The following is a 115343-nucleotide window of genomic DNA, read 5'->3' on the forward strand; positions in this document are numbered from 1 at the left end:
AGGGCAAATATATGCGACAGCTCAGGAAATGATCGGGGTGGGTGAGTATGCTGTGTACTCATTTCCCTACGAGTTTTACTATGCAGGCCGCTCTTTGGGCTGGAAGATGTATAAGCCATACTTGGCAGTCGGGGTAGATCCGCTCCTCCACCACGAGGTATTGCAGCGCATGCTTAAGAAAGTAGACTTTGCGATTATGCCTTTGCCGCGGCTAACGCCTGAACTTGAAGAACAGATACAAAAAGCAGGCATGTATGAAAAGGGAGTATACCAAGTTTACGAGGCTTCGCTGAGCGGCTCAGACAACAGAGTGACGAATAAAACCAGGCTGCAAACATTCTTTTTTATACCAAGACAGCCCTATGGCCCCTATAAGCTTTATGAAAAAATAAAGCTTACTAAGATGGCTAATTAATTAAAGTATTTATAAGTAACCCTACACAAATTATGTCAATACAGGCAATATCTCATCCGTCCCACGACAGGCTTTTTACTGCGCGACAAGTAAAAACTATGTCTGCTAAACGGCTGTGGGGGATATGGGTGGTTGCCATGCTAATCTCCTTCCTGGTGCAGCTTTTAACTATAGATGTCTTGCCCCATATCCAGCAGGATGAAGCACAGATTACAGACTATGGAAGGTTAGCCCTTCATCCTGAGAGTGATTGGTCAGTAACTTGGAGAGTAGCTGACGGAAAGCCTTTACTTTTATGGTCATATATAGGGCCACTAATTGCCGAAACAAGCTTCCACCTATTTGGACCTTCTGGATTGGGGCCAAGAATAGCTTCACTTATAGGAGGGCTTCTTGCAGCATCCATGGCCTTAGGCTGGATGTTGGCGCGCAAAATACCGGTTTACGCTGCTTTCGGCCTTAGCCTGGCACTTCTGCTCGATCCCTTGTTCCTCCTTTCTCAGCGGATGGCAAGGGTGGATAGTTGGGTAATAGCCTTGTGTCTTGCTACCTGTTGGGTTCTACATTCTGAACTAAAGAAAGAGAGGAATACTCTCTTTAGATGGCAAATCATGGTTGCTGGTGGGCTAACTGCGATGGCCGCATTGGTCTGGCCATCTGCAGTCTTTCTTTATCCGCTAATTATGTTAGAGCTTGTTCAACTTCCGGAATCCGAAAAATCAGGCCCAAGGAAGTGGAGGAACATTTTGATAAATGGGGTCTTGTTTGCCTCTGGGGCACTGATTGCAACAGGTATTCTGGTGTTACCTGTTTTGCAGAGCATTGTAATCATCTACAATGACATGACCACTATGTTTTCACAAAACATTGACTCTACCAAGACACTGCAAGAGCGCTTCTTTGGAGTGTTTCAGTACCAATCCTGGGTAAAAATGTTAAGAGCATTCGCAAAAACGTTTAGCCCAATTCTGCCAATACTGGCTTTACTTGGGGCTATAGCATATCGGAAGCATGGTGCAGTAGTGGTGGTGTGCCTTACAGCAATTGGCATTATTTTCTCCACCCTAATTTATGAGTTTAGAGTTCTCTATTTAGTGCCATACTTCTTAGTTCTAAGTAGCGGGCTCTTTCTGAGGTCATCTGATAAGCCGTCGAGTTTACTGTTCAAAAGAGCAAGTAAGGGTGCACTAATACTTTTAATACTCTGGTCTGTAGGAACCTCCCTTTTTCTTAGAACCATTCTTGGAACCGAAGGCAAAACCGTGCGTGACCGCGAAAAGATTTATGAAGCAGCGAACACTGGGATTGGCCCAGGTAATTACAATGTTTATTTAGGCTTCACCTACGAGTTTTATTTTGCGGGAAGAACACTTGGTTGGAATCTGTACACGCCTTATATACAGTACTCCTTTGACAACCAAGGTAATTGGATAAGAGAAGTAAATCACGTGCCGGACAGCAAAGTTATTGATCTTCTCAATCTTATGGACTATGCCATATTTCCGAGGGGCAGCGTAGATGAGAAACTTGCATATCAGCTAGCAGAGGCTGGGTTGAGGTATAAGAGTACTCTGTATTTAGGTAATGAACAACCTGTGAGGCAGAGGTTTACGACCGAAAATAGAGACAGGGATGTTCTACTGTGGTTCTTGCAAGGCAAAGAAAGCTACGGCTCCTACCTGATTTATTCTCGTGATAAACCTCTGGCAAATACAACAATACCTAAACTCAACTAACCATTTAATGATGTCTGTAGATCTCTTCCAAGGTTTACAGTGGAACGAAAGTATAAATTAAAACAACCAGATTATATAAATCCTACACAAGTATAGACAGTTAGCTATGCAACCCAGAATGGCATCCATACAAGTTCTTAATCCTCGTCTTCCTCAATCGGGGTTAAGAAGGTTACTAGCAGACCGCTTTTGTTGGGTGTGGCTGTTTGCAATCGCGATAGTGTCTTTTATAATCGCATCAACTTTAGAGTATGCTCCATTCCTGTTTGTTGATGAGTTAATGAACGTGGATTTAGGCAGGGTGATACTTAACCCGGAAACAGACTGGTCGATTGCCTGGATGACTGAGACCGGTACACCTGTTTTTCTTTTGTCCTATATAGGTCCTGTTCTTCAGGAAGTATCCTATAAACTACTGGGTGAGTTAGGGCCACGGTATTCTGCACTGCTGGGAGCATTAGCGGCTGCAACAGTTATGGTGGGCTGGCTGCGAGTAAGAGGGGTGACCAAAGTAATAGCGTTTGCTTTAGGACTTGCCTTCCTGTTAGATCCACTTTTTGTACAGGCCTATACGACTGGCCGGGTGGATGGCTGGGCAATGGCGCTCTGTTTATTAAGCTGTTTCTTGTTAAGATATGCTACAATAAACCTTAAAAGTGGTTCAACATCCACATGGTTTGTCCTCATAAGTGGTGCAATAGCGGCTGTTGCTGCCTTTACGTGGATATCAGCACTGTTACTGTTTCCATTGATTTTATCGGAACTTATCATCTTGCTTAAGAAGAGTATAACGCTATTCGGAATACGGAAGGGTATAGCTGTACCCACACTGAGTTTCACCTTAGGATGCTTGGCCACCTGCATTTTGCTTCTGGTACCAATAGCACCGAGGCTATTCGCTTTATTCGAGAATATAGTTAAGGCCATAAGTATAAACTTGAACCAGGGGGACAATACAAATCAGCAGCACTACTTCATGTACTTCTTTTCGCAGTCTATAGAATTGCTGAGGATTCTGAAGTTTACCCCTTTTGTTTTTATAACAGCCTTAATAGCTGCCATCTCTCTCCGGGAAATTAGTCATGTTCTTGGCCTCGCATTGATTTGCTTTATACTTCTACATACAGTGGTTTATACAAGTAGAGTACAGTATCTATTACCATACTTCATAGTGCTCACCTCTGGTTTTCTGCAGCAGGATTCTCAATTTTTTAAAAGATGGACTGTGTTAAAGTTGGGCATATTAAGTTTAATTATTTTGTGGGCGGTTAGCTTAACATTGGTTGCAAGAACAAGTGTAGCCTTTACAGCGCGCGAGGAAAGAGACAGAAATCTTGTCAATCATGCTGCGTTGGCGATGGTAGGCACGGGCAGTCATAAAGTTTATGTGCCGTACGAGCTTTATTACGCTGGCCGATCTGCTGGCTGGAATATGTATCGTGCATACTTATCCTTCAATGCCACCTTATCATTAGAGGTCCTTCTTAAGATTTTACCACACGTGGACTATGCTATAATTGAGCAGCCCTCAAAGGAGCTCGAAGTAGTGCTAATGAGAGATGGGTGGCGTGATAAAGGAAGTATAAGTTTATATGAGAGTCCGGCAGAGCCCTTCAACGGTGTAACCACCAATGATATGCGGATAAGGAACCTGTATCATATTAACAGGAAGCCTTATGGTCCCTACAGACTGTTTGTGAGGGAAAACAAGAGCCTATAACAGCTCATCATGTAATGTGTAATACCAGGTGTAAAATCCATGATTTAAACAACAAACTATGGTAAATGTAGGCATCATAGGATATGGGTACTGGGGACCTAACCTTGTCAGAAACTTTTTTGCTGCAAATGATTGCTGCGTGAAAACAGTGGCGGATGCGCGACCAGAGCGGCTGCAGCTACTTGCAAAAACTTTTCCCTCTATTGTGGGGGTAAAGGATGCTGATGATATTATCTATGACCCTGACATTGATGCTATCATCATTGCGACACCTGTGTCTTCTCACTTTACGCTGGCCAGAAAAGCACTGGCAGAGGGCAAACATGTGCTGATAGAAAAGCCGATGACTTCCTCTGCCGAAGAGGCTGAACTGCTCATAAACCTCGCGATGCAGAAAAATGCGATGCTCATGGTGGACCATACATTCCTGTACACAGGTGCTGTGCAGAAGATGAAGCAACTGGTAGATAACCAGGAGCTTGGGAACATAAAATACCTTGATTCAACCAGGATTAACCTCGGGCTGTTCCAGTCTGACATAAATGTGCTTTGGGACTTAGCTCCTCATGATCTTTCCATTCTGAACTATATCGTGCGCGAGCGCCCCTATAGTGTTAACGCCACAGGTATTACTCATACAAATAATAGCATTGAGAATATTGCCTACCTGACCGTGAACTACGCCTCTGGGTTTATAGCGCACTTTAACTGCTCCTGGACAAGCCCAGTGAAGGTTAGAATGATGCTGATAGGAGGTGACCAGAAGATGATTCTCTACAACGACCTGGAGCCGACTGAAAAGGTTAAAATTTACGATACAGGGTACAGTTACCTGAATGATGAAGAGATTAAAAAGGTGCGCATCGACTACCGAACAGGTGATATTCATGTTCCAAAACTTGAAACCACTGAGGCACTTCTGGGTATGGCCAATGATTTTATACAGTGCATCCAGCAGCAGAAGCAACCGAAGTCATCCTGCCATTTGGGTTTAGATGTTGTCAGGATCCTGGAAGCATCCAATGAGTCTATAAAGCATAATGGCCGCGAAGTAATTTTAGAGTCATCCACAGTGCCAGTTATAAATACTAATCACGAAATATTAATCTAACGCAATGGATATTATCACAATAGACAACGAGAAGCAGAGCTTACATAATGTGAGGCTCGGCAAGGATGTAAAGATTTACAACTTTGTAAATGCCTACGGCTGCACCATAGGTGATGGCACAAAAGTGGGCACCTTCGTGGAGATTCAGAAAGGAGCCTCCATCGGTAAGAACTGCAAAATATCCAGCCATACTTTCATTTGCGAGGGTGTACATATTGCTGACAATGTTTTTGTGGGGCACAACGTCACTTTCATAAACGATAAATTCCCGCGGGCAACCAATGAAGATGGTTCTCTGCAGAGTGAGAAAGACTGGAAATGCATTGAGACCTATGTAGAAGAAGGTGCCTCCATCGGATCCAGTGTTACCATATTATGTGGAGTGCGCATCGGCAGGAAAGCCATTGTAGGAGCCGGATCTGTGGTAACCAGAGATGTACCCGATAATGCCGTTGTTGCAGGTAACCCAGCTAAAGTTATTAAAAGCACCCATCAAATACTCGTCTGATATGGAAACGATAGCTATCCGGGAGAAAATACCTTGTCTTAACCTGAAGGGGCAGCATGAGCAGATAAAGCATGAAATGTTCGAAGCGTTTGAGAAAGTGTATGACAATACTGCATTCTCAGGAGGGCCGTTTGTGGAGGAGTTCGAGCATAGCTTTGCCGCCTTTTGCGGAACAAAGTATGCTGTGGGAGTTAACAACGGTACATCCGCTTTGCATCTTGCGCTGTTGGCTTTAGGCATAGGAACTGGCGATGAAGTAATAGTGCCGGCCAACACATTTATTGCCACTGCCTGGGGGGTGACCTACACAGGGGCAACCCCTGTGTTTGTAGACTGTTCTTCTGACACCTGGGAGATAGACTCGAGCAAGGTAGAAGAACGGATTACCTCCCGAACCAAGGCTGTTATAGGTGTGCATCTTTACGGGCTTCCCTTTGATGTAGAGGCGCTAAAAGTTATATGCCAGAAGTATGGACTTTACTTGCTGGAAGATGCCGCACAGGCCCAGGGAGCCAGGTACAAAGGAATTCCTGTGGGAGGTTTCGGGGAGATGGGCTGTTTTAGTTTCTATCCAGGTAAAAATTTAGGTGCCTGTGGGGAAGCAGGAGGCATCACAACCAATAACGAGGTGTATTACAAACACCTGCAAAGCTTGCGTAATCATGGTGCATCCGTTCGTTACTATCATGATGAAGTAGGTTATAACATGCGGATGGGCGGGCTTGAAGGAGCATCCTTAAGTGTGAAGCTAAAATACCTGCCAAGTTGGAATGCCCGCAGAAAAGAAATAGCCAAGCGATACCAGCAGGAAATCAACAACCCGAGCATTCAATTACAGCACCAGCCGGAGTGGGGCGAATCTGTATATCATCTTTTTGTAGTGACCGCGCAGGATAGGGATGGCCTTCTTAAGTATCTGAATGAGCATAACATTTTCCCTGGCTTGCACTATCCTGTTTCCTGCCATTTGCAAAAGGCTTATACATGCTTAGGTTATAAGGAGGGAGACTTCCCTAACGCCGAATATCTGGCGGGGCATTGCCTGTCGTTGCCCATGTATGCTGAGATGACGGATGAGGAGGTAAGTTATGTGATCGAGAAAGTTAACGCCTACGGCAATGCCTAAGAAGAAGCTCATAATCTTCCCATTCAACGGCAACGGAATTGAGGCCTTGGACTGTATCAGCACCGACGAGTACGATTTTATTGGCTTTGTGGATGATATCCGAAAAGAGTCGAGCCACTATGATATTTATACCCGTGATATTCTGAATCAATATAGGGAAGTTTACGTGCTTGCAGTACCTGGCAGCCCGGCATCTTTTCGAAAGCGTCAGGAAATAATCAGCTCTTTAGGTATAGATAGTAGCCGATTTGTATCGGTTATACACCCTAGGGCATCGGTTGGAAGAGGCGTGCAGGTTGGAATGAATTGTCTAATTATGGCAGGTGTGGTACTCACAAGCAATGCTCAGATAAAGGACCATGTCTGCATACTTCCGAACTCTGTGGTACACCATGATGCAGTTATTGGCGACTACACACTCATAGGGAGCAATGTGGTTATTGCCGGAGGAACGACTATCGGAAAGAACTGCTACATCGGGAGCGGCTCCAATATCATCAACGGCATAAGCATAGGTGATGCATCGCTGATAGGCTTAGGGAGTAATGTTCTGAATCATGTAAAGGGTAATGCTAAAATGGTGGGAAACCCTGCCAGAGACTTAAATGCCCATATCAAGCAGGAAGTATTTTAAACAGCGGTGGCATGGCAAAAGTATCAGTGATTATACCAGTCTACAACGAGGAGGAGAACATACATCGTCTGGTGTCTGAATTGAATTCATACTTCCAGGACGAGCCGAGGTTCTCTACTGAGATTGTCTTTGTGAACGATGGCTCGTCAGATGCTACGATGGCGAGACTGAGAGAGGCCCCACACCATGCCTATACGTATAAAATCATAAGCTTTTCCAGAAACTTCGGTTCGCACGCCGCTTTACGCGCGGGCATTCAAAAGGCACAAGGTGATTATATCACCTTCATGTACGCTGATTTACAGGACCCCCTCACCTTGGTAAGCCGGCTGTATGAAGAGATGGAAAACAAAAAGGTAGACATTGCCTGGGCATTCAGAAACTCAACAGCGGTGTCCACCTCCGATAAGCTTTTCTCATCGGTTTATGCTACGCTTATGCGCAACTACGCAGTGCCCAACTTCCCTAAAAAAGGGTTTGACATCGTCATGTTCAGCAAAAAAGTGAAGGCGTGCCTAGATGAGGGCATCGAGAATAACTCTTCTGTTTTTATTCAGATTCTGAATTTTGGCTTCAGGCAATCCGGTATCACGTATGATAAGGGAAAGCGATTAGCCGGAAAGTCGAAATGGACCTTGTCTAAGAAAATAAAGCTTTTGATTGACTCCTTTGTAGCATTTTCCTTTGCCCCGATTCGGCTAGTGTCATTTATCGGGATAGTCTTCTTCGTGTTGGGTGTTGCCTGGTCAGGCTACATTATTTTCCGGAAGGTATTTTTTGATGACTTAGCCAGTGGCTGGCCAGCGCTGTTATCCATCCTGATGGTAGGTTTTGGGATTACCAATATTTCGCTTGGTATCATAGCAGAATACTTGTGGAGAACCCTCGATGCCAGCAGGAAGAGGCCTGTGTTTGTGATTGACGAAGTGGTAGAAGAGGCAATGGAACCAGCGTCTGTGCACAACGTACTTCTAGATGTATACAAATGAGCAAAACAATCTTATATATCCTGCTGTATGCCGCTTTCAACGTGTCGGGGGCCGCTTTGATTAAATGGCAACTGAAAGGGAAGAGCCTGGAGACAATAGGGGAGTGGTTAAAACTCATGCTTAACCTGCCCTTTGTGGCCGCTTTTATGCTCATCGTTTTTTCAGCACTGGCATTTTTTAAAGCCTTGTCTACAAACAACTTTTCGCTTATCATACCTATTGCAACAGGTATAAATTTTATACTTACGATAGCTGTTGGCTACTATCTGTTTCAGGATAGATTATCGATGCTTTCTTTCGTAGGCTTCATCCTCATTATCACCGGAATTATTGTACTCAGCATAAACAACCAAGCCCATGCATAACAAAATAAAGAATAGCAGCATCCTGGTAACGGGTGGTGCAGGTTTTATAGGTTCTTATGTTGTTGAAGAGCTACTCCGGTACGAACCGGCCAAAATCATTATTCTGGATAACCTGATACGCGGAAGCATTGATAATATGAGCTCTTTCATCCATAACCCGGTGGTGGAGTTTGTAGAAGGTGACATAAGGGATTATGCGATAGTGGAGCAATGCTTGGAAGGTACAGATTACGTCTTCCACATGGCTGCCTTGCGGATTAATGCCTGCGCTGCAAATCCCCGGGAAGGTTTTGAAGTAATGTTGGGAGCCACTTTTAACCTGGCGGAGTTGTGTGCCAAGTATAAGGTGAAAAAAGTAATCTACAGCTCCAGTGCTTCGGTGTATGGATTGGCACAGCACTTCCCTACACCGGAAACAGACAACCCCTATGATAACCAAACCTTCTATGGCGGAGCCAAACTATGGGGAGAACAACTGTTCAGGAGCTTCAAGTTTATGTTTGGTCTGGACTACGTGGCACTGCGCTATTTCAATGTGTATGGCGCCCGCATGGACACGGACGGAAAGTATACCGAAGTGATGATTCGGTGGCTGGACTGCATTCGGGATAACAGGGCTCCTTTAATTTACGGAGATGGAAGTACCACTATGGATTTTGTATATGTCAGGGACGTAGCCAAAGCGAATGTAGCCGCATTGCTATCAGGGGTTACAGATGAGGTTTTCAATATTGGCAACTGTAAGGAAACAAGTTTGAAGGAGTTGCTGGAGGTACTTCTGAAGGTAAACAACTCATCCTTGATACCTGAACACAGGGAAGAAAACACGGTGAACCCGGTAAGCAGAAGATTAGCAGATAGTAGCAAAATAAGAGAATTGCTGCACTTTGAGCCGACAATAAGTTTGGAGGAAGGATTAGCTGAACTGAGCAAGTGGTATTTTGAGAGGAAGCAGGAAACAACGCTAAGCATATGATACCTATAGCAAAGCCTTACTTAACAGAGGAGGAAGCCCAGGCGGCTTATGACACCATCTTATCAGGTTGGATTACGCAGGGACCTAAAGTGCAGGAGTTCGAAGAGAAGTTTGCTGCGTACACAGGCGCCAAGTATGCGGTAGCTGTTTCCAACTGCACAACGGCCTTGCACCTTGCTATGATAGTCGCTAGCATTGGCCCAGGTGATGAGGTGATTTGTCCCTCCATGAGTTATATCGCGACGGCTAATGCCATCAGGTATGTAGGTGCTACGCCTGTATTTGCAGAAGTAGAACCGGACACCTATAATCTCGATGCAGCTGATGCTGAAGCAAGAATTACAGACAGAACGAAAGCTATACTTCTCGTGCATCAGATAGGTATGCCTGCAGATATTGACACCTTCAAGGATTTATGCAGCAAGTATAACCTCAAGCTTATAGAGGATGCTGCCTGTGCAGCTGGCTCGGCTTATAAGGGAGCAAAAATAGGTTCTCACTCTGAACTGGTATGTTTCTCTTTCCATCCCAGAAAGGTGATTTCAACAGGTGATGGAGGCATGATTACAACGAACCGGGAAGATTATTATGACAGGCTGAAGCTGTTAAGGCAGCACGGTATGTCTGTAAACGACCGGGTTCGCCATGAGGCCAACAGGATAATCTTTGAAGACCACGTGGAGCTTGGGTACAACTACCGGATGACTGATATACAAGCTGCGGTAGGTATCAAACAACTCGAGAAGCTGGACTGGATTGTTGAAGAACGCAGAAAGATAGCGGCGGCTTTCAATCAGGCATTTAATGGTATTGATTCCATTCGACTGCCACAGGAGCACGAAGGTTACTTTAGCAACTACCAATCCTATAGTATTTATCTGAAAGACACAGCTGCAGTAAGTAGAAATACCTTGATGCAAAAGCTGCTAGATAGAGGTGTAGCTACCAGACGGGGTATTATGAATACGCATCGGGAAACAGCCTATAAAAATTATGCGCCTGATGTCTCGCTTCCTGTCTCTATGGAATTACAGGATAATTCAATCATACTGCCCCTGTATGTGCCGATGAAGCCAGAGGACATAAATTATGTGATAGATTGCTTTAAGAAGGAGATATTGCCTGTTGCGCAAATAAAGCTTTGTTACAGGAAAGAACAAGGTTAAAGAATATTTTAAAGTAAAAGGGATTTAGGTTACGGCAGTACTTTTTAATAAAATAACATAGGGTGTATAGAGGAGTGTTTATGGTATTCGTTAGTATTGATTTGACTTTTCAAATCTGAAGTTACCCAAATTAAAGCCAAGTAAAATATCACGCCTAAGAGTTAAAAGTATAATCTATAAAAATAATCACAATAATTATGGTTAATATTTTATTGATATCGTATATGACATAAAATGTTTTTAGAGGTATTAACCCCACAGCATATGATTTCCAAAGCCCTATTCTTCTGCTGCCTCTTATTTTTAGTTGGTTGTTCTCCGAGGAACCTGACCTACTTAAGTGATTTAAAAGAACAGGAGACAAAAGAAGAAGAGATTATAAATAATGTTGAGCCTACAATTCAGGCGAACGATATTCTGGATATTACTATTACAAGTCTTAGTGCTGAGTCAAACGTAATGTTCAACAGTGGTATAATTCAGGTTGGGGGAGGCAGTGGAAATAATCCTGGAGCATCGGTAAAGCCGGTAGGTTACCAAGTGGACAAAAATGGCTATGTGCTTATCCCGGTGCTGGGAAAGGTACACCTGGCAGGGCTTACCAAAGAAGAGGCTAAAGAGAGACTGACTTCAGTTCTGAGTAAATACGCCAGAGATCCGATTGTTGATATGAGGTACATGAATTTTAAAATTACTGTTATTGGCGAGGTAAATAATCCTTCTACATTCACTGTGCCACATGAGCGGATAAATGTATTGGAAGCGCTGGGGCTTGCTGGAGATATGACACCTTACGGTAAGCGCGAAAATGTGCTGATTTTACGGGAACAGGATGGAAAACGCATTACGTCAAGGGTGAATTTAAACAACAAAGAGGTACTTAACTCCCCGTACTTCTATTTACAACAAAACGATATTGTCTATGTAGAACCGGATAAAGTAAAAGCTGTACAAGTTAGCCCGGGACGCGCTAATTTTCAATTTGGACTCTCTGTTGGACTAGCATTATTGTCTGTAGTGACAATACTAGTAACTCAGGTTTTTTAAGAGCAGAAGGTTATGCGAGAGAAAGAATTATTCCCACTCAAATCTGAGCAACCACAAGCAAAAAACATAAGAGAGATAATCAGCCAATACACAAAGTACTGGTATCTCTTTTTAATTGGAGGTTTATTAGGTTTTGGCGGGGCCTACCTCTATTGCTTATATTATACTATCCCACAATACCGTATAGCAAGCACCATTTTGCTTAAGGGTGGGGAAAACGCGCCCGATGTAGGCGCGTTAGGAGACATAAGTATAAATAAGTCTGCGAAGAATATCAACAATGAGATAGAAGTGCTTTACTCTTTGAGTCTCATGCAGCGTGTAGTAAGTGAGCTTAACCTATCAGTAGGTTACTTAGTTGAAGGCCGCGTGAAGAGCACAGAGATTTACGGGAGGGATGTACCAATCAGTGTTCTTATCAGCCGCTTTGACTCCACTGCCTATGGTAAGTCAGTGTTCATTCATCTGAAATCAAACAACACATACCTTCTTGAAGAAGACTCCGGTAAAGTAACATCTAACAGATTCGGCAAACAAGTTAACAGGCCCTATGGTGCTTTTACTATCGTAACTGCACCTAATAACGCCGGACACCATTTGGCAGGTAAAAAGATTCAGGTTGTTTTTCAGGATCTGAAGAAAGTTGCACAACATTATAACCAGGTTCTATATATTTTGCCTAAGCGTGATGATGCCAGTGTTTTGGAAATCAGCTTGGTAGACCCATTGCCAGAAAAGGGGATTAACATTATTAACAAGCTTATCGAAGTCTATAATAATGAGGCAATCGAGGATAAGAACCTGCAGGCAGCAAACACCATTGAGTTTCTGGATGAGCGCTTAAAATATATTACCACAGAATTATCAGACGTAGAGAAAAATGTTGAAGATTATAAACGCCAAAATGAGCTGACTGATGTAAGTTCCTTGGCTTCGCAGTATTTGGAGCAAGCCGCAGGGTATAATAATAAGCTTTCGGAGTGGGCTATCCAGATAGACATTTTGGAGTCAATTGAAGAGTACCTGGGAAGCAATAATAACCAGTATAAGATGGTTCCAAGTACTTTAACCATTCAGGATCCTACACTTGCTGGTCTGATAGCAAGGTTCAATGAATTGCAATTAGAGCGTGAGCGCCTTCTAAGAAATGCTTTCCCTAATAACCCTCTGGTTCAAAATATTAACGAGCAGTTAGAGGATCTGCGGGCTAATATTATTGAAAACCTAAGGAATATAAAGAAAGGGCTCATCATCACAAGCAATAACCTTAAGGCAAGCTCTGGTCAATACAAATCCAAGATAAGCAAAGTGCCTTCTATGGAGAGGGAGTTGCTGGAAATCAACAGGGAGCAGGCAATAAAACAGAACCTGTACCTGTACCTGCTTCAAAAACGAGAGGAAGCAGCTATATCCCTGGCTGCAAGTATCTCCAATACAAGGATTATTGATCCAGCAATTGCGACAGACTATCCTATCAGCCCTAATAAACGGAATATTTACATGATGTCAGTCTTACTAGGGTTAGCTGTACCATTTGCTGGCATCTTTGTCTATAGTTTACTCAATACAAAAGTACAAACACTGAAAGATGTTGAGCTACTGACAGGTGCCCCCGTAATAGGAGAACTGATTCATAACACTTCGGGTGAGGCACTTGTAGTTATGGCTGGCAATCGCTCCCCAATTGTGGAGATGTTTCGGCTCATTCGAGCCAAGCTTCATTTTGCAGCGGTAGACAAGGAGAATAAAGTTATACTTGTTACGTCAGGTACTAGCGGGGAGGGGAAAACTTTCTTTAGTATAAACCTTGGGGCAACTATGGCATTGACTGGGAAGAAGGTTATGTTGCTGGAACTGGATTTACGAAGTCCTAACCTATGTAGCTATCTAGGATTGCCCCATGGTCTTGGTATATCAGATTACCTAGTATCCGACTCCATAATTTTAGATGATATAGTCATGGCTTCAGAAGAAAACGAGGGGTTGTTTGTGATTGGTGCTGGTTCTATCCCACCCAATCCTGCTGAACTGATGATGTCGACTAAATTAGCCCATATAGTTGATAATTTAAGGGCAAGCTTTGATTACATCATCATAGATACTGCACCTGTAGGGCAAGTGGCGGATGCGTTTTGTCTTAGCAGTCTGATAGACTCCACTATTTATGTCATACGGTATAATTATACTTATAAGGAGCAGATAACAACACTTGAAAGCATCTATCGAAACAAAGAGTTAAGCCACCCAATGGTCGTGCTGAATGACGCGAAGCCAGATGGGAGGAATAAATATGGCTATGGGTATGGGGAATACGGGAGCAAAAGGAAGAAATCAATACTTTCCTAAAGTGCTTCAGTAGCTATTAGTAAGATTAAGAGCTGGTTGTAATAAAAATAATCTATGTCTGTTTTTAGAATAACCAAGTTTCTCCCACCAAAAGCTGTAACAAATAAATTTGCGGCCACCTGGCTTAAGTCGATTTTTAAGGTGCTTGGTTCCCAAGTACTCTTGCAGATAATTGGCTTCGGAACAAGTATACTTCTTGTCAGGGAAATGCCAAAGACAGACTATGCTATCTACACTGTTTTATTTTCTATACAAGCTATGCTCAACATACTCTCTGACTCTGGAATTATGATAGGCTTTAATGCGATAGGTGGAAAGGTATGGCAAAATAAAACTGAGTTTGCTTCATTACTGAAAACTGTGGCTTATATAAGAAATAGAGCCACTATTATAGCTTTTGTTTTCACCAGTATTTACGGCGCTTCCGTCCTTATGCGACAGGGTGCCACGCCTTTACAAACTACTCTATTTATTCTAAGCTTGCTGCTCATCGTATTTCCTGAAGTTTATAAGTCGTTCATCCAGCAAGCCCTCTTAATACGAAAAGAGATAGGGAATGTGCAGATAGCTAGCATACTATACCAAGGTAGCCGCTTGTTTCTTATTATAGCCGCCTTCATTTTGTTCGATTCTGGCCTTACCATTTACTTGGTCCTCGGCGTAACTGTACTTAGTGTCTGGCTATCGGCACTTTTTATACTGGATAAGAGTAAGCACATCAGGGTTCAGGCGGCTGAGGTAGATTTAAACTATAAATCAACTCTGTTTCGTTACCTCAAACTTAATTGGCATAATGCCTTGTTTTTTTCTTTTCAAGGACAAATTTCAATTTTTCTATTAGGATTACTAGGGACTACTTCTAACTTAGCTGAAATTGGAGCACTATCACGCTTTTCTATTGTGTATACAGTCTTGCTGGCACTTGTCTCTAACATCATTGGGCCAGGGTTTGGGCGATGTCAGGAAAAGGCAAACATGGTAAGCATTTATGCTCTTGTATTGATGTCAATTTGTGCTTTTACTGGACTGACACTTCTACTAGCGCACTTATTCCCCTTCGCTTTTTTATGGGTGTTGGGGGAGCAATATCAACATCTCTCACATGAACTGTTCTTAATTCTTGTAGGCAGTTCTATCAGTCTGGCAGCTAGTGCAATCTTCAACCTTAACTCTTACAAAGGATGGATTGCATTTACGCCTGTTTGGGAAATTCCTGTTAATCTAATTTCCCTTACAGTTGGTGCGTTGCTATTCGATTTAAGCACTTTGACCGGGGTAATAAGCTTGTCAATTATAGGTGCTTCAACTAACCTGGTATTGTATCTTACTAACAGTGTTGTAGGATTTAAACAGGCAGGGGCCATTGTAAATAATCAAGGTATATGAGACTTGCAATATTTTCTCCAATCACACTTGCGCCTACACTGGGGGCGGCAAAGCACAGGATCGAGCAGGCGAAAGCGATGGAGACACATGGCTGGCGTACTTCTTTGTTCGACTACCGGGAGTTAGGACTAAAAGAAAACTATTTGCAATGTATACATAGCAAGGATGCCTATAACAATGCATTGAAAGATTATTTAATAACTAATGCCGCGAAGTATGATGTGGTTTTGTATGAAGGGGACTCGTTGCCTTACCCAAGAGACTTATTTTATCAGGATACCTTGTTCGTAGCAAGCCCATCCTTGCTTTTCTACCATTTCCAAAATATTCAGTTCCCTTTAGATTTGAAAGGCAGACTAAAGAGAATCCTATATAAGTATATAGATTCTTCAGAGGCTAAACATCACAAAACAACCTGGCTTTCACTGATGCAGGCTGATGTTATTCAGGTCCAGAATAATTATGACAAAGCTGTGCTAATCAGCAATGGTTTTCCTGAGGATAAGGTTATCACTATTCCGTGCGGTCTAGACTCCAAGCAATTAGCTCAACTATGTTCTCTGAATCAGGAGACAGCAACGAAGCCATGTATAGCCTTTATCGGGACGTTTGACTTTAGAAAAGGGGCCGTAGATTTTCCACATATCCTGTCAAGAGTGGTGGAAAAGATTCCTGATTGTACTTTCAAGTTTCTTGGTACAAAAGGAATGTTTGCGGATGCGCAGCATGTGTTAAACTTCTTCCCAAAACGGTTGCAATCGTCAATAACAATTATACCTACTTTTTCCCCGCATGAGCTGGGGGCTTTATTGAAAGGTTGCCAAGTAGGTATGTTCCCTTCCTATATAGAGAGCTTTGGGATAGGTGTGTTGGAAATGATGGCAGCAGGCATACCTGTTGTTTGTTACAAGTCACCAGGACCGTCGGATTTTGTTCCGGAGGATTTACTCGTCGGGATAGGGGATTTAGAGAGTTTTGCCAGTACCATTATTGAGTTGTTGAATAACAAAGTTATACTAAAGAAATACAGCAAGCAGGTGTCTTTGATTGCAGAGCAGTATAATTGGAACAAGATAGGTGCGGAGGTGTCAAAAGCCTATTACTCCTTGGTTAAACGCAAGCGTCAACTAGAAGCGCAAGCCGTAGCTCCTGCCTAATCGTTTACCCGCCTATAGCAAATTTACTAGCTTAACCTTACTAAAGTTAATCCAAGACCTGTGAAGATATTATTTCTAAATGCCAATATTCCGAACTATGTAACCGATGGATTATTCCATGGGCTTCACTCTATTCCAGGGATAATGGTGGTCGATGTGCCAAGGATGAACTATATGTATAAGGACGCAACATATGAAGATTTATGCAAGACAGGTAGCAAGGGAAATACTTTATATGGTTTGTTACAAGAGGATAAGAACGTGCAGGGGAAGAGAACATATTGGCAAGCGGACATAGACCAATATGATTTAATAGTATTCAGTGACATTTTTGAGCAGTGCGACCTTTTTAATTCCATATATAAATCGATAAGTGCGGAAAGAAGAAGGACTCTTTGTATTGTAGATGGGTATGACATTGCTACTCTTTTTCCATACTTTAACTTTTTCTTCAACCTGAGGGTAAGGCCCTGGTCGTTTCTTTACAGTACAAGGGGGGCTCAGTATTTTAAGCGGGAATATAATAATTCAGCAGAGCTATATGGTTTTGCTAAAGACAGATATGCTTCATTAAATGCCATCTTCTCGGTATTCCTACGGAGACCTAAGAATAGGTTTTATACAATCACGATGTCCGTGCCGGAAGAAATAATTGAGTACGTTCCCTACCAAAGCAAGCTCAAAGATTTCGTCGATTATAACGTAGACCCCGAACTCGACAGTCTCTTCCCTAATAGGGAAGCAGTGGAGGTAGGCAAATGGCTGCCATCGTTTGAAAACCAATGCCAGTACTACCAAGATATAAAGAATTCCAGGTTTGGCATCACAACCAGAAGAGCAGGGTGGGACTGCCTAAGGCACTATGAATATGCCGCTATGGGGGCCATTCTGTGTTTTAAAAATTTGAACAGCAAAAGCAAGCTATGCGCTCCTCTGGACCTTGATAAGACAAATTGCATCCCCTATTCTGACAAGGAAGATTTAATTGCCAAGATCAGGCGCAAGACCACTGGTGAGCTAGAATCGATTCAGGAGGCTCAGTATAAATGGGTTTCCGGTTATACTACTAAAGCAGTAGCAAATAAATTCATTGCCCAAGTATCCGGTTGATTTAGGAAGGACAAAGGCTAATATGCCATTAGCAATAACTGGGAGTAAGCTTCAAGTATGAGAATAGCTTTTATATGTGGCTCTCTGGAACCTGGGCGTGACGGTGTGGGAGATTATACGCGCAGGATGGCAGGAGAACTTGTGCGGCAAGGACATCAGGCGTTTATCTTGGCATTACGCGACTTAGATCTATCAGACGCGTTTATTGGTAATCAGAAGGATGAAAGTATAGATATTCCAGTTTTGCGTATCCCGGCCGGCTTAGGTACGGAGGAGTGTGTTGAACAAGCGTCATTATGGATCGAACATTTTAAACCAGATTGTATAAGTCTGCAGTTTGTACCATTTGCATACCACGCCAAAGGTTTGCCTTACAGGCTGAGTCATCAACTAAACTCAATCAGGAAGGCAAGGCAGTTGCATATCATGTTTCATGAGCTTTGGGTTGGGATGAATGAGGGGGCACCGGTGAAGTATAAAGTATGGGGGTGGCTGCAGAGACTTTTGATTCAATCTCTGGTTTCTGACTTAAAGCCAGAGATTATTCAAACGCAAACAGAAGCGTATCAGATCCTATTAGCCAAGTTGGGGTATGATGTGAAACTTCTTCCTTTGTTTTCGAATATCCCTTTGATTAACCCTAGTAAAGAAGAAATACCTGTTAGCTATAAAGACACAGGTGAACTGTCCTTTATACTTTTTGGTGCCATACACCCTAATGCGCCTGTCAAGGATTTTGCGAATGAGGTACAGGAGTATGCCAAAGTAAACAGAATGCAAGTTCGGGTACTCATGGTTGGGAAATGTGGACATGAGCAGAGGAACTGGGAAGAAGTCTTTCGTTCAATTGGAGCAGATGTACAGTTTTTGGGGCAACAGGACCCCGAGATAATTTCAGCGATGTTGTCCAAAGCTTCAGTTGGTATATCCACTACACCACTTGCACTTGCTGATAAGAGCGGTTCGGTGATGGCTATGAAAGAACATGGGCTACCAGTTATCTGTGTCTCAGTTCCATGGAAGCCAGCAGGAGTAAATAACTTGAAGCCGCCGTTAGGTGTGACGGAATACAGAAAAGGGAATTTGGCAAAGTGCTTATCTACAGAGATATATTATTCTGGTACTTACAGTCTTAAAATGGTTGCGCAACAGTTTATAAGTGCTATGCAAGGCAAAGTTTAACTTAAATGTATAAATCCTATGGCAAGCTTAGCTTTTCTTTGGTCCAACCGAATAAGATATCCTGTCAGGACGAGTAGTTTCTTCAGGACATGGGCAAAACGTTTACTCTCCCTACCCGAGTTATTACAACTAAACTGGAGGCGATCAAAATTTACCCGACTGGGCGCAAGTATACACCATACTGCTGAGATTGGTTTACTTAGAGCTGATGGCCATAAAAGCTTTCTTTCAGTCGGGCCATATTCTTTTATCGGCCGTGTATACATGGCACTTCATGCTCCGGTTAAAGTAGGGGAGAGAGTCTGCATTAACGATGGTGTAGAAATCTTAACTGCTTCCCATGATATAGCTGATCCTGGTTGGGGTCTTATTAAGAGTGAAGTAGTGATCGAAGACTATGCCTGGATCGGGACCGGAGCTTTAATCCTGCCCGGGGTACACATAGGTCGCGGAGCGGTTGTCGGTGCCCGTTCAGTGGTAAGTAAGTCTGTGGAACCAGGTGCCATTGTGGTTGGAAACCCTGCCAAGGCGATTCAAAAGAAAAGGTGTGAAAGGCTAAACTATAATCCTTGTGAGTTTCTTGCCGCCAACCGCGCCTGGCTCTTGGGTTAGTAATTTCAAATAAGTTCCGGTCAAAATGAGTGTACTGCTCCTACATCCAACTGGTAACGCAAATGTGCGGGCTGCAGCCAATGGGTTGGCAGGGGCTAATTTGCTTAAAGAATTTCATACATCTGTTGCCTCTTTCCCTGGAGGTATCTTAGACGGATTGGGTTCCATTAGTGCATTCTCAGAGATTCGTAGAAGACGTTTTGGCACACCATTAAAACAACTGACTAAGACATATCCATGGAGGGAAATTGGCCGAATTGCCTCAGCTAAGGTAGGCTTTTCAAGTTTGATAAAGCATGAGTCTGGGGTATTCAGTGTTGATAATGTATATAGAAGCTTGGATAGAAGAGTTGCTTTGAGATTAAAGCAATCTAAAGCTAAAGGAATCAACTCGATATATGCATATGAGGACGGTGCTGCATACTCTTTTAGAGAGGCCAAGAAGCATGGGGTACAGTGCTTTTATGACTTGCCTACAGGGTATTGGAGGTCTGCGAAGCGGCTTTTGCAAACAGAGCGAGAACAAAGGCCTGAATGGAGTGATACGCTGTCAGGCTTTCAGGACTCAGATGCAAAGCTTTCACGCAAAGATGAGGAACTGCGTATGGCAGATATTATCATTGTAGCCAGTAAGTTTACTGCTGAAACGCTTCGAGATTATCCTGGTGAGTTAGCTCCTGTTAAAATAATCCCTTACGGCTTTCCTCTGGTCAACCCTTACAGGGATTACTCAAACTTGTCGATTAACCGGCCGTTGAAGTTACTGTTTGTGGGAAAGCTGACACAGCAGAAAGGGATTGCCAACTTATTTGCCGCAGTTGACGCATTGAAAGACCAAGTGACTTTAACGTTGGTTGGCAGAAAGGCTTCTAATGATAACAGCATTCTAAATAAAGCCTTAGCAAAACACAACTGGATTCCTTCATTGAGTCACCATGAAGTGCTCAAACTGATGCTAGACCATGATGTACTGGTTTTTCCATCCTTGTTTGATGGATTTGGTCTAGTAATAACTGAAGCCATGGCGCAAGGTACGCCAGTTATTGCTACGGAAAGGTCTGCTGGCCCCGATCTTATACAGCACGGTAAAAATGGTTGGCTAGTAGATAGCTCATCAACAGGCTCACTCCAAAAAGTAATTGAAGAACTGCTGGAGTGTCCTGAATTAGTTGCAAAGGCAGGAATCGAAGCCATGAAAACTGCTAAAGCAAGACCGTGGGAAGCATATGAGAAGGAATTAGTTGCAACTGTCCGGGAACGACTTTCTGCTGCCGGTTAAAAAACCCGGGTTTATACTTAAGTTATACTTTGGGCTTGTGTAATGTAGTTACTAGAAGCTATCTCAAAAATAAAAACTACAATAAATACGATTGACTAAAAACCTGCAGCACAGTCATACAGTGTTACTCTTTATATGTACCTAAAAACAGATTTTTTAATCTGAGGTATTGTTGAGATAACTTCTAGACCTATCGCTTGGAATCTTATTATTATACACTATGGGCAATGACATAGCTTCTTCTGGCATACTGAAACACTCTGCAGGGAATGCTTGGGCTCATGGGGCATACCTGTTATCCAATTCAAGGGTGAGCAGTAATAGTTTGCTTAAGCGTGTGGTATGGGCTTATATTCTATTACTGATATTTGAGGGGGCTTTACGAAAATGGATACTGCCGGAACTAGCCACCCCGCTACTTATTGTGCGGGACCCTCTGGCCTTGTGGCTACTATTCAAGACATGGGAACGTGGCCAACTCCCGGCTAATAGCTACCTTACAACAATGGTGTTAGTAGGGGTTGTGGGGATATTTGCTGCTGCCTTTTGGGGGCATGGTAGCCTTGCAGTTGCAATGTATGGTGCGCGCGTTTATCTACTGCACCTGCCCTTAATCTTCGTGGTAGGCCGGGTCTTTAATTATCAAGATGTAATCTTAGTTGGCAAGTTTCTACTTTGGTTGGCTGTGCCCATGACAGTGCTTATCACTTTACAGTTTTACAGTCCTCAATCAGCATGGGTAAATAGAGGGGTAGGCGGAGACTTAGAAGGTGCTGGATTCGGAGGCGCACTTGGTTACTTTCGACCGCCAGGTACATTCTCTTTTACGAATGGCAATACATTGTATTATAGCTTACTGGGCTGTTTTGTGTTCTATTTTTGGTTAGAGCGCAAAGATATTAGTCGTATTTTATTGATCTGCGCATCAATATGTCTCATAGCTGCAATTCCATTGTCAATTAGTCGAGGCTTATTCTTTCAGGCTGGTGTAACAATGATATTCGCAATTTTTGCTATCTGCCGTAGGCCAAAATTCTTTAAGCATTTTCTAGTTATAATGATAGGAGGCACTTTTGCCATCCTGCTTTTAAATAATGTAGAGCTATACCAAACCGCTACCGATGCATTCACAGCACGCTACGAATCTGCCAATAATACAGAGGGCGGATTGCAAGGGGTATTAGGTGATAGGTATATCGGTGGAATGGTAAACTCAGTAGCAGGATCAGCTGACTTTCCATTTTTCGGATATGGGATTGGGTTTGGCTCAAATGTCGGGTTGATGCTATTGCCGGGGATGCAAGGTGAGCGAATCTCTGATCAGGAGTGGGAAAGAATCATAATTGAGTTGGGTACTATAATGGGTTTGATTGTGATTTCTCTTCGCTTAAGCTTAAGTGTAAAAATTGCAGTTGCTTCATATAAAAGTTTGGTTAACGGTAATTTATTACCCTGGATGATTCTTAGTCTTGGTTTCCTGAACATTTTACAAGCGCAGTGGGCACAGCCAACATCATTAGGGTTTAGTGTGACAATTGGGGGACTGATGATAGCATCATTAAGAACAGGTTGTGAAGATAGTTTTGATGTTAAAATATACTCGTCATGAACATAGCTTTCTGTGTCAACCGCTTGGGGCTGATGGGGCTTGGTGGAGCATTGTCTTCGCTTATTCGCAATTGCTCTGATCAAAGCAAATTAAGGATATGGTTCTTATGCGCTGGTATGACCAGTGGAGACAAGGAACGAATCTCAAGGCTCTTAGATAATGAAAAGTTCTCCGGAGCATACCAGTATATAGATTTCGATCCAAAGCACTATTTTGGAATATTTGCCTCGTTGCATGGTGACTGGACTACCTACGGGAGATTACTGCTAGCCGATATTATTGATGAGGAAAGAGTGCTCTATCTTGATTCTGATTTATTAGTCGAAGTTGACGTGATGAAGCTTGAGGATTTTAATTTTGAGGGACAGATTTTAGCAGCAGTGGGAGGAGGGAGGTTCAAGTATACCTTGGGAAACAAATTTTATATAGGTAGGGTAGGTATGTGCCCTGAAACAGAATATTTTAATGCAGGAGTTTTACTCTTGAACCTAAAGGTATGGAGGCAAAGTCAAGTGAAAGATGAGTGCCTAACTATCGCAAAAAAATATCAAGGCGCACTTCCTTCTCATGACCAATCTCTCCTAAACATACTATGCGCAGGGGAATTTGCAAAATTATTGCCAGCCTTCAATTGTCAGTGGGAGGCTAACAAACCAAAGCCACAGGTTGCTGATAGAATGGTTTTGCATTTTATCGGCTCTCCCAAACCATGGGACCCTTTAGGTTTCATGCTTCACAACGGTTATGATGTATGGTACAAGTATTTTAACCACGAATGGTCTGCATACTATGGTCAGCTCACTTTCGCCGAGATTGTTCGGATATGGCATATTAGGAGGTCCTATATCAGATGTATTATGAGTAGAATTAAGGCAAAACAGCGTAAGGTCATTATTAATTAACATTTCCACCAGAAGTCGCCCCGGTGGACTCCACTCCAATTGCTCTGGTCTATGCACATCATCTTCTTCTCTCATCCAACTTTCCTTAGTTCACAGAGCATGCCGCGCTTTACCCGGATGCTGGCAAGTGGAATGGAGAGGAATGGACACCAGGTAGAGGTTTGGGCGCCAAGGCCCCGGTTTTATAATCTACCTGTACCTCTTAAGTTGAGCAAGTGGTTTGGCTATATAGACCAGTTCATCATTTTCCCAATAGAAGTAAGGAAAAGGTTAAAACGGTGTTCTCCTGATACCCTTTTCGTAATCACGGATAATGGTCTAGGCCCTTGGGTGCCTTTAGTGGCCAAGCGACATCATGTCATCCACTGCCACGATTTTCTAGCGCAGCTTTCAGCACTTGGTAGGATTCCTAGAAATCAGGTAAGCTGGACTGGGCGACTATATCAGGGCTATATCCGCTGGGGATATACAAAAGGTAGTCATTTCATTTCTGTATCTCATGAGACACGCAAGGAACTGCATAAACTGCTAAAAAAGCCCCCTGTGTTTTCCGAAGTAGTATACAACGGACTTAATAGCAATTTTAGAACTCACGATGTTATCGAGGCTAGAACAAAGCTAGGAGATCTGATAGGCTTAGATTTAACTAATGGGTATATACTTCATGTGGGAGGGAATCAGTGGTATAAGAACCGAGCAGGTGTTATAGAGATATACAATGCGTGGTGTAGAAATAGTCACATACAGTTACCTCTTTTATTAATTGGGCACAGCCCTTCTCCAAACTTATTAAAACACTATGCCAGATCTCCTTATAAAAGTAATATACATTGGTTAAGTAAAATTGATGACGATGAGATTCGATTAGCATACGCTGGAGCGAAAGTGTTTCTATTTCCCTCATTGGCAGAAGGGTTTGGCTGGCCGATTGCTGAAGCTATGGCCTGTGGTTGCCCTGTGATTACCACACGTAGGGCTCCTATGACAGAAGTAGCGGGAGAGGCAGCTTTTTTCATTTCTCGGTGCCCAAAGAACAAAGATGCAATTGCAGAATGGAGTATAGAAGCAGCTAGAATTTTGGATAAAGTAATCACTTTACCTGATAAAGAGCGTGAAAAGCTTATCCAAACCGGATTGATAAATGCTAAAAGATTTGAAACAGAGGAATCTATTAGACAGATAGAAAAAATATATCAGAACATTCTTGCAACTCATTAACAGCAAGGTAACATGCTCTTTTTAAGCAGTAGACTGGCTTTGAGCTGCTTCAACCGCATCTAGTATCGTGTATGGTTGAAATTATATTTTAAACACTAGGATTTTACCAACGTTTTTTAGCGTTTGAAGTATGAAGAATATAATTCATTGAATATGAAGTTGTATGTTTTGATAGTACGGGTATTTTGATTTAATCCACATCATACTGCAGCCATAGATACTTAATTTTAATTAGATAGCACTAGCAGTAGCAAATGATTATTTGCCACTAGCTGAGAACTGCAAATAACTTAAATGCCTGATGAATATACTCCGAGTTATAGCAAGTATGGATCCATATCAGGGTGGTCCGTGTCAGGGAATCAGGAATGCGATACCTGAGCTCAGAAAGCTAGGTGCTCGCAATGAAGTTGTATGCCTCGATAGTCCACAAGCTACCTACTTGGTGAAAGACGAGTTTCTTATACACGCTCTGGGACCAAGAAAAGGACCTTGGCAATACAGCGCAAAACTAGTTCCGTGGCTTTTGGCAAATTTGGGTCGTTTCGATGCTGTTGTGGTGCATGGACTTTGGCTATACCACGGGTATGCGGTAAGAAAAGCTGTCTATCTTCTAAAAAAGCGTCAGAAAACGAGAGGAGAAAGTCAGAATAAAATACCCAGATTATATGTGATGCCTCACGGGATGCTGGACCCATACTTTCAGCGGGCCAAAGAAAGAAAATTGAAGGCAGTCAGAAATTGGTTTTACTGGAAGTTAGTGGAAAGTCATGTAGTAAATGAGGCAGATGGGCTACTCTTCACCTGTGAACAGGAGCTTCAACTGGCACGTGAACCATTTCAACCCTACTCACCAAGGCAGGTGGTAAATGTGGGATATGGCATTGCTGATCCCCCCGCATTCGAACAGGAAATGCAGCAGGCTTTCGCGCTACAATGTCCGCAGTTACAAGGGCAACCGTATCTCCTTTTCTTAAGCAGAATACATGAAAAAAAAGGCGTTGATTTGCTTTTAAGAGCCTATGCCTTTATACGCACCAGCAAGCTAAAGCCGAAAGCAGAGCCTGTGCTGATAAGTTCTACAGTTGATGAGTTAGTTGAGACCATGCCCGTAGAAAATAATTTTCCAAAACTGGTTATTGCTGGGCCCGGACTGGAAACACCTTACGGGCATTCTATTCAAGAATTAGTAAATGAATCTCCCGAACTCCACAGCTCAGTGTTTTTCCCTGGTATGCTGACGGGCGAGGCCAAATGGGGGGCATTTTATGGTTGCGAAGCCTTTATACTTCCAAGTCACCAGGAAAACTTCGGTATAGCTGTAGTAGAGGCGCTGGCCTGTGGTAAACCTGTCTTAATATCTGATCAAGTGAATATTTGGAAAGAGATTAGAAACGGAAAGGGTGGATTAGTTGCGAAGGACACACTGGATGGCGCTCAGCAGTTGCTGCAAGAATGGCAATCCCTGCCTGATTCCTCTAGAGAGTCGATGGGGCTGAAAGCCAGAGAAACTTTTGAGAAATGTTTTGCAATAAGGCCAGCTGCACATCGCTTTTTAAGTGCTTTAAAAGTGTAAAGTTGCGATGCCTGTAAGAGCAAAGATCCATTAAAGTTGAATTATACTGTATGCACAACCAGGATACGTTTGTAGGTGCCTCATTTTCCTTGCGTAACCGGCTGGGCAGGATTATCTGGGGAGTGGTTGTACTGCTATTGTTCAGGTATTCTCCTAAGCCTTTCCACAGCTGGAGAGCATTTCTGTTGAGGTTATTTGGGGCAAAAGTAGGGCATGGGGTGCATGTTTATCCGCAGGTCAAAATCTGGGCCCCCTGGAACCTGGAGCTTGCAGATGAGTGCGGAATTGGAAATGGCGCCAATCTGTATTCCATGGACAAAATATCCATAGGCAAAAGGGCTGTTGTTTCACAGGGTGCTCATCTGGTTGCAGGCACCCACGACTATACCAAGCCAGGTTTTCCCTTAGTTACAAAGCCGATTCTAATAGGTAACCATGCCTGGATAGCTGCAGAAGCATTTATTCACCCAGGTATAAGTATAGGTGCAGGGAGCGTGATAGCTGCCAGGTCCGTTGTAACCAGAAGTATGCCTGCCTGGATGGTGTGCGGAGGGCACCCCTGTAAACCTATTAAGGAGAGAATTCTGGAAGGTTACAGGCCAGAAAGCGAAATTGTTAAAGCATCATGACCTATAAGTATGATTTCCGTAGTGATACTTACCAAAAACGAAGAGCATGACCTGCCTGTGTGCCTTGCATCATTGGGTTGGTGTGATGATGTGCACGTACTTGACTCAGGTAGTATAGATAGAACCTGCGAAGTTGCGCGGGACTATGGTGCAAGGGTAAGCCATCATACTTTTGAGAGCTTCGGCAAGCAACGAAATTACGCCTTAGATAATCTGGGTATTCAGTTTGATTGGGTGCTGTTCCTGGATGCTGATGAAGTAGTGACAGAGCAGTTTCAGGTAGCGATGATGGCGGCTGTAACCTCTGCTGACAAGGAAGTGGCCGGTTTCTACTGCTGCTGGAAAATGATGCTGGAAGGCAAATGGCTGAAACGTTGCGGTAATTTTCCTAAGTGGCAGTTTAGGTTACTGAGAAGGGGAAGAGCAAGGTTCATAGACTTTGGGCATGGTCAGAAGGAGGGCGAGACGCTTGGGCGTATCGAGTACATTGCTGAACCATACTTGCATTATAGTTTCTCAAAAGGATGGGCGCAGTGGATTGAGAGGCATAACAAGTACTCGTGCCAGGAAGCTGCTGCCAGGCTCTATACACCCCCAACCTGGCGGAATGTTTTTTCCAGGCACGGTAGTGTCCGTAACCCGGCGTTGAAATCTTGGCTTAGCAGGGTGCCGGGCTGGCCGGTGCTTCACTTTTTGCAAGCCTATGTGTTTAACCTAGGTTTTTTAGAGGGAACACCAGGGTTAATATACTGCATCAATACGAGCTACCACGAATTCCTGATACAGATAAAAATGAGGGAAATAAGGAAAGGAAAGTATAACCTAAGGCTCCCAGAGTATGAAAACTCAGCAGTGAAAGAGACCCTGAACTATAATAAGCATAGGGCTCCGGTTTGAAGATGAAATTATAGAAAACCTTACTGATTTATACTTCCATTTAAGCTAATACCCTACAGATCAGAAGTTGGTTAAGCAAAACCTATTTACGATAAGTTAACTAACTACGCCGACTTAATGAAGCGCAAGCAAAGGAATGGTACCTGTCGCCATACAGGCTGCCTTTCCTGCCCTACTACACCCTTCTTTGATTTTTACAATTAAGTTCACCCATTTCGCATAGGCATTGGATTGAAAGGCGCTTTTCCAGCCTTTTCTCAATCCTATTATCCTTGAGTTGTACCTGTTACTTAAGAATATGAATAAAAGAGTGTTATTGATAGGGTATAATTTCTACCCTGAGCCCACTGGAATCGGTAGGTATAGTGGGGAACAGATTTATTGGCTGGCTCAAAATGGGTACGACTGCACCGTATTGGCCTCCTATCCCTACTATCCCTTTTGGAAAGTGCAGGAGCCGTACACGCAGGATAAACTATGGTATAAACTAGAAGAAAAATGTTTTGAATCAGGAGGCAGAATAGCTGTTCACCGTTGCCCTATGTTTATTCCAAAGAATCCAACGGGTTTAAAAAGGGTGTTGCTTGATTTATCGTTCTTCATTACAGCGTTCTTTAGATTGTTATACTTGCTGCCCGGTAAAAGATTCGACTTTACCATTACCATACTGCCTTCTGTAAGTCTTGGGCTTCTTGGGGTTTTCTATAAAAAAATCAGAGGTACAAAACTGATTTGTCATGTGCATGATTTGCAGATAGAAGCTGCAAGAGATTTGAATTTAATCAAGTCTGAAACTGCAATTAGCCTCCTTTTCAAATTAGAGAAATTTATTTTTGACAGGTGCGATAAGATTACGTGTGTAGGGGAGGGAATGGCCAGGAAAGTGAAGGCGAAGGCGTTAAAAGAAATCTTCCTGTTCTTTAATACAACCGATTTAGAGCAGTTTTTCCCGCTTAGTAACCGCCATGATTTGAAACAGGCTTTCGGGTTTCTTCCAGATGATAAGGTACTCCTCTACTCTGGCGCTATCGGCGAAAAGCAAGGTATTGAGGCTATACTTTATGCGGCTAAAGAAAATGCACATCATCATAAACTCAAGTTTGTCATTTGTGGGTCAGGGCCTTATAAAGAAAGACTACAGGGCTTGGCAAGGGAAATGCAGTTGCAGAATGTCTTCTTTCTGCCACTTCAGCCAATGAAAAAGCTAAACCAGTTTCTCAACATGGCAGATATACACCTGATCGTGCAGAAGGCTAATGCGGGGGATTTGGTTATGCCATCCAAGCTTAATACAGTTCTGGCTGTAGGGGGCTTGGCATTGGTAACTGCAAATGAAGGAACTGGCATGTATGCTCTCATAAAAGAGCATAGGATGGGGATTGTAGTTGATGCCGAAAATCAACAAGCTTTAAATGACGGGATAACTAGTGCCCTAACGGCTGATGCAGAAACACTTGCACAAAACGCGCGAGCTTACGCTGAATCATACCTGTCTATAGATAGGATAATGAGCAATTTTGAAGAATCATGTCTTAAACCTAGTCCTGATGTAAGGCAAACCATTGCGTCGGGAAGCATCAACTTAGGGCACACCCATCCTCAAACGATTAAATAACTTAACCAACTTTCTTAAAAACTATAACAAGTTAATTGCGGAACATCTCAGCAGCACCATAATGAATAGAACTGATAAGGTATTTGTGGCTGGCCATAAAGGTATGGTCGGCTCAGCTATTATGAGGAAACTAGAGTCCATGGGCTACCATAATATTGTCGTGCGAAGCTCGAAGGAACTGGACCTGAGGAACCAGCAACAGGTGAACAACTTCTTCGCCGAAGAAAAGCCGGACTATGTCTTTCTGGCTGCTGCTAAGGTGGGGGGGATTATCGCCAACAGTACATATCAAGCCGAGTTTATTTACGATAATCTTATGATTCAGAACAACGTTATTCATGCTGCTTATCTGAGTAATGTTAAGAAGTTGCTGTTCATGGGTTCATCCTGCATTTACCCAAAATTCTGTCCCCAACCTATGAAGGAGAACTACCTTCTGACAGGAACCATAGAGCCCACCAATGAACCCTATGCCATTGCAAAGATTGCAGGTATCAAGTTATGCAATTATTACAGGGCGCAGTATGGCTGCAACTTTATCTCGGTCATGCCCACTAATATCTATGGCCCGAATGATAATTATGACCTGCAGAACTCACATGTCTTACCAGCCCTGATCAGAAAGTTTATCATAGCCCGTAACAGAAAAGACTCTTCGGTGCTGCTTTGGGGAAGTGGCACACCCAGGAGAGAGTTCTTGCATGCTGATGACCTGGCAGATGCTCTTTTGTTTTTGATGGAGACCTATAATGAAGGTGGCTTTATAAACATAGGCACTGGAAAAGATATCAGCATACTGGAACTGGCAAGGCTTGTACAGAAGGTTGTCGAGTTTGAAGGCGATATTATCACAGATACAACAAAACCTGATGGTACCCCCAGAAAGCTGATGGATGTGTCAAGGCTGCTTGCAATGGGGTGGGAGGCAAAAATATCCTTAGAGGAAGGTATAAACAAAGCCCTTCAGGAAGTGAGGGAAAAGGACTGGGCACTGGAAGGCGTGGAAGCTAATTAACCAGGCCACGCTGCCATAGAGTCGTTCAAAGTATGATAATTTAACCAATTGAGGTGCAGGTTTCTGTTTGGCTTGCGGCGATATTTCTTCTATTTCTATGAAACACGTCTTCTTTTCGCTGCTGTTATTGTTTTATACTTTCCCAGCACTAGCCTACACTAGTCAGGTTCCGGGCGGCATGTTAGATTACCTGGCAGATTCCCTTAGCGAAGACAGCACCCTCCAAAGTATAGGCACGAACACGGCAGCGATGGAGCGGAAAGTGAGGTTTGGCGTTAAGCTTTCTGGTGGGATGTCTAACATGAATTTTAATAAAGGGTTTCCCAAACCAGCCAGTCCGGTAGACGCCTCATGGAATGTAAGTATAGGTGGAGGCGCGTTGTTGGAGGTGCCGATTTATAAAAAGCTGTACCTGCAACAGGAGTACCTGTATGCCGATTTAGGTGGAGAGGCAAAGGAGATGGGCCTTAAGTATAGGCTTGGTTACCTGTATTTGCCCGTTCTTTTCAAATATCAGCTAAATCGGAATATTGCCTTTCTGGCAGGTACACAGTTTGATTTGCTGCTGTACGCCAAAGAGCGATACGAAGGTAATCTCACTAATATTATGCACGAAACAGAAGAGAGAAATATTGGTCTGATAGCCGGATTGGAGTATAAACTAACAGAAATCTTATACTTGGATGTTCGCCTAATGCACGGTATCAACCACATAGGTATAAAGTATGGTGGCGCTTCCAGAGAATTTAAGTGGGAGTCATTACAACTTTCAGCGGTAGTAAGGCCTTTCAAGTGAAGTTAGCACAGCTCAGGAGTTTTTTTAGGCTATCTACTTTTCACCGATTTACACTATGTAACCTTTTATTAGTAATTATTTGTGATTGAGTATTGTTTATACTTTGTTTTGTCTTGGTTCTGCACCATGAAAACATATTTTCACCAATAAATGCAGCAAAAAGCCTCATATCATACTGTTGTATATATTCAATAAAAAATTATACTCGTAGTATAAATACACCCTTTAAGCTAATGCATGTACCTTATGCATTGCTTTACAATAGCCATAATTCTGCAGCTCGACCTGAATAACACTGATGTTGGGTATCATACTCAACTAATCAGGATGTCTTTAATATGTTTTATCAATGTGCCTGCCTGTTAAGGTAAAGTTGATACTTCATTCGCTGTGTCTTTGCAATCATCGTTGCAAATAAACCTTTCTGTATCGCATACGAGCGTGCCTAGCATCGATTACTTAGATATATCCTAAAATAAGTACCATGAGCATGAAATCTACTGTCACGACTATGTGGAAGCAACTCTTCTTACACTTGATCATCGGCTTCTCTATTCTTGCTACCTATGCGCAGCTTCAGGTGCATACACCTGCAATTGAGGCATTTCAGGAGCTGGTAAATAGCAACTCCCTACATACGAAGTATACAGCCAGCGACCCGGATATCCAGGAAAGCGGTGCAAGTAGTAACCTGGCCTATACGAATGCTGGTTTAAGTATAAACTCGGTAGGGAAATCCTCTATTACTTCATACAAGGAAAAGGATTCAGGATATACTTCTGCTTTGGCTTCAACAGACAAAGCTATTCTCCTAATAGGTTCAACAGCCAACAAGTTCAGTCAGTATTCATCAGAGATACTGATAGCGGAAGGGTTGAATGGGTTTACAACCACTGATATTACTGCCGTAACGGCGGAGATGCTAAATAGCTATGATGTTGTGATAGTGGGAAATATACCTCTAACCAGTGCTCAGGTAACCCTTCTGAGTAACTGGACCACTTCAGGCGGTACACTAATAACTTTCAGACCGGATGTCAAACTTGCTCCGCTCCTGGGCCTGGCCCCAGCTAGTGGCACCCTAGCCAATAGGTATCTTCTTGTACACACAGCCACAGGGCCTGGAAAAGGTATAGTGAGCCAGACAATGCAATACCAGGGAGAGGCGGACCTGTATACAGTGAATAGTGCCACCAAGCTTGCTACGCTTTATTCTTCGGCTACTTCTGCCACAGTTTATCCTGCAGTAACTATAAACTCTGTGGGAAACCAAGGGGGGGCGGCTGTCGCTTTTACTTTTGATCTGGCAAAATCTATCATCTACACCCGCCAGGGTAACCCGCAGTGGGCCGGACAGAAAAGAGATGGACAGGCGGGGCCTATTCGTTCGGACGACCAGTTCTACCCGGATTGGGTAGACTTCAGCAAAGTAATGATCCCGCAGGCTGATGAGCAGCAGCGCCTCTTGGCTAACATTATCACTTTAAATGCCCGTAAGCCTGTACCGCGCTTCTGGTATTTTCCGAGGGGGCTAAAAGCAGTTGTGGTCATGACGGGCGATGACCACGGAAACGGGGGTACTAAAGCGCGCTTCAATCAATACCTTCGCCTCAGTTCAGATAACAGTGCGGAGGCAGTAGCCGATTGGCGTGCCATAAGAGGAACCTCGTACATTTATCCTAATACCCCCATATCGGATGCTGAGGCGAGAGCTTTTGAGCAACAGGGTTTTGAGATCGCACTGCACCTCACCACTAACTGCGCGAATTTTACCCCAACTTCCTTAGAGCGTGACCTGACCAACCAGTTAGCTGAGTTTAAAAGCCGCTACCCAAGCGTTGCCCCTCCTACAACAAACCGTACCCACTGTATAGCCTGGAGCGATTGGCATACGCAGCCTAAATTGGAAGCCCCCAAAGGAATCAGGCTTGATGCAAACTATTATTACTGGCCAAGCCCCTGGGTTCAAGACCGCCCGGGCATGTTTACAGGTTCAGGTATTCCTATGAGGTTTGCAGACCTTGATGGCGGTCTAATTGACTGCTACCAGTTGACTACACAGATGACAGATGAGTCAGACCAGACCTTTCCATATACTATTGATCAACTGCTGAACAAAGCCCTGGGAAGCGAAGGATACTACGGAGCGTTCTGTGCTAACATGCATACAGACGCCAACACGTCTGATGGGTCAGATGCCATAATTGCCTCAGCAAAATCACGGGATGTACCGGTTATTTCCTCTAAGCAGCTTCTTACCTGGCTCGACGGGCGGAATGGTTCTTCCTTTAGCGCAATGAGCTGGAATGAAGGTGAACTGCGTTTTACAGTGAGTGTGGCAAATGGAGCAAGAAGCTTACAGGGAATGCTTCCGATGACAGAAACGACCGGCCCCCTGGTTAAGCTAACACTGAATGGCGCGACTGTACCAATTGTTAAAACAGAGTTTATTAAAGGGGTGGAGTATGCCTTTTTCCCTGCTTCACCCGGGGAATATGTGGCCACCTACGATGCAGATGCTCCGCAAAACCAGGCCCCTACTGTGAGTATTACTGCCCCTGCCAACAATGCCACATTTACTGCCCCTGCTTCTATTACCATTACAGCAAATGCCTCTGATTCAGATGGGGAGGTCACTAGAGTTGAATTCTTTAGTGGAGAGCAGAAAATAGGAGAGGATACCCAGGGCAATGACGGGTGGAGTTATACTTGGAACGGCGTACAAGCAACTACCTATACACTAACTGCTAAGGCTTATGATAACAGTGGTGCGTCGACTACTTCGGCTCAGGTAATAATTGAAGTGGAAGCGGTATGCCCATGCTCAGTTTTTACACAGGCGTTTACGCCCTCAGGCAGCCTGCAAAACGACGGGCAGGCCATCCAGGTAGGCATGAAATTCCGCTCTTCGGTGGCTGGCACTGTGACGGGGGTTCGTTTCTACAAGCAGAGCGGCAACACGGGCACCCACACGGGCCAGCTCTACAGCAGCACCGGCACGCTGCTGGCCTCGGTGGTGTTCCAGAACGAGACGGCCTCGGGCTGGCAGCAGGCCTCCTTCTCCTCGCCGGTGGCCGTCACCGCCGGCACCACCTACCTCATTTCCTACCACTCGAGCGGGGGCGGCTACTCGGCCGACGACAACGGCTTCAGCCAGGCCGTGGTGAACGGGCCCCTGACGGGCCTGCAGAACGGGGTGGACGGGGCCAACGGCGTCTACCGCTATACCGCCTCGCCGGCCTTCCCCACCAGCAACTACCAGTCCAGCAACTACTTTGTCGACGTGGTGTTCGAGACAGGCACCCAGCCCTCCAACGAGGCGCCGGCCGTGGCGATTACCTCCCCGGCCAACAACGCCTCCTTCACCGCACCGGCCAGCATAAACATCACGGCCTCGGCCTCAGACCCGGACGGCACGGTAAGCAAGGTGGAGTTCTTCCAGGGCACTACCAAGATTGGAGAAGACACCAATATCAGCGACGGCTGGAGCTATACTTGGAATGATGTGCCGGCGGGCAGCTACGCTATCACAGCCAGGGCTACCGATGATAAAGGAACTATGGCTACTTCTGTAGCCGTGAATATTACCGTTACTGCAGGGCCGCTTACTTGCCCCTGTACAGTATTCAAAGCGACAGATGCACCTGCAAATGCCCTGTATAACGACGGGCAGGCCATCCAGGTGGGCATGAAGTTCCGCTCCTCGGTGGCTGGCTACGTGACGGGGGTACGCTTCTACAAGCAGAGCGGCAACACGGGCACCCACACGGGCCAGCTCTACAGCAGCACCGGCACGCTGCTGGCCTCGGTGGTGTTCCAGAACGAGACGGCCTCGGGCTGGCAGCAGGCCTCCTTCTCCTCGCCGGTGGCCGTCACGGCCGGCACCACCTACCTCATTTCCTACCACTCGAGCGGGGGCGGCTACTCGGCAAATAACCCATACTTTACACAAGCTGTAGAAAACCATCCCCTACGTGCGCTGGCAAGTGGTGAGGACGGACCTAATGGTGTTTATAAGTATTCTGCAAACCCAGATTTTCCAGATAGATTCTTCCTTTCTGCCAACTATTGGGTTGATGTGGTCTTCGATACAAATGATTTACCTTCCAACGAGGCGCCAACAGTTTCGCTGACCACACCTGCCAACAACGCTACGTTCACCGCGCCGGCCACTATTAATCTTTCTGCCTCGGCGTCAGATACTGATGGCAGCGTGGCCAAGGTGGAGTTCTTGCAGGGCGAGACAAAGCTTGGTGAAGATACGAATGAAAGCGACGGCTGGAGTTTTGCCTGGGCGGATGTGCCAGCCGGGACTTACACGCTCACAGCCAGAGCCACAGACAATGCTGGTGCGGTGGTCACGTCCGCTGCCATCAGTATCACCGTTAACGAACCAGTCAACAAGGCGCCTTTGACAGCAATCACTTCACCAGAAACCGGGGCAACTTTCACCGCGCCCGCTTCTATCATCATCACGGCCACGGCCACCGATGAGGACGGTACAGTGAGCAAGGTGGAATTCTTTAACGGCGACTTGAAGTTAGGTGAGGATGCGAACGGGAGCGATGGTTGGGCATATGCCTGGAGCAACGTTCCGGCAGGCTCCTACCAACTCACAACGCGAGCATTGGATAACGGTGGTGCCGTGGGCACTTCCTCTGCGGTAAGTATCACTGTAAGCGAGCCTACCAACCAGGCCCCGGCAGTAGCTATCACCACCCCGGCTAACAACTCCACGTTCACTGCGCCGGCAAGTATAGAAATCGCGGTCTCGGCCTCCGATGCGGATGGCAATGTAACCAAGGTAGAGTTCTTCCAGGGCACAGTCAAGCTAGGGGAGGATACCGACGGAAGCAATGGGTGGGGCTTCACTTGGGGGAACGTTCAGGCAGGCAACTATGCGCTAACAGTCAAGGCAACCGACGATGGAGGAGCTGTGACAACCTCGACTGCCGTGAACATCACGGTTACGGAGCCTACTAACCAGGCCCCTGACGTTGCGATAACTTCACCGGCTGAGGGAGCCAGTTTCATCGCCCCAGCCACAATCAAGATAGTTGCCGATGCCTCGGACGCTGAAGGAACAGTGAGCAGGGTCGAGTTTTATCAAGGGGAGACAAAACTAGGGGAAGATACAGACAGCAGCGATGGCTGGGAGTATACCTGGAGCAACGTTAACGTAGGTTCTTATCAGCTTATGGCAAAGGCATTTGATAACCTTGGTGCCGAATCCTCTTCCTCAATAGTTAGTGTTTCGGTCAGTGAACCTGCCAATCTTGCACCAATTGTAGTGCTCACTTCACCTGATACTGGAGCCACGTTTACTGCACCTGCTACAATCACCATCACAGCTGATGCATCAGACACCGACGGCTCCATTACCAAGGTTGAATTTTACCAGGGCGAAACAAAGCTAGGGGAGAGGCTAACCAGTCCTTACAGCTATACCTGGAGCGATGTTAGTACGGGTTCCTATAATCTTACGGCAAAAGCTACCGATGATAAAGGCGCTGTCACGGTCTCTAATATGGTGAACATTACAGTAAATATTCCCAATAACCAGCCGCCAACAGTTTCGCTGACCACACCTGCCAACAACGCTACGTTCACCGCGCCGGCCACTATTAGTCTTTCTGCCTCGGCGTCAGATACTGATGGCAGCGTGGTCAAGGTGGAGTTCTTGCAGGGCGAGACAAAGCTTGGTGAAGATACGAATGAAAGCGACGGCTGGGCCTATACCTGGACTGATGTGCCGGCGGGAAGCTACACGCTAACGGCCAGGGCGACGGACAATACCGGTGCAGTGGTTACTTCGGCTGCCGTTAACATCACTGTTAACGCGCCAGTTAACCAGGCTCCGGCGGTGACCATCACTGCCCCGGCCAATAATTCAGTGTTCACCGCACCTGCTACCATTGACCTCTCTGCCTCGACCTCAGACTCGGATGGCACTGTAAGTAAGGTAGAGTTCTTTAATGGGGCGGCAAAGCTTGGAGAGGATACTGACGGTAATGACGGCTGGGGCTACACCTGGACCAATGTAGCGGCAGGGACATACCAACTCACGGCCAGGGCCACCGATAACGACAACGCCGCTACGACTTCAGCCGTGGTTAACATCACGGTTTCGGCCCCTGCCAATACGCCTCCTACCGTACAGCTGACGGCCCCGGCCGATAATTCAACCTTTACGGCCCCGGCTACCATCACACTAACTGCCTCTGCCTCCGATGCTGACGGCAGCATCGCTCGGGTGGAATTCTACCAAGGCACAACCAAACTCGGGGAGGATCTGACGAGTCCATACTCCTTTGCATGGGCCAATATACCTGCAGGTACTTATCAGCTGACGGCCCGGGCCTTCGACAACGGGGGGCTTTCCACTAGTTCCTCACCAGTCAATGTGACGGTGAGTGCCGCCCCCTCTGGCTGCCCCTGCACGGTCTTTTCTGCTTCGTCAGCCCCTGTGGGTCCGCTTCGGAGCGACGGACGGGCGGTACAGCTGGGCATGAAGTTCCGCTCCTCGGTGGCGGGCTACGTGACGGGAGTGCGCTTCTACAAGCAGAGCGGCAACACAGGCACCCACACGGGCCAGCTCTACAGCAGCGGTGGGGCGCTGCTGGCCTCGGTAGTGTTTCAGAACGAGACAGCCTCGGGCTGGCAGCAGGCCTCCTTCTCCTCGCCGGTAGCCATTACGGCCGGCACCACCTACGTCATCACCTACCACTCGAGCGCCGGCTACTACTCGGCCGACGACCGGGGCCTGAGCCAGGCCATCGTGAACGGGCCGCTGCGGGGGCTGGCCAACGGGGAGAGCGGCCGCAACGGGGTCTATAAGTATACCAGGCTGCCCGCTTTTCCCACCAGCAACTACCAGGCCAGCAACTACTGGGTGGATGTAGTGTTTAACACCACCCTTACCGCCGGAGGCCAGGCGCAGACACTGGTGATGGCGGAGAAGGGGGGAGGGAAAGAAGATCAGCCTACGCTGCTGGCATTCCCCAACCCGTCCACGGGGGAAGTAACTATAAGCTTTGCCCTTGAAGAAGACAGTAACTACAACCTAGGCCTCTATGATGCCACAGGGAAACGGATTGAGACATTAAAGCAAGGGTATGCCCCTGCTGGTGAGCAGCATAGAGTCGAGCTTAATGGGGCAAAACTTCCAATAGGGCTTTACCTCATCAGGTTACAGACAGATTCCGCTGTGCAAACGGTAAGGCTTATTCTGGAGAGATGATATAAGTGGTCACGCAATCGGGAAAGTATATTTTATCCAAAACCTAATGTATTTAATTATGAAGTTCTTCTTAGTAGCCCTCTTCGTAGTCATTCCTTTCCTGTCTTTCTCACAGGGATTCAATGTGATGATCGGTAATGCTGAATACCCAACAGACAAGGTGCCTGAGCACGTCAGTTTACCGGATAAGGTTAAAAAGCTACGAATAAAAAAGAGCCAGGCAGATAAGGCTCCAAAGACCTACACAGTACAGATTGGTGAAGAGGAACACACCTTTATTGGGGATGGCGCATACCATGACGTGGAATTTTCTCACGACATAAGAGGCTTGGTGGTATATATCCTGGACGATAAGCGACAAGTCCAGGGCAAGCCTTTTCTCATAAATAAATCAAAATAAAAGTAGCTGGACTGGTATAGGGCACACCAGTCCAGCTATACTTCAGACCTCGATAAAGTTGCCGCTGTGGATTTGGCGAGGAAGATATTGCTACCCATGATCGAAGGTGTTTTCGAGTGTTGCTGATTAAATAACACATGCTTATGTTCTAAGAAAAATATGAAAAGATGTAATAACCCCGGAAACTGGTTGCAGGCTCCCAGGCCTTGTCAGGTAGATGTCCTGCCTGAAGCAAATATTGATTCTTTTATTAGGAGCCGTTTTTCAGCGTGGCATGTTCTACTGCTAAAAGCGTTATTCCTGCTTCTCTTTCTTAGGGGGATAAGCATATTGCCTGTGGCGGCCCAAAATGCCATCGTGCTTGAAAACGCTAAAACAGGTAACCCTGCGTCAGAATGGCAGATCAGCGGAGCAGGGGACCTCTCGATCCAAGGGTTTGCGACCGACATCAGTTATAATAAAGGTGAAACTGCCCGATTCAAAATTAAGACCAGTGCGAGAGCCTATACTATTGCCATATACCGGCTTGGCTTCTACCAGGGAAACGGCGCCAGGTTACAGGGAACAGGAACTGTAACGGCCACGCTGCCACAATCTCAGCCAAACTGCCTCACTAATTCCAGTACCGGCCTGCTCGACTGTGGAAACTGGGCTGTGTCTGCCCAATGGGCAATCCCAAGCACTGCGGTCTCTGGGTTATACCTTGCCAAACTGACTCGCACGGACACAGGAGGTTCCAGCCATATCGTGTTTATTGTTCGTGATGATGCCAGCACTTCTGACCTGCTATTCCAGACTTCTGATGCCACCTGGCAGGCTTACAACGTTTACGGTGACAATAACAATGGCAAAAGCCTCTATACAGGCTCGGGCGGAAAAGCTGTGAAGGTAAGCTACAATCGCCCGTTTGTGACCCGTAACGGCGGAGGGGGAGGCGGCCCGTCGGAAGACTGGTTGTTTAACGCTGAATACCCGATGATCCGTTGGATAGAGGCCAATGGCTATGATGTTACTTATACCACAAACGTAGACAGTGATCGTCGCGGCCAACTCATAAAGAACCACAAAGTATTCCTCTCCGTGGGGCACGACGAGTACTGGTCGGGGGCTCATCGGGCGCATGTAACAGCCGCCCGCGATGCTGGTACCAGTCTTGCGTTCTTTAGCGGGAACGAGGTATACTGGAAAACACGCTGGGAAAATAGTATTGATGGCAGTGGAACTACCTATAGGACCTTGGTCTGTTACAAAGAAGGTTCATCTGGCGAGAATACCTGCAATGGTAAGTGTGATCCAAGCCCGGAGTGGACAGGATTATGGCGTAGCGGATGTGAGTATAGAACAGGTGACATTCTGGTAGATGGCTGCCAACCCGAAAATGCTTTAACCGGTCAGATAAGTTGGGAAGAAAACACAGTTGCCCTTCAGGTACCAGGCACCTATGGTCAGTTAAGGTTCTGGCGGAATACCAGTGTCGCTTCCTTGGGCAGTGGGCAAACCGCCACTTTAACCAATGGTACCATTGGTTATGAGTGGAACGCTGAGCAAGAGGCCTACAGGTCGACTTACCCGAATGGAAGGATCCTGCTCTCCAGAACCGTTATTAATGGGAAAGTTCATCACTTAACGCTCTATAAGCATACAAGCGGAGCCTTGGTATTCGGCGCCGGAACTGTACAATACTCCTGGGGCTTAGATAGTAATCACGACCGCGGAAGTGCAGCACCAAGTCCGGCAATGCAGCAGGCAACTGTTAATCTTTTTGCAGACATGGGCGCGCAGCCCGGAAGCCTGCGCTCTGGCTTGGTTGTCGCAACTGCTTCAACGGATACACAGGCTCCTGTAACTGCCATCACATCTCCTGCAGAAGGTACTAATCTGCCAGCGGGTGCTGCTGTTACCATCACTGGTACAGCCTCTGATGCCAATGTAATTGCCGGGGTAGAGATATCTACCGATGGGGGCAATTCATGGCGACTTGCAAATGGAACAACAAACTGGTCATTCTCCTGGACACCTACGACACAAGGTGCTGCAGCAATCAGAGCACGAGCTTTCGATGACTCCGGGAACATAGGGGTACCTGTAATAGTCAATGTTACTATAGGCGGGGGAACAGCTCCTACTTGCCCCTGCACGGTTTTCCAAGCTTCCGCTGCTCCTTCAGGCAGCCTGCAAAACGATGGACAGGCACTGCAACTGGGCATGAAGTTCCGCTCCTCCACCAACGGCTTTGTGACGGGGGTGCGCTTCTACAAGCAGACGGGCAACACGGGCACCCACACCGGCCAGCTCTACAGCAGCACCGGCACGCTCTTGGCCTCAGTGGTGTTTCAGAACGAGACGGCCTCGGGCTGGCAGCAGGCCTCCTTCTCCTCGCCGGTGGCCGTCACGGCCGGCACCACCTACCTCATCTCCTACCACTCGAGCGGGGGCGGCTACTCGGCAGACGACAACGGCTTCAGCCAGGCCGTGGTGAACGGGCCCCTGACGGGCCTGCAGAACGGGGCTGACGGGGCCAACGGCGTCTACCGCTACACCGCCTCGCCGGCCTTCCCCACCAGCAACTACCAGTCCAGCAACTACTTTGTCGACGTGGTGTTCGAAACAGGCTCTCAGCCGGCCAACCAGGCGCCGGCCGTGGCGATTACCGCCCCGGCCAACAACGCCTCCTTCACCGCCCCGGCCAGCATAAACATCACGGCCTCGGCCTCGGATACAGACGGCACGGTAAGTAAGGTGGAGTTCTTCAACGGGGACACGAAACTGGGAGAGGATTTGACGAGCCCATATGCGTACAACTGGACTGGTGTGGTTGCTGGTACTTACGCTCTGACGGCTAAGGCAACTGACGACAAAGGGGCTGTGACCACGTCCTCCACAGTGAATGTGACCGTGAGCGCTCCGGCTAACCAACCACCTTCAGTAGCGATTACCTCGCCGACGAACAATGCCACTTTTACCGCTCCGGCAAGCATCACTTTATCTGCCTCGGCCTCCGATGCAGATGGTTCAGTCAGCAAGGTAGAATTTTATAACGGCGCTACGAAGCTCGGTGAAGATCTGACGAGTCCGTACACCTATAGCTGGGAAAATGTTCCGGCAGGGAGCTATCAACTGACGGCGCGGGCAATAGACAACGCCGGCGTCTCGGCTACCTCTGCAGCGGTAAATATAACAGTTTCCGACCCTGCCAATACTTCCCCAGCGGTAGCAATCACTTCCCCGGCAAACAACACCACTTTCACCGCACCGGCCACGATCACGATTGATGCTAGTGCCTCGGATACGGACGGCAGCATAGTCAAAGTGGAGTTTTTCCAGGGCACGACTAAACTCGGGGAGGATACCAGCAGCCCGTACAGTTTTACCTGGAGCGGCGTGGTGGCGGGCACTTACACATTGACGGCGCAGGCAACGGATAACCTGGGGGCAACTACTACATCTGCCGGGGTGAATGTAACGGTAAACGCCCCGGCTAACAGCGCCCCAACTGTAGCAATCACGTCGCCTGCAAGCAATGCCACTTTTACTGCCCCGGCGAGTATTAATATTGCGGCCTCGGCCTCTGATACAGACGGAACGGTGAGCAAAGTAGAGTTTTACAGCGGTAGCACCAAGCTAGGTGAGGATCTGACCAGCCCGTACAACTACTCTTGGAGCAATGTGCCGGCGGGCAGCTATGCGCTTACTGCAAGGGCTACCGACAACGCTGGTGGCGTTACCACTTCCGAAGCAGTGAATGTGACGGTGAGTGCCGCCCCGTCGGGCTGTCCTTGCACGGTCTTCCAGGCTTCGGCTGCTCCCACAGGAAGTCTGCAAAACGACGGGCGGGCACTGCAGCTGGGCATGAAGTTCCGTTCCTCGGTAGCGGGCTACGTGACAGGAGTGCGCTTCTACAAGCAGGCGGGCAACACGGGCACCCACACCGGCCAGCTCTACAGTAGCGGTGGGGCGCTGCTGGCCTCGGTGGTGTTCCAGAACGAGACGGCCTCGGGCTGGCAGCAGGCTTCTTTCTCCTCGCCGGTGGCCATCACGGCTGGTACTACCTACGTCATCTCGTATCACAGCAGCGCCGGATACTACTCAGCCGACGACCGGGGGCTGAGCCAGGCCATCGTGAACGGGCCGCTGCGGGGGCTGGCCAACGGGGAGAGCGGCCGCAACGGGGTCTACAGGTACTCTAACACTCCAGCCTTCCCGACGAGCAACTACCAGGCGAGCAATTATTGGGTGGATGTGGTGTTCAATACCACCCTTGCCGCTACCGGCAGCCAGGCGCAGACGGCTGTGATGACGGGAGTTAAGAAAGAGAAAAACTCCCAGCCTACGCTGCTGGCATTCCCCAACCCATCCTCAGGGGAAGGGATACAGTTAGAAGTGCAGGGAATAGGAAGCATGGAGGAATTCGTAGTAACTGTTCATAACAGCATTGGTAGTGAATTGGTACGGCTTGAAAGGAAAGCAAACATTGAAGGAAATTTCCTAGAAGAGATAAAGTTTGCTCCACGGTTACCTCATGGTGCTTATACTATCAAAGTACAGAGTAAGAGCATCGTGCTTGGCCAAATCATCATCATAGACAAATAGTATTAGCCAGACAGGCATCTTGATTTCCTTAAGTCAGAGCAAAGGGATGAAGGTGTAGGTAATAGGACTGTTGTAGTATTGGTTACAGTTATTGTTCAGTCAGCAGACACGCATAGTTCCTGCACTTTTTGGGCTGTGCTATAGGTTTGGACAACACCTGCATTTCCAGTTGCTCTACAAAATATTAAGAACCACGGCTTACTCAGTATTCTGAAAGGATGTCATTTATACTTTCAAGTATAGGTGACATCCTTTCTGTGTTTACTTTGAAGCACCTATAGCATTTCTGCCACAGCCTCTCTATATTTAGGCAGTGCCATATTCGAGAGCTGCCCATGAGATTAACCTTTATACTTATACTTCTGATGGTGATGTACACTCAGGCCTGGGGTCAGGGACGAAAGCGCGTCCGGGAGTATGGCGTGAAAGTCGGGGTGCTGCCAACCGGAAAGTATAACACGATAACTGATGTGGCCGGTGTTACCGTAGGACACACGACGCTGCTTGAGGGCGAACACATCCGCACGGGCGTAACGGCCATACTTCCCCACGAAGGCAACGTGTTTCAGCAAAAGGTGCCGGCTGCGGTGCATGTGGGCAACGGCTTTGGCAAACTGGCGGGCAGCACACAGATAAAGGAACTGGGTAACCTGGAGTCGCCTATCATACTGACCAATACCCTCGGAGTCGGAACTGCCATGAATGCTGTGGTGGGTTATACGTTACAGCAGGCCGGAAACGAGCAGGTGCAGTCGGTGAACGCGGTGGTGGGAGAGACTAACGACGGCTACCTGAACGACATCCGGGGCAGGCACGTACGGGAGGAGCATGTGCTACAGGCCATACAGCAGGCTAAAACAGGGGCAGTGCAGGAAGGGAACGTGGGGGCAGGCACCGGAACAGTGTGCTTCGGCTGGAAGGGCGGCATCGGTACTTCTTCCCGCAAGTTGCCGGAGAGCGCGGGCGCTTACACGGTGGGCGTGCTGGTGCAGACCAACTATGGCGGCGTGCTGCAGGTAAACGGCGTGCCGGTTGGCAAGGAATTGGACCAGTATTTCATGAACCAGCAAATCAAGGACAGCGCCGACGGCTCCTGCATGATCATTGTCGCGACCGATGCGCCGGTGGATGCCCGTAACCTGGAGCGGATGGCCATGCGCGCCATGATGGGACTGGCAAAAACCGGAGGCATTGCCTCCAACGGCAGCGGCGACTATGTGATCGCCTTCTCAACCAATCCCGAATTGCGCGTCCCTTATACTTCCGAAGAGAAAACACAGGCAATTCCCATACTTCGTAACGATGAGATGTCGCCGCTGTTTATGGCTGTGATAGAGGCTACGGAAGAGGCTGTTCTTAACTCGCTGTTTATGGCAGAAGACATGACCGGAAAAGAAGGGCGGAAAGTAGAGGCGCTGCCGCTGAAAAAGGTTCTTAAGCTGTTAAAGAAATACAATGCAATCTAATCCCAACTTCGCCTACGTGCGCGGCCAGGTGCTGCCACTCGAGCAGGCAACCCTGCACATCAGCGATCTATCTATCCAGCGCGGCTACGGTGTGTTCGACTATTTCAGGGTGTTCCATGGCAAACCTGTTTTCCTGGATGATTACCTGGAGCGTTTTCATGCCTCGGCGGCGGCCATGAACCTGGAAGTTCCTGTACCGGACTCAGTGCTTCGGGAAGCGATAGACGAACTGATCCGGCGCAACAACCTGCCGCTGTCCGGCATGAAAATGATCCTGACGGGTGGCTACTCGGAGAATGGGTACGATCCAGCCGAAGCCAGCCTTATCATACAGCAGCAACCGCTCATCCTCCCAGGTCCGGAGATGCTGGAGCAGGGCATCAACGTCATCACCCACGAGTATGTGCGGGAGGTGCCGCGCGCCAAAACGATTAACTATACCATGGGCATCCGGCTGATAGGGGAGATCCGCAGGCGTGGGGCCAGCGACGTGCTCTACCAGCAAAACGGGGTGGTCTCGGAGTTTCCGCGCTGCAATCTCTTTATCGTGAAGCAGGACAACACGGTGGTAACGCCTGCCGATAACGTGCTGCTCGGTGTAACGCGCAAGAACGTGCTGGCGCTGGCCGGTAAGAAGTATAAAGCTGCAGAAGGCACGGTAACGCTGGAGGATGTGTACGGGGCAAAAGAGGTTTTCCTGACCAGCACGACCAAGCGCATCGTACCTATTGTGCAGGTGGATGAGCGGGTGATCGGGAACGGAAAGCCGGGAGAGGTTACGCTCTCTCTGTTGCAGGACCTGGTGCAGTTAGAGGAGGAAAAAGGGGCGAGGATGTAAGTATAAAGTATACTTCAGAAAGTATAAACCGCTTTGGCAACCCTTGTAAAACAAACGATTGCGTAAAAAATAATTTAGATTTGTCTTGCATTTTTAGTTTCAGCCTTTACTTTTGCAAGCAACAAACACAGTAAAAAAGACAATGCATCAGCTCATTCTATCCATTTCTATTATTATTCGCGTGGTCCTTCCGCGCGGGGTAGAGGTGGTATGCTGATTCTGAAATAGAACCTATAGTTTAAGCTAACGCAGCCATCTCCCCCAAAGGAGGTGGCTGTTTTTGTTTTATATAAAAAGTAAGAGATTATGTTTTTAGGGCTCCTCCTAGTCATTATTATTCTCATTTATCCTCTACCGCCGGGTTGAAGGAATGGCCTTGTATTCTCTGATGCGCCTTTCTGACTGCCCGGTTAGAAAGGCTTTTTTGTGCACAATTATCTAACCTTACACACTTAAAACAATGTATTTCAACAGCGACACACTCGTTTACCTCGACGGAAAATTTGTAAAGGCAAGCGATGCCTCCTGCTCCGTTTATGCCCAGACCCTGCACTACGGCTACTCTGTTTTCGAAGGAATCAGATCTTACAAAACCCCCAGCGGAACGCAGATTTTTAAGGCAAAGGAGCATTACGAGCGCCTTCATTTCTCCTGCCAAACCGTGGGGCTACCGCTCAACTATTCTGTGGAAGAGCTCACGGAGCTGACTTACCAGGTGCTGGAGCGAAACAACCTGCAGGATGCCTACATCCGCCCGCTGGTGTATGCCGCTACGCCTAACATGAGCCTGACTGCGGCGCAGGAGAGCAACGTGCTTATTGCCGCCTGGGAGTGGGGCAAGTACCTGGGCGACAGAACGCTGCGCGTGATGGTTTCCCCCTACGAACGTCCTAACCCGAAGTCGGTGCCGGTAGAGGCCAAGGTGGCCGGCCATTACGTTAACTCGACCATTGCCTGCTCCGACGCCAAGGCCAAAGGCTACGACGAGGCCCTGCTGCTGGACATGAATGGTTTCGTGGCGGAAGGCCCTGGAGCGAACTTTTTCTATGAAAAGGACGGCGAACTGTTCACGGCTCCTCCCGGCAGTATACTCCGCGGCATTACGCGCAACACCATCATCGACTTGGCCCGCGAGGCAGGCATTACGGTACACGAGAAATTCTTTAAACCCGACGTGCTGCAGGAGGCGGACGCCGCCTTTATGACCGGCACAGCCGCGGAAGTGGTGGGCGTGCAGTCCATCAACGAGCGCGTGTTGCCGAAGCCATATGAGGAAAGTATAGGCGCGTTTCTGGGCAAGCGTTACTCCGAACTAGTAACCGGAAAGCTTGTACTTGCCTAAGCAAATGTTGCTGAAAAAGTATAAATCCGCAGGTTAGAGATGGTAGCTGTGTGTTTCTATACTTATTGATTTTCAGTTATTTATACTTTGAAAGCCTCGCATCAGAAAGTATGGAAGTGGCGAAAGATTGCCCTGGCCGGCGGAAAAGATACCTGAACTTGCAGAGCATTAGCCATAGGTAGCCTGAGAAAGGCGCCCTGGCAACACCTGATTAACCTGTGGCAAGAGCCGCTCCTCCAAAGGGGCTTTTGCTTACCTCTAACCACCTTAAAACAATGGCATTAAACAAATACAGCCGCATCTACACCCAGGACGAGAGCCTTCCGGCCTCACAGGCCATGCTGATTGGATCCGGCCTCTCAGAAGAGGACCTGCGCAAGCCTTTCGTAGGCATCTGCTCAACGGGCTTCGACGGAAATACGTGTAACATGCACCTCAACGCACTGGCCGATGAGGTAAAGCAGGGCGTGAACCAACTTGGAATGGTAGGACTGCGCTTCAACACGATTGGCGTGAGCGATGGCATCACCAACGGCACACCGGGCATGCGCTACTCGCTCGTGTCCCGCGAGGTGATCGCCGACTCTATCGAAACCATCACCGGGGCGCATAACTACGACGCCCTGGCCTGCGTGGTAGGCTGCGACAAGAACATGCCCGGTTCCCTGATGGCCATGGCCCGCCTGAACCGTCCGTCGCTGATGGTGTATGGCGGCACGATAAAGGGTGGCGATTTTAAAGGTCAGAAGCTTAACATCGTGTCCTGCTTCGAGGCCTACGGCAAAAAACTCAACGGCGCCATCTCCGACGAAGACTACAAGGGCATCATCCGCAATGCTTGTCCGGGCCCGGGTGCCTGCGGCGGTATGTACACGGCCAACACCATGGCGTCAGCTGCTGAGGCGCTGGGCATGTCCATCCCTTTCTCTTCTTCTTCCCCGGCCATTAGTGCCGAGAAGAAGCAGGAGTGCCTCACCACAGGCCAGTACCTGCTGCGCCTGCTCGAGCGCGACATTAAGCCAAGGGACATCCTGGTGCGCGAAGCTTTTGAGAATGCGCTGGTGCTGATAACCGTACTCGGCGGCTCAACCAACGCTGTACTGCACCTGATCGCCATTGCGCATGCCGCCGGTGTGAAGCTCACGCTGCAGGATTTCCAAGAAGTGAGCAACCGGGTGCCGGTGCTGGCCGACCTCAAGCCAAGCGGCAAGTACCTGATGGAGGACCTTTCGGCCCTGGGTGGCGTGCCTGCCGTGATGCGCACTTTGCTGGATGAAGGCCTGCTTACAGGTGATTTGATGACTGTAACCGGGCAGACCGTGGCCGAGAACTTGGCCGACGTGAAGCCGCTGGGCGAGGAGCAAGATCTCCTGCGTCCGCTATCTAACCCCATCAAAGCAGACGGCCATATCCAGACCCTATACGGCAACCTGGCGCCAAGAGGGGCCGTGGCCAAAATCTCGGGTAAAGAGGGACTTATATTCGAAGGACCAGCCATCGTGTTCGACTCTGAGGAAGAGTTAAACGAGGGCATCACACTGGGCAAGATCAAGCCGGGTCATGTGGTCGTCATCCGTTACGTCGGTCCGAAGGGCGGGCCGGGCATGCCGGAAATGCTCAAGCCAACCTCTGCCATTATGGGAGCCGGCTTAGGCGACAAGGTGGCCTTGATTACGGATGGTCGCTTCTCGGGCGGCACGCATGGGTTCGTGATAGGCCACGTTTGCCCGGAGGCATACGACGGCGGCACCATCGCGCTGGTGGAAAACGACGACCTGATTACGCTGGACGCCACTACCAACTCCATCCACCTGCACGTGGACGATGCCTTGCTCGAGCTGCGCCGCGATAAGTGGCAAAAGCCAGCCTCGCAAGTACAGCAGGGCGTGCTGCTAAAGTATAGACGCACGGTAAGCGACGCAAGTCACGGATGTATCACTGATTTAGAGGAAACACATGTTAACGAAAGAGAAACCGGCACCAGCATCATCGCCTAAGCAGGCCCAAACAATCACCGGGGCAGAAGCCCTTATACTTGCCCTGCTGGAGGAGAAGGTAGATACTATTTTCGGATATCCGGGCGGGGCCATCATGCCCGTGTATGATGCCCTGTATGATTACACCGACAAGCTGAACCACGTGCTGGTGCGTCACGAACAGGGAGGCATCCATGCAGGTCAGGGCTATGCGCGCTCCTCAGGCAAAGTGGGAGTGGTGTTCGCCACCAGCGGACCGGGTGCCACCAACCTGGTAACGGGACTGGCTGACGCGCAGATCGACAGCACGCCGCTGGTGTGTATCACCGGCCAGGTGTTCGCGCATTTGCTTGGAACAGATGCTTTTCAGGAGACCGATATCCTCAACATCACCACCCCGGTAACCAAATGGAATTACCAGGTAACGGATGCCAGCGAGATTCCGGATGTGTTGGCCAAGGCCTTTTACATTGCCCGTAGCGGACGTCCGGGACCGGTTCTGATTGACATCACCAAAAACGCGCAGCTGCAAACTTTTGATTTCACTGGATACCAGCCCTGCAAGCATATCCGCAGCTACAGGCCCAAACCCACGGTAAGGCACGAGTATATCCAGCAGGCGGCCGAGCTGATCAACCAAGCCCAGAAGCCCTTTATACTTTGGGGACAAGGCGTGATGCTGGGCTCAGCCGAGCAGGAGTTCAAGACCTTTGTGGAGAAAAGCGGTATTCCGGCTGCCTGGACCATTATGGGCGCAGGTGCTTTGGCAACCGACCATCCGCAAAACGTGGGTATGCTGGGCATGCACGGTAACTATGGCCCCAACGTGCTCACCAACGAGTGCGACGTGCTGATTGCCATCGGCATGCGCTTCGATGACCGCGTAACCGGTCGCCTGGACAAGTATGCCAAACAAGCCAAAGTGGTGCACCTAGACATCGACCCGACCGAGATTGGCAAGAACGTGCCGGTAGCCGTGCCGGTGTGGGGCGATTGCAAGGAAACGCTTCCGCTGCTGACCGAGCTGGTGGAGGCAAAAGACCACCTGGAGTGGCTCGGGAAATTCCGAAAGTATAACGACCAGGAAATAGAGGCGGTGATACAGGACGAGCTTTTCCCAACATCCGAGGAAATGACGATGGGAGAGGTGGTGCAGCAACTGAACGAACTCACCTCCGGCGATGCCATTGTGGTGACGGATGTAGGGCAGCACCAGATGGTAGCCTGCCGCTACGCCAAGCTCAACCATACCCGCAGCAACATCACCAGCGGCGGCCTGGGCACGATGGGCTTTGCCTTGCCGGCCGCCATTGGCGCCAAGTTCGGAGCGCAGGATAGAACCGTGGTGGCTGTGATCGGCGACGGCGGATTCCAGATGACCCTGCAGGAATTGGGCACTATCATGCAGACGGGGGTGGATGTGAAAATTCTGATTCTCAACAACCAGTTCCTGGGCATGGTGCGGCAGTGGCAGGAGCTCTTCCACGAGCGCCGCTACTCCTTTGTCGCCATCGCCAGCCCGGACTTTGTGAAAGTAGCCAGCGGCTATGGCATCAGCGGCAAGAGCGTCAGCAAACGCGAAGACCTGAGAGGCGCGCTGCAGGAGATGTTGTCGCATAAAGGCTCCTTCCTACTGGAGGTGATGGTAACCAAAGAGAACAACGTGTTCCCGATGGTGCCGCAAGGGTGTAGTGTTAGCGAGATCAGGCTGAAATAAGAGCCGCATAAACAAGTATAAGTATGCGTAACGAGAACCATACCGACAAGCAGGAGTTCAACATCACGGTTTATACCGAGAACCACATCGGGCTCCTGACCCGCGTTGCCATCATCTTCTCCCGCAGGAAGATCAACGTGGAAAGCCTTAATACCTCGCCTTCCGAAATTGAGGGCATCCACCGCTTCAACATCGTGATCACGGAGACGGCGGAAGTGGTGCGTAAAATAGCCGGTCAGATTGAAAAGCAGATAGGCGTGCTGAAAGTATACTTCAACACCAACCAGGATGTGGTCTGGCAGGAGATGGCTTTGTATAAAGTGCCTACCGATGTGATTGCCGAGCGCGCCATCGTAGAGCGCCTGCTCCGGGAGAACGGCGCCCGGGCCGTGGTGATCCGGAAGGACTATACCGTGTTCGAAACCACCGGCCAGCGCGAGGAGACAGACAACCTGATTAAGGTGCTGCAGCCGTACGGACTCATCGAATTTGTGCGCAGCGCCCGCATCGCCATCATCAAAGACAGCGACGGCTTCCACCGCAAACTACAGGAGTTTGAACAAAGCGAGCCCCACGACGAGGTGGTGGAGAACGAGTACCTCAACAGCCGCGAGAAAGTCTTCACGATGTAAAGTATAGACAAAAGAATTTTAGACAAAAGACAAAGGAAGTGGCAAAATGCAGCTCAACAAGTCTTTTGTCCTTTGTCAAGTAATCCTTAATCAATAAATAAAATCAACCTTAAAACAAATTAAACTAAAATGGCAACTATCAATTTTGGAGGAGTAGACGAAACCGTAATCACCCGCGATGAATTTCCACTTGCTCAGGCAAGAGAAACACTGAAAGACGAAGTAATCGCCGTTATCGGATATGGCGTGCAGGGCCCGGGCCAGGCGCTTAACCTGCGTGACAATGGCTTTAACGTAATCGTTGGTCAGCGAAAAGATTCTGCCTCCTGGGAGAAAGCAAAAAGCGACGGCTGGGTGGAAGGCGAAACCCTTTTCTCGATTGAGGAAGCGGCAGAGCGCGGCACCATCATCGCCAACCTGCTCTCCGACGCCGGTCAAATTGCCGTGTGGCCAACCCTGAAAGAGAGACTCAAGCCAGGCAAGACCTTATACTTCTCTCACGGCTTCGGCATCACGTTTAAAGAGCACACCAGCATTGTGCCTCCTGCCGATGTGGATGTGATTCTGGTAGCACCTAAAGGAAGCGGCACGAGCCTGCGCCGTTTATACTTAGCCGGCGGTGGTCTGAACTCTTCGTTTGCTGTGTACCAAGATGCGACGGGCAAAGCGTATGAAAAAGCGATAGCCATGGGTATCGGCGTTGGTTCCGGTTACCTGTTCGAAACCGATTTCCAGAAAGAGGTATTTAGTGACCTGACCGGTGAGCGTGGTGTGCTGATGGGTGCCCTGGCCGGTATCATAGAGGCGCAATACCAGGTGCTGCGTCAGCGTGGACACTCCCCATCTGAGGCTTTCAACGAAACGGTAGAAGAGCTGACCCAGAGCCTGGTGCCACTGGTAGGAGAAAACGGCATGGACTGGATGTTCTCTAACTGCTCGGTTACAGCCCAGCGCGGCGCCCTGGACTGGAAAGGCAAGTTCAGAGAGGCTACTCTGCCGGTATTGAACGAGTTGTATGACAGCGTGGCTTCCGGCAAAGAGGCTGAGCGCACCATCCAGCGCGGCTCTACTCCAGGTTACCGTCAGGAACTGGAGGCAGAACTTTCAGAACTGCGTGAATCAGAATTATGGCAAACAGGAGCCACGGTGCGTAAGCTCCGCTCCAAGTAAGAAGTAGTATGGATAAAGATGTAGCTTTAGAGTATACCGTCGTGGCCCTGGAAAGGGTGCAGCGGGCGGCAATGAACCTGCGGGGTGTGATTTACAAGACGCCCCTGTTGCAGAACCACTGGCTTTCCCAGACCTATGGTGCCGACATTTACCTGAAACGCGAGGACCTGCAGATTGTGCGGTCTTACAAAATCAGGGGAGCATACAATAAGATTTCGACGCTTCCGGCCGAGCAAGCCGCGCGTGAGATTGTGTGCGCCAGCGCCGGTAATCATGCCCAGGGAGTAGCCTACGCCTGCCAGCTGCTCGGTATTAAAGGCTACATCTTTATGCCTGCTAACACCCCTGCCCAAAAGGTCAGCAAGGTGCGCCTGTTTGGGAAGGAAATGGTAGAAGTGGTGCTCACCGGCAATACCTACGATGAGGCCTATGCCGCCGCCAAAGAGCTCTGCGATAGCCGCAGCGCGACCTTCGTGCACCCTTTTGATGATATAGCCATTGTAGAAGGGCAAGCCACTGTAGGTCTGGAAGTACTGCAGGATGCCCACTTCTCCATCGACTACTGCTTTGTGCCGATAGGCGGAGGCGGTTTGGCCTCTGGCGTGGCCAGCGTGTTTAAACAACTGAGTCCCAAAACGAAAATCGTGGGTGTGCAGCCAATGGGCGCTCCCTCTATGTATAAATCCATCCGGGAGGATAAGCGGCAGGCGCTGGAAAGTATAGAGAGCTTTGTGGATGGCGCTGCGGTAAAGTGCCCCGGCGAGTTGACCTTTGAGCTATGCCGCGAGCTGCTCGACGACATCGTGCTAGTGCCGGAGGGCCAAGTATGCGTAGATCTGCTGAAGATGTATAACGAGGAGGGGATTGTGCTGGAGCCCGCCGGAACCCTCACCGTTTCAGCGTTACACGTGTACGCCGACAGGATTGCCGGAAAGAAAGTAGTCTGCGTCATCAGTGGCAGCAACAACGACATCACCCGCATGGAAGATATCAAGGAGCGGGCCATGCAGCACCAGGGGCTCAAGCACTACTTCATGGTGACGTTCAACCAGAAGCCCGGCGCGCTGCGCACCTTCGTAAACAAGGTACTCCATTCTGGCGACGACATCATTCACTTCCAGTACATCAAGAAGAACAACAAGGAGAAAGGCCCTGTGTTTGTAGGTATTGAGGTAAAACAGCCGCATGACGTGGAGAATATCAAGCTTCGGATGGAAGAAGAAGGCTTTGCTTACGAGTACCTGAACGGGAAGCAGGATTTTCTGAATTTGTTGGTGTAGGAGGTACTTTCAAAGTATTAAATAGCATCAAACTTAAAGTATAAAAGCCGCTGCAGATTAGCTTCTGCAGCGGCTTTTATACTTTAATAGCAAGTTATCTACGAACTACAAGACAGCATCGAACACCCGGCTTTCTGCGTTGCCCAACCCGGGCGGGTCTCAAAGAACTCGTCATACTTATTGGAATATGGCTCTTTCAGGGCTTGCTGCAGTTTCTCAAATAATTCAGTCTCGCCTTTCTCCAGCCCTTCTATGGCCTGGTGCAACAGGTAATTGCGAAGTATAAACCGTGGGTTGGTTTTGCGCATCAGTTCCTGCGAGTCCTGCCGTGTGATGGTGTTTTTGTTCAGGCGCTCCAGGTAAGCGGTAATTAAAGTATAAAGCTGCGCGCTTTGCTCTTCGGTCAGGTCCTCGTACAGGCTGTCCTTAAAGTATGCGGCCACCTCTGATGTGCTGCCCATGTAGAGCGGCAGGTCGATGAGGAGCTGGAAGAAAATCGTCATGTCGGGCTTTACGTCGGCCAGTGTGTTCTCAAACTGGCTGATCAGATCCGTGTCACCGCTTTTCAGTTTGTCCAGACCCAATTTGTTGCCCATCATGGTGTAGTACTTGCGCCAGTATACTTCCTTGTAACTCTCCAACGCTGGCAGCAACAGGTCCTTCTCCACCAACGGTAGGAGAGCAGCAGCCAGGCAGCCCAGGTTCCAGTAGGCGATGCTTGGTTGCCTGCCGAAGGCATAGCGGCGGCCGGGCAGGTCGGTGGTATTGGGCGTAAAGTCGGGGTCGTAGTCATCCAGGAAAGAATAGGGGCCATAATCGATGGTGAGGCCAAGTATGGACATGTTGTCGGTGTTCATCACCCCGTGCACAAAGCCCACGCGCTGCCACTCCACCACTAGGCTGGCCGTGCGCTCGATTACCTCCTTAAACCAGGTAATTACTTTGTCCTCACCCTGAATGTGCGGGTAGTACCTGGAGATGGTCCAGTCCACTAGCTGGCGCAGTTGCTCGTGCTCCTTGCGGGCGTTGAGCAGCTCAAAGTTGCCGAAGCGCAGGAAGCTTGGGGCCACACGCATCACAATGGCACCGGGTTCGTAGGCGGCGTTGCCGTTGTAGAACATGTCGCGCAGCACGGGCTCGCCGGTGGCTACCAGGCTCAGGGCGCGGGTGGTGGGGATGCCCAGGTAATGCATGGCCTCGCTCATCAGGTACTCACGCACCGAGGAACGCAGCACAGCGCGGCCATCGGCGCGGCGAGAGTAGGCGGTTGGCCCGGCACCTTTCAGCTGCAGTTCCACCGTTTTGGCGTCAGGAATTTGCCATTCGCCCAAGATGATGGCGCGGCCGTCGCCCAGCTGCCCGGCCCAGCTGCCGAACTGGTGCCCGGCGTAGCAGGCAGCGTAGGGGTACATGGCCTCGGTCACGTGGTTGCCACCCAGTATATCGAGCTCCTGCTGCTCCTCAGGTTTTTTAATCCCCAGTTCTGCGGCCAACTCACCGGACCAGGCTAATAGCGTCACTTTTTCCACGGGCGTGGGAACGGCTTTGCTGTAGAGCTTACCTGGTGTCTGGCGCGGGTTCAGGTCGCCGCTGTCGTCGCCGGGAAAGGTGCTGACAAATTCTTTTGTATAGTTTTCGGAGCGAAGGCTCTTCATATAGTATCCGATTAAATGAGGTAATTACTCCGATAGACACCGGGGCTCTGAAGGTAACAAGTATGAGGCGGAATTAGTTAACTTTTATACTTTTTTCACACCTGAAGCGGTAGCGGCCAGGGTGCCAGATGAGCCATGTATAACAGTCCTCAGCAAAATTGGCAGAGTGTAAAGTATAAATTCAGGGGGAGGAGCAAACTTAGGTTAAGTACGGTATATCTATTCTTCATTTTACGCCGTATGCAACTAACAGAATTAAAATGAGACGACACCATGGATAATACACTTGAAAACACCTCTTTCCGCAACCTATTGCATAACCCTTCGCAGTTGGCCGACATTATCAAGGATCCGACCAAGGGACTGGACTTCTATAAGGGACTATCGGTGAAGGAGCAGCAGTACCTGCTGTTTGCCGCTGCCTTCGGTTTGATTGGCTACGCCATCTACCTGGGCAGGCAGGAAAAGCAGGTGGATACATCCTCCTAAACCCTATGTAAGTGGCTGCGTATAAGAAGTATACATCTTTTATTTTCGACAGACAGGTGACAAGCCTGATGAAAGCTTGTAGAAGCTTTGCGAAGTAACGTACATAGTGTGTTCGAAAATGCAAAGAGAAAAGCCTGCCCTGGGTATCTACTCAGGGCAGGTTCTTTTTTGCCTAAGACATAGCTTCTTTCCTGTTTTAGGGCGTACATGCCGGTTTTTTATAGTATAAGTCGTAACTTAGAGACAGTGGCTACCACTATATGTTTACAGCCGTTGATACCTTAACTGATCTATGCCTATTACAATCTTAAGCCAGGGAAGAAACGTCGAGCCCTGGGTGAAAGCACTTAAAGAAAAAAAGCCGGACCTGGACCTGCGTGTCTACCCGGAAGACCAACCACGCGAGGAAATCACCTTTGCGCTGGCCTGGGGACACCCGCTGGGGGCGTTCCGGCAGTACCCTAACCTTACCTGCATCTCCTCGCTCGGAGCCGGCGTGGACCACATCCTCAAGGACCCTGATATTCCGGAGCAGGTACAAATTGCGCGCATCAAGGACGAGGACCTGACCAGCGACATGGCCAACTTTACCATGGCCCTGGTGCTCAACCATCTGCGTGATCTAAACACGTATAAAGCCGCTGAGGAAACCCAGAATTGGAGTCCGATCAGGTATAAACGGAACAAAGACGTTACGGTGGGCGTGATGGGAATCGGCACGTTGGGCAGCGCCGTCGCGCAGCGCCTGAGCAGCATTGGCCTCCGGGTGACGGGCTGGGCCAACTCAGCCAAGCAAATCGAGGGTATCGGCGTATACGCGGGCGCCGGGGAACTTGACGCTTTCCTGAACGCTGCGGATGTGCTCATCTGCCTGCTGCCGCTCACGCCTGATACGGCTAATATTCTCAACAAAGAGAACCTGCTGAAGCTGCCCAAGGGCGCATTCCTGATTAACGTGGCCCGGGGCGAGCACCTGGTGGAGGAGGATTTGCTGGAGTTGCTGGAGACGGGACACCTGTCGGGGGCCAGCCTGGACGTGTTCCGGGAGGAGCCACTGCCGGAAGGACACCCTTTCTGGTCGCACCCCAAAATCAACGTGACGCCGCACATTGCCAGCGTCACCAACCCCGAGTCGGCGGTAGACCAAATTCTGGAAAACTACGACCGCAACCAGCGCGGGGAGGAACCCCTAAACCTTGTTTCACGAGCCAGAGGATACTAACACATGAACCCTTTTCACTACGCCTTTAAAATTAAGGACATCGCGTCCACCCGTCAGTTTTATGTAGATATCCTGGGTTGCCGGGAGGGCCGCAGCTCCGAGCATTGGATAGACTTTGACTTCTTCGGCCACCAGCTTTCGGGCCACGTGTCGGACAACATTCCGGCGCTGGACTATTGCGGAAAGGTGGACGGTGTGAGCGTGCCCGTGCCACACTTTGGCTGTATCCTGACCTACGAGCAGTTTGAGCAGGTGCAGCAGAAACTGCAGCAACACGACATTAAATTTGTGGTAAAAGCACACACGCGCTATGAGGGGCAGGTAGGAGAGCAGCGCACCATGTTCGTGCTTGATTTGAGCGGCAACCCGCTGGAGTTTAAAGCTTTCAAGAATCCGGACGAAGTGTTCGCCTCTTAAATAGGCATCCATAATTATAAAATAGCCCTTATGCCTGCGCAGGTGTAAGGGCTATTTTTTGAACTGTATTGTAATTTTTACCTCCTGCGGTACTGCCTGGCCATTTTGCGTGGCAGGTTTCCAATTGGGGCCTTCCTGCACCAGGCGCAGCGCCTCCGCATCGCAGGCAGCACAAAGGCTCTTTATCACGCGCAGGTGCTGCGGCCTGCCGTTGGTTGCTACAGTAAAGGCTACCTTTACCTTTCCCTGCTCCGGCACAGTTCTGCTGTTATCGCGGAGGTACTTTTTATACTTGTGCATGCCTGCTGCGGGCCTTGCCGGTTCTGTTTTCGGAGCGGCTGCAGTGCCGTACCCTGTCACCACCACCTCGCTCAGGGCGCGTTGGTCCGGCGCAAGCGTGATGTTCGCGGAAGTATCGTTTCCGGACAGCGCTCTTTCTGCTGTTTCATAGCCGATGTAGCTGAAACGCAAGGTTTGATCTCCTGCTGGCACTGGCAGGCTATACTTGCCCGCAGCATCGGTGGTCACGGCGGCTGTCTGGTTTTTCAGCGTTACCACCACTCCCGGCAGCGGCTCGCCTTCCGGCGACAGCACCTGCCCGGTGATTAGCTTTTGGTTCGATGTATTCTCAGGCCTAATAGTATTAATCCCTCTGATAGTTACTCCCGCTGCTTTACCTGTCAGCGCCCGGGAGACGTCCGTTGACTCCGGCGCGAGTGCCATGGTAGGCAGTTGTTCTTTCGAAATAAAGATTTCGGAGGAATCAAACCTTATAGGCTTGCTTTCCACTACATCATCAATGCCTGCCAAAAAACTTCGATCTGGTGGAGTTTCTTCTGCAAACCTTTCAATATCCTCCGCCAATAAGTAACAAATAACCTCTCCTTCCTCCAGCATCTCCTGGTTATACACTTTTTCCGCATCCTGTTTTACAACCGGGGAAGTATACTTTCTTCCGAGCACTACGGCTGCTATACTTGCCCCAGGAACCTGCGCTACTTCAGCGCTATCAGGTACGGTGGCTGCTGTAGAGGGTGGGGAAGGCGTGACTGTTGGCGCTGCGGCAGGCTTCACAACGGTTTCTTCCTGTGCCATCTCCGGCCCCGGCTGCTGCGAAGTATAATTATAGTATAGCACCAGTATAGCCGAGGCGGCAAGTATAAGTATAGCCGCAGCACGTTGCCAGTATCCAGGCAATACGCGCTTTTTCCCCTGCTTTACCCGGGCACTGATGCGTTTGTTGATATCGGCTACGGCAACACGGGTCTGCTGCACGTCAGCGGCGGCCATGCCTTCGAGCACGTCTGCGCACAGGGGACAGCCCAGCAGGTGCCGTTCCAACGGGTGGTGCAGGGCGGGGGGCAGGTCCCCGTGCTGGTACTGCCGCAGCAGCTCCAGCGAAGGGTGGTCGCCGTCTGGCCAAAGTATGTGGTGCTTAGCGCGTGGCATGGTGCTTTTCCATGTAAAGTTTAAGGTTGCGTTTTCCGTTCTGGATGTAGCTTTTTACTTTGCTCAGTTCGTAGCCCGTCAAGTCAGCAATCTCGGCATAGCTTTTCTGCTGCAGGTAAAACAGGTCGATGCAAGTGCCCTGTTCCGCCGGCAGTTGCTGCAGGGCCTTTTGCAAAAGCTGCTCAGTTTCCTCGGTCTGCTCTGCCTCTGTAAGATGCAGCGGCTCGTGGTTTTCCATAAGCGGGTGCGCTGTATCTTCCTTGTACGTGCCGGTTGCTCCTTTTTGCGCGCGCAGCTTCATCAGGCAATGGTGTTTGGTGGTGGTGTAGAGCCAGCTTTTAAAGTTACTTACCTCGTGCTGTAGCAAGGCGCTTGCCAGGTGCTCAAACAGCTGCATGGTGGCGTCCTTACTCTCTTCCTCGTCCTTCAGGTATTTCAGGCAAACCAGGTATACCATCTCCGAGTGGCGTTGAAAAAGCTCGCCCAAGTGTTCCAAGTCCCCGCTCTGCCGGTACAGGCGCAGCAACTCCGCATCCGGGGGAGGCGGCTTGGCGTTGGTGAACAGCTTGAGGAAGAAGGGCAGCATCAGGAGGATTGTTTCCTAAAGAAACTAAATTTTTTTCAGACCGACTTATGGAAAAGCTGTGGCGACTGCATCCTATAGGAAACAAACGCACAAAGCCATGAAAAAACAACTCTACACTTTGCTGCTGGCCCTGCTGATGCTGGGGCTGCACGCGCATGCACAATCCGTTACCGTAACGGGCACCGTCACCGATGCCGCCAACGGAGCTCCGCTGCCAGGAGTATCCGTCCTACAGAAAGGAACAAATTCAGGTGTCGCCACAGACAAATTTGGCAAGTATAGCCTGCAGGTAAGCAGCGAGCAAGCCATACTTGTTTTCCGGTTTATCGGCTACCAAACCAAGGAAGTGAAGGTCGGAAAAAGGCAGGTGGTGGATGTGCAGCTTCAGGCTGATATTCATACTTTACAGGAGGTAGTGGTGACAGAATCTGTCAATGCTAAAGGTATAAGGTTGAGAGGAGCTGTCGCGGCCGGTGTTACAGAACAGAAGCACACCAGTAACTATGTTGTCTACGACCAGGAGGTGCTGCACAACACGGAGAATTACAGCCAGATACAGGAGAGCAGGTTTCAGGACGCCAAAAAAGCTCCGCTTTCCACCTTCTCCATCGATGTGGACCGTGCCTCTTACAGCAACGTGCGCCGCTTCCTGCAACAGGGGCAAAAGCCGCCGGTAGACGCTGTGCGCATCGAGGAAATGGTAAATTACTTCACCTACAATTATCCGCAGCCAACCGGCGAGGCGCCCTTTGCCGTGTACACCGAACTCTCCCAATGCCCCTGGAACAAAGAGAACCAACTGCTGCACATCGGCTTGCAGGGCAAGGAGATTGCAACCGATAACCTGCCGCCTTCCAACCTGGTGTTTCTGCTGGATGTGTCCGGTTCCATGGCCTCGCCAGACAAACTGCCGCTGCTCAAGTCCGGGCTAAACCTGCTGGTAGACCAGCTGCGCCCGCAGGATAAGGTAGCCATTGTGGTGTACGCCGGTGCCGCCGGGCTGGTGCTGCCCTCCACCCCCGGAAACCAGAAAGAGAAAATCTGGCAGGCTTTGGATAAACTGGAAGCGGGAGGCTCCACGGCCGGTGGCGCAGGTATAAACCTGGCCTACCAGGTAGCGCAGGAGCAGTTCATGAAAGGCGGCAACAACCGGGTTATCCTAGCCACCGATGGTGACTTTAACGTGGGCGTAAGCAGCGATGGGGCCTTGAACCGGCTGATTGAGGAGAAGCGCGAAACCGGCATTTTTCTGACGGTGCTGGGCTTCGGAACCGGCAACCTAAAAGACTCCCGCATGGAACAACTGGCCGATAAGGGCAACGGCAACTACGCCTACATCGACAATATCCTGGAGGCGAAAAAAGTGTTCATCAATGAGTTTGGCGGCACCCTGTTCACCATCGCCAAAGACGTAAAGCTGCAGTTGGAGTTTAACCCTGCCAAAGTAAAAGCGTACCGCCTCATCGGTTATGAAAACCGCACCCTGCAGAGCGAGGATTTTAACGATGATAAAAAAGATGCCGGAGAGCTGGGAGCCGGCCATACCGTCACGGCCCTTTACGAGATTGTACCGGTTAACGCTAAAGGGACTAAAACAGCCCCGGTGGATGAGCTTAAGTATCAGCAGTCGCAGCTAAACAAGCAGGCCACGGACACAGACGAACTCCTGACGCTGAAGCTGCGCTACAAGGAGCCGGAAGGCAGCAAAAGCCAGCTCATTACCACCACTGTCTCGGGCAAAAGCACGGTGCAGCCTGGTCTGACCTCTGATAATTTTCGTTTTGCAGCGGCAGTAGCTTCTTTTGGTATGCTGCTCCGAGATTCAGAATTTAAGGGAAATGCCACCTACGACCAGGTGCTGGAGCTGGCGCAAAGCGCGTTAGGCAACGACGCGGAAGGCTACCGCGCAGAATTCATCAAGCTTGTAAGATCCAGAACACTGCTGAGCGACCGGCGTTAAATCCTTGCCATCTGTATACTTCAAGGGCAGCTTACAAGATGTAAGCTGCCCTTGCGATGGTGTTGAAAGTATAAAAACGGCCGCTGCGCCTGCTACTAAGTATAAAGTATAGCAGGCGCAGCGGCTGTTTCAATCAAAACAAAGTATAAACTACCGGCCTTTTCTGCCACGGCCTTTCTGCTGCTGCTTTTTCTGTTTGATGTGCTCTGCCTTCAGTTCCTTAAACTCCTCGTTCGACACCGTTACCGTGTAGTAAAGCGAGGACAGAATCGTCACATCCAGGTCGAAATCGTATTCTATACTTAGCGAGAGTTGTTTGTCCGGGTTCAGCACGTACGCATCGTCCTCTTTATCATACACCTCAAACTCATACTCGCCTTCCTCCAGCAGCGGGTTCTGAATGCGGGCCAGTTGGTCGCCGGTGATCACAATCGGTTCGGTCAGTTCTATTTCCAAATCAAAGGGCTGAATAAAACGGCCGTCCTTTTTATGGGTGATATACTCTACCTTGCTGATGTGCAGGGCGATGTCCTGGTTCTTGTTCTCGCGGCTATACTTGATGTCGTTGATGTTTCCGATCAGCTTCATATACTTCTGTGCTTTGCTGGTGCAAAGGTAGTTAATAAAGCAGGACGATGCAGGTATAAAAGCGGGCGCTGGAAAGTATAAATCGATTACCGGTTACGCGGAAAGCGCAGCAGAAAAGCGGTGCCCACACCCTCCGCCGACTGCACCTGAATGGAGCCTTGATGCAGCATGAGGATCTGTTTGCACAAACTCAGGCCGATGCCGGTGCCGTTTTTGCGGGTGCTGAAAAACGGGATAAAGATCTTTTCCTGCACCTCCCGCGCCATCCCAATGCCGTTGTCCTCCATCTTGACAAACGTATTCTCTCCGGAAGTATAAGCCGATAAAACAATAGCCGGCACCGGCTCGTTTTTCACCGCCTCGATGGCATTTACCAGCAGGTTGATGAGCACCTGGTCGAGCAGGTTCTTGTCGGCTTGCAGGCGTATGGCCGGATCATCCAGCATGATCTCCAGCGAAATGTTTTTCTGAGCCAGGGTAGGGTGCATGAGGTGCTCCAGGTTTGTGAACACTTCCTGCACCGACACATCGGCCACGTTCAGCTTGGTGATGCGGTTCAGGTTGCGGTATACTTCGGCAAAGCGCAGCAGGCCCAGGCTGCGGTTTTTGATCGTGCTCACGCTCAACTCAAAATCCTCCATGTCGTGCGCTGAGGGGCCAGTGGCGGCAGTTTCGTGCAGGCGGGTCTTCAGGGTGTCGGCCAGCGAGGCGATGGGGGCCACCGAATTCATGATTTCGTGGGTGAGCACGTTCAGCAGCTTTTGCCAGGCCCGGGATTCGGTTTCGTCCAGCGCCTCGCTCACGTTCTGGAAGGCCACCAGTTTATAGGTACGGTCCTCGCTGCGGAACGCCGTGGCCGAGAGCAGCACTTTCAGGGTGCTCTTCTCGAAATTCGATGTATACGCGGTGGCAATTCTGGATCGCCCGGGTTGCAGCTCCTGCACGGCCCGGTACAGCTCCTCGTCCCTTTTCTCCAGGTGGTGGATCGTTTTCATGTAGGGCAGGTGCAGGAGCTTTTTCAGCGAGTCGTTCAGCAGCACCACCTCGCCGCTTTCGACGTCGTACGACAGGATACCGGTATCGACCAGTTCCATAATCTTCTGCAGGTGCAGGTGCTGGCTTTCCTTTTCCTTGTTTATACTTTTCAGGGTGGAGTTGATCTCGTTAAAGCCCTTGTGAAGCAGCTGCAACCTGGCGTTCGGGTACTGCTCGTTGTAATACCGGGAGAAGTCGCGGTAGTGCACCGACTCGATAAACTGGCTCAATTCGTCCTGCGCCTTCCGGACGTAGCGGACCAGGTCAACGACCTGGTAGACGATGAGGGGAAGTATAAACACCAGCGCCTCCGACCAGCCGTTCAGGATAACGATCGCCGGCGTGCTCAGGGTGAGCAGGAGCAGGAGTACCCGCCACGTGATGCTCCAGTCCAGTTGCTTAAAGCCCATACTTGCCTAATCGTCGGTACAGGGAGGTGCGCGTGATGCCCAGTTCTTTCGAGGCCCTGGTCAGGTTGCCGCCGTGCTTCTGCAGCACCCGGTTAATGGTGGCCCGCTCCAGTTCCTCCAGGTTGCTCTCCTCCGTTAGCTTTTCCTCCGCAGGCGCCGTCTCGATAGGAGAGAAGAGGATGTCATCGGGCTGCAGCACGGGGCCATCGGCCATGATCACGGCGCGCTCCATGGCATACTGCAGCTCCCGCACGTTGCCCGGAAAGTGGTATTGCAGCAGTTTCTCCTGGGTGGCTTTGCTCAGCTCCGGCACCGGCTTCATGTACTTGTCAGCGTAAACGGCAGCGAAATGGTTGGCCAGCAGCAGCATGTCCTTGCCCCGTTTGCGCAGCGGCGGTATGGTGATCTCCACCGTGTTGATGCGGTAGATGAGGTCTTTGCGGAAGCGAGACTCGTTGGCCAGCTCAGCCAGCGGCACGTTGGTGGCGCAAAGCAGACGCACGTCAATGGGGATGGGCTCGTTGGTGCCCAGGCGGATGACCTGCCGGTTCTGCAGCACGCTGAGCAGCTTGGCCTGCTGGTGCAGCGAAATGTTGCCAATCTCGTCCAGGAAAATCGTGCCGCCGCTGGCTGCCTCAAAGCGTCCGGGCCGGTCCTCGCGGGCGTCGGTAAAGGCGCCTTTCTTGTGCCCGAACAGCTCACTCTCAAAAAGCGACTCGGTCAGGGCACCCACATCCACTTTCACAAAAGGCTTGCTGGCGCGGAGGGAGTACTGGTGAATGGCCTGAGCTACCAGTTCCTTGCCCGTGCCGTTCTCCCCCAGAATCAGGATGTTGGCGTCGGTAGGGGCTACTTTTTTGATCTTCAGGAAAATATCCTGCATCGCCTCCGACTCGCCCAGCAGCTCTGAGCCAAAAAATTGCGCCGTGTTTTTTGCCGCGCTGGAAGCATCGCCCATGCTTTTCTTTCCAACGGCATCGGCCAGTACCGTGAGCAGCTTTTCGTTGTGCCAGGGCTTTACCACAAAGTCGGCGGCGCCTTCCTTCAGGGAGCGGATGGCCAGGTCAATGTCGCCATAAGCCGTGATCATCACCACGGCCACTTCGGGTTTTAGCTCTTTTATTTTCCGGAGCCAGTACAAGCCCTCGTTGCCCGTGTTCAGCGCGCTCTTAAAGTTCATGTCCAGCAGGATAAGGTCGAAGGGCTGTTGCCGGAGCAAGCCAGGCAGTAGGTCGGGGTTTTTCTCCGCCACGATATCCCGCACGTGAGGCCGCAGCAGCAACCGTACAGCGGTCAGCACATCTGTATCATCATCAACAACCAGTACGGAAGCCTTTTTTAACTGCATAGCTGTAAGATTATAGTGCCTAAATAAACTATAATTGTGCCATTGATGCAAAGCCTTAAATCTGAGCCGCAAGACCAATAGCCACTATCCTGTATGCGTGCGAATTCGCACACTTGTTGCGCGATTCTGCACAGGGCCAAAGTATAAAATACTGGTAACTGGCTGATTTAAAAGGATATTTCGGTTTGGCATTCCCTGTGCAGCCGTGATAGTGCAGCTCTCTTAGACTATCTTATTGTCTCTGGAGCTGCTGCAAGTTCCCTTAACCAATAAAGCTATGCTCCGAAACTACCTCCTTACCGCCTACCGCAACCTTGTCCGGCACAAGGCCTTCTCCCTGATCAACATTGCCGGGCTGGCATTGGGCCTCACGGCCTGTTTGCCGATCGGCTTGTTTGTTTACGACGAGCTGCAGTATGATAAGTTCCTGCCGGAAGGCGACCGCATCTACCGTGTCTACAACGACATGGCGGCCCGGGAGGCCGGGTCGGTGGTGGCGCCGGTGCCGCCAATGTACGGCACCACGCTGGAGCAGCGTTTTCCGCAGGTAGAGCAGGTGGTGCGCATCCTCATGCTCCAGTTCGATGCCAACAACCTGGTGGAGGTGGGGGAGAAGAGCCTCTACGAGAAGGGCCGCACCTTTACCGATCCTTCCTTTTTCGAAGTCTTTCAGCTTCCTTTCAAGTATGGCTCCCCTGAAAAGGCCCTGGCCGATCCGTCTTCCATTGTACTGTCGGAAGAGATGGCGGCACGTATGTTCGGGGAGGTGGACCCGGTAGGGAAACAGATAAACGTGAACAAACTGCCCTACATTGTGAAGGGCGTCTTTTACAGCAACAACCGCTTTCACCTGCCTGTTAACTTTGTTCTGCCCATGGAGGCGGCAGAGATCCCGGCCGAGCGCATGAAAAAGTGGAGCTGGCAGCAGTTCTATACTTACGTGAAGCTGCGCGAGGGCGCTGACCCGCAGCAGGTGGAGGCCACGTTCCGGGACATTGTCGGCAAGCAAATCGACCCGGAGCAAAACAAGCCTTTTGATTACAAGCCCTACCTGCAGCCGCTGCGGGAAGTATACTTATACTCCGCTGATTTCAAGTATGACCAGTCCATCCGGGGCAACATCACCTATGTAAAAGCCCTGAGCATCATTGCCATATTTATACTTCTGATTGCCTGCTTCAACTTCGTGAACCTGGCCACGGCCAAATCGGCGCAGCGGGCCAAAGAAGTGGGAGTACGAAAGGCCGTGGGGGCCAGCCGCAGCCAGCTGGTGGTGCAGTTCCTGGCCGAAACCCTCCTGCTCACGCTCATCAGCGTAATTTTTGCGGCAGCGCTTACCTCGCTGCTCCTGCCGTCGCTCAACGCCTTTACCGGCAAGCAGATGGCCTTCAACATCTTCACAGAACCCTCGTTGCTGTTGCTGCTCTTGCTGCTAACCCTGGTGGTGGGCCTGCTGGCAGGGTTTTACCCGGCGCTGGTCCTGTCCGGCTTCCAAACCGTGAAAGTGCTCAAGAGCGCCGTCGTGATCGATAGCCGGGTAGGCAGGATACAGTGGCTGCGGCATGGGCTGATTGTGGTGCAGTTCGCCCTGTCTATTTTTCTGATCATCAGTGCTTTTGTGGTTTTTAAACAGGTCGCCTACCTGCATAACAAGGATCTCGGGTTCAGCAAAGATCAGATCATGTTTTTCCAGATGCGCGGTGATAAAATGTTCGAGAACTACGAGACCTTTAAACAGGAACTAAAGCAGGTGCCGGGCGTCAACAACGTGTCCATCGGCTATGGCTTCCCGGGGGATGCTACGGCAGGCGACGGGATCATCACGCTGCGCAACGGGGAGCAGACCCACCACAGCGTAACCCAACTGATGGTGGACTACGACTACCTGAACACGCTGGATGTAAAGCTACTGGCCGGCAGGGGCTTCTCCAAAGCATATGGCACCGACGCCAACCATGCCTTTCTGCTCAACGAAACCGCGGTGCGGGAACTGGGCTTCGGTACCCCGCAGGCCGCTTTGGGGCAGCCGCTGCGCTGGCAAATATGGAACGATGTGAACCCGGACTCCCTGAAGGAGGGCAAGGTCATCGGTGTGGTGAAAGACTTTCATTTCAAGAGCCTTTACGAGAAGGTAGAGCCGACCGTGCTGCAGATTTTCCCCAGCGCTTACTGGAAGGTGGCCGTGAAGATTGACGGCGGGGACGTGGCCGGCACCATTGCGCAGATAAAGGAAGTATGGCGCAGGTTCTCCCCCGATTACCCGATAGAGTACGTGTTCATGGACGAGAGCTTCCAGAAAATGTACCTGGCCGAGGACAAGCTCAAAACCCTGCTCTGGATCTTTACCGGGATTGCCATTTTTGTGGCTTGCCTGGGCCTGTTCGGGCTGGCCGCCTTCGCCGCCGAGCGCAGGAAGAAGGAGATCGGCATCCGCAAGGTGTTGGGCGCTGAGAACGCAGCCATCGTGGCCCTGCTCTCCAAAGAGTTCCTGATCCTGATTGTGGTGTCGACGCTTATCGCCTTTCCGCTGGCCTGGTACGCCATGCACGTGTGGCTGCAGAACTTTGCCTACCGCATCGACATTCCGGTATGGGTGTTTCTGGCGGCGGGCATCACGGCGGCGGCGGTGGCTTTCCTCACGGTGAGTTACCAGGCCCTGAAGGCTGCCTCCGTTAACCCGGTGGCCAACCTGCGGTTCGATTAATGTACTCGACTGCCCTGGTCTGAGAGTAGCCAGGGCAGTAAAGTATAAGGCTATACTTTGTGCTTGAAAAATTTTCCTGCCCAAAACCTGTAACCATTCTCAAAACTGAAGTTCTCTAAAGTATAAACAGACGCTGCTGGTACGGCAGGTGTTGGAAGTATAGCAGCACCTGCCCGGGCTTGGGAGAATGAAAATTTTGTCTGGTAGCGGTGCAACTATCGCTTCCTGCCTGTGTCTTTAGCCCAAGAACACCCTTCGCTGCGAGGTCAGGCATCCTACAACATCTAACTAAAAAACTATGAAAAAAAGAGAACTCTTTTTGCCGGGTTTACTGTGCCTTTTGCTCAGCTTTTGCACTGACGTTTGGGCGCAGGATAACAGCCGGCAGCCGGCTAAAACTACTTCTCAGGCAAACGGCTCCATCTCCGGCACCCTGGTCGACTCCCTTACCGGGAAACCGCTGGAGTATGCCACCGTTGCGCTGCTGCAGCAGGGCACCTCGCAGGCCGTGAACGGCACGCTTACCGACGATAAAGGCAACTTTATACTTTCCGGGCTTGGCCTGGGGCAGTACGACCTTACCTTTAGCTTTATCGGGTATGCGGCCAAAACCATCCGGCAGGTTACCCTGACAGCAGCTAAGCCGCAGGTAGCGGTAGGAAGCGTGAAACTGGCTGTGTCCGGGGCCACTACCCTGAAGGAGGTGCAGGTGCAGGCGCTGCGGCCCACCATCACGCAGGAGGCCGACCGCATGGTGGTCAGCATTGAAGGCACGGCACTAGCCGCCGGCAGAACGGCTTACGATGTGCTGTCCACCTCGCCCGGCGTGTTCATCGACCAGGAAGGCAACATCCAGCTGAACGGCCGCAGCGGGGTTACGGTGATGCTGGACGGCAAACTCACCTACCTCTCGGCACAGGACCTGCGCTCTTTGCTGGAGGGAATGCCGGCAGAGAACATCCGCAACATCGAAATCATCACCAACCCCTCGGCCAAGTATGATGCGCAGGGCTCTTCCGGTATCCTGAACATCAACCTGAAAAAGAACACGCAACAGGGCGTAAACGGCAGCGTGTATGCAGGCGCCACCTACAATGGCAAGCAGTACGGTTCCTCGGGCGGGGCGGCGCTCAACCACAAAACCGGCAACTGGAACACTTTCCTGAATCTGGATGCGGCCCGACGCGTGGGAGGGCGTAATTCCACCTTTGACCGTGTGTTTAAAGGAGAAGAGGAATCGGTATACTTTGACCAGGTGGCTACTGAAGACTTCCGGGTACAGGGGCCTCCCTCGCTGCGCCTGGGCACCGACTATAGTATAGACGAGCGCCACAGCATAGGGGTGATGGGCTACTTTATGACCAACAAGCTGAACGCTGACTTCCTGACGGAAACCTATCTGGGCAACGCGCCGGGGCAACCGACACAGTTTATTGACGCGGATAACTTCCGGGAAAACCGCTTCACCAACTATACCGGCAATGTGCATTACCTGGGTAAATTCGACACGCTGGGTACGCAGCTCAGCGCAGATCTGGACCTGGTGAAGATTCGCAACCGGGGAGACGCCTACTTCTATAACTACTTCCACAACCTGGCAGACGGAGGCCCGGCCACACAGGATTTCCTCTTTACCGAGACGCCCAGCGGCTTCGACATTATCTCCGCCAAAGCCGACTTCACGAAAGCCCTCCCCAGAGGCCGCAAGGTGGAGCTGGGGCTAAAAGCCAGCAGCGTGGCCTCAGACGCAGACTCCCGTTTCTTTTTTAACAACGGCGACGTGCCCCAGCCGGACCTAGCACGCACCAACCACTTCATTTATGACGAGAACATCTACGCCGCCTATGTGAACTGGAACAGCAACCTCGGGGAGCGCTTCAGCCTGCAGGCCGGTTTGCGGGCGGAGCAGACCGTGTCGGAAGGGGAGTCGCTGACGATGAAGGGGAGCAAGAAGAAACGCAGCTACCTGGACCTGTTTCCTAGCCTGTTCCTGAAGCAGAAGGTGAACGAGGACTACGAGCTGAACTACAACTACAGCCGCCGCATCTATCGCCCTAACTATGGCTTCCTGAATCCGTTCTTCGCTTACCGCGACCCCTATACGTACTGGCTCGGCAACCCGAACCTGCGGCCGCAGTACACCCACTCCTTTGGCATCACGCAGACTTATAAGAAAAACTACAGCCTGGCGCTCAGCTACCAGCACCAGCAGGACGTAATATCGGAGATTGCCCTGATAGATGCAGAGACCTCTACCACCATTTATACTATCGGCAACGTGGATGATGCCAAAAATCTGAGCATGACGGCGGTGGTGCCTGTAAAGATTCTGAAGAACTGGGACACAAGTAACACGCTGGTGATCGCCTACAACGAGTACAACACCATGGTAGACAAACAGCAGGTCATCAACGATCAGGTCTACTACATGCTGCAGTCTAACCACACCATCCTGTTGCCCTGGAAGCTGAAAGCCGAGATAAACGGCACTTACCAGGGACCGGCCGCCTACGCGCTCTACCGCATTGATCCCCGCTGGTGGGTGAATGTGGGCCTCAAAAAGAGCTTTATGGAAGAGAAGCTGGAAGTCAGCGTGAACGCGAATGACATTTTCCATACCCAGCACCTGATCGTATCGGCCGACGTGGGGGAAGGCAACGTGAGCGATTGGGACCAGTATTTCCGGCAGCGCAACATCGGCTTTACGCTGCGCTACAAGTTTAGCAGAGGCGCGAAACTGGAGGAGCGCAAGCGCAACAACCTCGAAGAACTGAACCGCACCGGCGGATAAAATAGCATTTGTGTTTTTAGTCTAATGGCAATCGGGACTCTCTGGGTCCCGCCTGTTTTTTACCCCACTCAGTACAGCCAGATAAATATATTTCTGTCGCGGCTGTAACCTTTCCCAAAATCGAAGTTTCCTATATTGAAGACCTAACCACACCGGATCATTTGGAACAACTAACAGATAATGCGCTGATGCTTCAGGTTAAGGAGGGAAACCTTGACAAGCTGGGCCTGCTCTTCCAGAGGTATGGCAAAAGCCTGTATGGTTTCTACTTTAGGATAACGCGCAACGCAGCCCTGAGCGAGGACCTGGTGCAGGATGTGTTTGAGCGGGTGCTCAAGTATAAGCACACGTTCCGGGGCGACGGCAAGTTCTCTACCTGGCTCTACCACCTGGCCCGCAACGTGCTGGCCGATCATCTGAAGAAGACCAAACGTGCCGGCGTGAGCACCGACATAGACGAGCAGGACGCGTTGCCGGAGCTGGCGGTAGCACCAGAGGAGGCCCTGCAGAAAGAGGAGCACCTGCAGCTTATGGAACAGGCCCTCGACCACCTGGGTCACGAGAAGAAGGAGCTGTTGCTGCTCACGAAGCTGCAAGGCCTCAGGTATAAGGACATCGCCACCATGCAGGGCTGCACCGAAACCAACGTGAAAGTAAAAGTCTTCCGGGCGATAAACGATTTGCGGGAGGTCTTCACAAAACTACAAGCGAAAGGAATAAACATATGATCACGGAAAGATATCAGGAGCTGCTGCTCGATTACCTGGAGGGAAACCTAAGCGAGGCGCAGCGGCTGGAGCTGGAGGCGCTGGTGCAGACCGGGCAGGTACCACAGGAGGAGCTGCAGGCCTTGCAGGCGGCTTTCTCCGGACTGCAGGCGCTTCCCGAGCCGGAGCCGGGCCCGGGGCTGCAGGCCAAGTTTAACAGCATGCTGGCAACTAAAATGGCCGAAGAGCGGCTGGCAAGGCAACAGCAGTATACTTGGGGCGATTTGTGGCAAGGCCTGCAGACGCTGCTGAGCCCGCTGCGGCTGGCTTATACGTTGGTCGTGTTTGCCTTTGGGTTTTTCGCCGCCTGGCTTGCCTTTTCGCCCGGCCAGCAGCAGACACAAACCACCGACACGCAGCAATTGGCCGCAGAGTTGAACCAGATGAAGCAACTGCTCTTCACCACGCTGATTGATCAGCCGGCAGCGGTAGACCGCCTGAGGGCCGTGAACATCTCCAGCGAGATGCCGGGGGCGGATGCGAAGGTGCTGGACGCGTTGTTTAACTCCCTCAACAACGACCCGAACGTGAACGTGCGCCTGGCTGCCGTGGAGGCACTGAAAAAACACACCGACAACCCGCAGGTGCGCGAGCGGCTGATCCTCTCCATCAACCAGCAGGAGTCGCCGATGGTGCAGGTGGCGCTGGCCGACCTGATGCAGGCCCTGCAGGAGCGCAACGCGGTGCCACAGCTGAGGCAGTTGCTGCAGGACGAGAAGACAAACGAGCTGGTGAAAGCTAAAATCAAGGAAAGTATAAAAGTCCTCATTTAACAAACTATGAAAAAGAAAACATCCCTTTTCCTGCTATGGATGGTGCTGCTCAGCAGTGCAGGAGCCTTGGCGCAAAACCAGACCGAAAAGATTGTGCGGGAGCTGCGCTTTAACCGCAATACCCCCGGCAACGTGGTGAAAATTGAGAACATCGACGGCTTTGTGCACGTGGAAACCTACAAGGGCGACAAGGTGCTCTTCGAGGTGGAGCGCATCATCCGGCCCAAAACAGCAGATGGCCTGGAGAAAGCGAAGGAGCTGAGCGTGGAGTTTGCCGTGAGCGGCGACAGCATCATCAGCTACCTCAAAGCGCCTTACATCCAGTCTCACCGCACCGGAAACAAAGGCAATGGGGTGAATATCGACCGGAAGCTGGAGTATGGCTTCACGCATAACTTCACGGTGAAGGTGCCGCAAAACACCAATTTGTCCGTCGTCACGATTAACAACGGCGACATCAAAATCGCTAACCTGACGGCAGACTATATCCGCGCCTCCAACATCAACGGGCCGATCCTGCTGGAGAATGTGGCGGCGGCAGTGGATGCCAAAACCATCAACGGCAATGTGGTGGTAAGTTACCGCGAGAACCCAAAAAAGCAGGCGAGGCTGGAGACGCTCAATGGTAACATCGAGCTGCTCTACCAGAAAGCGCTTTCAGCCACCATCAGCTTCAGCTCCTTTAACGGCGACTTCTACACCGACCTGGAGGACCTGCAAAAGCTGGCTCCGAAGGTAGAGAAAGTAAGCAGCTCCGACGGCTCCAAAACCACTTACAAGTTGGGCAAGGCATCCTCCTATAAAACAGGCACCGGTGCCGCGCTCATTGAGCTAAAGACCTTTAACGGCAAAGCGACCGTGAAGAAAAGGGGCTAGCCCAAAGAACAAATCATATTTGCATATCCTAATCAAACAAAAATGAAACGCAGCCTTTTTATACTAACCCTGCTGGCCCTGTGCGCACACGCCTTTGCCCAGGAAGGCAACACGGAAGAAATCGTCGTGCCCCTTACCCGCCCCAATGACACCGGAACGATGGAGGTGAGTTTGTTCTCCGGCTCTATTCAGGTAACCGGCACCAAAGGCAAGGAGGTGGTGATACGCGCTAACATGGAGGAAAGAGCTTCAAAAGCGCAGGCAAAAGAGGAGACAGGAGGGCTGAGGCGCATTGCCAACAACAGCATGGGCCTCACCGTGACCGAGCACAACAACCGCGTCGAGGTGAACTCCGAGGTGATGAACAGAAACGTGAACCTGGAGATACAGGTGCCCCAGAACTTCAACCTTAAACTCTCCAGCGTGAGTCGCGGCGATATTATGGTGCGCAACGTGAACGGTAACCTGGAAATTGACAACGTAAACGGGTCTATCAATCTGGAGAACGTGTCTGGGAGCGCGCTGGCTAATACGGTGAATGGCGCCATCAAAGCCAACTTCCTGCGCTGGGACAACAAGGCGCCCATGGCTTTCTCTACCCTGAATGGAAACCTGAACATCACCCTGCCCGCTAATTCCAAGTTTAACGCTAAACTCAACTCCGACAGAGGCGAAATTTATACGGACTTTGACCTGGTGCAGGAGGCCAGGCAGTCCAAGGCAAAAGGCGCCCGAACGGAGGGCGGTGTATACCAGGTCAGAACAGCGGATTTTGTAACCGGTAAGGTAAACGGAGGCGGTGCCGAAATCATGGTGAAAAGTATGAACGGCAACATTTACATCCGCAAAGGCAAGTAAGCGCCCCGGTTTATACTTTAGGATTATACCTTAGAAGCAAGCTATACCTTGATAGCTTGCTTCTTTTTATCTTGCGCCATGCAAACACCGAAACTCTTTATGCTGATGCTGGGCTGCAGGCCCCCCGGCAGGAACACCGAGCAGCACGACATGTTCTTCAGCGTGGCCGAAACTATAAAAGACCTGGTGCCGGAGATTAAGGCCTTCTGGCCCGAGGCCAAGGACAAGATCCACATAGACGCCTGGCGCGAAGTAACGCACGTGAACGGCTATAAGATTGAAGTGGTGCCCCGCGAAGAGGCCTCTGAAGCGTCCGAAAAGCTGTTTTTCCTTAACCTGGGCGGCTACAAACCCGGTGAGTTTGACGAGTTTCACTATAAAATGCTGGCCGTGGCCGAGAATACCGCCGGGGCGGTGCAGCAAGCCAAACAAACAGCCTTCTACAAACACACCGGCTTTAAAGGGGCCACTTCGCACATCGACGATAAGTTTGGCGTGGATGTGGACGAGCTTTTCGAGGTGCAGGACATCCTGCCCGAGGCGGTGAAAGAGAAGTATAGCTTGCAGGTGACCCCATCACAAAGTATAACTGAAGACGAGCTGCACCTGGGCTATTTCCAGTTGCACAAGCTGTAGCACCGAAGTATAAACCGGAGGCAGGCCAGGGGAACAAGTATAAATTGTCTGCGTTAGTAGGGGAAGTATGTTTAACTTAACCTGACTGACGCAATGGACAGATACTATGAAAACGACAACCGCCAGCGCAAAAACCACTACGCCGATTTCGACGAGCATGGCAACCCGCTGACCGGTAACCGCAACAGTTTATCCCGCCGCAACCCGGAAGGCAACTATGGCAGCGGCATGTATGAGCGCGATGATCGAAGGCGCGGAGAGTATACTACCCACTCGGCACGAGCCTACGGCGACATGAGCCACGGCACCCGTTATGGTGAGGGCGGCAGTTACGAAGGCGGAGGTTCTGCTTACGGGCATTCTTACTACGGCTTGTCCGGCCAGCAGGGGCCGCGCATCACGCAGCACGACAGGGGCTGGAGCGAGAGCCGCCAGTACGATGCCTACGGCGACTCCAGGCACTACCAGAACCGCGACCAGCGCTTCAGCGACAGCTTCGGGCGCAGCAGCGACGGTGGCTACATCAACGAGGGAAGGCGGGACGATAACCGCCGCCGCAACCACCCCGGCCACTACGACGACAGCTACCAGAGCTACCGCAGCTCCGGCTACGACCGCAGCTATGAGGATTTCCGGGGCACCGGCTACGGCTCCACGGAATACGACAACCGCGACAGGGACCGCATGCGTAGCCTCCGCGGCAACCGTGACAGTGACTGGGAAGGAGAGCATACCTACACCGCACACAACCGCTTCAACAGCGGGCAGGACTGGTAAGGCCGTTTATACTTTTGATATTTTACAAGGAGACAGCGCCTCCGCCGGAGTATACTTCAGCGGAGGCGCTTTTTTATGTTTTATACTTTTGCAGAGGTTTATACTTTTATACTTGAAGTGAGTGAGCTATACTTGAAACTATTGAGCTAAACGTAATAAAGTGGCCCTCGCTCGCCTCCGGCGAGTGTGAGTTATCTATTGGCCTCTGGCCGCTTATGATTACACTTTATACTGCTATACTTTATACTTGCTGCGTAGAGTTATACTTGATGTGAGACGTGGCGGGACGCTACCTGATAGCCCACACTCGCCGGAGGCAAGCGAGGGGTTAACTTAAGTGTATGTTAAGCTCTACAGCAAACTGTCCCCTTGAGGGGACTACAGGGGTGTAAAGCCAGTAGCAAAAGTTATCTGCTAAACTCTCACACCCCTCCATGAACTGCGTTCGCAAACTACGCACTCCCGTGCTCGTTTGTCCTCAAGGGGAGACTCTTGCCGTTACAATTCTCAACTTTACTGTCATGAATGAGTGTTTTGAGTTAGAGCTTAACTGCCCTGCTCTATGAAGGGGCTGGGGGATGAGAATCGTCCTCCGATTCCCCTCCTTAGAGGAGCAGGGTTACACCTTTACCAAAGTAGAGAATCGCAACTTGTGTTTTATACTTGCCATCGGGAGGATCATCTAATCGCTATACTTCCTTCCATATTTTGCACAGCTAAATCAAGAATCTTTCTGCCCCGGCAAGTATAAGTCTGCTGAAATACTTAAATTTTGGCTATGAAACGCCTCAACCAGAAAATCACCCTTACGCTGGCCTTTTTGCTCGTCCATACGTTTGCCTGGTCGCAGACGGTGCCGGAGAAAGTGGCCGCGGCCTACCAGGCCTTTGAGCAGGACCCGCAGCTGCAGAACGCCATCACCTCGCTCTACATCACCGATGCCAAAACCGGCAAGGTGGTCTTCGACAAGAACAGCCGGATAGGCCTGGCGCCCGCCTCCACCATGAAACTCATCACCAGCATCAGTGCCTACGAGCTGTTGGGCACCGGCTTTAAGTATGAGACTAAGTTTGCTTACCGCAAGGGGAAAGGCCCGGCGGAGCTGCTTATGCTTCCGGGCGGCGACCCTACGCTGGGCAGCTGGCGCTGGCCCGAAACCAAGGAAAGCGCGGTGCTGCAGGGGCTCACAAAGTCTTTGCAAAAAACCGGTGTAAAGAGCTTTAGGAATGTGCTGGTGGCTAACGAGGGCTGGAACGATGAAACAGTGCCTGATGGCTGGATGTGGCAGGATATTGCCAACTACTACGGCGCGGGACCGGCCAAGCTGAACTGGCGCGAGAACCAGTATGACGTTATACTTCAATCAGGGACAAAAATCGGCGACCCAGTGGCCATCGTGAAAACGGTGCCTGCGCTGAACGGCTATACCTTGCACTCTGAGCTGACCGCTGCCGCAGCCGGCACCGGCGACAATGCCTACATCTACTTCCCGCTGAGCACCTCGGCGGCCACCATCCGGGGCACCATTCCGGTAAACGAGCGCAGCTTTAAAATTTCCGGGGCTATGCCCTCTGCGGCACGCCAGTTTGTGGCTACGCTTTCTGATACACTCCGGACGGTAGGGATTAAGTTGCCTAAATCTGTTACCGAGCATCATCTTGCCCTGCCGTATGCGGACTACACGGTCTTCCATACCATCACCTCCCCGCCGCTGGATAGTGTAATTTACTGGTTTAACCGCCGAAGTATAAACCTGTACGGCGAGGCGCTTGTGAAAACCATTGCCGCCAAACACACGCCCGACAGCCGGACCAGCAACGGTCTGAAGGAAATCCGTGCTTTCTGGAAGGAGCGGGGCCTGCCGGAAACGGAGCTGAGCATGGTGGATGGCTCCGGCCTTTCGCCGCTAAACCGGGTGACCACGCACGCGCAGGTGCAGCTGCTGCAGCACGCCAGGTTGCAGCCCTGGTATAACGGAATCTATACTTCGCTGCCCACCTTTAACGGCATGAAGATGAAGAGCGGCACTATCCGCGGCGTGAAGGGCTTCTGCGGCTATCATAAAAGTGCAGACGGCCAGGAGTATGTTTTCTCCTTTATCGTCAACAATTACAACGGGTCGGCTTCTGCGCTGGTGAAAAAGATGTATAAAGTGCTGGATGAGCTGAAGTAAGAGCTTGCCAAAGTATAACTAAAGTATAAACGCCAGCGCCCCTGCATACTGCAGGGGCGCTGGCGTTTTAAGTATAGCAGGCCTTAGCCTCGCTTTTTAGTGTCCTCGTTGCTTTTGTGGGTTTTCAGCGTACTGGCGTTGGGCTGGTTGTTTCTGAACTCCTTGTCGGTGCTGTCTGCGCCACGCGTGGTGGTGCTGGGGTTAGCGTTAGAGCCCTGCGGGCTGTTCTGGTTTGGGGTGGCTTTGCCTTTTTTGGCGCCGCCACTGCTGCCCTCACGGCTGGGTTTGTTCTCGCCGCGGGTATTATCCGCACCGCCAGCCACCGGGCCTGTTTGGGTACCCTTGCCCAGTCCGCTCACGCCTTCACCTTTTCTTGAATTCGGGTCTTCTGAGATATTTCGGTTGTTACTGCTCATAGTCTGTTTTCTTCTTAGTGATACATCGTTCATCTACCCGTTTGGGTAAATTAGTTGTACGGAGGATAAGAAGGGTTAGGTTAAGAAAAGTGTACAAATACTGCCAGCTTACAAGTACAAGACTGGCATAGGAGAGGGACCAAAACAGGAGTATGCCCAGAGGTTTTTGGACGTTGGGGCCTGCTGTATGAGTCAACTTATTGGCCGTATACAGTGCATAGAACCTTCTTTAAAAAGAAGAGTTTAAGGATAAGCTGATGGAGGGATTTTCTTCCATAGAGGCGGTTGTGTGTAGGCTATGAAATGGCACCCTTTTGTTAAGTTCTTCCTGCTGATCCTGGGACTGATCATCGTATCCGTTCTGGCAGCTTTGCTTTTGCTACCACCGCTTTACGAGGGAAAAGCACAGGCCTATCTCAAGGCAAAAATCACCAATGAAACAGGCTTGGCGCTGTCACCTTTCCAGACGGAAATCTCCAGCTGGAAGAACTTTCCATCCATGACGGTTTCCCTCCACAACATCGCTTTAGTGGATACTGCACACGCCGAGCCCCTGGAGGTGCTGGCTGCCAGGCATGTGGAGGTGCTCTTGCCTATACTGCAACTACCTTACAGCGGTATCCGGGTGAGTGAGGTGTACCTGGATGGCGTGTCCTTTCACCAGCGGGTAGATTCGGCCGGGAATAAAATCAGCCTTATCTTCAGGAAGAAGAACAAGGAAAATGCTGACCCTGATGAGCTATCGATGCGCATCCGGAAAGTAGTTATCCGAAACTCCAGCATACTTAGCGAGAATTACTTCAAGCAAAGCGCCTTTTCCCTGCAGTTGATCGACTCCGAACTAACTGCCGAAGTAAAAGAAGGCCTCCTGGAAATTCAGGGAAAGCTTGAGGGCCGGATTAACCACATCTCCAGCAAGGACCTGCACCTGTTCCGGGACAACGAGTTCACCGCCGATGCCTCTTATACATTTGACCTTCGGAAAAAGCAGGGAACGATACAGGAAAGCCGGGCCATGCTTAATGGAAACGAAGTGCTGATTTCCGGCACGCACCAAAAGGCTGCCTCCGGCCTTGGCTCCGAGCTGGATCTCCATTTTAAAGGAACCCAGCCTTTTTTCTTTCTCCTGAACCAGATGGCCGAAGTCCGTTCTATTCCGTTGCTGAAGCAGGTGGAGAGCGATGGCCGTGTGCAGCTGCACTACCACATTGCCGGTCGTTCCGGCCCCATACAGCGCCCCCGAAACAGGCTACACTTTGATCTGGAGGACGGCAGGCTGCACTGGCCAACTACCCGTTTCACGCTGTCGCACATCCAGATGGCCGGACAGCTGGACAACGGCCCGCAGCACACGCCTGAGTCGAGCTCTTTTACCCTGCACCGCCTCTCGGCCAGCACCGGCAAGGATAGCCTGCAACTCAGCGCCAGGATCACCAACTTTACCAAACCCTATATCGATGCCCAACTCAGCGGAAGCTATACGTTGGACAGCCTGGCAGAGGTGCTGCCTCCTGCTTATGTTTCGCTGCCGCGGGGCACGCTTGCCGGCAACGTGGCCATCAAGGGCAACCTGCATGCTAGCAAGGATCGCCGGCAGGAGCAGGATCTGAAATGGCAGGGCGTGATAAGCCTGCACGAGGTGGGGTTCCAACCGGCAAAGCTGACCGTTCCCTGCACCGAGGTAAACGGTGAGGCCAGGCTGGCGGGCAATGAGCTGCGGCTGCACCAGATGCGCGGCAAGTTGGGAGGAAAACCTTTCAGGGTAGAGGGTTCTTTAAAAGATGCGATGAACTATTTGTTGGGCCAGCACGAAACCGTTTCGGTGGACGGGGCTGTCATGCTGCAGCAGGTGAAAACAGATTGGATAAAATTAAAGCAGGAAAGTAGAGCCGTTGCGCCGCGTGAAGCAGTTGCTGCCGGAGATACTTCCACCACCATACTTCCCGCCTTCCTGCGGGTGAACGTGCGCCTGGTGTGCCAGCAACTGGACCTGCAGAAGACATCTGTTGAGAACATGCGGGCGCGGCTGCGAAGCAATGGCCGACGGGTGACCCTCTCTAATATCGGCCTGACAACACAAGGCGTAGCGGTTACCGGAAACGTGTCGGTGCCGAACGACAACCGGCAACTGTATGCCGCGGACCTGCAGCTTTCGGCCCGGCTCGACTCGCTGGACCTGACAAGTATGGAGCAGGTAAACTCACTGGCCAACGCTACAGGTACTAAAAAAACGGCTGTAGCCAAAGACAAGGGGCTGGAGTACATACTTCCCTTACAAAAGGCGCAAATCAACCTGCACGTAAGCCGGATAAACCTGCCGGGGGCGGAAGATTTGGAAGACCTTTCGGTGCAACTAAATAAGAACAAGGGCCACGTAATGATGCGGGACATGCGCTTCCGCACAACAAAAGGAGGTGCTGCCAGCGCGTACGGCGGCTTCTACCTTGTCAATTCAAAGCCTGTCAGGCCCTACCTGGATGTAACCATGCAGTATGGCTTTTTGGATCTGCAGGCCTTTATGCAGAACATGGCAGCGCTTAAAACACTCCTTCCGCCTGATGAGCCGGGCCCCTCTGCGCCACCTACTGTAGATGAAAAAGAAGCGCTCAGGAAGAAGGTGTACGATCTGGGTTTGCACGTGAAGGCGCAGGAACTGAAGTATGAGTACCTGACCGGGACAAACCTGGTCATCGACGCCCAAATGAACCGGGAACAGGCGCAGCTGGAAGAGCTGCATCTGAATGCCTTCGGAGGAACGATTCACTCGCGTGGCGTCATGTACCTCAACGAGCCCACCGACACCATTCCGGTCCGGCTGAAGGCGCAGGTGCAGGACATTGATTTAGAGCAACTGTTTGCCTTTGCCGAGCAGATGGAGCTGGACGTGCTGGGCAGCCAGAACATAAAAGGAACGGCAGACTGCTACGTGACCGTCTTCACCAAGCTGGACCAGACCTTTACGCCGGGCTTCGACCAGACGGTGGCTTATTCCCGGGCCACCTTCCAGGATATGGAGCTAATCGACGTAAAACCCATACAGGAGGCGCTCGGCTTTATGCGGAAAGAGCGGACCGGGCACCTGTTTTTTGAGGATGTGGATGCAGACTTTGTGCTCTACAAAAACAAGTTTGTCGCACCCGGCTTCAGCCTGAACAACAACCTGTCGGCGTTCGACCTGCGGGGTTCCTACACGATGAAAGGCGCTGCCAACCTGAGCCTGGATGTGAATGTTTTCGACATCCTGTTCGGGAACAACGAGCGCCGCATCGAAAAAATACAGGAAGACTCGCTGTCTTTAAATAACAACCAGAGCAAACAGCACCTGCTGCTGGTGCGGGAAGCGGAAAAGTATAAAGTAAAGCTCAGTAACCGCAAGGAAAGAGAGGATATCTCGCTGGTGCTGCGCAACGAGTTTCTGGACGTGCTGCGGCAATACCAGATAGACACCGCCTTCTCCGAAATCAAATGATTCTCTCCTGATTTTATTCGTTCCTGTTGTTCCTGTTATTTTTTGATAAAAAGCTGAGGCCAAGCAGGTTGTGCCTTAACTTAATTTCTGCAACATACGTTTATAGTGCTATGTAAATATTCTGTGATGAATTGTGTATTTGCAGTGTACTTAAGTTAAAACCACACATATGGAAAGATTTTTAGGGAATTACAGCCCGCATTTGTATGCGCTGCTGCGCATTGTGGCCGGGCTCTTGTTTGCCATGCACGGCACCCAGAAACTGTTCGGCTGGCCAGGGGATGGAGACACCGTGGAACTAGCCTCCCTAATGGGGCTGGCCGGCATTATCGAGTTGGTGGGCGGGCTGATGATCGCCTTTGGTTTCCTGACCAGCTGGGCCGCGTTTATCGCCAGCGGCGAGATGGCCGTGGCATACTTTATGGCCCATGCGCCGCAGGCCTTATGGCCGGTCGAGAACCAGGGCGAGTTGTCATTGCTTTACTGCTTCCTGTTTCTGTACATGGCAGCCCGGGGCTCCGGCATCTGGAGCGTAGACGCGGCCAGGGGCCGGCGGCCTGTCACGGCGGCGGGTGCACGGCCTACTTATAATTAGGTTAGCCAATAGGTTAGCCTAATCCTGTGGCTGAACCCATTAGGCTATAGGCTTTAGCCAATCACAAGGCAAGTCCTGCACTTACATGTATGGCAGAAGAAAAAAAGGAGGCAGAGAACTTGGGAGGTGATTAACATCGTTAGCGGGGTAAAGTCTTATAAACGATGCTTCGCTGGAAAGATATTATTTACTACGCCAAATACAGTAATCCGGAGCCTGCCAGAAGAGTAGAGAAAACGGAGGAGGAGTGGCGACAGCTGCTGAAGCCCTTGCAGTACCTAATCCTGCGGAAGAAAGAAACAGAACCTCCTTACCGGAATGCCTACTGTCGGTCGTATGAGCCCGGGCAATACACGTGTGCCGGGTGCGGGAGCCTGTTGTTCCATGCCAGTGAAAAGTACCACGCTATTTCCGGCTGGCCTAGCTTCACCCAGCCGGCCACCAAGGGGGCCGTAAAGTATGCCTTTGATAACAGCCACCACATGGAGCGCATAGAGGTGCGCTGCAATGTGTGCGACGGGCACCTGGGGCACGTGTTTCCCGACGGACCCGAACCAGCGGGTGTGCGGTACTGCATCAACTCAGAAAGTTTAATACATAAAAGTATAAAAAGCTAATAAATTTAGTAAACAGGTCGTTTTTGCGCTTCTTTAGAACCTTATTTCTTGTTTTTGCGTAAAAAATTAGCAAAAACAGAGGGTTATGAAGTTAAAGATAGATGAAAAACCATTTCTGCCAGAGGGCCGACACGTGGTGAAAATAACGGAAGTAGAAGAAGGCAGAAGCGAAAACAAGGACATCCCGTTCATCAATTGCCGTTTAGAAAATGAGGATGGTTTTGTGAACCAGCGCTTTTACCTGAGCGAGCCAGGGCAGCCGATACTGGCCTCTTTTCTGAAGGCGCTCGGCATCGACAAACAGGAGGTAGACTCGAAGGAACTTAAGGGCAAGAGCCTTTCCGTGGAAGTGGAAGAACGCACCTATGAAGATGCGGAAGGCAAAGAAAAAACGATCAAACAAGCCACGCACTTTGAGGCAGTTGGCAAAGCTAATACCTCGAATAGAATTTAAAAGTACCTTAATATCTAGTAAAGAAGGAGCCTGGTGCTCCTTCTTTTGCTTTTGGTCCCTGCTGCAGGTGCAGGCAGATACAGCGTATGATAAGGAGGGAATCCGAATTTCAACACGTGGATATGGTAGCAGCAGAACACAACTATAAAACAGGCCGGCTAACGGCAAGGCCGGGAGCAGTTCCTGAAAGCGGTAAGAAGTCCACAGGAGTGCAGCCACTTCCTGTACATGAGCAGAAGGCGGGCCTGCTTTATGTGCCGCAGCAGTATAATCCCGGCAAACCCGCCGCGCTGGCCGTGATGTTGCATGGCGCTGGTGCCCCCGCTGCGCAAGGGCTGTCGCTGCTCCGAAGCTACGCCGACGAATCTAACATGCTCCTGGTAGCCCCTGCTGCCACTGCTTACTCCTGGGACATCATTGCCAGCCGAAAATTCGGCCCGGATATCGCCATCCTGGAGGAGGCCCTGCACGCTGTGTTTGAGAACTATGCGATAAATCCTGAGCGCATCGCCATCGGCGGCTTTTCGGATGGAGCCTCTTATGCCCTCTCTGTTGGCCTCACCAACGGCGACCTGTTTACGCACATCATTGCTTTTTCACCTGGCTTTGTCCACACGCCGGAAAACAGAGGTAAGCCAAAAGTATACCTCTCTCACGGCATCCACGATCAGGTGTTACCCATAGACCCCTGCGGCAGGCGCATTGTGCCCCAGCTTAAGCGGCTTGGCCTGGAGGTAAATTACAAGGAGTTTGACGGCAGGCACGAACTGCCTGCGGACATAGCCAAAGCCGCCGTAACGTGGTTTATGGGTTGAATGACAAACATGTATCATGAAAGAATCAGCTGCTGGGAAAAGAAGGTTCCGCTTTTACAAAGAGCCGCACGGCACCTGGTACATCGACCTGCCAGACTATCCGGGCCCAAAGGGCGACCTGGCCATGGTGGCCGGCGCCGATGATATGCTGGATTACGTGGCAAAAGGTGGCAAGCAGGTGGAGGTGGAGATGAGCGAGCTTCCTTTTGAGGATGCCCTGGCACTGGAATTGGTAAGGATGGGAGAGCCTGGAGGAGGGGCATACTATAAGCCGGTGAACCATAGCATCCAGTCTGTCTGGCTTTGCGACGTTACCATTTTTGCCCTGCAGAAATTCCCAGAGAAAATATACTTTCGCGCTGTAGCCTAGCGGCGGCCCAGGAAGTAGGCTGCAGGCTCACCATCAACTATTAACCTAAGTTTCGAATAACCCACCCCTAGCCCCTCCCTGGAGGGGCTAGGGGTGGGTTATTACTTTAATAACAGTAGTAGCAACGTAGATTACTAGTTTATGGTGGCCAATACCCTTGCCAGCTCCCGCTGGTAATCCGGATTCTCGTTCATGCCGTTGTGGGGCTGGCCTTTCAGGATGATCACTTTATCGGTGGGTTTGAGGTGGGTCTTTAGTTTCTCTGAGGAGCCGTGGTAGATGATCTCATCCCGGTCGCCGTGGAAGAGCACGATGGGCGCCATAGTTAGGTCTACAAAGCGGTAGGTCTCAAACCTATACTTTAAAATAAATGCAGGCACAAAAGGGTAGAGGCTGTGCACCAGGTCAGGAAGGCTGTAGTAGGGGGCTTGCAGCAGGAGCAGCCTGGGGCTGTTATTGGCCGCCAGCATGGCCGCCGCCGCCGAGCCGATGGAGTAGCCCGCCACGACGATAGCGCTCTCGGCATACCTTGCCTTCAGGTGGTTGTAGGCTGCCTGCACATCCTCGTAAAACTGCTTCTCGTTGCTAATCTGCCCGCCGCTCTTGCCGTACCCGCGGTAATCAAGTATAAAAATATCGTAGCCCAGCCGGGTGTAGGTAGGAGCAATGTACCCCCAGGAATCCACCGAGCCGGCATTGCCATGCAGGTAAAACACCAGCCCTTTCGGTTTGTCGGCCTTAAACAGCAGCCCATGCAACTGTGTCCCATCCTTGGCAGGCAGGTATACTTCCTCAAACTCCTGGCCGAAGCGGAACTGGTGCTCCTGCGGCAGTATTTCGGGGAAGAAGATAAAGCTCTCCTGTTGAAAGAATCCAAGGCCCATAAAAAGCAGGTAAAGCATGAATGGAATGGCTGTTATGTAAAGTATGGTACGCAAGGATAGCTCTGGTTGATGAAATAAAATAGTAATTTTCCGTGAAAAACGACCTATTTAACTAACTATTTATACTTTCAATTTTTTTCTGCTTCTACCTCAGGTTTGGCCAACTTCTTTCTTCTAAAGGTGTTATCTATTGGCTTGATAGCCATGGCAGAAATCTAATGTATTCTTTGTTAAACCCTGCATGTTGCGTAGCACTGTAATCCATAGCTTATACTTGGCTTATACTTGTAAAAGGCAAGTATGGGGAACTCCTGCTGCACATCTTCAGAATAACGTAGTATATCATATTTTCATTCTGGCGTTTCTGTTACTTTTGGGGAGATGCCAGGCTGCGGGGGCTCCGGCGCCACTGCAGCAACATCGTACCTAACGCAATTAAGCTTTTAGAATACTAAACCAGCTACCGCATGAAGCCATACTTTCTCCTCACCCTGTGTCTGTTTATACTTACCGCGTGCGGCGAAAAACAGGAAAAGATACAACCCACGGTGGAGGACATCACAGAAGCTGTCTATGCCTCCGGCGTGGTGAAGAGCCGTGACCAGCACCAGGTGTTCCCGACGGTGAGCGGGGTGATACAGCAGATTTTTGTGACGGAGGGCGACGTGGTGAAGAAGGGTGACCCGCTGCTGCGCCTCGACAATGAAGCCGCGCGCCTGAGCACCGAGAACGCCCGTATCGCTGCGGAGTACTCCAGCGTGCGCGCTAACCAGGAAAAGCTACGGGAGGCGCAGGAAGCGATTGACCTGGCCCGCAGCAAAATGCACAACGACTCGCTCTTGCTGGAGCGCCAGCGCAACCTGTGGGCCAGCCGCATCGGCACCAGGGTGGAGCTGGAGCAGCGGGAGCTGAGCTACCAAAACGCCGTCACCTCCTACAAATCGGCTAAACTGCGCTACGACGACCTTAAAAAGCAACTTGAATTTGCGGCCCGCCAGTCGCAGAAGAACCTGCAGATAAGCCAGACCATGTCCGACGACTATACCGTGAAGAGCGAGACAGGCGGCAAAGTATACGACGTGCTGCGCGAGCCGGGCGAGCTGGTGAGTCCGCAGACGCCGGTGGCCGTGGTGGGCAGCGCCGACGAGTTTCTGCTGGAGCTGCAGGTGGATGAGTACGACATCGCCCGCGTCAAGCCGGGGCAGCGGGTGCTGCTCAACCTCGACAGCTACAAGGGCCAGGTGTTTGAGGGGGAAGTATACAAAATAAACCCGGCGATGAACGAGCGCACCCGCTCTTTTACCGTGGAGGCCAGCTTTGTAAAGGCCCCGCCCGCATTGTTCCCAAACCTCACCACCGAAGCCAACATCATCATACAAGCCAAAAAAGATGCGCTGACTATACCGCGCGAGTACCTGGTGGATGGTGGCTATGTGCTGACGGAAGGAAAGGAGAAAGTGCCCGTGGAAACGGGTTTGATGGATTACCAGAAGGTAGAGATTGTGAAGGGGATCACCAGGGAGGACGTGCTACTTAGACCAGCGCTATGAAAAGCAGACTGATCTATGACATTGCCAAATCGCTGTTGCTGGCGCGCTGGCGGCAAACCCTGGTGGCGGCCATCGGGGTTACCTTCAGCATTGCCATGTTCATTACGCTGCTCAGCTTCATGAACGGCCTCAACGACCTGCTGGACGGGCTGATCCTGAACCGCACCCCGCACGTGCGCCTCTACAACGAGATTAAGCCCAGCGAGAACCAACCGGTACTGGCCCACCCCGACTACAGGGGCTCCTACAACTTCATCAGCTCGGTAAAGGCAGGCATCACCCGGCAGGAGATCTATAACAGCGGCCCCATTATGCAGGCCGTCAAGAATGATCCCCGCGTGCTGGGCGTGGCCCCGAAACTCAACACGCAGGTGTTTTACAACGAGGGCACCATCGATATCTCCGGCACCATCAGCGGCATAGACGTGGAGGAGGAGATGCGCCTGTTCAACTTCCAGGACTACGTGACAACGGGCAACCCTATGGATGTGAAGAACGTGGCCAACAGCATTATACTTGGCAAGGGCCTGGCAGATATCCTGGTGGCCGATATTGGCGATGTGGTGCAGGTCACGACGCCACAGGGCGAGCGCTTTTCCCTGAAAGTGGTAGGCTATTTTCAGTCGGGCATACAGGAAATAGACAAGGTGCAGAGTTACGCTTCCATCGGCACAACCCAGAAGCTGCTGGGCAAGCCCAACAACTACATCACTGACATCCAGGTAAAGCTGCACGACCTAGATATCGCACCCGCCATGGCCGTGGAGTACAGCAAGAAGTTTGACGTGGATGCCGAGGACATCCAGACGGCCAACGCCCAGTTCGACACCGGCACCACTGTGCGCAGCATTATCTCCTACTCGGTGGGTATCGTGCTGCTGATTGTGGCGGGCTTCGGCATCTTCAACATCCTCAACATGATGATCTACGAGAAGATGGACTCCATCGCCATCCTGAAGGCCACGGGCTTTTCGGGCAGCGACGTGAACCGTATCTTCCTGCTCATTGCCCTGAGCATCGGCTTTTTCGGGGGCGCGGTGGGGCTGACGCTGGGCTTTATTTTCTCAGTGATCGTGGACAATATCCCTTTCAGGACGGCGGCGCTCCCCACCGTGGAAACCTACCCGGTCAACTACAGCCCGGTGTTTTATCTAATCGGAGGTTCTTTCTCCCTGATAACAACCTACTTCGCCGGTTTCTTCCCGGCCCGCAAGGCCAGCAAAGTAGACCCGGTGGAGATCATCAGGGGCAAATAAAAGTATAACCATGCACGAAATCATACTTGAGGCAAGGCACATCAACAAGGAGTTCCACGACCCGGTAACGGTGAAGGTGCTGACTGATGTAACCTTTAAGGTGAACAAAGGGGAGTTTGTGTCGGTGATCGGCAAATCCGGGAGCGGCAAATCCACGCTGCTTTACATCCTCTCCACCATGGACACCGATTACGAGGGCGAGCTGCTGATAGACAACCAACTGATGACTGGTAAGCAGGACATGGAGCTGGCCCGCATCCGCAACGAGAAGATTGGCTTTGTCTTTCAGTTCCACTACCTGCTCAACGAGTTCACGGTGCTGCGAAACGTGATGCTGCCCGGCCTGAAGCTGGGGAAGTATAGCGAGGAGGAGGTGGAGAACCGTGCCATGGAGCGCCTGAAAATGCTGGGCATCGGTCACCTGGCCCGGAACATGGCTTACAAAATATCGGGCGGGGAGAAGCAGCGCGTGGCCATTGCCCGCGCCCTCATCAACGACCCGCTGATACTGATGGGCGACGAGCCAACCGGCAACCTGGACGTGCGCAACAGCGAGATCGTTTTCGAAATTTTTAAGGAGCTGACCGAGGCCCACGACCAGACCCTGCTCATCGTTACCCACGACCAAAGCTTTGCCGAGCGCAGCGGCCGCATCATCGAAATGGAGGATGGCCGCATCATCAGGCATTAATCGGGAAGAGCAGTTATACTTTCCTATACTTCCTGTAAAGTATAATACAGGCTGCGCTGTGCCTTTCCGGTAGTGTAAAGCGGTGTCCTAGCACCCCTCCGGAGAGTGTGCGCTATCTGGTGGCGTCCCGCCACGCAACACTGCAAGTATAAAGTTCAGGGGGAAGTATAAAGTAAAAACCTGAGCGGTCTGACACTAAGATTTATAACTTTACAGGCCAGGTTGGGATAAGCACATAAACTGAAATTCCTGGTGCGCTCTTAACTCCTCTTGGGCAAGGCCGTTTTATTCTCTTGCTATTTTCATCCTGAAAGGATCCTGTGAGATGGGCTTTGAAGCCGAGGCTACTGAGAGGTATATGTTTCCTAATTACCGGGTCCAACCACCCCTGGCCCCTCCTTAGCCAAGGAGGGGAGTCTGTCATTACTTCGACTAAAGTATAAGTTTTATAGTTGCTGTTCTCGCGCGGACAGGTCGCGACCTGTCCCTACAACGTATAAACCCACCCCTAAGAGCTGCGCTCGCTCAAAACTCCCGTTTTGGCCAGTCCACAAGAGGGGAATTTATACTTACTACATTCCTTCCTGTCATCTCGAGCTGCGCGAGAGAACTATCCGGAATTCTAATCAGATCTCTCCCGAAGGTCGAGATGACAAAAAGCAGCAGCTATCGAATTATTCCCAGCCTTTGGGTTGAGCGCCTTGTAGATTTCTGGTGCCCGCCAAGGGCATTGCGACCGAAGGGTAGCAAAAGAAATGTACACCGCGCGATGCCCGAAGGCGAGCCCTCTCGGGCTTGAGAGCTCCAAAGCAGGAGGTGAAACTATAGGCAAGTAAGTCTGGAGGATGAACGGTAGCTAGTAAGGATAGCTTGGTTCAAGTGAAAGAAAGCGGTGTCTATAGAAGCATAGACCGGTAAGTATAAATGTATAGCAGAAGTATAAATATATGGCTCTGCGAGCCAGTTGGGTTGCAAACCCGCGCCAGCGAGGGTAGCTTGGTTAAAGTAGAAGTGATCAGAGGCTGGGAAGCCAGTACAAGTATAAAACCACCTGACGTCATCCTTTACCACCCACTTCTACCGCTGCAAACCCGGCCTTTATAGCACTTTCTAAATATAGGGCAACCTTACAAAATTGCCCTTTCTGAAACTGTTGGAGTTGCATCCAAGTATCAATATATCCAACGTGTTACAAGTATGTTTCTGCACAAGGGGTATGCGGCGGCACGCTGGGAGCATATCAAACTGAAATTTAAACAACGTTAACTGAAAACAAGCTTATGCTGGCAATGAACTATCGTGGGCCCAAGCGGGTCCGTATCGATCAAAAACCCATACCCGAGATCCTGCATCCCGAAGATGCCATCGTTCGGGTAGTCCGCTCCTGTATCTGCGGCTCCGACCTCCACCTCTACAACGGCAACGTACCTGATACCCGCGTGGGCTCCACCTTCGGCCACGAGTTTGTGGGCATTGTGGAAGAAATCGGCTCAGACGTGCATAAACTAAAAGTAGGCGATAAGGTGATTGTGCCGTTTAACATCTCCTGCGGCAGGTGCGCCTTTTGCAAGCAGGAGCTCTACGGCAACTGCCACGAATCGAACTCTCAGGCGACGGCTGTAGGGGGTATTTTCGGCTACTCGCACACTGCCGGGGGCTATAACGGGGGGCAGGCGGAGTATGTGCGCGTGCCTTATGCGGACGTAGGGCCCACCATCATCCCCGAGGGCATGGACTGGGACGATGCCGTGCTGCTGACCGACGTGGTGCCAACCGGCTACCAGGCCGCCGAGATGGCCGGTATTCAGAAAGGCGATACCGTGGTGATTTTCGGTGCCGGCCCAATCGGCATCATGGCGGCCAGGTGCTCCTGGCTCTTCGGCGCGGGCCGCGTTATTATAATCGACAAGGAGGATTACCGCCTGGAGTTTGCCCGCAACTACTCGCAGTGCGAGGCCTACAACTTTATGGACATGGAAGACCCGGTGGTGTTCGTGAAAAAGACCACCGACTGGATGGGGGCCGATGTCTGCATCGACGCCGTGGGGGCGGAGGCTGCCGGAAACGTGTTGCAAACCATCACCGGGCGCAAGCTGCTCTTGCAGGCGGGCTCGGCCACAGCGTTGCACTGGGCCATCAACTCCGTGAAGAAGGGCGGCATTGTATCGATTGTGGGCGTGTACGGACCGACCGACAACCTGGTGCCGATTGGCAACGTGGTGAACAAGGGTTTGACCATCCGTGCCAACCAGGCCTCGGTGAAGCGCCTGCTGCCGCGCCTGATCGACCATGTGCAGAACGGAATCATCAAGCCGAAGCAGCTCATCACGCACCGCGTGCCGCTGGAGGAAGTGGCCGACGCCTACCGCATGTTCTCTGAGAAACTCGACAACTGCATCAAACCCGTTCTTATTCCACCAACAGCTCACGCGTAAAACAAACTATTATGGAAGAACAAGCAAAAGACTATTCGCATATAAATGGCTGGGGGATAGACGCCGATCCAAAAAACGACCCGACGTACCCCATGAAGCACCGCACCAACGAGGAGCACAAAGGCTACTCCTGGGAGCGGCCTCCGCAGCAGCCCATCACCATGGAGGTGCTGCACTCTATTGAGCGGCCCAACGTAACGGCTGTGTATGGCACGGCCATGCCACCGAGCGGCCTGAGCGGCATGATTCGCCGGTTTGCCTTTAAGCACAGCGAGAACAGCTACCTGCACTGGCTCCCGCTCCTGGTGGCCGACCGCGTAAACGTGGTGGAGGGGCTGATTGAGGATGTGGCCGAGGGCAAGGTGCCCAACATTTTCTCCGAGAAGGGCTACTCCGCCGACTGGGATCACAACCGCAGTGGCCTGGCCGTGCGCGCGGCCGTAGGGGCAGCCGTGGTGGGGGCTGTCGTGTTGATGTGTGCAGGGGAGAAGAACCGTAAAAGATGGTTTAACCAGCTGATGGACCGGTAAACCTTCCCTAATCCTGTTCACAAGAGGGCCATCAGGTGCTGCAGTATCCTGATGGCCCTTTTTTATACTTTCAGATCGTTGTGCTTGCGTCCGGGGCTCTCCCGGCATGGGCGCCAGGTTTCCGCAAAGTATAAAGGCCAGGTATAAAACTCAGGTTGTGATCTCCTCCTTTAGTGCAGGTGTAACCCCACTCCTAATCCCCTTCCAAGTAGCAGGGCTGTTTCATACTAAACACAATGGCTCTAAACAATCTGTTATTCAATAAAGGAACTTGGTAGAAAAGAGAGCCCATACCCCCGGAGGCCAAACCTATACTACCCGCTACCAAGATCCTTTCAGGATGACAAAATGATGAGGACGAAACGGCTATGCCCCCAGGCAGGGGAATTATACCCATATTGAACAAGTAGTGTGCCTTAGCTTGCGCTCTCGCTTGCCTCTGGCGAGCGAGCATGATTTGGTGGCGTCCCGCCACCTGTGCCCGGAGGCACACGTTAAAGCGGCCAGTTCCCCCGATAGCTCACACTCGCCGGAGGCGAGCGAGGGCACTGACGTGCGCAGTACTGACTTAGTAGTGGTATTATATGACACTTGCAGAAATTCCCCTCCTTGGAGGGAACACTACTCTGGTTTAAAGTATAAACCGCTACAACCGGCGGCCTTGGGCTTTCTCGGGTTTATACTTTCAAATCAGCCTTCACTCTCTGATGAGCCGGATTTGCGTTTAGCATAGGCATACCGGATATACTTTTCGATGGAGACAATAGTGATTAACACGACACCAGCCCCTAAAATGCGGAGCACCTGCCCCGCATCCAACGGGCTGGAGCCAAAGAGCATATTCATGAATGGCGTGTAAATGAAGAGCGCCTGGAAGAAGAACATGGCGCCGATGCCGTAGTACACCCACATATTGCTGAAGAACCCGATTTCGCTCATGGGGCGCACCAACGAACGGCAGTTAAGCAGGTAAAACGACTCCAGCACCACAAAAATCGTAGTGGCCACCGTCTGTGCCTCGGCTCTTGAGGCGCCCTGATCTAACTCATACAAGTATAAACCGTGAGAGGCGAACAACAGCAACACGCCCACCAGCAACGTCCGCATGATCAGCTCATAGGTCAGGATGGGCTCGTCAGCCGGCCGTGGGGGCCGGTTCATGATGCCCGGCTCCTTGGGCTCGAACGCCAGGGTAAGGCCCAGCAGCACGGAGGTGGTCATGTTAATCCAGAGCAAGTGAACGGGGGGCAGGGGCAGCTGCGAGCCCAGGATAACGGCCGTAAGTATAACCAGTCCCTCGCCCAGGTTGGTGGGCAGTGTCCAGACGATAAACTTGGTCAGGTTGTCGAACACGCTTCGGCCCTCTTCCACGGCCTCTTCTATGGAGGAGAAGTTGTCGTCGGTAAGCACCATGTCGGAGGCATCTTTGGCCACATCTGTTCCGGTGATACCCATGGCAATGCCAATGTTAGCCTGTTTCAAAGCCGGGCCGTCGTTCACGCCGTCACCGGTCATGGCCACGATGTGGTCGCGGGCCTGAAGGGCTTTTACCAGGCGCAGTTTCTGGTCTGGGGCTACCCGCGCAAAAACCGCTACCTCCTCCGCTACGGTCTCCAGCTCCTTGTCCTCAATCTGCTGTAGTTCCTTGCCGGTAATGGCTGCCAGTTTCCCGTTTTCCTCCCGGCCCTTCAGGCCAATCTGGCTGGCTATGGCAGCGGCTGTTACGGCGTGGTCGCCGGTAATCATTTTCACCTCTATACCTGCCCGCTGGCACAGCTTTACAGCCTCCACAGCCTCTTTGCGGGGCGGGTCTATCATTCCCTGTACCCCCAGGAACGTCAGCCCGGAGCTGGTGGTGTCGTGGGTGATGTCGCTCAGCCCCTCCCCGGGTTCGGCCATGGCGAAGGCCAGCACGCGCAGCCCCTCCGAGGCCATCTGCTCCACCTGCCCGTTTATCGTCTCCCGGTCCAGTTCGGTTAGTTCACCGCTGGGGAGCAGGGCGTTTTCGCAGCGATCCAGCACGGCCTCCAGCGAGCCTTTCAGGTATAGCACCGGGCGCTCGCCGTGGTGCAGCGTGGCCATATACTGGTACTCCGACTCAAAAGGGATGGCATCCTTGCGGGGAGCCTCTTTCTCCAACGCAGCAAGCTCCAGGCCGGCCTTGCGCGCCGCTACCAGCAGGGAGCCCTCGGTCGGGTCGCCCTCTATGGTCCAGTTGCCTTCCTTCTCCTTCAGGGAGCTATCGTTGCAGAGCATGCCGGTCCGCAGGCATTGCGCCAGGGCTTTGTTGCTGTTCAGGTCAGCCGGCCCTTCAGCTTCCCGCACCTCCCCTTCAGGCCGGTAGCCAAGCCCGGTTACCTCATACTTTTTACCGCCTGCAACAAGCTGCTGCACCGTCATCTGGTTTTCGGTGAGGGTGCCGGTTTTATCTGAGCAGATAACATTGGTGCTGCCCAGGGTTTCCACGGCCACCAGCTTGCGGATGATGGCGCGCCGCTTGGCCATTTTAGACACCCCCAGTGCCAGCATAATCGTCACCGCCACAGGCAATCCCTCCGGAATGGCACCTACGGCCAGGGCCACCGCCACCATAAAGGTATCGCCCAAGGGGGCGCCCCTGAAGTACTCCACGGCAAACACGGCTGCGGAAAGGCCAAGTATAACCCAGAGCAAAAGGCTGCTGAACTCCTTTATCTTGCGGGTAAGGGGTGTTTCCAGGTCCTGGGCGCTGGCAATGGATTCCTGTATCTTGCCTACCTCGGTTCTGTCGCCGGTGGCGGCTACCACGCCCGTGCCCTGCCCATAGGTTACCACCGTGGAGGAGAACCCCATGCCCACGCGATCGCCCAGCACATCATCCGCAGCAACAGGCGTGTCGCGCTTCTCCACCGCTACCGACTCACCCGTCAAGGCTGATTCGTCTACTTTCAGGTCCCGGGCCCGCACCAGGCGCACATCTGCCGGAAACTTATCGCCCGACTGTACGAGCACGATGTCTCCGGGCACCAGTTCCTGCGCGTCGATTTGCTGCTTTTTGCCGTTCCGGATCACGTGTGCCCTGGCTGTCATACTTTTAGCCAGGGCGTCGATAGCCTCCAGCGCCTTGGTTTCTTGAATGTAGCCAATGATGGCGTTTACCAGCACCACACCGAAGATAACCATGGCATCCACATACTCGTGCAGCAGAATGGTAACCACGGTGGCTGCCAGCAGAATATAGATGAGTGGCTGATGAAACTGCAGCAGGAAACGCACAAGGGCGCTCTGCTGTTTTTTGGGCGTCATGACATTGCGGCCGTACTGCTCTCTTCTCCGCTCTACTTCTGCATCGCTCAGCCCCTCCTCCGGGGAAACTTGTAACAGATCCAGCGCCTCAGCCGACTCCAGGCTGTGCCAGGGGTGCTGCTTTTCGAGCCGCAAGGACTCACGGTTGGTTTTATTCTCTTTTATAGTTTCGGGCATAGTAGGTAGTAAGTCGTGTTTACTTGTAAAGGATCTTTAGGTCTTACGGTTGGGTAAAGTATAAAGCTATAATACAACTACATATCCCCTGGATACCTCCGGTAGATTTGCTTAAGCAGGAGAACTGCCGGAGGGAGTCGTGTTACGAGCCGTGGCCAAATCCGGAATTTAAAACAAAAGCGGGAGTTGGAGCTTTAATATGCAGGGGCTAATGGCCTCGTTAATTTGTAATTACGGCGTATCGCGGGTAAGCCTGCCGTTTCGTTTCAGTGTGGCTGTCTTCTTGTGTTGGGGGTACCTTAAAATAAGTATACTTTTTTAAAGTACAACCGTATACAAGTATACTTATACCTGTGCGTTCCAGACAGTGGGAATTTTATCCCACAGACCCGTCAGTTCCAGGACAGGTCATATCCACTTACAAATTTCAGGCATTGGCTGCCCCGAAGGAATGAGATTTATCAATCTTACAGTTGATAAATGCTGTTATTAATGGCTTCATTTTCAGCTATTTTTGAATAAATAAAACGTCAGAACCATAAGTCAATTTGTATTAACCAAACCTAAGTATTACCATGAAGACACTACTAGTTCCTATCGACTTTTCGGATAATTCGCTAAGAGCTTTTGAGTATGCCGTTGAACTGGCCGCCAGATCAGAGTCTGAGATTCTGCTGCTCCACAGCGTGGAGGATGCGTCGCTGCTGTCATCTATGAACACCGACAGACTGGATGATAAGAAAAGTGCAGCGCAACAGAAGCTGGAAGCCATGGTGGCCACCCTGAACAGAGACGATGTGTTGGTGCGATTTGAGATAAAAGATGGTGCGCCAGTAGGTGAGATTATCAAAGCCATAGAGGAAAATAACGTGACGCTGGTGGTAATGGGCACCGGCGGCGCCAAGAACTTCTCCAGGAAAGTGTTCGGCACCACCACCGAGGCTATCGCCAAGCAGGGGCTTTGCCCGGTACTAGCCATTCCGGAGGGAGCGGAGATCAGGCCGCTTGAGCACATCGTGTACGCCGCCGACTTTGAGAACGGCGACCAGGTAACCACCATGCAGCTGCTAAACCTGAAGGAGCTGCTGAACGCGACCATCACCTTCCTGCACATCAAGAGCGACAAACAGCCCGATTACATCGACGACGAGTACATCAAGGCGAACCTGGTGGCGCAGTTTCCGGAGGCGGAGCTGAACTTTGTGGAAATCGCCAACAAAGATGTGGCAGAAGGTATCTCCAGCTACGTGCAGTCCAACGAGACCAGCCTGGTGGCTTTCACTATTCTCAACCGCATGTTCTGGGAGCGCATTTTCCATAGCAGCGTAACCTCACGCCTCCTGCAGACGCTTCGGATTCCGATGCTGGCCCTGCCTGAAAACGGAAACCTGCTGTACCTGCGCCGCAAAGAGCGCTCCGAGGCTGGCAAAGTATAAACCTGAGCTGGCTGAAAGTATAAAAAAGTATAGCCCCGGTCTTTACAAAGGCCGGGGCTATACTTTTTTATACTTGGCTATACTTTACTGCGACAGGTAAGCGCCGTCCACGGCATAGTAAGCCCCGTTTACAAAGGAAGCCTTCGGTGAGCTTAGCCATACCACCAGCTCCGCCACTTCCTCGGCCTCGCCCAGTCTGCCGATCGGGTGCATTTTCACGAGCGCCTGGAGCGTCTCCTCGCCCAGGCTGGTAACCAGGGGCGTGTTGATGAAGGCTGGGCCGATGGCGTTGATGCGGATACCCTTGGAGGCATACTCCAGGGCGCCCGTTTTGGTGAGGCCCACCACGCCGTGCTTGGCTGCCACATACCCCGACGAGTTAGCAAAGCCCACCTGCCCGAGTATGGAGGAGTTGTTCACGATGGCGCCGCCGCCGTTCTGCAGCATCTGCCTAATCTGGTAGTGCATGCAGTAGAAAACGCTGTTCAGGTTGATGTTAACGACCTTCTGCCAGCCCTCGATGCTCATATCACCAACCGGGTTCGACTCGCCCCCGATGCCCGCGTTGTTAAAGGCAACGTCCAGCCTGCCGAAGGCGTCCACGGTCTGCTGCACCAGCTGCTCGCAATCCTGCGGGTTAGACACATCCGCTTTCACGAAAGTGGCCTCGCCGCCAGCTCTGTTTATCTCCTCCACCACTTGCTGCCCTTTGTCCTCTGCAATGTCCGATACCACCACTTTGGCGCCTTCGCGGGCATAAAACAGTGCTGTGGCTTTTCCGATGCCGGAGGAGGCCCCGGTAACCAATGCCACTTTGCCTGCTAACTGGTTTGTTCCGTTTCCATTTCCATTCATAGTTATGTACTTATCTGTTATGAGAAATTTATTTACATGGCAAAGTTCTGCAAACGCTTATACTTACATGATGACGACGGTCAGGGTGTAAACTGCTTTTTGTCACTAAAACAAAGTATAGCTTAAGTAAACTTTCATACGTAAGTTCACGGTATAGTTGTCAGTTGCCTGGCCCTCAGGTGGCTGCCGATTCATCCTGTGTACCGCACACCGTCTCAGCGCCCTTTGAACCATGAAACATCTGATGCAACAGCTTCTGAAGCCCATCGGGATATACCCGTTAGTGTATTTCCGTATCCTGTTCGGGTTGTTGATGTTCTGCGAGGGGGTAGGGGCCGTGCTGATCGACTGGGTGCAGGAGCATTACGTGGAGCCCACCATCCACTTTGGCTACATTGGCCTGGAGTGGATAAAGCCGCTGCCAGGCTACGGCATGGTGTACGTGTACCTGCTCATGGCGCTGCTGGGCCTGTTCATCATGGTGGGCTGGCATTACAAGGTAGTCTCCTTTCTGTTTTTCCTGCTGTTCAGCTACAGCTTTTTCTCTGAGAAAACACACTACCTCAACCACCACTACCTGATCATGCTCGTGAGCGGACTGATGGTGCTGCTGCCGGCCCACCGTAAGCTGTCGTGGGATGTGCGGCGCAGGCCGGAGCTGGAAAGCGAGGTGGCGCCGCAGTGGACGCTCTGGCTTTTCAGGGGGCAGCTGCTGCTGGTGTACTTTTACGCCGGCGTGGCCAAAATACAACCCGACTGGCTGGCGGCCAAGTCGGTGAGCATCTGGATGTCGGCCAAAACGCACTTCTACGTGATCGGACCCTACCTGAACACACCGGCCATGATACAGCTGGTGGTCTGGGGCGGTGTGGTGTTCGATTTCCTGATCGGCTTTGCCTTGCTCTGGCCCCGCACGCGCATGGTGGCTTTCTGGGTGGCCTTCTGCTTTCACATCTTCAACTCGGCGGTGTTTCATGTGGGGGTGTTCCCATACTTTATGATTGCGGCCAATGTGCTGTTCTTTAGCCCGGAGCAGATTGCGCGGTGGTTTTTCCGTAGGAAAACCGATCCTGCCCTGCTGGCGCAGCAGCCCCTGAAGCAGCCGCGCTGGCAGCTGCGGCTGGGCGCGCAGTTTTTTATACTTTACCTGGGCTGGCAGCTGCTCTTCCCGCTACGGCATTTCTTTATTCCCGGCGACGTGAACTGGACCGAGGAGGGGCACCGCTTTTCGTGGCGGATGATGCTGCGCACCAAGCGGGGCGCGGTATACTACCTGGTGAAAGATGCGGCCACCGGGCAGCAGCAAACCGTATGGCCCCACGATTACCTGGCCAAGGAGCAGCTGCGGGAGCTTCCCAAGCACCCTGATATGATCTGGCAGTTTGCCCAGTTCCTGAAAGAAGAGTACCGCAGGCAGGGGATGCAGGAGCCGGAAGTATACGCCATTTCCAGCCTCAGCCTCAACGGCTACCCGCGCCACCCCATTGTGGACCCGAACGTGAACCTGGCCGCTGTGCCCTATAACTGGGGTGCCAAAAGCTGGGTAACGCCACGCCCCGAAGCGGACGGCTGGCCCTGGAAAAAGTGGATGGCAACAGAGGATGGGGAAAAGGAGGGAGCCAAGTAGAGTATATAGCCGTTATAGAAATTTGTCTCCATGGAGGCAGTGCTGTTAAGCTCTAACTTAAAGCACTAGTTCATGAGAGTAAAGTTGAAAGTGGTAATAGCTAGATTCTCCCTTTGAGGGGAGTTAGAGGGGTGTTGAGTTTAAGCTAAAGACTTTTGCGACCGGCCTTACACCCCTATTGAGCGATGCTCGCAAACGGCTAACTCTCGTTCTTGTTTGTCCTCAAGGGGACAGTTCTTTGTTAGACTTAACAGTCCTGCCTCTCCAGAGAGGTTAAGGGTGGGTTAACATATCCTCCAAAGTAGAGTAATCACAATAATGCCGGCCCGGGCGTTCAGCGCGTCTACCATTCCATCTCGTCATCATCCTCTTCCTCATCATCGAAGTATACTTCATCCCAGTCCGTTTCCGGAGCAGCCGCGGCTACTTCTATACTTTCTCCGGTAATTCCAGCCTCGGCCAGGAGCTTGTCCACCAGGGGCTGCTGTGCTTCCTCAAAAATCAGCTCGCCGCGCTGCAGGAAGCGGTTGGTATCCAGCAGTACCTCGTAGATAGGGGTGTGTACGTGGCGGGGGATTCTGTAGAGGCGCGGATCGTCTTTGGCGAAGGGCGTGGCCACCTTGGAACCAAACAAGTATGGGATCAGGATTTTAGAGCAGCTGACGGCGATGCGGTGCACTTCGTATACCTCGAAGTACTCCTGCAGCCGGCCGTTGATGTTCTCGAAAAACTCCAGCGTTTCGCCCAGCCGCACCCTGGACCCGGCCCTGGACTTGCCCTTTGTTTTGAGGTGCTTGATCTGGCTTTTCCCCTGCTTCTTGCGCACCATGTACGAGCGCCATACTTTGTGGTCGAGGTTGCGGCCGTTCTCGAAATACCCCATGGCGCAATTGCCCGACTGCACCAGCAGGATGACGTAATTTACCTGCGCTTTTTCTCCCGTTTGGCCGGGGTAGGGGAGCGGGAGCGGCAGGCGGAATCCTAATTCCTGCTCATCCAAAGCCAGCGTGAGCCGGTGGCGTTCGTAGTCGTAAGTATGCGGCACGGCGGCCTGCTGCAGGTGGCGGAGCAGTTTGGCGCTTAGTTCCAGTGGTAAAAATCGGTTCATTGCTCGTAGCTGTGGTTGCAGGGCGGTTTTCCGTCCGAAATTAAGTATAAATTTAAAGCTGTTTGGTAGAATTGAATCTCCTTATCAGGATACATAACGAGATAAGCGGAAAACTGCGTGCAATAACTTCAGCCGTTCCTGGTTTTCCGCTTGTCACATATAAATACAAGTCCTGCCTATGACTCCGTAACCCTGAGCCCAAATTGCAGAAGTGGTAAACAGGCCATTATGGAAAATAAAGGCACTTTTTGTCTTTATCCTTGAAAGTGTGGAGCAGCAGTTGATCCTATTCCGAAGAATAAGTAAACTTGTATATTGCTTCATTTAATTGCAGTGACGTTTACATGATCAGGAAGTGGTTTAACTGGTTGGTGCTCTCATGCTTTATTCTGCATGTGGCGCTTTACTTCAGCACCTCCCATGTTGCCGGTAAATCCATCATTCAGCTCGAGGAGCTGCTCGAGGGCCGTGACAGTGGCGAAGGCATAGCCGAAGACGACTCCCCGATCGATCTGATGCTGCAGGAGTATCTTGATCTGATTGAGGACTTTCCCCGAACCGAAACCTCTAAACCCACCCACAAGGGGGCCGGCTCTGTCTACCATACCACCCTCAAGCCTGTTCTGAAAAACACGGCAGCGCCTTTCCAACCGGAAGGTTTCTCCATTACCAAAAGCTGTACCCCATACCGGCCGCTGAACTTCCTGCTCTCGGAATACCACGGGTACCTCTTCCGGTTCAAACCCTTCTAGATTTCTTCCTTCGTCAGACTCCGCGTGGCTCCCATCCACGCATTTGAACAGGCTACTGACCGCTGAGTTTTTTGCTCTCCGGTACCGGCAGCCTCAGTATACTATTGTCTTTTAACATCACAATTGTCACAGTTACGATGAAACTGCTATCGAAGAAATCTAGCGTATTATATACCTTTACCATGAGTGCCCTTGTGGCCGGCTGCACAGCCCAGGGCGGCGAAATAGACAACAGCAAAACCGAGACAGCCCTGCCTGTCACACAACTCATCACCAAAGATACCACCCTGCACCTCGACTACGTGTCTGACATTCAGGCTGTGCGTCACGTCGAGGTGAGAGCACGCATCAACGGCTACATCGACAAGATCTTTGTCGATGAGGGGCAGGAAGTGAAGGCAGGCCAGGTGCTTTTCAAACTCAACTCGAAAGAGCGCGAGGCGGAGCTTGCCAAGGCAAAGGCTAACCTCAACAACGCCGTGGCTGAGGCAATGGCCGCCGAAGTAGAGGTAGGGCGCGTGCGCCTGCTCGTGGAGAAAAACGTGATCTCGGCATCAGAACTTGAGCTGGCCAAGGCCAGGCAAAAGGCCGCCAAAGCCAGGGTAGAGGAGGCCCGATCAGCCCACGACCATGCCGAGAACCTGCTTGCCTATACCAGCATCCGGGCCCCGTTTGCAGGTGTCGTAGACCGTATTCCGCTCAAAGTGGGCAGCATTGTGTCAGAGGGTGCTCTGCTTACCTCCCTGTCAGACTTGCAGTCGGTGTACGCATACTTTGAGGTATCAGAGAAAGAGTACCTGAGCTACATCAGAGCCCGCCAGAAAGGGGACGATGCCAACAATAACGCTGTGCAGCTAATCCTGGCTGACGGCAGCACCTATCCGCATGAGGGTAAAATTGAGACCATGGAGGGTGTATTTGCCCCCAACACCGGATCTATTGCCTTCCGGGCCACCTTCCCCAACCCATCCAAGATCCTAAAACACCACGCTACGGGTAAAGTGCGCCTCTTCAACGAGGTGGACAGTGCCCTGCTGGTACCGCAGAAAGCCACCTTTGAGATCCAGGACAAGAACTTCGTCTACATTGTAGGGGAGGATAACAAGGTCCAGACCAGGAGCTTTGAGCCAAAGGCGCGCTTCTCCCACTTCTACATCGTGGAGTCTGGCTTGGAGCCGGGCGAGCAGGTGGTATACGAAGGAGCCCAGACGCTGCGCGAAGGAACCCTCATCACACCGGAGCTTATCCCGATGGACAGCCTGCTGGCTGCTACGCCAAGGTAGGTTTTCCGGGTTGTAAGCCACCCGCTTCTCGTGCAGGAGCTTTGGCCGGGCGCTGCGGCGCACCGGACGGAGAACCTGTGATCGGTCGTGCCTGGGGCAGACTGTGCTAAACCTGTCGGGTTCACCCAAACTCCTGCACAAATGTGTGCCGGCTGCCCCTGTGCGGCCGGGATTTTAGGCAATTAGTAAAAACATCCATGTTAAAGATATTTATACAAAGGCCGGTGCTTTCGCTGGTCATTTCCCTGATTATAGTGCTGCTGGGGGGTCTGTCGATCCTGAACCTGCCCGTAACGCAGTTCCCTGATATCGTACCGCCCTCCGTTACGGTTACTGCCAAGTATACCGGTGCCAATGCCGAAGTAAGTACCAATGCCGTGGCCACGCCGCTCGAGCGCGCCATCAACGGGGTGCCGGGCATGACTTATATGACCTCGGTGTCGAGCAACAACGGCGTGACGCTGATCCAGATCTTCTTTGAAGTGGGCACCGACCCTGACCTGGCCGCTGTGAACGTGCAGAACCGCGTGACTACCGTGCTTGACGAGTTGCCCGAAGAGGTGATCAAGGCCGGTGTGACCACTGAGAAAGAGGTGAACAGCATGCTGCTCTACCTCAACCTGATGAGCGACGACCCGAATGCCGACGAGGAGTTCGTGTACAACTTCGCTGACATCAATATCCTGCAGGAGCTCAAACGTATCGACGGCGTGGGTTTCTGCGAGATCATGGGTAACCGCGAGTACTCCATGCGTGTGTGGCTCAAGCCCGACCGCCTGATGGCCTACGGCGTATCGCCTGACGAAGTAATCGAGGCCATCCGCGCCCAGAACGTGGAGGCTGCGCCGGGTAAAGCAGGCGAAAGCTCGGGCGGCAACGCCCAGATGCTGCAGTACGTGCTCCGCTACACCGGTAAGCTTTTCGAGCCTGCCCAGTATGAGAACATTGCCATCCGCGCCAAGGAAGACGGTTCCGGCTCGGTGCTGCGCCTCAAAGACGTAGCCGACATCGAGTTTGGCGCCATGGACTACGGCATGGTGTCGAAAACAGACGGCCGTCCGTCGGCTTCTATTATGATTAAGCAGCGCCCGGGCTCAAACGCCAAGGAGGTAATCGAGAACGTGAAGCTGAAGATGGCCGAGCTGGAGGAGACTTCTTTCCCGCCGAGCATGAAGTATAACCTGGCTTACGACGTGTCCCGCTTCCTCGACGCCTCTATGTCTGCCGTACTCATCACCCTGATTGAGGCCTTTATCCTGGTGTCGATCGTGGTGTTCATCTTCCTGCAGGACTGGCGGTCCACACTGATTCCGATTCTGGCCGTGCCGGTATCGCTGGTGGGTACTTTCTTCTTCATGGACATGTTCGACTTCTCTATCAACCTGCTCACGCTGTTTGCGCTGGTGCTGGCCATCGGTATTGTCGTCGATAACGCCATTGTGGTCGTCGAGGCCGTGCACAGCAAGATGCACGAGAAGAAGATGAACGCCCGCGAGGCTACCCTGGAGGCGATGGGTGAGATCAGCGGTGCAATCATCGCGATCACGTTGGTGATGTCGGCGGTGTTTGTGCCGGTGGCGATGATGACGGGTCCGGTGGGAATCTTCTACCGCCAGTTCTCGCTCACGCTGGCCATTTCGATTGTGATTTCCGGTATCAACGCCCTCACGCTCACGCCGGCCCTTTGCGCCCTCATGCTGAAGGCAGACCATAACCAGCACAGGAAGCAAAGCCTGCTGCAACGCTTCTTCAACAAATTTAACCTGGGCTATGGCAAAGTGGAAAATGGCTACAAGGCCCTTATTCTGCGCATTGCCGGCCGCCGAACGGTTACGCTGGGCATCCTGCTGGTGTTCGTGCTCGGTACTTGGGGTATCACCCGCATCCTGCCGACAGGCTTTATCCCGACCGAAGACCAGGGGATGATTTACGTGAACGTGACCACGCCGGCAGGCGCCACCGTGGAGCGTACCGAGTATGTGCTGGACCAGGTGCAGCAAGCTGCCGAGGAGATTGAGGCGGTGGAGAACGTGTCGACCCTGGCGGGCTTCAGTTTGCTGACCGATGCGGCCGGCGCCTCTTACGGCATGGGCATGATCAACCTCAAGTCCTGGGACGACCGCACTGAGTCGGTGGATGATATTATCGCCCAGCTCACCGAGAAAACGGCCTACCTGAAAGACGCCAGCATCGAGTTTTTCCCGCCGCCAACCGTGCCGGGCTTCGGTAACTCGAGCGGCTTTGAGCTGCGCCTGCTGGCCCGCGACAAAACCGCCACGCTCAGCGAGACTGCCGAGGTAACGAACCAGTTTGTGCAGGCCATGCAGCAGGCGCCGGAGGTGAGCAGCGCCTTCACCAACTTCGACGCCAACTTCCCGCAGTACCTGATCCACGTGGACCAGGACATGGCGGCCAAAAAGGGCGTTACCGTGGACAATGCCATGAGCACCCTGCAGACGCTGATGGGTAGTTACTACGCCTCTAACTTCATCCGTTTCGGGCAGATGTACAAAGTGATGGTGCAGGCCTCGCCTGACTACCGCAGCAAGCCGGAGGATGTGCTGAAGATGTTCGTGAAAAACAAGTGGGGCGAGATGGTGCCGTTCTCAGCTTTCGTGTCGCTGGAGCGCGTGTATGGGCCGGAGCAGCTCACCCGCTACAATATGTATACCTCGGCCATGATAAACGGGAGCGCTGCGCCAGGGTATAGCACCGGCGATGCCATCAAGGCCATTGAGCGCGTGGCAGAGGAAACCCTGCCGAGAGGCTATACTTACGAGTGGTCCGGTATGACGCGCGAGGAGATCCTTTCAGGTAACCAGACGGTTTTCATCTTCATCGTCTGCCTGCTTTTTGTATACCTGCTGCTGGCCGGTCAGTACGAAAGCTTCCTGCTGCCGCTGCCGGTAATCCTGTCGCTGCCGACGGGGATATTCGGTGCCTTCCTGTCGCTGCAGCTGCTGGGCTTGCAGAACAACATCTACGCACAGGTGGCCCTGGTGATGCTCATCGGTTTGCTGGGTAAGAATGCCATCCTGATTGTGGAGTTTGCCATACAGCGGCAAAAGGAGGGGCGCACCGTGCTGCAGGCCGCCGTGGACGGTGCCGTGTCGCGTTTCCGGCCGATTCTGATGACCTCGCTGGCCTTTGTGGCCGGACTTATCCCGCTGACGATTGCGACCGGGGCGGGTGCCATGGGTAACCGCTCGATAGGCACGGCTGCTGCAGGCGGCATGCTCATAGGCACCATCTTCGGTGTCGTGATCATCCCTGGCCTGTACGTGCTGTTCGCCTCCATCGGGAAGGGCAAGAAGAAAAAGAAAGAAGAGTTGGCCACGGCCTAAGCCTTCGGATGTTTTATCAAATTGATTTTGCAACCATGCATTTATATAGAAGCTTTTTAAAAACCATACCTTGCCTCCTGTTGCTGGTACTGCTGGGAGCCTGTAAGGCCATCGAGCCTGCCCAGCTGCCGGCTGCAGCACCCATGCCTGCCTCCTTTGGCAGTACCACCGACTCCGCCAGCATGGGCGATATGCGCTGGCGCGATTTCTTTAAAGACGAGCACCTGGTGCGCCTGATAGACACGGCGCTGCACAATAACCCGGATGTGCTGGCAGCCGCGCAGCAGATAGAGCTGGCCAGAGCCACTGTGCTGCAAACGCGGGGCGCCCGTTTGCCGCAGGTGTCGGCCGTGGGTGCCGCGGGCGTGGATCGCTACGGTAAGTATACCATGACGGGTGTCGGAAACTTCGACACCAACCTGTCGCCGAACATTTCTGAAGATCAGAAAGTGGCGCAGCCGCATGTGCCGGAATATTTCCTGGGCCTGCGCAGCTCCTGGGAGATCGACCTCTGGGGCAAGTTGCGGCAGTCCAGAAAGGCGGCCTTTGCCCGTCTGCTCGCCTCCGAAAAAGGCAGGCAGCTGGTCACTACTTCGCTGGTGGCCGATGTGGCCAACCTATACTACCAGCTGCTTTCGCTCGACAATGAACTGGCCATCCTGGACCGCAACATCGCCCTGCAGGAAAGAGCCCTGGAGCTGGTGCGTATTCAGAAAGAAGGGGGCAGGGCCACGGAGCTGGCTGTAAAACAGTTTGCCGCCCAGCTGCTGAACACGCAGGCTTTGAAGGCGGAGAAAACGCAGGAGATCACGGAAACGGAGAACCAGCTGAACCGTTTGCTGGGCCGCCACCCGCAGCCGATTGTGCGGGGCGCCTCGCTGGTGGAGCAGGAGCTGCCGGAGCAGGTGCAGGCCGGTGTACCGAGCGACCTGTTGCGCCGCCGGCCCGACATTCAGCAGGCAGAGCTGGAGCTGCAGGCCACGAAGGCCGATGTGGCTGCTGCCCGCGCCGCCTTCCTGCCTGCTCTCACGCTCAACCCCTATGTGGGCTATAACGCCTTCGACGCTTCCCTGCTGTTTAAGCCTGCCTCCCTGGCCTATGGCGTATTGGGCGGATTGTCGGCGCCTTTGCTCAACCGCAGCAACATCCGGGCTGATTTCCGGCGTGCCGATGCAGGCAAACTGCAGGCTTTCGCAGCCTACCAGGGCGCCGTGCTGACGGGGGTGCAGGAGGTGATGACCAACCTGCGTGGCATCGAGAACTTTAGGCAGGCGGCTGAGCTGAAACAGGAAGAGGTGGAGGTGTTGCAGGAGGCCGTAGGAACCGCCAACGATCTCTACGCTGCCGGCTACGCCAGTTACCTCGAGATTATCACGGCCCAGCGCAGCGTACTCGAAGCCGAACTGCACCTGACGAATACCCGCAAAAATATACTTCAGTCCACGGTGGGACTCTACCGCGCCCTTGGCGGCGGCTGGCTGGAATAAGCGAAGTATAGCTAAGGCTGATTGTTACCAGCAAAGCCGCAGCCGGATGTTCCGCTGCGGCTTTGCTGTTTTAAAACTGCAGGCTGAATGCGAAGCTAGCTTTTGAAGTATAGATGGTATAACGTAGCGGCAAAAACTGGGGTAGTGGCAGCAATTATACGGCAGTTTATACTTTACAAAGTATACTTTCATGCGCCACCATCCAACCAAAGTATAAACCCCGTGCCCAACCTCAACTAAAAAGTATAACTTCGGTTTACAAAGTATAGATAACACCAAACAGCCATGACGACAACCTATAAACCCATCGACCGGACTTATTTTAACCACCTGAAGGCGCTGGCTGATAGCAGGGCAGGGGTGAGGCTGCAGTACTATACCGACATCCGGGAGTTTATCACGCAGTTTGTTACCCTGAAGGGGCTGGCTACCAAAGGAGAGGAAGAGTACCTGTTGCTGGCCAGTGGCGAGGAGGTGCGGCTCGACAGGATTGTGCGTGTGGATGACAAGCCTGCACCCGGCTATGACGAGGATTACTTTCAGTGCGATATCGGCCCCAGGGCCTAGAGTTTCATCAGCTTGATTTCTTCCTCAATGGCAGGGCTGAGGACCATGATCAGGTGCTCGGCAAAGGCGGCATTGGCTATCTGTTTGTCATCCATCAATACTACCAGGCCAATCGGATCGGTCTCCTCAGACAAAAGCATAGAGCCCAGGTAGCTGGTGACTCCCATCTTGTCCAGCTCCTCATCCTCCGGGAACGAGGCAGCAACATCAAAAGGAAAGTAGCAAAACCGCTGGCACATGGTTTCTTCGCAGGGGGTGCCCTTAAGGAGGTACGTAAAGTTATCCATCGGCATGCCTTCGTCCATCATCACCAGGGTATGCACGCTCTGCTTGTCATCAGACAACCGGCCTATCAGCACGTATTTAACGCCCGTATGCGTTGTGATAAAGGTGGCTATTTCAGACAGGGTTTTGTTATGCCTCCCTTTCTCACACAGAACCAGGGCCGCCTCCAATACCTCTTCTTCCTCCTGCCCCGGCTCATACTGCCAGTAGTGTATTTGTCTGTACTCCATTGGGAAATATAATAATAGCAGGCGAAATTACTAAATTCTTAGGGAAGAGGGTGACGCAGCTAAGCGAAAAGGATGTTATTAATGGCCAATAAACGTTTTATGGCAGTAAATAGCTTTGCACCTGAAGTCTGAAAGTATAATATGCGTGCTCGTACCCACCTGTGGTTTGGCAACAGTCTCCTTAGCAGCAGCCCCGACCATTCGGTGAGGTAAAAAGACCGGGAGGCCAGGATCACCGTACAGAAGCCGTTATACTTCCCTGGCTAGCCCCGTTATAAAAAGCTGGCCCGGAATTTACGTGGTTTGGCAGGCAGTTTTGCAATGCATTAGCGATGTATACAGAAGTATAGCTAAATACGTATACAGCCGTAATGCTATACTAACAGGAAATTGCACAGGGGCTGTACCTTCCTGAACCAGGGGCAAGTATACACAAAAGCGGCGCTGGCCGTTAATCAAACATGGGTGACGCAAAAATGAGGTCTATCTTTCTGCTACTGCTGCTACTGCTGGGCTCCTGCGCTACCCAACGCCAGGCCAACACACCCCCCGAAGTGAGCCCCGCGGAAAAGCAGGAGGCGCAAAGCCAGGCTGCCGCGCAGCAGCATGGCCGGGCAGGTCAGTCCGGAACCTACCGCCCCCGGTTTTACCCACCGGCCATTTATACGTTACCAACCCTGCTGCCTGTCAGGTCTCAGGTCCTGCCGCTCCATACTTTTGGGCAGTTCTCAAAACCAGGTCATTATAGGCCTTGCCCGCAGTGCCCGGCCCAGCCTCTTGTGCAAACCGCGTACCTGCTCGATACCCTGCGCCTGGACTCGCTGAACCGGGAGCTGAAGGTGGAGCGCCTGGCCAACGTAGCCCTACGGGACAGGCTGCAGCGTACGGAGGCAGACCGCGATTACTGGCGCGAGATGAACCGGAAAAAACGCTGGGCCATCATCGCTATGATTGTTTTCGCCGTGCTCTACATCCTCTTCAAGGTGCTGGCCGCGCGGGTGCGGGAGTCGGAAGAATAAGGCTTCTAACTTCATAAACTGACAAGTATAAAACCTGCCCCAGGTATGGTTTTGTAAACCACTCGTCCTCTCCCTCGTTTAAAAAGGTACCGTTTTTATCAACCTAAAATGTAAAGAAAGCTATGGACAGACGAGAAAGAGAGCATTACGACGACAACGACCGTGATTTTAACCGCCGGGCAGGCTATGACAGGAACGACGAGCACTACCACAGCGCCCGCAACCTGACCAACGATTTTGAGCGCCACTACCAGCAGGAGCACGGCCACAACCGGGGCGACTACCCAACCCGGCGCAGCTACCACGAGGGCAACGACCTGGGCGATATGTACGAGCGCCGCATGCAGGATGCGGGGCATTTCAGGTGGTACTCTGATATGGAGCATGAGGGGAACAGGGGCAGGAACAGGCGCTATGACCGCCACATGAACAGCGAGCGCGACCGTTTCGGCAACTACCAGGACGACTACCGCGACATACGGCACATGGGCAGCAGCGACCGGGACCGCAACCAGGGCTGGCAGAGCGACAGGAGGGACAGCACGAACCGCGGCGACTTACAGCGCGGCTACGGCATCTCCGACTACGGCGGCACCTCCGACCGCCACAACACCCTCGGCAGCGACAGCAACCGCGGCAGCTACGGCCAATCCGGCTCGCGTGGCCAGTATGGCAGCGAGCGCTACGGCGGAGGCATGGGCGATAATTTCCCGAGCTCTAATCGCGGCGTGCCCGACACAACCTATGGCATGGGCAGCTCCTCCGACAGGTATGGCACCGGCAGTTCCTATGGTGGCAGCAATTATGGCGGCGGCACCGGCTACTCCGGCGGACACCGGGGCGGCTCCTTTGGCAACAGCAGCTATGGCAGTTCCTCCGGAAACTACGGAGGGCAGGGCTCCATGGGCAGTGGCACCTACGGCGGGCGCAGCAGCTACGGCCGCGACCGGACCTCCCATAACTCCGACCGGGGTACTGATGAGCTAGGAGGCTTTTAAGTATACGATGCCGGCCGCTGCTCCTGGAGGCGGCCGGCATCGTATAAACCTTTCCTGAAACTACTTTGCAGGAACGGCGGGATCCGAGCTATACTTCAAACGCCTCTAAGACAGAACTTTTCTGAAATTATACTTTGGTAATAAATTGCACTTGTTTTTATACTTTTTCTAAACCAGGAGTTGTGTTTGAGGTATAAGAGGTAGTGTGTCAGGTTGATACAAAGTATAGAGATTGTAGGGATATAGTCTTTGTATCAGCCTATTGTGTAACTTAAATGAGAAGAAGCTATGAAAAAAGTTGTGTTGCTATTGGCCCTTGGATTTGGGATAAGTACCGTGACATTGGCACAGGATAATGTGCCGCAGCAGGTAAAAAGTAAGTTTGAGAGCAGCTATGCACAGGCTACCGATGTAGAGTGGAAGCAAAAGGACGATGGGTACTGGGTAAAGTTCGAGATGAACAACACCGAGCACTATGTAGCCTACGATGCCAACGGTAATGTGAAGAAACACGGTCAGGAAATTCCGGTATCGGAGTTGCCGCAGGCGGTGAGGGACGCCATTAACAAGCAATACCCTAACCGGGAGATTGAAGAAGCAGGTACTGTAGAAAAGGACGGCAAGACCATGTACAAGGCCAAGCTTGATGGCGAGCCGGAAGACCTGAAAGTAATCTTTAATGCGGATGGCAGCGTGGTTAAAGAGAAAGACAAAGGCGATAAGAAACACAAGAACTAAGCGCTTTTAGCGGATACAGCAAAAGGGGCGGCCACTAGCAGGTCGCCCTTTTTTGTTTTTTGTGCTGTCGCTTCATCAGCTATTTCGGTGTGCTTATACTTTATACCTACCGGGCCTACGGAAACGGTTCCTCTACCCACAGTTTGCGGGCAACACCTACACCCACTATGGTGCCTCGACCGCCTCCACGCAGCAGGATAGCCACGTTTTGCCCCTGGTGCAGCTCGCTGATGCTAATGGGCTGGCCCTCGAGGCCGACCTTCTGTGCCGTTGGCTGCACCAGTACGTAAGCCCGTTGGTAGCGGGAGTCGACTGAAGGGGCCAGCGCCTCTACCTCCAGCACCACCTGCCCGTCGCTGTAGTGGCTCGCCAAAACCCTTCCCCGGATATCCACCCGCTCAGGGGCCATACTTTTATACGCCCTGGTTTCCGTTTCCCCGGAAGCATTAGCCGGCCCTGTGGCGGTTTGGCAGCCTGCCAGCAGCAACATGCCCAGCAAGGTTAAAAAGAGGTGGTTCAGGTTTAAGTTGTTTGTTTTCATGGTGTTATACTTTCTTATACTTTATAACGCAGTGCTGCAGGTTCCGGATGTGCGTCTCTAGCTGTGCATCAGGAAGTGGTACTTTGGCAATTCCGGGGGTGGGTGGATTTATACTTTGGGAGCTGCTTTTTTATGGCGGGATAAAGTGAAGCCTCAACAAATTTCCTCCTTCGGCCGGTTGCTCCTGAGTGAAGCGGATGAACAAAGCTTCCGTCACAGGCGCCGGCTAAAAACGCACAGGCGCTGGACTATGTAATCCAGCGCCTGTGCGTTTATTCGGATCCGGGCAGGTGTCAGGTATCCAGCCCCAACGCGGTTTTTGCCATGGGCAGGTATTCCTCCGAGCCCGACTCCAGCACAAACAACCCGATGTTGACACCGTAAGCTGCCAGCCGCTGCTGTATATGCTCCAGCATGCGGGGCCATACATTTCCGCCGGCCTTCTCGTAAGCCTGTAACAGGGCTTTGGTCGTCTCTTCCCCAAAAGAGGCCAGCAGCGCCACGAAATCAATGGCAGGGTCGCTCACTTCAGCTTCGGTCCAGTCAAGGAAGCCGTTTACTTTTCCGTTTTTGTCGGTCAGTATATGGGCCGCCTGCAGGTCGCCGTGTACCAGGCTGGATTGGGTAGGCCAGAAGCTGTCGTCCCCGATCCAGCTTTGCCACTGCTCCCACAGCGGTTGCGCCACGCCCAGTTCCCTTTTTACGCGGTGCATCTGCGTTTCCAGCTTTTGGCGCGCCTGCTCTGGCTGGTATACTTTCAGGCCTGCCTGTGCAGCAGCTTCTGTATTTAGGGTATGCAGGGCAGCTACAGCCTCGCCCAGCGAGGTGATGAAGGCTTGGGGCAGGTTCTCCGGTTCCAGGTTCCAGATATAGCACTTTTGCTCCATATCGATGTTGGCGACAGGTGTGCCTGCTAAGCGGGGATAGGCAATCAGGCTTTCATGGAAAATCTGCCAATCAGGTACGGCAACAGGCAGTTTGCCCTGCAGCCATTGCAGCACCCTATGCTCGTTTTGGGCGCGGGGAAGCACATCGGGACGGCGTGCTATCCGCAGTATCCAGTTTTTATAATTTACATCCTGCGCCTGAACTACCTGGAAGTCCAGTCCAGTTTCATTGTAGCGGAAGGTTTCGGGTTGCAGATGCAGGCCATGTGCCTGGGCAATGGAGATAAAAGCTGCCGGGGCGGCAGGTTGATTTATACTTTCTTTCATGGTCAACTCGTCTCTGATAAAACATTGTACTTTAACCGGTTGGTGCCGGCTTTCTATACTTGGAAGCGCCTGCTGATGGGCAATAGGATGCCAGCCCGACCCGTGTTGGGGCGGTTAGCAGCGCTGCAGCTGCATTGAATTACAGATAGAGTTGCAGTAAAGAAGTAGTAAAGTTCATGCGGTATTTCAGGTTTTCACTTCAAGATAAGGAACTATACGCAGTAATGGAAACAGGGTAGGAGCTGTGCGGGAAAGGGCTGCTCAAAGTATAACCACGCTGTAAAACAAAAGCACGGGCCATAAGCCCGTGCTTTTGATATATCCTTCTTAAGCTGGTTTACTTCTTTCTAACAAATTTCCAGGTATACACGCCGCGGCGCGAGGTGGTTTTCTCCTGGTCCGGCGCTTCCTCCGGGAAGCCAGCCCAATCAAGCTCATCCACCCACACCATCTCGTCGCCATTCAAAGAGGTGATGATGTAGTCGTTGGTTTCAGCGTCTCGCTGCAGGCGGATATAGGTAGAGTCGTTGGGGTCCGGGAAGGTATAGGTCCATACATCCTTGTCCGAGCTACCAGGCAGGGTGACAGTCATTTTCTGGCCGTTGAAATGGAAGTTTGCTGCGCGTTCCGAAGTATCGGCATACATTACCTCACCGCTGGTGGAGTAGTATATTCTTTCCACGGCTGTGTTCGTCCAGTCGCCCCGCATATCAGCATCGAGCTCCGAAACCACTGGTATTACAGTCTCTTCGTCGTCGTTACAAGAGGTCAGAAAAAGAGATAGGCATAAGGGTATAAATAATAGCTTTTTCATGAAAAGTACAATTAAGTAAGTAAAGGAATTTTGTTTGATGGGGTAGAAGTGGGCCGATAAATGCAGATATATGATTTTTTGTACCCTTAGTACGTGCTGATTCAAAAAGGGTTTATTAGAAATTTACAAGAAAGGATATTGTATGATGGAAGTGCTTGTTAGTCAGTTAGCTAAGGTGCTTGCTTTCCGGTGCGTTTGCTGTGCGTACCAAGGGTATCAGGAAGCAGCCCCTTTCTCCCAACAAGCGGGCCTGCAGGCTTTGGCGAGTTTATACTTTCAGGCAGGCGTTTTTGCTACACTTCATACTTTAAAAGCGGGGTTCAATCTGGTTTAAGGCGCTCCAGGCTGTGTTGGTCTACTTTCACGATGCCGCGTACGGGCCGGTCCAGGTCGATGATGATGAAAACAACCAGGCAGATCATAAAACTCAGCAAGGCTGAGGGCAGCGTGGTGCGCCTTTGGCCCAGTCCGCTGCCATACCCTATCAAGGCCCCTGACATAATGAAAACCACAAACAGCAAGTATAAAATCACCTCGGGCACGTGCATGATCAGCAGGGCGTTCCGTTCGTTGTGGGCGATGACCAGGTTATTGAGTGCCGTCAGGAAGAAGCCGGTGGTCACGGGGCTCGGGTCTAGGCGGGCAGCTCCTACAGCCAGATCCCAGAGCGAGCGCTGCAGGGCTTCCGTTTTGGTGGCCAGTGCCTCCTGCTCTTTCACCATCGCGTAATTCGTGTTGCTTAAGGCCAGCCGCAGATCGATGTATTGTTGCAGCTGTGTGCGGGTAAGCGAGTCGAAAGGGGCAGGGAGCAGGTGCGTGCGCATCAGGGCGGTGCTAATGGCATTGGCCTCGTTAATGACGGATTTGCTGCGGTTGTTGTAGCTTTGCAGCGATATGTTAAAGGCAAAGCCAAGTATAAGCGCCAGCAAGCCCAGGGTGCCGGCCTGTATGGTGTTGGTCTGCGCTTTTACGTCTTTGTCGGTTCTGCGCTGGTGGTGGCGGCCTATCCGGTAGCCGGTTTCCTGGGCCAGCATTATCAGCACAAACAACACCGCCACAATCAGGATACTGTTGTGCCCGTACAAATATTCCTTCGTCATGCCTTTTATACTTCTCTGCGCCAGCCGCAGGCATCTGAAAAGCGGCTATGCCCTATACGTGTTTTCCGCCCGGAAGAAGTATAAATGGTGCAGCCGAATCCATCCTAACAACCGCTTTTAACAGGAAGCCTGCCCGCTGGCGCAAACTCAAGGATTGTCCGCCTGCTACCAGTTTAATAGGCAGAAATAAATATAGGACTGCCGGAATGCTTTCCTTGGAAAAACGATATATTTGGTTGCCCTAAACCTATGTGCATGAAAACACGCTTCGCCTTCCTCTTTTTGCTTATGTTACTCAGTGCCTGCACAAAGGAATCAGATGGCCCCGACATGGATTACCCGGCCTCCTTCAAACTCAGGCGCTTTGATCAGGTGCAGCCGGTCCGGATGTTTACCCGGAATGGGGAGGTAAAAGATGCGGACTTTATCAAGAATCACGACCTGACCCGCAGGATGCAAATGCACTATGATTTGGAAGCCACCGCGCCCGATGATGCCTCAGATCCTGATATCACTTTCCTGTCCCGTTCAGAAGCAGAAATGAATGGTGGGAGCACCAGGTATGAGGTAAAGAAACAGGGCGACGCGCTGCTGCTTACCTCCAGGGAAGAGCGCTCCTCGGGGTATAATCGTAACGGTGAGTTTTACGTGAACCTGATGATTGGCCTGAGCAAGTATAAGCCCCTTATGTACGATAAACAGGCATTGCCTCCTGCCCTGTACACCGGGTTTGATTATACCTATAAAACGAAAGACCAACTGGTTGTTTCGGTAGCAGGGCAGGAACTGCTCTTTCACCGGTTAGCCTATGCCCATCAAAACCAGTATAACGGCCGAAGTATGGTTATCAACAACCAGTTCGACCCGGCAGGCATTTCCCTGCTCCGCGATGGGGATACGCTGGTAGTACAGGAGTTTGCGATAGTAGGTGTGCCTTTAAAATAACCGGATTACCCCGTCAACTTGAAGCTGCCATGAAAACAAAACTACGCTTTCTGCTGCCATGGGTAGTGTTGCTTGGGGGCTGCTCCGGGAGCGATGCACCGGCGCCTGACCTGCCCGCCTGTTTGCTGGTAGAGCAGGTTTCCACAATCACCTATGATCCGGTTTTGCA

Annotated in this window: 91 protein-coding genes (2 of these 91 running past the window's edge); 75 read left to right on the forward strand and 16 right to left on the reverse strand. The window is 51.3% G+C overall.

What is annotated here, in order from left to right:
• From C8N40_RS05755 to ilvA, 39 genes are all read left to right on the forward strand, one after another.
• Positions 1 to 415, forward strand: the 3' portion of a protein-coding gene (locus C8N40_RS05755) for a hypothetical protein (protein ID WP_108210824.1). Its footprint begins 1232 nt before the window's first position; the window shows 415 of its 1647 coding nt (coding positions 1233-1647); its start codon lies off the left edge, out of view; it ends in the stop codon at positions 413 to 415.
• A 98-nt stretch (positions 416 to 513) separates the two neighbouring features.
• On the forward strand, positions 514 to 2151 hold the full coding sequence (locus C8N40_RS05760) for a hypothetical protein (RefSeq protein WP_108210825.1): 1638 nt from the start codon (positions 514 to 516) through the stop codon (positions 2149 to 2151).
• A 118-nt stretch (positions 2152 to 2269) separates the two neighbouring features.
• On the forward strand, positions 2270 to 3871 hold the full coding sequence (locus C8N40_RS05765) for a hypothetical protein (protein ID WP_146173515.1): 1602 nt from the start codon (positions 2270 to 2272) through the stop codon (positions 3869 to 3871).
• Between the two features lie 58 nt (positions 3872 to 3929).
• Positions 3930 to 4982, forward strand: coding sequence for a Gfo/Idh/MocA family protein (locus C8N40_RS05770; protein WP_108210827.1), 1053 nt, complete (start codon positions 3930 to 3932; stop codon positions 4980 to 4982).
• Between the two features lie 4 nt (positions 4983 to 4986).
• Positions 4987 to 5490, forward strand: a complete 504-nt coding sequence (locus tag C8N40_RS23260; RefSeq protein ID WP_108210828.1) for an acyltransferase — start codon at positions 4987 to 4989, stop codon at positions 5488 to 5490.
• 1 nt (position 5491) lies between these two features.
• Positions 5492 to 6616, forward strand: coding sequence for a DegT/DnrJ/EryC1/StrS family aminotransferase (locus C8N40_RS05780; protein ID WP_211318044.1), 1125 nt, complete (start codon positions 5492 to 5494; stop codon positions 6614 to 6616).
• A complete protein-coding gene (locus tag C8N40_RS05785) occupies positions 6609 to 7250 on the forward strand; it encodes an acetyltransferase (RefSeq protein ID WP_108210829.1) in 642 nt (213 codons plus the stop codon). The genes C8N40_RS05780 and C8N40_RS05785 overlap by 8 nt, the downstream gene beginning before the upstream one ends.
• 11 nt (positions 7251 to 7261) lie before the next feature.
• Positions 7262 to 8239 (forward strand): glycosyltransferase, encoded by a 978-nt coding sequence (locus C8N40_RS05790; RefSeq protein ID WP_108210830.1) that lies wholly within the window; start codon positions 7262 to 7264, stop codon positions 8237 to 8239.
• Entirely contained in the window at positions 8236 to 8604 is a 369-nt protein-coding gene (locus tag C8N40_RS05795) for a DMT family transporter (RefSeq protein ID WP_108210831.1), read from the forward strand. Before C8N40_RS05790 ends, C8N40_RS05795 begins: the two co-directional genes overlap by 4 nt.
• Positions 8597 to 9580, forward strand: a complete 984-nt coding sequence (locus tag C8N40_RS05800) for an NAD-dependent epimerase/dehydratase family protein (RefSeq protein WP_211318045.1) — start codon at positions 8597 to 8599, stop codon at positions 9578 to 9580. The genes C8N40_RS05795 and C8N40_RS05800 overlap by 8 nt, the downstream gene beginning before the upstream one ends.
• Positions 9577 to 10746, forward strand: a complete 1170-nt coding sequence (locus C8N40_RS05805; protein WP_108210832.1) for a DegT/DnrJ/EryC1/StrS family aminotransferase — start codon at positions 9577 to 9579, stop codon at positions 10744 to 10746. Before C8N40_RS05800 ends, C8N40_RS05805 begins: the two co-directional genes overlap by 4 nt.
• Before the next feature lie 264 nt (positions 10747 to 11010).
• Entirely contained in the window at positions 11011 to 11793 is a 783-nt protein-coding gene (locus C8N40_RS05810) for a polysaccharide biosynthesis/export family protein (protein ID WP_108210833.1), read from the forward strand.
• Between the two features lie 12 nt (positions 11794 to 11805).
• Positions 11806 to 14139 (forward strand): GumC family protein, encoded by a 2334-nt coding sequence (locus C8N40_RS05815; protein WP_108210834.1) that lies wholly within the window; start codon positions 11806 to 11808, stop codon positions 14137 to 14139.
• Positions 14140 to 14193: 54 nt separating this feature from the next.
• Positions 14194 to 15525, forward strand: a complete 1332-nt coding sequence (locus C8N40_RS05820) for a polysaccharide biosynthesis protein (protein WP_108210835.1) — start codon at positions 14194 to 14196, stop codon at positions 15523 to 15525.
• Complete coding sequence (locus C8N40_RS05825) at positions 15522 to 16682, forward strand: glycosyltransferase family 4 protein (RefSeq protein WP_108210836.1); 1161 nt, start codon at positions 15522 to 15524, stop codon at positions 16680 to 16682. The genes C8N40_RS05820 and C8N40_RS05825 overlap by 4 nt, the downstream gene beginning before the upstream one ends.
• 60 nt (positions 16683 to 16742) lie before the next feature.
• Entirely contained in the window at positions 16743 to 17792 is a 1050-nt protein-coding gene (locus C8N40_RS05830) for a glycosyltransferase (protein ID WP_108210837.1), read from the forward strand.
• Between the two features lie 57 nt (positions 17793 to 17849).
• Positions 17850 to 18974: a glycosyltransferase family protein gene (locus C8N40_RS05835; RefSeq protein WP_146173516.1), complete on the forward strand. Its 1125-nt coding sequence runs from the start codon at positions 17850 to 17852 to the stop codon at positions 18972 to 18974.
• A gap of 264 nt (positions 18975 to 19238) precedes the next feature.
• On the forward strand, positions 19239 to 19586 hold the full coding sequence (locus tag C8N40_RS23410; protein ID WP_425440653.1) for an acyltransferase: 348 nt from the start codon (positions 19239 to 19241) through the stop codon (positions 19584 to 19586).
• Positions 19587 to 19611: 25 nt separating this feature from the next.
• Positions 19612 to 20865 carry a glycosyltransferase family 4 protein gene (locus tag C8N40_RS05845; RefSeq protein ID WP_108210840.1) on the forward strand — a complete coding sequence of 418 codons (1254 nt, stop codon included), beginning with the start codon at positions 19612 to 19614 and terminating at the stop codon, positions 20863 to 20865.
• 220 nt (positions 20866 to 21085) lie between these two features.
• Positions 21086 to 22474 carry a hypothetical protein gene (locus C8N40_RS05850; protein WP_108210841.1) on the forward strand — a complete coding sequence of 463 codons (1389 nt, stop codon included), beginning with the start codon at positions 21086 to 21088 and terminating at the stop codon, positions 22472 to 22474.
• Positions 22471 to 23376: a glycosyltransferase family 8 protein gene (locus tag C8N40_RS05855; RefSeq protein ID WP_108210842.1), complete on the forward strand. Its 906-nt coding sequence runs from the start codon at positions 22471 to 22473 to the stop codon at positions 23374 to 23376. The genes C8N40_RS05850 and C8N40_RS05855 overlap by 4 nt, the downstream gene beginning before the upstream one ends.
• 51 nt (positions 23377 to 23427) lie before the next feature.
• Positions 23428 to 24594 (forward strand): glycosyltransferase family 4 protein, encoded by a 1167-nt coding sequence (locus C8N40_RS05860; protein WP_108210843.1) that lies wholly within the window; start codon positions 23428 to 23430, stop codon positions 24592 to 24594.
• Positions 24595 to 24922: 328 nt separating this feature from the next.
• Positions 24923 to 26170, forward strand: a complete 1248-nt coding sequence (locus tag C8N40_RS05865) for a glycosyltransferase (RefSeq protein WP_245905011.1) — start codon at positions 24923 to 24925, stop codon at positions 26168 to 26170.
• A gap of 50 nt (positions 26171 to 26220) precedes the next feature.
• Positions 26221 to 26799 carry a WcaF family extracellular polysaccharide biosynthesis acetyltransferase gene (locus C8N40_RS05870; protein WP_108210845.1) on the forward strand — a complete coding sequence of 193 codons (579 nt, stop codon included), beginning with the start codon at positions 26221 to 26223 and terminating at the stop codon, positions 26797 to 26799.
• A 9-nt stretch (positions 26800 to 26808) separates the two neighbouring features.
• On the forward strand, positions 26809 to 27696 hold the full coding sequence (locus tag C8N40_RS05875) for a glycosyltransferase family 2 protein (RefSeq protein WP_108210846.1): 888 nt from the start codon (positions 26809 to 26811) through the stop codon (positions 27694 to 27696).
• Positions 27697 to 27994: 298 nt separating this feature from the next.
• Positions 27995 to 29311 (forward strand): WcaI family glycosyltransferase, encoded by a 1317-nt coding sequence (locus C8N40_RS05880; RefSeq protein WP_108210847.1) that lies wholly within the window; start codon positions 27995 to 27997, stop codon positions 29309 to 29311.
• A gap of 61 nt (positions 29312 to 29372) precedes the next feature.
• Positions 29373 to 30326, forward strand: a complete 954-nt coding sequence (locus C8N40_RS05885) for a GDP-L-fucose synthase family protein (protein ID WP_108210848.1) — start codon at positions 29373 to 29375, stop codon at positions 30324 to 30326.
• A 97-nt stretch (positions 30327 to 30423) separates the two neighbouring features.
• Entirely contained in the window at positions 30424 to 31122 is a 699-nt protein-coding gene (locus tag C8N40_RS05890; protein WP_108210849.1) for an outer membrane beta-barrel protein, read from the forward strand.
• A gap of 1261 nt (positions 31123 to 32383) precedes the next feature.
• Positions 32384 to 38362 carry an Ig-like domain-containing protein gene (locus C8N40_RS05895; protein WP_146173517.1) on the forward strand — a complete coding sequence of 1993 codons (5979 nt, stop codon included), beginning with the start codon at positions 32384 to 32386 and terminating at the stop codon, positions 38360 to 38362.
• 58 nt (positions 38363 to 38420) lie between these two features.
• Entirely contained in the window at positions 38421 to 38762 is a 342-nt protein-coding gene (locus C8N40_RS05900; protein WP_146173518.1) for a hypothetical protein, read from the forward strand.
• Between the two features lie 336 nt (positions 38763 to 39098).
• On the forward strand, positions 39099 to 43352 hold the full coding sequence (locus tag C8N40_RS22590; protein ID WP_245905012.1) for a DUF4082 domain-containing protein: 4254 nt from the start codon (positions 39099 to 39101) through the stop codon (positions 43350 to 43352).
• Between the two features lie 335 nt (positions 43353 to 43687).
• Entirely contained in the window at positions 43688 to 44818 is a 1131-nt protein-coding gene (locus C8N40_RS05910; RefSeq protein WP_108210852.1) for a DmpA family aminopeptidase, read from the forward strand.
• A complete protein-coding gene (locus C8N40_RS05915) occupies positions 44808 to 45656 on the forward strand; it encodes an aminotransferase class IV (protein ID WP_108210853.1) in 849 nt (282 codons plus the stop codon). The genes C8N40_RS05910 and C8N40_RS05915 overlap by 11 nt, the downstream gene beginning before the upstream one ends.
• A 460-nt stretch (positions 45657 to 46116) precedes the next feature.
• Positions 46117 to 46998 carry a branched-chain amino acid transaminase gene (locus C8N40_RS05920; protein ID WP_108210854.1) on the forward strand — a complete coding sequence of 294 codons (882 nt, stop codon included), beginning with the start codon at positions 46117 to 46119 and terminating at the stop codon, positions 46996 to 46998.
• A 275-nt stretch (positions 46999 to 47273) separates the two neighbouring features.
• Entirely contained in the window at positions 47274 to 48995 is a 1722-nt protein-coding gene (gene ilvD, locus C8N40_RS05925) for a dihydroxy-acid dehydratase (protein ID WP_108210855.1), read from the forward strand.
• Positions 48955 to 50691 carry a biosynthetic-type acetolactate synthase large subunit gene (ilvB, locus tag C8N40_RS05930; protein ID WP_108210856.1) on the forward strand — a complete coding sequence of 579 codons (1737 nt, stop codon included), beginning with the start codon at positions 48955 to 48957 and terminating at the stop codon, positions 50689 to 50691. Before ilvD ends, ilvB begins: the two co-directional genes overlap by 41 nt.
• Before the next feature lie 23 nt (positions 50692 to 50714).
• Entirely contained in the window at positions 50715 to 51323 is a 609-nt protein-coding gene (gene ilvN / locus C8N40_RS05935; protein ID WP_108210857.1) for an acetolactate synthase small subunit, read from the forward strand.
• 129 nt (positions 51324 to 51452) lie between these two features.
• Entirely contained in the window at positions 51453 to 52493 is a 1041-nt protein-coding gene (ilvC, locus tag C8N40_RS05940; protein ID WP_108210858.1) for a ketol-acid reductoisomerase, read from the forward strand.
• A gap of 8 nt (positions 52494 to 52501) precedes the next feature.
• Positions 52502 to 53773, forward strand: a complete 1272-nt coding sequence (gene ilvA, locus C8N40_RS05945; protein WP_108210859.1) for a threonine ammonia-lyase IlvA — start codon at positions 52502 to 52504, stop codon at positions 53771 to 53773.
• Between the two features lie 98 nt (positions 53774 to 53871).
• Here ilvA and C8N40_RS05950 read toward each other — a convergent pair whose 3' ends face one another.
• Positions 53872 to 55428, reverse strand: a complete 1557-nt coding sequence (locus tag C8N40_RS05950) for a protein adenylyltransferase SelO (RefSeq protein ID WP_108210860.1) — start codon at positions 55426 to 55428, stop codon at positions 53872 to 53874.
• Between the two features lie 273 nt (positions 55429 to 55701).
• Here C8N40_RS05950 and C8N40_RS05955 point away from each other — a divergent pair, with 273 nt between their 5' ends.
• The 3 genes from C8N40_RS05955 to C8N40_RS05965 all read left to right on the forward strand — a co-directional run bounded on the left by C8N40_RS05955 (position 55702) and on the right by C8N40_RS05965 (position 57556).
• Entirely contained in the window at positions 55702 to 55917 is a 216-nt protein-coding gene (locus C8N40_RS05955; protein ID WP_108210861.1) for a hypothetical protein, read from the forward strand.
• A 292-nt stretch (positions 55918 to 56209) separates the two neighbouring features.
• Positions 56210 to 57139 (forward strand): 2-hydroxyacid dehydrogenase, encoded by a 930-nt coding sequence (locus C8N40_RS05960; RefSeq protein WP_108210862.1) that lies wholly within the window; start codon positions 56210 to 56212, stop codon positions 57137 to 57139.
• 3 nt (positions 57140 to 57142) lie between these two features.
• The gene (locus C8N40_RS05965) at positions 57143 to 57556 is read left to right on the forward strand and encodes a VOC family protein (protein ID WP_108210863.1); all 414 of its coding nucleotides are present in this window, start codon (positions 57143 to 57145) and stop codon (positions 57554 to 57556) included.
• Between the two features lie 51 nt (positions 57557 to 57607).
• Here C8N40_RS05965 and C8N40_RS05970 read toward each other — a convergent pair whose 3' ends face one another.
• Positions 57608 to 59005 carry a TonB family protein gene (locus tag C8N40_RS05970; RefSeq protein WP_108210864.1) on the reverse strand — a complete coding sequence of 466 codons (1398 nt, stop codon included), beginning with the start codon at positions 59003 to 59005 and terminating at the stop codon, positions 57608 to 57610.
• Complete coding sequence (locus C8N40_RS05975) at positions 58992 to 59591, reverse strand: RNA polymerase sigma factor (RefSeq protein ID WP_108210865.1); 600 nt, start codon at positions 59589 to 59591, stop codon at positions 58992 to 58994. The genes C8N40_RS05970 and C8N40_RS05975 overlap by 14 nt, the downstream gene beginning before the upstream one ends.
• A gap of 97 nt (positions 59592 to 59688) precedes the next feature.
• Between C8N40_RS05975 and C8N40_RS05980 the strand changes: the two genes are divergently transcribed.
• Positions 59689 to 61551, forward strand: a complete 1863-nt coding sequence (locus C8N40_RS05980; RefSeq protein WP_108210866.1) for a vWA domain-containing protein — start codon at positions 59689 to 59691, stop codon at positions 61549 to 61551.
• A gap of 150 nt (positions 61552 to 61701) precedes the next feature.
• On the opposite strand, the gene C8N40_RS05985 is transcribed toward C8N40_RS05980, so the two are convergent.
• From C8N40_RS05985 to C8N40_RS05995, 3 genes are all read right to left on the reverse strand, one after another.
• Positions 61702 to 62139 carry a hypothetical protein gene (locus C8N40_RS05985; protein ID WP_108210867.1) on the reverse strand — a complete coding sequence of 146 codons (438 nt, stop codon included), beginning with the start codon at positions 62137 to 62139 and terminating at the stop codon, positions 61702 to 61704.
• A gap of 86 nt (positions 62140 to 62225) precedes the next feature.
• Entirely contained in the window at positions 62226 to 63584 is a 1359-nt protein-coding gene (locus tag C8N40_RS05990) for a sensor histidine kinase (RefSeq protein ID WP_108210868.1), read from the reverse strand.
• Positions 63574 to 64932 carry a sigma-54-dependent transcriptional regulator gene (locus C8N40_RS05995; RefSeq protein ID WP_108210869.1) on the reverse strand — a complete coding sequence of 453 codons (1359 nt, stop codon included), beginning with the start codon at positions 64930 to 64932 and terminating at the stop codon, positions 63574 to 63576. Before C8N40_RS05995 ends, C8N40_RS05990 begins: the two co-directional genes overlap by 11 nt.
• A gap of 277 nt (positions 64933 to 65209) precedes the next feature.
• Between C8N40_RS05995 and C8N40_RS06000 the strand changes: the two genes are divergently transcribed.
• The 9 genes from C8N40_RS06000 (at position 65210) to dacB (ending at position 77287) form a co-directional block, all read left to right on the forward strand.
• Complete coding sequence (locus C8N40_RS06000) at positions 65210 to 67636, forward strand: ABC transporter permease (protein ID WP_108210870.1); 2427 nt, start codon at positions 65210 to 65212, stop codon at positions 67634 to 67636.
• A gap of 298 nt (positions 67637 to 67934) precedes the next feature.
• Positions 67935 to 70427 (forward strand): TonB-dependent receptor, encoded by a 2493-nt coding sequence (locus tag C8N40_RS06005; protein ID WP_108210871.1) that lies wholly within the window; start codon positions 67935 to 67937, stop codon positions 70425 to 70427.
• 161 nt (positions 70428 to 70588) lie between these two features.
• Positions 70589 to 71155 carry an RNA polymerase sigma factor gene (locus C8N40_RS06010; protein WP_108210872.1) on the forward strand — a complete coding sequence of 189 codons (567 nt, stop codon included), beginning with the start codon at positions 70589 to 70591 and terminating at the stop codon, positions 71153 to 71155.
• Positions 71152 to 71967, forward strand: coding sequence for a HEAT repeat domain-containing protein (locus C8N40_RS06015; RefSeq protein ID WP_146173519.1), 816 nt, complete (start codon positions 71152 to 71154; stop codon positions 71965 to 71967). Before C8N40_RS06010 ends, C8N40_RS06015 begins: the two co-directional genes overlap by 4 nt.
• Before the next feature lie 6 nt (positions 71968 to 71973).
• On the forward strand, positions 71974 to 72843 hold the full coding sequence (locus C8N40_RS06020) for a DUF4097 family beta strand repeat-containing protein (RefSeq protein ID WP_108210874.1): 870 nt from the start codon (positions 71974 to 71976) through the stop codon (positions 72841 to 72843).
• 42 nt (positions 72844 to 72885) lie between these two features.
• Positions 72886 to 73701 carry a DUF4097 family beta strand repeat-containing protein gene (locus tag C8N40_RS06025; RefSeq protein ID WP_108210875.1) on the forward strand — a complete coding sequence of 272 codons (816 nt, stop codon included), beginning with the start codon at positions 72886 to 72888 and terminating at the stop codon, positions 73699 to 73701.
• A 78-nt stretch (positions 73702 to 73779) separates the two neighbouring features.
• Entirely contained in the window at positions 73780 to 74337 is a 558-nt protein-coding gene (locus C8N40_RS06030; protein WP_108210876.1) for a DUF1543 domain-containing protein, read from the forward strand.
• A gap of 93 nt (positions 74338 to 74430) precedes the next feature.
• Positions 74431 to 75114, forward strand: coding sequence for a hypothetical protein (locus C8N40_RS06035; protein WP_108210877.1), 684 nt, complete (start codon positions 74431 to 74433; stop codon positions 75112 to 75114).
• 778 nt (positions 75115 to 75892) lie between these two features.
• Entirely contained in the window at positions 75893 to 77287 is a 1395-nt protein-coding gene (dacB, locus tag C8N40_RS06040) for a D-alanyl-D-alanine carboxypeptidase/D-alanyl-D-alanine endopeptidase (protein WP_108210878.1), read from the forward strand.
• Between the two features lie 83 nt (positions 77288 to 77370).
• Here the strand turns inward: dacB and C8N40_RS06045 are convergent, their stop codons facing one another.
• The gene (locus C8N40_RS06045; RefSeq protein ID WP_108210879.1) at positions 77371 to 77703 is read right to left on the reverse strand and encodes a hypothetical protein; all 333 of its coding nucleotides are present in this window, start codon (positions 77701 to 77703) and stop codon (positions 77371 to 77373) included.
• A 298-nt stretch (positions 77704 to 78001) separates the two neighbouring features.
• Between C8N40_RS06045 and C8N40_RS06050 the strand changes: the two genes are divergently transcribed.
• From C8N40_RS06050 to C8N40_RS06075, 6 genes are all read left to right on the forward strand, one after another.
• A complete protein-coding gene (locus C8N40_RS06050; RefSeq protein ID WP_108210880.1) occupies positions 78002 to 81172 on the forward strand; it encodes an AsmA family protein in 3171 nt (1056 codons plus the stop codon).
• Between the two features lie 169 nt (positions 81173 to 81341).
• Complete coding sequence (locus C8N40_RS06055; protein WP_108210881.1) at positions 81342 to 81767, forward strand: DoxX family protein; 426 nt, start codon at positions 81342 to 81344, stop codon at positions 81765 to 81767.
• A 164-nt stretch (positions 81768 to 81931) separates the two neighbouring features.
• Entirely contained in the window at positions 81932 to 82384 is a 453-nt protein-coding gene (msrB, locus tag C8N40_RS06060) for a peptide-methionine (R)-S-oxide reductase MsrB (RefSeq protein WP_108210882.1), read from the forward strand.
• Between the two features lie 85 nt (positions 82385 to 82469).
• On the forward strand, positions 82470 to 82838 hold the full coding sequence (locus tag C8N40_RS06065; RefSeq protein WP_092103638.1) for a hypothetical protein: 369 nt from the start codon (positions 82470 to 82472) through the stop codon (positions 82836 to 82838).
• Positions 82839 to 82960: 122 nt separating this feature from the next.
• Positions 82961 to 83653, forward strand: coding sequence for an alpha/beta hydrolase (locus C8N40_RS06070; RefSeq protein WP_108210883.1), 693 nt, complete (start codon positions 82961 to 82963; stop codon positions 83651 to 83653).
• Positions 83654 to 83669: 16 nt separating this feature from the next.
• Positions 83670 to 84023 carry a DUF6717 family protein gene (locus C8N40_RS06075; RefSeq protein ID WP_108210884.1) on the forward strand — a complete coding sequence of 118 codons (354 nt, stop codon included), beginning with the start codon at positions 83670 to 83672 and terminating at the stop codon, positions 84021 to 84023.
• Between the two features lie 134 nt (positions 84024 to 84157).
• Here C8N40_RS06075 and C8N40_RS06080 read toward each other — a convergent pair whose 3' ends face one another.
• Positions 84158 to 84925 carry an alpha/beta hydrolase gene (locus C8N40_RS06080; protein WP_245905013.1) on the reverse strand — a complete coding sequence of 256 codons (768 nt, stop codon included), beginning with the start codon at positions 84923 to 84925 and terminating at the stop codon, positions 84158 to 84160.
• 449 nt (positions 84926 to 85374) lie between these two features.
• Here C8N40_RS06080 and C8N40_RS06085 point away from each other — a divergent pair, with 449 nt between their 5' ends.
• The 5 genes from C8N40_RS06085 to C8N40_RS06105 all read left to right on the forward strand — a co-directional run bounded on the left by C8N40_RS06085 (position 85375) and on the right by C8N40_RS06105 (position 91369).
• A complete protein-coding gene (locus C8N40_RS06085) occupies positions 85375 to 86457 on the forward strand; it encodes an efflux RND transporter periplasmic adaptor subunit (protein WP_108210885.1) in 1083 nt (360 codons plus the stop codon).
• Positions 86454 to 87713, forward strand: a complete 1260-nt coding sequence (locus tag C8N40_RS06090; RefSeq protein ID WP_108210886.1) for an ABC transporter permease — start codon at positions 86454 to 86456, stop codon at positions 87711 to 87713. The genes C8N40_RS06085 and C8N40_RS06090 overlap by 4 nt, the downstream gene beginning before the upstream one ends.
• Before the next feature lie 10 nt (positions 87714 to 87723).
• Positions 87724 to 88404 carry an ABC transporter ATP-binding protein gene (locus C8N40_RS06095; RefSeq protein ID WP_108210887.1) on the forward strand — a complete coding sequence of 227 codons (681 nt, stop codon included), beginning with the start codon at positions 87724 to 87726 and terminating at the stop codon, positions 88402 to 88404.
• Between the two features lie 1280 nt (positions 88405 to 89684).
• Positions 89685 to 90839: a zinc-dependent alcohol dehydrogenase gene (locus C8N40_RS06100; RefSeq protein ID WP_108210888.1), complete on the forward strand. Its 1155-nt coding sequence runs from the start codon at positions 89685 to 89687 to the stop codon at positions 90837 to 90839.
• A gap of 11 nt (positions 90840 to 90850) precedes the next feature.
• Positions 90851 to 91369, forward strand: a complete 519-nt coding sequence (locus C8N40_RS06105) for a hypothetical protein (RefSeq protein WP_108210889.1) — start codon at positions 90851 to 90853, stop codon at positions 91367 to 91369.
• Between the two features lie 690 nt (positions 91370 to 92059).
• Here C8N40_RS06105 and C8N40_RS06115 read toward each other — a convergent pair.
• Positions 92060 to 94831: a cation-transporting P-type ATPase gene (locus C8N40_RS06115; protein ID WP_108210891.1), complete on the reverse strand. Its 2772-nt coding sequence runs from the start codon at positions 94829 to 94831 to the stop codon at positions 92060 to 92062.
• Positions 94832 to 95406: 575 nt separating this feature from the next.
• Between C8N40_RS06115 and C8N40_RS06120 the strand changes: the two genes are divergently transcribed.
• Positions 95407 to 96267: a universal stress protein gene (locus C8N40_RS06120; protein WP_108210892.1), complete on the forward strand. Its 861-nt coding sequence runs from the start codon at positions 95407 to 95409 to the stop codon at positions 96265 to 96267.
• A gap of 84 nt (positions 96268 to 96351) precedes the next feature.
• Here C8N40_RS06120 and C8N40_RS06125 read toward each other — a convergent pair whose 3' ends face one another.
• Positions 96352 to 97122: an SDR family NAD(P)-dependent oxidoreductase gene (locus C8N40_RS06125; RefSeq protein ID WP_108210893.1), complete on the reverse strand. Its 771-nt coding sequence runs from the start codon at positions 97120 to 97122 to the stop codon at positions 96352 to 96354.
• Between the two features lie 232 nt (positions 97123 to 97354).
• On the opposite strand from C8N40_RS06125, the gene C8N40_RS06130 reads away from it, so the two are divergent.
• Entirely contained in the window at positions 97355 to 98749 is a 1395-nt protein-coding gene (locus C8N40_RS06130) for an HTTM domain-containing protein (RefSeq protein ID WP_108210894.1), read from the forward strand.
• A gap of 343 nt (positions 98750 to 99092) precedes the next feature.
• On the opposite strand, the gene C8N40_RS06135 is transcribed toward C8N40_RS06130, so the two are convergent.
• On the reverse strand, positions 99093 to 99857 hold the full coding sequence (locus C8N40_RS06135) for a hypothetical protein (RefSeq protein ID WP_170114028.1): 765 nt from the start codon (positions 99855 to 99857) through the stop codon (positions 99093 to 99095).
• 344 nt (positions 99858 to 100201) lie between these two features.
• Here C8N40_RS06135 and C8N40_RS06140 point away from each other — a divergent pair, with 344 nt between their 5' ends.
• The 5 genes from C8N40_RS06140 (at position 100202) to C8N40_RS06160 (ending at position 107290) form a co-directional block, all read left to right on the forward strand.
• The gene (locus C8N40_RS06140; protein ID WP_108210895.1) at positions 100202 to 100609 is read left to right on the forward strand and encodes a hypothetical protein; all 408 of its coding nucleotides are present in this window, start codon (positions 100202 to 100204) and stop codon (positions 100607 to 100609) included.
• A gap of 182 nt (positions 100610 to 100791) precedes the next feature.
• Positions 100792 to 101892 (forward strand): efflux RND transporter periplasmic adaptor subunit, encoded by a 1101-nt coding sequence (locus C8N40_RS06145; protein ID WP_108210979.1) that lies wholly within the window; start codon positions 100792 to 100794, stop codon positions 101890 to 101892.
• A gap of 197 nt (positions 101893 to 102089) precedes the next feature.
• Positions 102090 to 105236 (forward strand): efflux RND transporter permease subunit, encoded by a 3147-nt coding sequence (locus C8N40_RS06150; RefSeq protein WP_108210896.1) that lies wholly within the window; start codon positions 102090 to 102092, stop codon positions 105234 to 105236.
• A gap of 35 nt (positions 105237 to 105271) precedes the next feature.
• Positions 105272 to 106723 carry an efflux transporter outer membrane subunit gene (locus tag C8N40_RS06155; protein ID WP_108210980.1) on the forward strand — a complete coding sequence of 484 codons (1452 nt, stop codon included), beginning with the start codon at positions 105272 to 105274 and terminating at the stop codon, positions 106721 to 106723.
• A 285-nt stretch (positions 106724 to 107008) separates the two neighbouring features.
• Positions 107009 to 107290 carry a hypothetical protein gene (locus C8N40_RS06160; RefSeq protein ID WP_108210897.1) on the forward strand — a complete coding sequence of 94 codons (282 nt, stop codon included), beginning with the start codon at positions 107009 to 107011 and terminating at the stop codon, positions 107288 to 107290.
• Here the strand turns inward: C8N40_RS06160 and C8N40_RS06165 are convergent.
• Positions 107287 to 107805: a hypothetical protein gene (locus C8N40_RS06165; RefSeq protein WP_108210898.1), complete on the reverse strand. Its 519-nt coding sequence runs from the start codon at positions 107803 to 107805 to the stop codon at positions 107287 to 107289. The two genes, C8N40_RS06160 and C8N40_RS06165, sit on opposite strands and share 4 nt — an antisense overlap.
• Positions 107806 to 108266: 461 nt before the next feature.
• Between C8N40_RS06165 and C8N40_RS06170 the strand changes: the two genes are divergently transcribed.
• From C8N40_RS06170 to C8N40_RS06180, 3 genes are all read left to right on the forward strand, one after another.
• Positions 108267 to 108824: a hypothetical protein gene (locus tag C8N40_RS06170; RefSeq protein ID WP_108210899.1), complete on the forward strand. Its 558-nt coding sequence runs from the start codon at positions 108267 to 108269 to the stop codon at positions 108822 to 108824.
• Between the two features lie 122 nt (positions 108825 to 108946).
• Positions 108947 to 109822, forward strand: coding sequence for a hypothetical protein (locus C8N40_RS06175; RefSeq protein WP_108210900.1), 876 nt, complete (start codon positions 108947 to 108949; stop codon positions 109820 to 109822).
• A gap of 288 nt (positions 109823 to 110110) precedes the next feature.
• Complete coding sequence (locus C8N40_RS06180; protein ID WP_108210901.1) at positions 110111 to 110560, forward strand: PepSY-like domain-containing protein; 450 nt, start codon at positions 110111 to 110113, stop codon at positions 110558 to 110560.
• A gap of 115 nt (positions 110561 to 110675) precedes the next feature.
• Here the strand turns inward: C8N40_RS06180 and C8N40_RS06185 are convergent, their stop codons facing one another.
• The 4 genes from C8N40_RS06185 to C8N40_RS06205 form a co-directional block, all read right to left on the reverse strand.
• A complete protein-coding gene (locus C8N40_RS06185; RefSeq protein ID WP_108210902.1) occupies positions 110676 to 111101 on the reverse strand; it encodes a hypothetical protein in 426 nt (141 codons plus the stop codon).
• Positions 111102 to 111394: 293 nt separating this feature from the next.
• The gene (locus C8N40_RS06190; protein WP_108210903.1) at positions 111395 to 112315 is read right to left on the reverse strand and encodes a macrolide 2'-phosphotransferase; all 921 of its coding nucleotides are present in this window, start codon (positions 112313 to 112315) and stop codon (positions 111395 to 111397) included.
• 337 nt (positions 112316 to 112652) lie between these two features.
• A complete protein-coding gene (locus C8N40_RS06195; protein WP_146173521.1) occupies positions 112653 to 113129 on the reverse strand; it encodes a hypothetical protein in 477 nt (158 codons plus the stop codon).
• Between the two features lie 320 nt (positions 113130 to 113449).
• The gene (locus C8N40_RS06205) at positions 113450 to 114229 is read right to left on the reverse strand and encodes a bestrophin-like domain (protein WP_245905014.1); all 780 of its coding nucleotides are present in this window, start codon (positions 114227 to 114229) and stop codon (positions 113450 to 113452) included.
• A gap of 255 nt (positions 114230 to 114484) precedes the next feature.
• On the opposite strand from C8N40_RS06205, the gene C8N40_RS06210 reads away from it, so the two are divergent.
• Positions 114485 to 115174 (forward strand): hypothetical protein, encoded by a 690-nt coding sequence (locus C8N40_RS06210; RefSeq protein ID WP_108210906.1) that lies wholly within the window; start codon positions 114485 to 114487, stop codon positions 115172 to 115174.
• A 29-nt stretch (positions 115175 to 115203) separates the two neighbouring features.
• Positions 115204 to 115343, forward strand: the 5' portion of a protein-coding gene (locus tag C8N40_RS06215) for a hypothetical protein (RefSeq protein WP_108210907.1). The gene runs 670 nt beyond the window's last position; 140 of the gene's 810 nt are visible here — the first part of the coding sequence; it begins with the start codon at positions 115204 to 115206; its stop codon lies beyond the right edge, outside the window.

Origin of the sequence: Pontibacter mucosus (assembly GCF_003054055.1) — a bacterium.
Taxonomy (GTDB): domain Bacteria; phylum Bacteroidota; class Bacteroidia; order Cytophagales; family Hymenobacteraceae; genus Pontibacter; species Pontibacter mucosus.

Coding starts and splice junctions, on each gene's coding strand:
- C8N40_RS05760 (WP_108210825.1), top strand. CDS start 514: ATGTCTGCTAAACGGCTGTGGGGGATATGGGTGGTTGCCATGCTAATC.
- C8N40_RS05765 (WP_146173515.1), top strand. CDS start 2,270: ATGGCATCCATACAAGTTCTTAATCCTCGTCTTCCTCAATCGGGGTTA.
- C8N40_RS05770 (WP_108210827.1), top strand. CDS start 3,930: ATGGTAAATGTAGGCATCATAGGATATGGGTACTGGGGACCTAACCTT.
- C8N40_RS23260 (WP_108210828.1), top strand. CDS start 4,987: ATGGATATTATCACAATAGACAACGAGAAGCAGAGCTTACATAATGTG.
- C8N40_RS05780 (WP_211318044.1), top strand. CDS start 5,492: ATGGAAACGATAGCTATCCGGGAGAAAATACCTTGTCTTAACCTGAAG.
- C8N40_RS05785 (WP_108210829.1), top strand. CDS start 6,609: ATGCCTAAGAAGAAGCTCATAATCTTCCCATTCAACGGCAACGGAATT.
- C8N40_RS05790 (WP_108210830.1), top strand. CDS start 7,262: ATGGCAAAAGTATCAGTGATTATACCAGTCTACAACGAGGAGGAGAAC.
- C8N40_RS05795 (WP_108210831.1), top strand. CDS start 8,236: ATGAGCAAAACAATCTTATATATCCTGCTGTATGCCGCTTTCAACGTG.
- C8N40_RS05800 (WP_211318045.1), top strand. CDS start 8,597: ATGCATAACAAAATAAAGAATAGCAGCATCCTGGTAACGGGTGGTGCA.
- C8N40_RS05805 (WP_108210832.1), top strand. CDS start 9,577: ATGATACCTATAGCAAAGCCTTACTTAACAGAGGAGGAAGCCCAGGCG.
- C8N40_RS05810 (WP_108210833.1), top strand. CDS start 11,011: ATGATTTCCAAAGCCCTATTCTTCTGCTGCCTCTTATTTTTAGTTGGT.
- C8N40_RS05815 (WP_108210834.1), top strand. CDS start 11,806: ATGCGAGAGAAAGAATTATTCCCACTCAAATCTGAGCAACCACAAGCA.
- C8N40_RS05820 (WP_108210835.1), top strand. CDS start 14,194: ATGTCTGTTTTTAGAATAACCAAGTTTCTCCCACCAAAAGCTGTAACA.
- C8N40_RS05825 (WP_108210836.1), top strand. CDS start 15,522: ATGAGACTTGCAATATTTTCTCCAATCACACTTGCGCCTACACTGGGG.
- C8N40_RS05835 (WP_146173516.1), top strand. CDS start 17,850: ATGAGAATAGCTTTTATATGTGGCTCTCTGGAACCTGGGCGTGACGGT.
- C8N40_RS23410 (WP_425440653.1), top strand. CDS start 19,239: ATGGCACTTCATGCTCCGGTTAAAGTAGGGGAGAGAGTCTGCATTAAC.
- C8N40_RS05845 (WP_108210840.1), top strand. CDS start 19,612: ATGAGTGTACTGCTCCTACATCCAACTGGTAACGCAAATGTGCGGGCT.
- C8N40_RS05850 (WP_108210841.1), top strand. CDS start 21,086: ATGGGCAATGACATAGCTTCTTCTGGCATACTGAAACACTCTGCAGGG.
- C8N40_RS05855 (WP_108210842.1), top strand. CDS start 22,471: ATGAACATAGCTTTCTGTGTCAACCGCTTGGGGCTGATGGGGCTTGGT.
- C8N40_RS05860 (WP_108210843.1), top strand. CDS start 23,428: ATGCACATCATCTTCTTCTCTCATCCAACTTTCCTTAGTTCACAGAGC.
- C8N40_RS05865 (WP_245905011.1), top strand. CDS start 24,923: ATGGATCCATATCAGGGTGGTCCGTGTCAGGGAATCAGGAATGCGATA.
- C8N40_RS05870 (WP_108210845.1), top strand. CDS start 26,221: ATGCACAACCAGGATACGTTTGTAGGTGCCTCATTTTCCTTGCGTAAC.
- C8N40_RS05875 (WP_108210846.1), top strand. CDS start 26,809: ATGATTTCCGTAGTGATACTTACCAAAAACGAAGAGCATGACCTGCCT.
- C8N40_RS05880 (WP_108210847.1), top strand. CDS start 27,995: ATGAATAAAAGAGTGTTATTGATAGGGTATAATTTCTACCCTGAGCCC.
- C8N40_RS05885 (WP_108210848.1), top strand. CDS start 29,373: ATGAATAGAACTGATAAGGTATTTGTGGCTGGCCATAAAGGTATGGTC.
- C8N40_RS05890 (WP_108210849.1), top strand. CDS start 30,424: ATGAAACACGTCTTCTTTTCGCTGCTGTTATTGTTTTATACTTTCCCA.
- C8N40_RS05900 (WP_146173518.1), top strand. CDS start 38,421: ATGAAGTTCTTCTTAGTAGCCCTCTTCGTAGTCATTCCTTTCCTGTCT.
- C8N40_RS05910 (WP_108210852.1), top strand. CDS start 43,688: ATGAGATTAACCTTTATACTTATACTTCTGATGGTGATGTACACTCAG.
- C8N40_RS05915 (WP_108210853.1), top strand. CDS start 44,808: ATGCAATCTAATCCCAACTTCGCCTACGTGCGCGGCCAGGTGCTGCCA.
- C8N40_RS05920 (WP_108210854.1), top strand. CDS start 46,117: ATGTATTTCAACAGCGACACACTCGTTTACCTCGACGGAAAATTTGTA.
- ilvD (WP_108210855.1), top strand. CDS start 47,274: ATGGCATTAAACAAATACAGCCGCATCTACACCCAGGACGAGAGCCTT.
- ilvB (WP_108210856.1), top strand. CDS start 48,955: ATGTTAACGAAAGAGAAACCGGCACCAGCATCATCGCCTAAGCAGGCC.
- ilvN (WP_108210857.1), top strand. CDS start 50,715: ATGCGTAACGAGAACCATACCGACAAGCAGGAGTTCAACATCACGGTT.
- ilvC (WP_108210858.1), top strand. CDS start 51,453: ATGGCAACTATCAATTTTGGAGGAGTAGACGAAACCGTAATCACCCGC.
- ilvA (WP_108210859.1), top strand. CDS start 52,502: ATGGATAAAGATGTAGCTTTAGAGTATACCGTCGTGGCCCTGGAAAGG.
- C8N40_RS05950 (WP_108210860.1), bottom strand. CDS start 55,428: ATGAAGAGCCTTCGCTCCGAAAACTATACAAAAGAATTTGTCAGCACC.
- C8N40_RS05955 (WP_108210861.1), top strand. CDS start 55,702: ATGGATAATACACTTGAAAACACCTCTTTCCGCAACCTATTGCATAAC.
- C8N40_RS05960 (WP_108210862.1), top strand. CDS start 56,210: ATGCCTATTACAATCTTAAGCCAGGGAAGAAACGTCGAGCCCTGGGTG.
- C8N40_RS05965 (WP_108210863.1), top strand. CDS start 57,143: ATGAACCCTTTTCACTACGCCTTTAAAATTAAGGACATCGCGTCCACC.
- C8N40_RS05970 (WP_108210864.1), bottom strand. CDS start 59,005: ATGCCACGCGCTAAGCACCACATACTTTGGCCAGACGGCGACCACCCT.
- C8N40_RS05975 (WP_108210865.1), bottom strand. CDS start 59,591: ATGCTGCCCTTCTTCCTCAAGCTGTTCACCAACGCCAAGCCGCCTCCC.
- C8N40_RS05980 (WP_108210866.1), top strand. CDS start 59,689: ATGAAAAAACAACTCTACACTTTGCTGCTGGCCCTGCTGATGCTGGGG.
- C8N40_RS05985 (WP_108210867.1), bottom strand. CDS start 62,139: ATGAAGCTGATCGGAAACATCAACGACATCAAGTATAGCCGCGAGAAC.
- C8N40_RS05990 (WP_108210868.1), bottom strand. CDS start 63,584: ATGGGCTTTAAGCAACTGGACTGGAGCATCACGTGGCGGGTACTCCTG.
- C8N40_RS05995 (WP_108210869.1), bottom strand. CDS start 64,932: ATGCAGTTAAAAAAGGCTTCCGTACTGGTTGTTGATGATGATACAGAT.
- C8N40_RS06000 (WP_108210870.1), top strand. CDS start 65,210: ATGCTCCGAAACTACCTCCTTACCGCCTACCGCAACCTTGTCCGGCAC.
- C8N40_RS06005 (WP_108210871.1), top strand. CDS start 67,935: ATGAAAAAAAGAGAACTCTTTTTGCCGGGTTTACTGTGCCTTTTGCTC.
- C8N40_RS06015 (WP_146173519.1), top strand. CDS start 71,152: ATGATCACGGAAAGATATCAGGAGCTGCTGCTCGATTACCTGGAGGGA.
- C8N40_RS06020 (WP_108210874.1), top strand. CDS start 71,974: ATGAAAAAGAAAACATCCCTTTTCCTGCTATGGATGGTGCTGCTCAGC.
- C8N40_RS06025 (WP_108210875.1), top strand. CDS start 72,886: ATGAAACGCAGCCTTTTTATACTAACCCTGCTGGCCCTGTGCGCACAC.
- C8N40_RS06030 (WP_108210876.1), top strand. CDS start 73,780: ATGCAAACACCGAAACTCTTTATGCTGATGCTGGGCTGCAGGCCCCCC.
- C8N40_RS06035 (WP_108210877.1), top strand. CDS start 74,431: ATGGACAGATACTATGAAAACGACAACCGCCAGCGCAAAAACCACTAC.
- dacB (WP_108210878.1), top strand. CDS start 75,893: ATGAAACGCCTCAACCAGAAAATCACCCTTACGCTGGCCTTTTTGCTC.
- C8N40_RS06045 (WP_108210879.1), bottom strand. CDS start 77,703: ATGAGCAGTAACAACCGAAATATCTCAGAAGACCCGAATTCAAGAAAA.
- C8N40_RS06050 (WP_108210880.1), top strand. CDS start 78,002: ATGAAATGGCACCCTTTTGTTAAGTTCTTCCTGCTGATCCTGGGACTG.
- C8N40_RS06055 (WP_108210881.1), top strand. CDS start 81,342: ATGGAAAGATTTTTAGGGAATTACAGCCCGCATTTGTATGCGCTGCTG.
- msrB (WP_108210882.1), top strand. CDS start 81,932: ATGCTTCGCTGGAAAGATATTATTTACTACGCCAAATACAGTAATCCG.
- C8N40_RS06065 (WP_092103638.1), top strand. CDS start 82,470: ATGAAGTTAAAGATAGATGAAAAACCATTTCTGCCAGAGGGCCGACAC.
- C8N40_RS06070 (WP_108210883.1), top strand. CDS start 82,961: ATGGTAGCAGCAGAACACAACTATAAAACAGGCCGGCTAACGGCAAGG.
- C8N40_RS06075 (WP_108210884.1), top strand. CDS start 83,670: ATGAAAGAATCAGCTGCTGGGAAAAGAAGGTTCCGCTTTTACAAAGAG.
- C8N40_RS06080 (WP_245905013.1), bottom strand. CDS start 84,925: ATGCTTTACCTGCTTTTTATGGGCCTTGGATTCTTTCAACAGGAGAGC.
- C8N40_RS06085 (WP_108210885.1), top strand. CDS start 85,375: ATGAAGCCATACTTTCTCCTCACCCTGTGTCTGTTTATACTTACCGCG.
- C8N40_RS06090 (WP_108210886.1), top strand. CDS start 86,454: ATGAAAAGCAGACTGATCTATGACATTGCCAAATCGCTGTTGCTGGCG.
- C8N40_RS06095 (WP_108210887.1), top strand. CDS start 87,724: ATGCACGAAATCATACTTGAGGCAAGGCACATCAACAAGGAGTTCCAC.
- C8N40_RS06100 (WP_108210888.1), top strand. CDS start 89,685: ATGCTGGCAATGAACTATCGTGGGCCCAAGCGGGTCCGTATCGATCAA.
- C8N40_RS06105 (WP_108210889.1), top strand. CDS start 90,851: ATGGAAGAACAAGCAAAAGACTATTCGCATATAAATGGCTGGGGGATA.
- C8N40_RS06115 (WP_108210891.1), bottom strand. CDS start 94,831: ATGCCCGAAACTATAAAAGAGAATAAAACCAACCGTGAGTCCTTGCGG.
- C8N40_RS06120 (WP_108210892.1), top strand. CDS start 95,407: ATGAAGACACTACTAGTTCCTATCGACTTTTCGGATAATTCGCTAAGA.
- C8N40_RS06125 (WP_108210893.1), bottom strand. CDS start 97,122: ATGAATGGAAATGGAAACGGAACAAACCAGTTAGCAGGCAAAGTGGCA.
- C8N40_RS06130 (WP_108210894.1), top strand. CDS start 97,355: ATGAAACATCTGATGCAACAGCTTCTGAAGCCCATCGGGATATACCCG.
- C8N40_RS06135 (WP_170114028.1), bottom strand. CDS start 99,857: ATGAACCGATTTTTACCACTGGAACTAAGCGCCAAACTGCTCCGCCAC.
- C8N40_RS06140 (WP_108210895.1), top strand. CDS start 100,202: ATGATCAGGAAGTGGTTTAACTGGTTGGTGCTCTCATGCTTTATTCTG.
- C8N40_RS06145 (WP_108210979.1), top strand. CDS start 100,792: ATGAGTGCCCTTGTGGCCGGCTGCACAGCCCAGGGCGGCGAAATAGAC.
- C8N40_RS06150 (WP_108210896.1), top strand. CDS start 102,090: ATGTTAAAGATATTTATACAAAGGCCGGTGCTTTCGCTGGTCATTTCC.
- C8N40_RS06155 (WP_108210980.1), top strand. CDS start 105,272: ATGCATTTATATAGAAGCTTTTTAAAAACCATACCTTGCCTCCTGTTG.
- C8N40_RS06160 (WP_108210897.1), top strand. CDS start 107,009: ATGACGACAACCTATAAACCCATCGACCGGACTTATTTTAACCACCTG.
- C8N40_RS06165 (WP_108210898.1), bottom strand. CDS start 107,805: ATGGAGTACAGACAAATACACTACTGGCAGTATGAGCCGGGGCAGGAG.
- C8N40_RS06170 (WP_108210899.1), top strand. CDS start 108,267: ATGGGTGACGCAAAAATGAGGTCTATCTTTCTGCTACTGCTGCTACTG.
- C8N40_RS06175 (WP_108210900.1), top strand. CDS start 108,947: ATGGACAGACGAGAAAGAGAGCATTACGACGACAACGACCGTGATTTT.
- C8N40_RS06180 (WP_108210901.1), top strand. CDS start 110,111: ATGAAAAAAGTTGTGTTGCTATTGGCCCTTGGATTTGGGATAAGTACC.
- C8N40_RS06185 (WP_108210902.1), bottom strand. CDS start 111,101: ATGAAAACAAACAACTTAAACCTGAACCACCTCTTTTTAACCTTGCTG.
- C8N40_RS06190 (WP_108210903.1), bottom strand. CDS start 112,315: ATGAAAGAAAGTATAAATCAACCTGCCGCCCCGGCAGCTTTTATCTCC.
- C8N40_RS06195 (WP_146173521.1), bottom strand. CDS start 113,129: ATGAAAAAGCTATTATTTATACCCTTATGCCTATCTCTTTTTCTGACC.
- C8N40_RS06205 (WP_245905014.1), bottom strand. CDS start 114,229: ATGACGAAGGAATATTTGTACGGGCACAACAGTATCCTGATTGTGGCG.
- C8N40_RS06210 (WP_108210906.1), top strand. CDS start 114,485: ATGAAAACACGCTTCGCCTTCCTCTTTTTGCTTATGTTACTCAGTGCC.